The sequence below is a fragment of the Pelomonas sp. V22 genome (assembly GCF_030014915.1).
Classification (GTDB): Bacteria; Pseudomonadota; Gammaproteobacteria; order Burkholderiales; family Burkholderiaceae_C; genus JAUASW01.
Genome location: NZ_JAGIXS010000001.1, coordinates 951827 through 1067169, shown reverse-complemented (window position 1 = coordinate 1067169; position 115343 = coordinate 951827). Strand labels below are relative to the sequence as shown.

The 115343-nt window shown below is 66.9% G+C and carries 97 protein-coding genes, 1 tRNA gene and 1 other RNA gene (2 of these 99 running past the window's edge); 65 read left to right on the top strand and 34 right to left on the bottom strand.

Annotation, left to right across the window (positions count from 1 at the left end):
* The 4 genes from J7U46_RS04825 to J7U46_RS04810 all read right to left on the bottom strand — a co-directional run.
* Window positions 1–378 carry the start of an ABC transporter substrate-binding protein gene (locus J7U46_RS04825; protein ID WP_282823691.1) on the bottom strand. The gene continues 1197 nt to the left of window position 1, outside the view, so only the first 378 of its 1575 coding nucleotides appear in the window; its start codon is at window positions 376–378; its stop codon lies beyond the left edge, outside the window.
* Window positions 375–1946, bottom strand: a complete 1572-nt coding sequence (locus tag J7U46_RS04820; protein ID WP_282823690.1) for an ABC transporter substrate-binding protein — start codon at window positions 1944–1946, stop codon at window positions 375–377. Before J7U46_RS04820 ends, J7U46_RS04825 begins: the two co-directional genes overlap by 4 nt.
* 60 nt (window positions 1947–2006) lie before the next feature.
* A complete protein-coding gene (locus tag J7U46_RS04815; RefSeq protein ID WP_282823689.1) occupies window positions 2007–2306 on the bottom strand; it encodes a hypothetical protein in 300 nt (99 codons plus the stop codon).
* A 70-nt stretch (window positions 2307–2376) separates the two neighbouring features.
* A complete protein-coding gene (locus J7U46_RS04810; protein WP_282823688.1) occupies window positions 2377–3219 on the bottom strand; it encodes a 2OG-Fe(II) oxygenase family protein in 843 nt (280 codons plus the stop codon).
* Window positions 3220–3611: 392 nt separating this feature from the next.
* Here J7U46_RS04810 and J7U46_RS04805 point away from each other — a divergent pair, with 392 nt between their 5' ends.
* The 5 genes from J7U46_RS04805 (at window position 3612) to J7U46_RS04785 (ending at window position 11026) form a co-directional block, all read left to right on the top strand.
* The gene (locus tag J7U46_RS04805; protein WP_282823687.1) at window positions 3612–6467 is read left to right on the top strand and encodes a 2-oxoglutarate dehydrogenase E1 component; all 2856 of its coding nucleotides are present in this window, start codon (window positions 3612–3614) and stop codon (window positions 6465–6467) included.
* 38 nt (window positions 6468–6505) lie between these two features.
* A complete protein-coding gene (gene odhB, locus J7U46_RS04800) occupies window positions 6506–7792 on the top strand; it encodes a 2-oxoglutarate dehydrogenase complex dihydrolipoyllysine-residue succinyltransferase (protein ID WP_282823686.1) in 1287 nt (428 codons plus the stop codon).
* A gap of 11 nt (window positions 7793–7803) precedes the next feature.
* Window positions 7804–9222, top strand: coding sequence for a dihydrolipoyl dehydrogenase (gene lpdA / locus J7U46_RS04795; protein ID WP_282823685.1), 1419 nt, complete (start codon window positions 7804–7806; stop codon window positions 9220–9222).
* 62 nt (window positions 9223–9284) lie between these two features.
* Window positions 9285–10385 (top strand): cell division protein ZapE, encoded by a 1101-nt coding sequence (gene zapE, locus J7U46_RS04790; protein ID WP_282823684.1) that lies wholly within the window; start codon window positions 9285–9287, stop codon window positions 10383–10385.
* 14 nt (window positions 10386–10399) lie between these two features.
* Window positions 10400–11026, top strand: a complete 627-nt coding sequence (locus J7U46_RS04785; protein WP_282823683.1) for a hypothetical protein — start codon at window positions 10400–10402, stop codon at window positions 11024–11026.
* 4 nt (window positions 11027–11030) lie between these two features.
* Here the strand turns inward: J7U46_RS04785 and J7U46_RS04780 are convergent, their stop codons facing one another.
* Window positions 11031–11795 carry a protein phosphatase 2C domain-containing protein gene (locus J7U46_RS04780; protein WP_282823682.1) on the bottom strand — a complete coding sequence of 255 codons (765 nt, stop codon included), beginning with the start codon at window positions 11793–11795 and terminating at the stop codon, window positions 11031–11033.
* Window positions 11796–11860: 65 nt separating this feature from the next.
* Here J7U46_RS04780 and J7U46_RS04775 point away from each other — a divergent pair, with 65 nt between their 5' ends.
* Window positions 11861–12064 carry a YdcH family protein gene (locus tag J7U46_RS04775; protein WP_282823681.1) on the top strand — a complete coding sequence of 68 codons (204 nt, stop codon included), beginning with the start codon at window positions 11861–11863 and terminating at the stop codon, window positions 12062–12064.
* Window positions 12065–12136: 72 nt separating this feature from the next.
* Window positions 12137–14104: an ATP-dependent DNA helicase gene (locus J7U46_RS04770; protein ID WP_282824980.1), complete on the top strand. Its 1968-nt coding sequence runs from the start codon at window positions 12137–12139 to the stop codon at window positions 14102–14104.
* A gap of 51 nt (window positions 14105–14155) precedes the next feature.
* On the opposite strand, the gene J7U46_RS04765 is transcribed toward J7U46_RS04770, so the two are convergent.
* Entirely contained in the window at window positions 14156–15019 is an 864-nt protein-coding gene (locus J7U46_RS04765) for an outer membrane protein assembly factor BamD (protein WP_282823680.1), read from the bottom strand.
* A 56-nt stretch (window positions 15020–15075) separates the two neighbouring features.
* On the opposite strand from J7U46_RS04765, the gene J7U46_RS04760 reads away from it, so the two are divergent.
* The 20 genes from J7U46_RS04760 to J7U46_RS04665 all read left to right on the top strand — a co-directional run bounded on the left by J7U46_RS04760 (window position 15076) and on the right by J7U46_RS04665 (window position 35737).
* Entirely contained in the window at window positions 15076–16068 is a 993-nt protein-coding gene (locus J7U46_RS04760) for an RluA family pseudouridine synthase (protein WP_282823679.1), read from the top strand.
* A 287-nt stretch (window positions 16069–16355) separates the two neighbouring features.
* On the top strand, window positions 16356–17126 hold the full coding sequence (scpB, locus tag J7U46_RS04755; protein WP_282823678.1) for an SMC-Scp complex subunit ScpB: 771 nt from the start codon (window positions 16356–16358) through the stop codon (window positions 17124–17126).
* On the top strand, window positions 17123–19105 hold the full coding sequence (locus tag J7U46_RS04750; protein WP_282823677.1) for a pseudouridine synthase: 1983 nt from the start codon (window positions 17123–17125) through the stop codon (window positions 19103–19105). The genes scpB and J7U46_RS04750 overlap by 4 nt, the downstream gene beginning before the upstream one ends.
* Before the next feature lie 105 nt (window positions 19106–19210).
* A complete protein-coding gene (ndk, locus tag J7U46_RS04745; RefSeq protein ID WP_282823676.1) occupies window positions 19211–19636 on the top strand; it encodes a nucleoside-diphosphate kinase in 426 nt (141 codons plus the stop codon).
* A gap of 45 nt (window positions 19637–19681) precedes the next feature.
* A complete protein-coding gene (gene rlmN / locus J7U46_RS04740) occupies window positions 19682–20818 on the top strand; it encodes a 23S rRNA (adenine(2503)-C(2))-methyltransferase RlmN (RefSeq protein ID WP_282823675.1) in 1137 nt (378 codons plus the stop codon).
* A gap of 21 nt (window positions 20819–20839) precedes the next feature.
* Window positions 20840–21670: a type IV pilus biogenesis/stability protein PilW gene (gene pilW, locus J7U46_RS04735; RefSeq protein WP_282823674.1), complete on the top strand. Its 831-nt coding sequence runs from the start codon at window positions 20840–20842 to the stop codon at window positions 21668–21670.
* Window positions 21671–21680: 10 nt separating this feature from the next.
* Complete coding sequence (locus tag J7U46_RS04730; protein WP_282823673.1) at window positions 21681–22580, top strand: helix-turn-helix domain-containing protein; 900 nt, start codon at window positions 21681–21683, stop codon at window positions 22578–22580.
* An 18-nt stretch (window positions 22581–22598) separates the two neighbouring features.
* On the top strand, window positions 22599–23885 hold the full coding sequence (ispG, locus tag J7U46_RS04725; protein WP_282823672.1) for a flavodoxin-dependent (E)-4-hydroxy-3-methylbut-2-enyl-diphosphate synthase: 1287 nt from the start codon (window positions 22599–22601) through the stop codon (window positions 23883–23885).
* A 12-nt stretch (window positions 23886–23897) separates the two neighbouring features.
* Window positions 23898–25196 carry a histidine--tRNA ligase gene (hisS, locus tag J7U46_RS04720; RefSeq protein WP_282823671.1) on the top strand — a complete coding sequence of 433 codons (1299 nt, stop codon included), beginning with the start codon at window positions 23898–23900 and terminating at the stop codon, window positions 25194–25196.
* A gap of 39 nt (window positions 25197–25235) precedes the next feature.
* Entirely contained in the window at window positions 25236–25904 is a 669-nt protein-coding gene (locus J7U46_RS04715) for a tetratricopeptide repeat protein (protein ID WP_282823670.1), read from the top strand.
* Window positions 25901–27052 (top strand): outer membrane protein assembly factor BamB, encoded by a 1152-nt coding sequence (bamB, locus tag J7U46_RS04710; protein ID WP_282823669.1) that lies wholly within the window; start codon window positions 25901–25903, stop codon window positions 27050–27052. The genes J7U46_RS04715 and bamB overlap by 4 nt, the downstream gene beginning before the upstream one ends.
* Window positions 27053–27106: 54 nt before the next feature.
* Complete coding sequence (gene der, locus J7U46_RS04705; RefSeq protein ID WP_282823668.1) at window positions 27107–28447, top strand: ribosome biogenesis GTPase Der; 1341 nt, start codon at window positions 27107–27109, stop codon at window positions 28445–28447.
* Window positions 28448–28532: 85 nt separating this feature from the next.
* A complete protein-coding gene (hfq, locus tag J7U46_RS04700) occupies window positions 28533–28781 on the top strand; it encodes an RNA chaperone Hfq (protein ID WP_282823667.1) in 249 nt (82 codons plus the stop codon).
* Window positions 28782–28829: 48 nt separating this feature from the next.
* Complete coding sequence (gene hflX / locus J7U46_RS04695) at window positions 28830–30089, top strand: GTPase HflX (protein WP_282823666.1); 1260 nt, start codon at window positions 28830–28832, stop codon at window positions 30087–30089.
* Window positions 30090–30133: 44 nt separating this feature from the next.
* Entirely contained in the window at window positions 30134–31360 is a 1227-nt protein-coding gene (gene hflK, locus J7U46_RS04690; RefSeq protein ID WP_282824978.1) for an FtsH protease activity modulator HflK, read from the top strand.
* A gap of 17 nt (window positions 31361–31377) precedes the next feature.
* Window positions 31378–32286, top strand: coding sequence for a protease modulator HflC (gene hflC, locus J7U46_RS04685; RefSeq protein ID WP_282823665.1), 909 nt, complete (start codon window positions 31378–31380; stop codon window positions 32284–32286).
* Window positions 32287–32310: 24 nt separating this feature from the next.
* Entirely contained in the window at window positions 32311–32499 is a 189-nt protein-coding gene (locus J7U46_RS04680; RefSeq protein WP_282823664.1) for a DUF2065 domain-containing protein, read from the top strand.
* 114 nt (window positions 32500–32613) lie between these two features.
* Window positions 32614–33777 carry an ATP phosphoribosyltransferase regulatory subunit gene (locus J7U46_RS04675; protein ID WP_282823663.1) on the top strand — a complete coding sequence of 388 codons (1164 nt, stop codon included), beginning with the start codon at window positions 32614–32616 and terminating at the stop codon, window positions 33775–33777.
* Between the two features lie 45 nt (window positions 33778–33822).
* A complete protein-coding gene (locus J7U46_RS04670) occupies window positions 33823–35157 on the top strand; it encodes an adenylosuccinate synthase (RefSeq protein WP_282823662.1) in 1335 nt (444 codons plus the stop codon).
* 58 nt (window positions 35158–35215) lie between these two features.
* Complete coding sequence (locus J7U46_RS04665; protein ID WP_282823661.1) at window positions 35216–35737, top strand: phosphoribosyltransferase; 522 nt, start codon at window positions 35216–35218, stop codon at window positions 35735–35737.
* Between the two features lie 183 nt (window positions 35738–35920).
* Here the strand turns inward: J7U46_RS04665 and J7U46_RS04660 are convergent.
* Window positions 35921–36005, bottom strand: a tRNA-Leu gene (locus tag J7U46_RS04660).
* Window positions 36006–36135: 130 nt separating this feature from the next.
* On the opposite strand from J7U46_RS04660, the gene rnr reads away from it, so the two are divergent.
* A complete protein-coding gene (gene rnr / locus J7U46_RS04655) occupies window positions 36136–38409 on the top strand; it encodes a ribonuclease R (RefSeq protein WP_282824976.1) in 2274 nt (757 codons plus the stop codon).
* Window positions 38410–38424: 15 nt separating this feature from the next.
* On the opposite strand, the gene J7U46_RS04650 is transcribed toward rnr, so the two are convergent.
* From J7U46_RS04650 to J7U46_RS04640, 3 genes are read right to left on the bottom strand one after another with little or no spacing between them, the layout of a single operon-like run.
* Window positions 38425–39909 carry an NAD(P)H-hydrate dehydratase gene (locus tag J7U46_RS04650; protein ID WP_282823660.1) on the bottom strand — a complete coding sequence of 495 codons (1485 nt, stop codon included), beginning with the start codon at window positions 39907–39909 and terminating at the stop codon, window positions 38425–38427.
* A gap of 12 nt (window positions 39910–39921) precedes the next feature.
* Window positions 39922–41226, bottom strand: coding sequence for an FAD-dependent oxidoreductase (locus tag J7U46_RS04645; protein WP_282823659.1), 1305 nt, complete (start codon window positions 41224–41226; stop codon window positions 39922–39924).
* Window positions 41226–42584 carry an amidase gene (locus J7U46_RS04640; protein ID WP_282823658.1) on the bottom strand — a complete coding sequence of 453 codons (1359 nt, stop codon included), beginning with the start codon at window positions 42582–42584 and terminating at the stop codon, window positions 41226–41228. Before J7U46_RS04640 ends, J7U46_RS04645 begins: the two co-directional genes overlap by 1 nt.
* A gap of 166 nt (window positions 42585–42750) precedes the next feature.
* Between J7U46_RS04640 and rpsB the strand changes: the two genes are divergently transcribed.
* From rpsB to J7U46_RS04555, 17 genes are all read left to right on the top strand, one after another.
* Window positions 42751–43497: a 30S ribosomal protein S2 gene (rpsB, locus tag J7U46_RS04635; RefSeq protein ID WP_282823657.1), complete on the top strand. Its 747-nt coding sequence runs from the start codon at window positions 42751–42753 to the stop codon at window positions 43495–43497.
* 98 nt (window positions 43498–43595) lie between these two features.
* Window positions 43596–44492: a translation elongation factor Ts gene (tsf, locus tag J7U46_RS04630; protein ID WP_282823656.1), complete on the top strand. Its 897-nt coding sequence runs from the start codon at window positions 43596–43598 to the stop codon at window positions 44490–44492.
* 107 nt (window positions 44493–44599) lie between these two features.
* Window positions 44600–45310 (top strand): UMP kinase, encoded by a 711-nt coding sequence (pyrH, locus tag J7U46_RS04625; protein ID WP_282823655.1) that lies wholly within the window; start codon window positions 44600–44602, stop codon window positions 45308–45310.
* 46 nt (window positions 45311–45356) lie between these two features.
* Window positions 45357–45917, top strand: coding sequence for a ribosome recycling factor (gene frr / locus J7U46_RS04620; protein WP_282823654.1), 561 nt, complete (start codon window positions 45357–45359; stop codon window positions 45915–45917).
* A gap of 5 nt (window positions 45918–45922) precedes the next feature.
* Complete coding sequence (gene uppS, locus J7U46_RS04615; RefSeq protein WP_282823653.1) at window positions 45923–46654, top strand: polyprenyl diphosphate synthase; 732 nt, start codon at window positions 45923–45925, stop codon at window positions 46652–46654.
* Window positions 46655–46657: 3 nt separating this feature from the next.
* Window positions 46658–47494 (top strand): phosphatidate cytidylyltransferase, encoded by an 837-nt coding sequence (locus J7U46_RS04610; RefSeq protein ID WP_282823652.1) that lies wholly within the window; start codon window positions 46658–46660, stop codon window positions 47492–47494.
* Window positions 47491–48693 carry a 1-deoxy-D-xylulose-5-phosphate reductoisomerase gene (ispC, locus tag J7U46_RS04605; RefSeq protein WP_282823651.1) on the top strand — a complete coding sequence of 401 codons (1203 nt, stop codon included), beginning with the start codon at window positions 47491–47493 and terminating at the stop codon, window positions 48691–48693. The genes J7U46_RS04610 and ispC overlap by 4 nt, the downstream gene beginning before the upstream one ends.
* Window positions 48693–50060, top strand: a complete 1368-nt coding sequence (gene rseP, locus J7U46_RS04600) for an RIP metalloprotease RseP (protein WP_282824973.1) — start codon at window positions 48693–48695, stop codon at window positions 50058–50060. The genes ispC and rseP overlap by 1 nt, the downstream gene beginning before the upstream one ends.
* A 63-nt stretch (window positions 50061–50123) precedes the next feature.
* A complete protein-coding gene (gene bamA / locus J7U46_RS04595) occupies window positions 50124–52427 on the top strand; it encodes an outer membrane protein assembly factor BamA (RefSeq protein ID WP_282824971.1) in 2304 nt (767 codons plus the stop codon).
* Window positions 52427–52936, top strand: a complete 510-nt coding sequence (locus tag J7U46_RS04590; protein WP_282823650.1) for an OmpH family outer membrane protein — start codon at window positions 52427–52429, stop codon at window positions 52934–52936. Before bamA ends, J7U46_RS04590 begins: the two co-directional genes overlap by 1 nt.
* Window positions 52937–53974, top strand: a complete 1038-nt coding sequence (gene lpxD / locus J7U46_RS04585; protein WP_282823649.1) for a UDP-3-O-(3-hydroxymyristoyl)glucosamine N-acyltransferase — start codon at window positions 52937–52939, stop codon at window positions 53972–53974.
* A gap of 8 nt (window positions 53975–53982) precedes the next feature.
* Window positions 53983–54426: a 3-hydroxyacyl-ACP dehydratase FabZ gene (fabZ, locus tag J7U46_RS04580; protein ID WP_282824970.1), complete on the top strand. Its 444-nt coding sequence runs from the start codon at window positions 53983–53985 to the stop codon at window positions 54424–54426.
* 4 nt (window positions 54427–54430) lie between these two features.
* A complete protein-coding gene (gene lpxA, locus J7U46_RS04575) occupies window positions 54431–55213 on the top strand; it encodes an acyl-ACP--UDP-N-acetylglucosamine O-acyltransferase (protein ID WP_282823648.1) in 783 nt (260 codons plus the stop codon).
* Between the two features lie 3 nt (window positions 55214–55216).
* Window positions 55217–56368, top strand: a complete 1152-nt coding sequence (lpxB, locus tag J7U46_RS04570) for a lipid-A-disaccharide synthase (RefSeq protein WP_282823647.1) — start codon at window positions 55217–55219, stop codon at window positions 56366–56368.
* The gene (gene rnhB, locus J7U46_RS04565) at window positions 56337–56960 is read left to right on the top strand and encodes a ribonuclease HII (RefSeq protein ID WP_282823646.1); all 624 of its coding nucleotides are present in this window, start codon (window positions 56337–56339) and stop codon (window positions 56958–56960) included. The genes lpxB and rnhB overlap by 32 nt, the downstream gene beginning before the upstream one ends.
* The gene (locus J7U46_RS04560; RefSeq protein ID WP_282823645.1) at window positions 56957–57739 is read left to right on the top strand and encodes an RNA methyltransferase; all 783 of its coding nucleotides are present in this window, start codon (window positions 56957–56959) and stop codon (window positions 57737–57739) included. Before rnhB ends, J7U46_RS04560 begins: the two co-directional genes overlap by 4 nt.
* An 89-nt stretch (window positions 57740–57828) precedes the next feature.
* On the top strand, window positions 57829–58464 hold the full coding sequence (locus tag J7U46_RS04555) for a thiol:disulfide interchange protein DsbA/DsbL (RefSeq protein WP_282823644.1): 636 nt from the start codon (window positions 57829–57831) through the stop codon (window positions 58462–58464).
* A 30-nt stretch (window positions 58465–58494) separates the two neighbouring features.
* Here J7U46_RS04555 and J7U46_RS04550 read toward each other — a convergent pair whose 3' ends face one another.
* Window positions 58495–59316 carry a pyruvate, water dikinase regulatory protein gene (locus tag J7U46_RS04550; RefSeq protein ID WP_282823643.1) on the bottom strand — a complete coding sequence of 274 codons (822 nt, stop codon included), beginning with the start codon at window positions 59314–59316 and terminating at the stop codon, window positions 58495–58497.
* A gap of 206 nt (window positions 59317–59522) precedes the next feature.
* Between J7U46_RS04550 and ppsA the strand changes: the two genes are divergently transcribed.
* The 8 genes from ppsA to J7U46_RS04510 all read left to right on the top strand — a co-directional run bounded on the left by ppsA (window position 59523) and on the right by J7U46_RS04510 (window position 69339).
* Entirely contained in the window at window positions 59523–61934 is a 2412-nt protein-coding gene (gene ppsA / locus J7U46_RS04545; RefSeq protein ID WP_282823642.1) for a phosphoenolpyruvate synthase, read from the top strand.
* A gap of 111 nt (window positions 61935–62045) precedes the next feature.
* Entirely contained in the window at window positions 62046–64136 is a 2091-nt protein-coding gene (locus tag J7U46_RS04540; protein ID WP_282823641.1) for a VC_2705 family sodium/solute symporter, read from the top strand.
* A 135-nt stretch (window positions 64137–64271) separates the two neighbouring features.
* Window positions 64272–64634: a 30S ribosomal protein S6 gene (gene rpsF, locus J7U46_RS04535; RefSeq protein WP_282823640.1), complete on the top strand. Its 363-nt coding sequence runs from the start codon at window positions 64272–64274 to the stop codon at window positions 64632–64634.
* A gap of 42 nt (window positions 64635–64676) precedes the next feature.
* Window positions 64677–64997: a primosomal replication protein N gene (gene priB, locus J7U46_RS04530; protein WP_282823639.1), complete on the top strand. Its 321-nt coding sequence runs from the start codon at window positions 64677–64679 to the stop codon at window positions 64995–64997.
* A 13-nt stretch (window positions 64998–65010) separates the two neighbouring features.
* The gene (gene rpsR / locus J7U46_RS04525) at window positions 65011–65301 is read left to right on the top strand and encodes a 30S ribosomal protein S18 (protein ID WP_282823638.1); all 291 of its coding nucleotides are present in this window, start codon (window positions 65011–65013) and stop codon (window positions 65299–65301) included.
* 13 nt (window positions 65302–65314) lie between these two features.
* Window positions 65315–65767 carry a 50S ribosomal protein L9 gene (rplI, locus tag J7U46_RS04520; protein ID WP_282823637.1) on the top strand — a complete coding sequence of 151 codons (453 nt, stop codon included), beginning with the start codon at window positions 65315–65317 and terminating at the stop codon, window positions 65765–65767.
* 157 nt (window positions 65768–65924) lie between these two features.
* The gene (gene dnaB / locus J7U46_RS04515) at window positions 65925–67349 is read left to right on the top strand and encodes a replicative DNA helicase (protein WP_282823636.1); all 1425 of its coding nucleotides are present in this window, start codon (window positions 65925–65927) and stop codon (window positions 67347–67349) included.
* 25 nt (window positions 67350–67374) lie between these two features.
* Window positions 67375–69339 carry an ATP-dependent helicase gene (locus J7U46_RS04510; RefSeq protein ID WP_282823635.1) on the top strand — a complete coding sequence of 655 codons (1965 nt, stop codon included), beginning with the start codon at window positions 67375–67377 and terminating at the stop codon, window positions 69337–69339.
* A gap of 12 nt (window positions 69340–69351) precedes the next feature.
* On the opposite strand, the gene J7U46_RS04505 is transcribed toward J7U46_RS04510, so the two are convergent.
* Window positions 69352–71190, bottom strand: a complete 1839-nt coding sequence (locus J7U46_RS04505; RefSeq protein ID WP_282823634.1) for a serine hydrolase domain-containing protein — start codon at window positions 71188–71190, stop codon at window positions 69352–69354.
* Window positions 71191–71281: 91 nt separating this feature from the next.
* Between J7U46_RS04505 and J7U46_RS04500 the strand changes: the two genes are divergently transcribed.
* A complete protein-coding gene (locus J7U46_RS04500; RefSeq protein WP_282823633.1) occupies window positions 71282–72427 on the top strand; it encodes a PA0069 family radical SAM protein in 1146 nt (381 codons plus the stop codon).
* A gap of 13 nt (window positions 72428–72440) precedes the next feature.
* On the opposite strand, the gene J7U46_RS04495 is transcribed toward J7U46_RS04500, so the two are convergent.
* The 14 genes from J7U46_RS04495 to argA form a co-directional block, all read right to left on the bottom strand.
* A complete protein-coding gene (locus J7U46_RS04495) occupies window positions 72441–74105 on the bottom strand; it encodes a phosphoethanolamine--lipid A transferase (protein ID WP_282823632.1) in 1665 nt (554 codons plus the stop codon).
* Window positions 74106–74169: 64 nt separating this feature from the next.
* A complete protein-coding gene (locus J7U46_RS04490; protein WP_282823631.1) occupies window positions 74170–75819 on the bottom strand; it encodes a response regulator in 1650 nt (549 codons plus the stop codon).
* Window positions 75820–76059: 240 nt separating this feature from the next.
* A complete protein-coding gene (gene dnaJ / locus J7U46_RS04485; protein ID WP_282823630.1) occupies window positions 76060–77208 on the bottom strand; it encodes a molecular chaperone DnaJ in 1149 nt (382 codons plus the stop codon).
* Between the two features lie 125 nt (window positions 77209–77333).
* Window positions 77334–79292 (bottom strand): molecular chaperone DnaK, encoded by a 1959-nt coding sequence (gene dnaK / locus J7U46_RS04480; protein WP_282823629.1) that lies wholly within the window; start codon window positions 79290–79292, stop codon window positions 77334–77336.
* Between the two features lie 91 nt (window positions 79293–79383).
* Window positions 79384–79908, bottom strand: coding sequence for a nucleotide exchange factor GrpE (gene grpE / locus J7U46_RS04475; protein WP_282823628.1), 525 nt, complete (start codon window positions 79906–79908; stop codon window positions 79384–79386).
* Between the two features lie 125 nt (window positions 79909–80033).
* Window positions 80034–80450, bottom strand: a complete 417-nt coding sequence (locus J7U46_RS04470) for a S4 domain-containing protein (RefSeq protein ID WP_282823627.1) — start codon at window positions 80448–80450, stop codon at window positions 80034–80036.
* Complete coding sequence (gene hemH, locus J7U46_RS04465) at window positions 80447–81535, bottom strand: ferrochelatase (protein WP_282823626.1); 1089 nt, start codon at window positions 81533–81535, stop codon at window positions 80447–80449. Before hemH ends, J7U46_RS04470 begins: the two co-directional genes overlap by 4 nt.
* Window positions 81536–81554: 19 nt before the next feature.
* The gene (locus tag J7U46_RS04460) at window positions 81555–82523 is read right to left on the bottom strand and encodes an adenylate/guanylate cyclase domain-containing protein (protein ID WP_282823625.1); all 969 of its coding nucleotides are present in this window, start codon (window positions 82521–82523) and stop codon (window positions 81555–81557) included.
* Window positions 82524–82638: 115 nt separating this feature from the next.
* Window positions 82639–84891, bottom strand: coding sequence for an RNA polymerase sigma factor RpoD (gene rpoD, locus J7U46_RS04455; protein ID WP_282823624.1), 2253 nt, complete (start codon window positions 84889–84891; stop codon window positions 82639–82641).
* A gap of 333 nt (window positions 84892–85224) precedes the next feature.
* Window positions 85225–87249 carry a DNA primase gene (locus J7U46_RS04450; protein ID WP_282823623.1) on the bottom strand — a complete coding sequence of 675 codons (2025 nt, stop codon included), beginning with the start codon at window positions 87247–87249 and terminating at the stop codon, window positions 85225–85227.
* A 4-nt stretch (window positions 87250–87253) separates the two neighbouring features.
* Entirely contained in the window at window positions 87254–89428 is a 2175-nt protein-coding gene (locus tag J7U46_RS04445; RefSeq protein ID WP_282823622.1) for a GGDEF domain-containing phosphodiesterase, read from the bottom strand.
* 356 nt (window positions 89429–89784) lie between these two features.
* A complete protein-coding gene (locus J7U46_RS04440; RefSeq protein ID WP_282823621.1) occupies window positions 89785–90084 on the bottom strand; it encodes an H-NS histone family protein in 300 nt (99 codons plus the stop codon).
* Between the two features lie 186 nt (window positions 90085–90270).
* On the bottom strand, window positions 90271–90543 hold the full coding sequence (locus J7U46_RS04435) for an oxidative damage protection protein (protein WP_282823620.1): 273 nt from the start codon (window positions 90541–90543) through the stop codon (window positions 90271–90273).
* A 127-nt stretch (window positions 90544–90670) separates the two neighbouring features.
* Complete coding sequence (gene argA / locus J7U46_RS04430; protein ID WP_282823619.1) at window positions 90671–92011, bottom strand: amino-acid N-acetyltransferase; 1341 nt, start codon at window positions 92009–92011, stop codon at window positions 90671–90673.
* A gap of 128 nt (window positions 92012–92139) precedes the next feature.
* Between argA and hrpA the strand changes: the two genes are divergently transcribed.
* The 3 genes from hrpA (at window position 92140) to J7U46_RS04415 (ending at window position 100329) form a co-directional block, all read left to right on the top strand.
* Complete coding sequence (hrpA, locus tag J7U46_RS04425; RefSeq protein ID WP_282824968.1) at window positions 92140–95946, top strand: ATP-dependent RNA helicase HrpA; 3807 nt, start codon at window positions 92140–92142, stop codon at window positions 95944–95946.
* 98 nt (window positions 95947–96044) lie between these two features.
* A complete protein-coding gene (locus tag J7U46_RS04420; RefSeq protein WP_282823618.1) occupies window positions 96045–97895 on the top strand; it encodes an HDOD domain-containing protein in 1851 nt (616 codons plus the stop codon).
* 13 nt (window positions 97896–97908) lie between these two features.
* Entirely contained in the window at window positions 97909–100329 is a 2421-nt protein-coding gene (locus J7U46_RS04415) for a serine/threonine protein kinase (protein ID WP_282823617.1), read from the top strand.
* 15 nt (window positions 100330–100344) lie between these two features.
* Here J7U46_RS04415 and J7U46_RS04410 read toward each other — a convergent pair whose 3' ends face one another.
* The 4 genes from J7U46_RS04410 to J7U46_RS04395 all read right to left on the bottom strand — a co-directional run bounded on the left by J7U46_RS04410 (window position 100345) and on the right by J7U46_RS04395 (window position 102324).
* Entirely contained in the window at window positions 100345–100509 is a 165-nt protein-coding gene (locus J7U46_RS04410; protein WP_282823616.1) for a hypothetical protein, read from the bottom strand.
* A 142-nt stretch (window positions 100510–100651) separates the two neighbouring features.
* Window positions 100652–100748, bottom strand: an RNA gene (gene ffs, locus J7U46_RS04405) — signal recognition particle sRNA small type.
* Window positions 100749–100800: 52 nt separating this feature from the next.
* The gene (locus J7U46_RS04400; RefSeq protein ID WP_282823615.1) at window positions 100801–101178 is read right to left on the bottom strand and encodes a SirB2 family protein; all 378 of its coding nucleotides are present in this window, start codon (window positions 101176–101178) and stop codon (window positions 100801–100803) included.
* Between the two features lie 21 nt (window positions 101179–101199).
* The gene (locus J7U46_RS04395) at window positions 101200–102324 is read right to left on the bottom strand and encodes an AIR synthase-related protein (RefSeq protein ID WP_282823614.1); all 1125 of its coding nucleotides are present in this window, start codon (window positions 102322–102324) and stop codon (window positions 101200–101202) included.
* Between the two features lie 186 nt (window positions 102325–102510).
* Between J7U46_RS04395 and dnaX the strand changes: the two genes are divergently transcribed.
* The 4 genes from dnaX (at window position 102511) to J7U46_RS04375 (ending at window position 105933) form a co-directional block, all read left to right on the top strand.
* Window positions 102511–104499 carry a DNA polymerase III subunit gamma/tau gene (gene dnaX / locus J7U46_RS04390; protein ID WP_282823613.1) on the top strand — a complete coding sequence of 663 codons (1989 nt, stop codon included), beginning with the start codon at window positions 102511–102513 and terminating at the stop codon, window positions 104497–104499.
* 11 nt (window positions 104500–104510) lie between these two features.
* Complete coding sequence (locus J7U46_RS04385; protein WP_282823612.1) at window positions 104511–104837, top strand: YbaB/EbfC family nucleoid-associated protein; 327 nt, start codon at window positions 104511–104513, stop codon at window positions 104835–104837.
* Between the two features lie 83 nt (window positions 104838–104920).
* Window positions 104921–105502, top strand: a complete 582-nt coding sequence (recR, locus tag J7U46_RS04380; protein ID WP_282823611.1) for a recombination mediator RecR — start codon at window positions 104921–104923, stop codon at window positions 105500–105502.
* Between the two features lie 41 nt (window positions 105503–105543).
* The gene (locus J7U46_RS04375) at window positions 105544–105933 is read left to right on the top strand and encodes an MAPEG family protein (RefSeq protein WP_282823610.1); all 390 of its coding nucleotides are present in this window, start codon (window positions 105544–105546) and stop codon (window positions 105931–105933) included.
* Here J7U46_RS04375 and J7U46_RS04370 read toward each other — a convergent pair.
* Both J7U46_RS04370 and gloB read right to left on the bottom strand, forming a co-directional pair.
* A complete protein-coding gene (locus J7U46_RS04370; RefSeq protein ID WP_282823609.1) occupies window positions 105926–107515 on the bottom strand; it encodes a transglycosylase SLT domain-containing protein in 1590 nt (529 codons plus the stop codon). The genes J7U46_RS04375 and J7U46_RS04370 overlap by 8 nt on opposite strands.
* Window positions 107512–108309, bottom strand: coding sequence for a hydroxyacylglutathione hydrolase (gloB, locus tag J7U46_RS04365; RefSeq protein WP_282823608.1), 798 nt, complete (start codon window positions 108307–108309; stop codon window positions 107512–107514). Before gloB ends, J7U46_RS04370 begins: the two co-directional genes overlap by 4 nt.
* 2 nt (window positions 108310–108311) lie before the next feature.
* On the opposite strand from gloB, the gene J7U46_RS04360 reads away from it, so the two are divergent.
* The 4 genes from J7U46_RS04360 to J7U46_RS04345 all read left to right on the top strand — a co-directional run bounded on the left by J7U46_RS04360 (window position 108312) and on the right by J7U46_RS04345 (window position 113891).
* On the top strand, window positions 108312–109100 hold the full coding sequence (locus tag J7U46_RS04360) for a class I SAM-dependent methyltransferase (protein ID WP_282823607.1): 789 nt from the start codon (window positions 108312–108314) through the stop codon (window positions 109098–109100).
* A 20-nt stretch (window positions 109101–109120) separates the two neighbouring features.
* Complete coding sequence (gene rnhA / locus J7U46_RS04355; RefSeq protein ID WP_282823606.1) at window positions 109121–109558, top strand: ribonuclease HI; 438 nt, start codon at window positions 109121–109123, stop codon at window positions 109556–109558.
* A 66-nt stretch (window positions 109559–109624) separates the two neighbouring features.
* On the top strand, window positions 109625–110803 hold the full coding sequence (locus J7U46_RS04350) for an efflux RND transporter periplasmic adaptor subunit (RefSeq protein WP_282823605.1): 1179 nt from the start codon (window positions 109625–109627) through the stop codon (window positions 110801–110803).
* Window positions 110804–110816: 13 nt separating this feature from the next.
* Complete coding sequence (locus J7U46_RS04345; RefSeq protein WP_282823604.1) at window positions 110817–113891, top strand: efflux RND transporter permease subunit; 3075 nt, start codon at window positions 110817–110819, stop codon at window positions 113889–113891.
* A gap of 13 nt (window positions 113892–113904) precedes the next feature.
* Here the strand turns inward: J7U46_RS04345 and J7U46_RS04340 are convergent, their stop codons facing one another.
* Both J7U46_RS04340 and J7U46_RS04335 read right to left on the bottom strand, forming a co-directional pair.
* Window positions 113905–114687 carry an ABC transporter permease gene (locus tag J7U46_RS04340; RefSeq protein ID WP_282823603.1) on the bottom strand — a complete coding sequence of 261 codons (783 nt, stop codon included), beginning with the start codon at window positions 114685–114687 and terminating at the stop codon, window positions 113905–113907.
* On the bottom strand, window positions 114684–115343 hold the 3' portion of the coding sequence (locus tag J7U46_RS04335; RefSeq protein ID WP_282823602.1) for an acyltransferase family protein. Its footprint extends 1443 nt past the window's final position; 660 of the gene's 2103 nt are visible here — the last part of the coding sequence; the start codon falls outside the window, past its right edge; it ends in the stop codon at window positions 114684–114686. The genes J7U46_RS04340 and J7U46_RS04335 overlap by 4 nt, the downstream gene beginning before the upstream one ends.

The window sequence follows — 115343 nt, the reverse complement described above, 5'->3', positions numbered from 1 at the left end:
TTCCTTGATGCCGGTGACGTAGATCTGCATGTTGCCCTGCGGCTGCATCACACGGCCGAAGCTGAAGACCACGTCATCGGCGGTGAATGGCGAGCCGTCGTGGAACTTGACGCCCTTGCGCAGTTCGAAGCGCCACTGCGTGGGCGTCAGCATGGTCCATTTGGTGGCCAGGCAAGGTTCAGGCTCGTACTTGGCGTCCATCCGGGTCAGGCCCTCGTAGGCGTGGGCGAGCAGGCCGGTGGTGGTGCTGTGGTTCTGCGAATGCGGATCCAGCGTCAGCACGTCGTTCTGCGCCGCCCATCGCAGTGGCGCGGCTGAGGTGTTCAGTGCACCGGCCGAAGCCAGCAAGGCAGCGATGAGCAGCAGCGATGTTTTCATGGCTTGACGTTGGCAAAACGGGCTTCGGGTCGGTCGTCGGGCCGGTGCACCGTGTCGACCGTAGTGCGCATGGCCCAAGGGCGGATCTGGTGGTGCAACGGGATGAACAAGTGCTCATCCCGCACGCGCATCAAGGCCTCGCGTATCAGCGCGTTGCGCTTGGCGGTGTCGGCCTCGACTTTCATCGCGTCGATCAACTGGTCGAGCTTGGCATCGCTGACCTTGGCGTAGTTGAAGCTGCCGTCCGGCCCGCTGGTGCGCGTGTGGGTGATGGCCTGCAGCGTGAACTGCGCATCGAAAGTGGGTACGCCCCAGCCCAGCATGTAGAGCGGCGTCTCGTAGCGCTGGAACGCGAGGCTGTGCTGCGACATGGGCAGGGCCGCCAGCTTCGCATGCACGCCGATCTTGGCCCACATGGAGACGATGGCGAGGCAGATCTCCTCGTCGTTGACATAGCGGTTGTTGGGGCAGTTCAGCGGGATCTCGAAGCCCGAACCGTAGCCCGCCTCGGCCAGCAGGGCCTTGGCGCGCGCCAGGTCGGCCTTGGGCGGCGCGTCGAGTTCGGGCGTGTTGCCGTTGACGCCGGGCGGCACCAAGAGGGCTGCCGGGATGGACAGGCCGCGCATGGTGGTGCGCTTGATCGCCTCGCGGTCGATGGCCAGGTTCAGGGCCTCGCGCACGCGCTTGTCCTTGAACGGATTCTTGCCCTTGATGTTGGAGCCGCGCAGCTCGTCACTGCCCAGGTCCATGGCGAGGAAGACGGTGCGGGTCTCCGGCCCTTCGATCAGCTTCAGGCGCGGGTCGGCCTTGAGGCGCGCCACATCCTGGGTAGGCAGGTCGGTGAGCAAATCCACGTCGCCGGAGAGCAGGGCGGCCACGCGCGTGGCGTCCGACTTGATCGGCAGGTACTGCACCTCGGTGACGTTGTTGCGATGCTGATCCCACCAGTCCTTGTTGCGCTGCATGCTCACGCGCTGGTCGGGCTGCCAGGACGTGATCTTGTAGGGGCCGGTGCCCATCACGTTGCGCGAGGCGTAGTTGTCTTCCTTGCTCTTGTAGTCCTGCACGCTGACTGACTTGTTCTTCTCGGCCCAGGTCTTGCTGACGATGCGGAAGTCGATGATGTTCTTCAAGAGCAGCGGATTGGGCGCCTCCAGCAGCATCTCGATTTCATGCGTGCCGAGCTTGCGGACCTCCTTGATGCCGGTGACGTAGATCTGCATCGTGCCCTGCGGCTGGCGGATGCGGTTGAAGCTGAAGACCACGTCGTCGGCGGTGAAGGGCGTGCCGTCATGGAACTTGACGCCCTTGCGTAGCTCGAAGCGCACCTGGGTCGGCGTCACGAAGGTCCACTTGGTGGCCAGGGCCGGCTCGAGCTCGTACTTGGCGCCGTAGCGGGTCAGGCCCTCGTAGGCATGCATCAGGATCGAGGTGGTGACCGTGTGGTTCTGCGAATGCGGATCCATCGACAGGATGTCGTTCTGCGCGGCCCAGCGCAGCGTGGCGGCGTGGGCCCCGAGGGTCAGGCCTAGGGCCAGCAGAGTGGCAAGCTTCCATTTCTTGGGCACGTGCATTCCATCCATCCGTTCGTTGACGATGGATGCTAGCGGCCGACTCCTGCGGGGCGGCTAGGGCTTGCCCGGGGCGCTGGCCTCGAGCTCAGCGTCGCAGCCCACGCCGGCGGCGATCCAGCGGCGCATCAGGCGCTTGAGCGGCCAGGGGGCGGAGAGCAGGGCGCCGCAGGCATAGCGGCCGGCGGCATCGTCCCAGCGCAGGGCGGTACAGGCGCCACGCCGCTTGAGGCTGAGGAGCATGCCGACGGGGCAGGGCTCGGCCAGGCAGCAGACGCCGCAGCCATTGCAGGTCGCACCAAGAGCGGGCTTGGGTGGTGCCTTGGTGTGGATCAGGATGACACGCTGCTCTGTCATGCGGCGAATGTAGCGGCGCCCATGAAAAACGCCGCTTCGATGAAGCGGCGTTTGACGGGGCAGAAGGTGCTTACTTCTTGACGCCCAGCTCGCGCAGGCGCTCTTCCAGGTAGCTGTGGGCCGTGTAGCGGTCCGACAGCACCACGTCGTTGCGCGGGTGCAGGAACAGTGGCAGCGAGACGCGGCTCTTCTTCGCGCCTTCGCCGGTCGGGTTGACCACGCGGTGCTGGGTCGAGGGGTAGTAGCCTTGCGAGGCCTCCTGCAGCATGTCGCCGATGTTGATCGTCAAGGTGCCAAAGTCGCAGGGCACGTCGTGCCAGTTGCCGTCCTTGCCCTGCACCTGCAGGCCCGGCTCATTGGCCGCTGGCAGGATGGTCAGGAGATTGATGTCGCCATGGGCGGCGGCACGGATCGAGCCGGCCGGCTCATTGCCGGTCAGCGGCGGGTAACGCAGCACGCGCAAGAGCGTCTGCTGGCTGCCCTTGATCATGTTGGACAGCGGCTCGCGGTAGTGCTTGGCGATCTCCGGCGGCGTGTAGCGCTCCACCCAGGAGAGCAGCTCCTCGGCCAGCTCGTTTGCCTGTTTGTAATAGGTGTCGGCATCGGCCTTGAGCTGCGCGGGCACGCGGCCCCAAGGGTAGATGTGGAAGTACTCCTTGATGTCCTTCTGCGTCGCGCCTTTGGCGGTCTCGGAGATCTCGGTCGAGAAGTAGCCGTCCTGCTTTTCCTTGGAGAAGGCGAACTGGTGCTTCTCTTCGGTGCCGAAGAACTGCAGCCAGTCGGCGTAAATCTTCTCGACCAGCGCCTGCTGGATCGGATGGTTGACCAGCACGCCGAAGCCGGTTTCGTGCAGCGAACGGGTGAATTGTTCCGCGGCATCGGGGGCGCGGTAGTCGACGACTCGAACTTGCATGGGAACTCCTGATCTGTGTCCCGACGGCAGACCATTCAATGGCGGGGCCTGGCCGTGCAAGGGCGAAGTCTAGGCCAAGGGGGACTGAATCGCAAACGTTTGGCCTTGCCGCCGACCGCCTGACTGGGTCTTGGTTGGGGAGGGGATGGACCGGCCGCTGGAACCCTACCGGTGCCAAATCCTGCCGCTCTGGCACGGCGCAAAACGGCAACCCTGGGCCTGCCCGGATGGCCCGGCAGTGCTAAAGTTCGTGCCCTGAGACTTTTGGTCCTTCCCGTCCCTTTTGTTGGCAACAGCGAAGGTGGGTCGCAATCCGCCAACCGGTCGAGCCGTGTCGCGGAAGGTTTATCAACCAGCCAAATCCCTGGAAGCCGGGGTAAGAGGTGAGCGAAATGATGCAGCAATACAGGTCCAACTCGTACCTGTTCGGGGGCAATGCGCCCTACGTCGAAGAGATGTACGAGGCCTACCTCGACAACCCGGGCTCCGTGCCCGACAACTGGCGCGCCTACTTTGACGCGCTCCAGCATGTCCCCGCGACCGACGGCACCGAAGCCCGCGATGTGGCCCACGCCCCGGTCATCGAATCCTTCGCACAGCGCGCCAAGGCCAATGCCTTCGCCAACAAGGCCAGCAGTGCCGACCTCGCCGTCGCCCGCAAGCAGGTCCACGTCCAGTCGCTGATCGCGGCCTACCGCTTCCTCGGCAATCGCTGGGCGGAGCTGGACCCCCTCAAGCGCGCCGAGCGCCCCAAGATTCCCGAACTCGACCCCGCGTTCTACGACCTGACCGAGTCCGACATGGACATCTCGTTCAGCGCTGTGAACAGCTATTTCGGTGGCGAGACGATGACGCTGCGCCAGATCGTGCAAGCGCTGCGCGAGACCTACTGCGGCTCCATCGGCGCCGAGTTCATGCACGGCTCCGACCCGGCCGAGAAGCGCTGGTGGCAGGAGCGCCTGGAAAAGGCCCGCAGCAAGCCCAGCTTCACGGCCGAGAAGAAGAAGCAGATCCTCGAGCGCCTGACGGCTGCCGAGGGCCTGGAGCGCTATCTGCACACCAAGTACGTCGGCCAGAAGCGTTTCTCGCTGGAAGGCGGCGAGAGCTTCATCGCCGCGATGGACGAACTGATCAAGCGCGGCGGCGAGCGCGGCGTGCAGGAAATCGTCATAGGCATGGCCCACCGCGGCCGCCTGAACGTCCTGGTGAACACGCTGGGCAAGATGCCCAAGGACCTGTTCGCCGAGTTCGAGCACAAGGCCGCCGAAGACCTGCCCGCCGGTGACGTGAAGTACCACCAGGGCTTCAGCTCCGACGTATCCACCGCAGGCGGCCCGGTCCACCTGTCGCTGGCCTTCAACCCCTCCCACCTGGAAATCGTCAATCCGGTCGTCGAAGGCAGCGTGCGCGCCCGCCAGGACCGCCGTGGCGACACCGCCGGCGACCAGGTCCTGCCGGTGCTGGTGCACGGTGACGCGGCCTTCGGTGGTCAGGGCGTCGTGCAGGAAACGCTGGCCATGGCCCAGACCCGGGGCTACCGCACCGGCGGCACGGTCCACATCGTCATCAACAACCAGATCGGCTTCACCACCAGCGACCCGCGCGACCTGCGCTCCACCTGGTACTGCTCCGACGTCGTCAAGATGATCGAGGCCCCGGTGCTGCACGTGAACGGCGACGACCCCGAAGCCGTCGTGTGGGCCACGCAACTGGCCATGGACTACCGCGCCGAGTTCAAGAAGGACGTGGTCCTGGACATCGTCTGCTTCCGCAAGCTGGGCCACAACGAGCAGGACACGCCGGCCCTGACCCAGCCGCTGATGTACAAGAAGATCGGCGCCCACCCCGGCACCCGCAAGGTCTACGCCGACAAGCTGGTCGCGCAGAACGTGCTGAGCGCCGAAGGCCCGGACGAGATGATCAAGGCCTACCGTGCGGCCATGGACGAAGGCCGCCACACGGTCGATCCGGTGCTGACCAACTTCAAGAGCAAGTTCGCCACCGACTGGTCGCCCTTCCTCGGCAAGAAGTGGACCGACAGCTGCGACACCGCCATTCCCGCCACCGAATGGAAGCGCCTCGCTGAGAGGCTGACGACGCTGCCCAAGGACTTTGCCGCCCACAACCTGGTGCAGAAGCTGTATGCCGACCGCGCCGCGATGGGCCGTGGCGAGACCAACGTGGACTGGGGCATGGGCGAATCGATGGCCTTTGCCTCGCTGGTGGCCTCGGGCTACCCGGTGCGTCTGTCCGGTGAGGACAGCGGCCGTGGCACCTTCACCCACCGTCACGCGGTCATGCACGACCAGAACCGCGCGAACTGGGACGACGGCACCTACATCCCGCTGCAAAACGTGGCGGACGGCCAGGCGCCGTTCACCGTCATCGACTCCATCCTGTCGGAAGAGGCTGTGCTGGGCTTCGAGTACGGCTATGCCGCTGCCGAGCCGAACACGCTGACCATCTGGGAAGCCCAGTTCGGCGACTTCGTCAACGGCGCGCAGGTCGTCATCGACCAGTTCATCGCCTCCGGCGAGGTGAAGTGGGGCCGCTCCAACGGCCTGACGATGATGCTGCCGCATGGCTACGAAGGCCAGGGCCCCGAGCACAGCTCGGCCCGCCTGGAGCGCTTCATGCAGCTGGCCGCGGACAACAACATGCAGATCGTGCAGCCGACCAATGCGGCGCAGATCTTCCACGTGCTCCGCCGCCAGATGCTGCGCATGTTCCGCAAGCCGCTGGTCATCATGACCCCGAAGAGCCTGCTGCGTGCCAAGGATGCCACCTCGCCGCTCTCCGACTTCACCAAGGGTGAGTTCAAGACGGTGATCGGCGAGCAGGATGCGAGCATCGACGCCGCCAAGGTCAAGCGCGTGATCGCCTGCTCGGGCAAGGTCTATTACGACCTGGTCAAGAAGCGCGAAGAGAAGAAGGCGAGCGACGTGGCCGTGATCCGCGTCGAACAGCTCTATCCCTTCCCGCACAAGGCCTTCGCCGCCGAGATCAAGAAGTACCCGAACGCGACCGACATCGTGTGGTGCCAGGACGAGCCGCAGAACCAGGGCGCCTGGTTCTTCGTGCAGCACTACATCCACGAGAACATGGCCGACGGCCAGAAGCTCGGCTTTGCCGGCCGCCCGGCCTCGGCCTCGCCGGCCTGCGGTTATGCGCACCTGCACCAGGAACAGCAGAAGGCCCTGCTGGATCAGGCCTTCGCGAAGCTCAAGGGCTTCATCCTGACGAAGTAAGCCGGCCTCGGTACTGAACAGAATCGAAAGAACAAATCATGGCAATCGTAGAAGTCAAAGTCCCCCAGCTGTCCGAGTCCGTTGCCGAAGGCACGCTGCTGACCTGGAAGAAGAAGCCCGGTGAAGCCGTGGCCGTCGATGAAATCCTGGTCGAGATCGAGACCGACAAGGTCGTGCTGGAAGTGCCGGCACCGTCGGCCGGCGTGATGGCCGAGATCGTCAAGGCCGACGGCTCCAGCGTCGTCAGCGAAGAAGTCATCGCCCGCATCGACACCGAAGGCAAGGCCGGCGCCGTGGCCTCGCCCGCTCCGGCTGCCGCCGTGGGTGGCCCGGTGGCCCCGCCGCCGGACGGCCCGGGCCCCGCTGCCCCGCCGCCGGATGGCCCGGGTGCCAAGAGCAATGTGGCCATGCCTGCTGCCGCCAAGCTGCTGGCCGACAACAACCTGTCGACCGGCGATGTTTCCGGCACCGGCAAGGACGGCCGCGTCACCAAGGGTGATGTGCTGGCCGCCGTCGCCGGTGGCGCCAAGGCTGCCGTGGCCGCACCGGTGGCTGTTGCCGCTGCTCCGGCCGTTGCCAAGCCGCTGCCTTCGGTTGCTGCCCCCATCGCGCAGAACCTGGGCGACCGCCCGGAACAGCGCGTGCCGATGACGCGCCTGCGTGCCCGCGTGGCCGAGCGCCTGCTGCAGTCGCAGGCCACCAATGCCATCCTGACCACGTTCAACGAAGTGAACATGGCGCCGGTGATGGAGATGCGCAAGAAGTTCCAGGAGAAATTCGAGAAGGAACACGGCGTCAAGCTGGGCTTCATGAGCTTCTTCGTCAAGGCTGCGGTCGCCGCATTGAAGAAGTACCCGGTGCTGAACGCCTCGGTCGATGGCAATGACATCGTCTACCACGGCTACTTCGACATTGGCATCGCCGTCGGTTCGCCGCGCGGCCTGGTCGTGCCCATCATCCGCAATGCCGACCAGCTGAGCTTCGCCGACATCGAGAAGAAGATCGCCGAGTTCGGCCAGAAGGCCAAGGAAGGCAAGATCTCGCTGGACGACCTGACCGGCGGCACCTTCTCGATCTCCAACGGCGGCACCTTCGGCTCCATGCTGTCCACGCCCATCATCAACCCGCCGCAGTCGGCCATCCTGGGCGTTCACGCCACCAAGGACCGCGCCGTGGTCGAGAACGGCCAAGTGGTCGTGCGCCCGATCAACTACCTGGCGATGTCGTATGACCACCGCATCATCGACGGCCGCGAAGCCGTGCTGGGCCTGGTCACGATGAAGGAAGCGCTGGAAGATCCGGCCCGCTTGCTGTTTGATATCTGAGGACTGAAATCATGAGCAAGCAATTCGACGTCGTCGTCATCGGTGGCGGCCCCGGCGGCTACATCGCTGCCATCCGTGCAGCGCAGCTGGGCTTCAACGTGGCCTGCGTGGACGAGTGGAAGAACGAGAAGGGCGGTCCGGCGCCTGGTGGCACCTGCACCAACGTCGGCTGCATTCCGTCCAAGGCCCTGCTGCAGTCCAGCGAGCACTTCGAGCACGCGATGCACCACTTCGCGGACCACGGCATCTCGACCGGCGAGGTCAAGATGGACGTGGCCAAGATGCTGGCCCGCAAGGACACCGTCGTGAAGCAGAACAACGACGGCATCCTCTACCTGTTCAAGAAGAACAAGGTGACGTTCTTCCACGGCCGCGGCTCTTTCGTCGCAGCCAAGGATGGCGTGTACGAGCTGAAGGCCGGCGATGAAACGGTGCAGACCAAGCACGTGATCGTGGCCACTGGCTCCAACGCCCGCGCGCTGCCGGGCGCGCCGTTCGATGAGGAGCTGATCCTGTCGAACGACGGCGCCTTGCGCGTGGGTGCGGTGCCGAAGAAGCTGGGAGTGATCGGCTCCGGCGTCATCGGCCTGGAGATGGGTTCGGTCTGGCGTCGCTTGGGCGCGGAGGTCACGGTGCTGGAAGCGCTGCCGGCCTTCCTGGCGGCCGTCGATGAGTCGGTGGCGAAGGAAGCGGCCAAGCTGTTCAAGAAGCAGGGGCTGAAGATCGAGCTGGGCGTCAAGATCAGCGAAGTCAAGCCCGGCAAGGGTGGCGTCTCGGTGGCCTACACCGATGCCAAGGGCGCCGAGCAGAAGCTGGATGTCGACAAGCTGATCGTTTCCATCGGTCGCGTGCCGAACACCATCGGCCTGAACGTCGAGGCCGTGGGCCTGCAGCTGGACGAGCGCGGCGCCATCGTCGTGGATGCCGATTGCAAGACCAACCTGCCTAACGTCTGGGCGGTGGGCGACGTGGTGCGTGGCCCGATGCTGGCGCACAAGGCCGAGGAAGAAGGCGTTGCCGTGGCCGAGCGCATTGCCGGCCAGCACGGTCACGTCAACTTCAACACCATCCCCTGGGTGATCTACACGAGCCCCGAGATTGCTTGGGTGGGCCGCACCGAGCAGCAACTCAAGGCGGACGGCGTGGCCTACAAGGCCGGGCAGTTCCCCTTCCTGGCCAATGGCCGGGCCCGCGCCCTGGGCGACACGCAGGGCTTCGTCAAGTTCCTGGCGGATGCCAAGACCGACGAAATTCTCGGTGTCCACATCATCGGCCCCTTCGCTTCGGAGTTGATCTCTGAGGCCGTGGTGGCGATGGAGTTCAAGGCTTCAGCCGAGGACATTGCGCGCATCTGCCATGCTCACCCCTCCCTGAGCGAAGCGACCAAGGAAGCGGCCCTGGCCATCGACAAGCGCACGCTCAACTTCTGATGCGCGTGTGATTTGAAAGACAAGGGGCGGCATGGGTCGCCCCTTTGCATTTGGAATCCTGCATGACCTCGGTCACCGAGCTGTACCAGCAAACCCTGAAAGAGCGCGGCTACACCGCCGACCCGGCGCAGCTGCGCGCCGTGGCTGCGCTACAGCGCTGCCAGGATGAATGGGCCGACTACAAGGCCCGCCGCAGCAACGCCGTGACCAAGCTGCTGGTGCGCCCGCCACTGCCGCGTGGCGTCTATATGTACGGCGGTGTCGGGCGCGGCAAGAGCTTTTTGATGGACTGCTTCTTCCAGGCCGTGCCGCTTACGCGCAAAACGCGTTTGCACTTCCACGAGTTCATGCGTGAGGTGCACCGAGAGCTGCAGGAGCTGAAGGGCATTGCCGACCCGCTGGAGGAGCTGGGCAAGCGCATTGCCAAGCGATTCCGCCTGATCTGCTTCGACGAGTTCCATGTGGCGGATGTGACCGACGCGATGATCCTGCACCGGTTGCTGGATGCGATGTTCAAGCACCGCGTGTCCATCGTCACCACCTCGAACTTCAAGCCGGACGAGCTCTATCCCAACGGCCTGCACCGCGACCGCATCCTGCCCGCCATCGCGCTGCTGAACGAGAAGCTGGAGGTGCTGAGCGTCGACAACGGCACCGACTACCGCCAGCGCTCGCTGGAGCATGTGGAGCTGTACCACACGCCGCTGGACGACAAGGCCGATGCCGCGCTGAACACGGCCTTCGAGTCCCTGGCCGAGGCCCGCGACGAGAGCCCGCTCTTGCACATTGAGCACCGGGAACTGCGCGCGCGCCGCCGGGCCGGTGGCGTCGTGTGGTTCGACTTCCAGACGCTGTGCGGCGGTCCGCGCTCGCAGAACGACTATCTGGAACTGGCGTCGCAGTTCCATACGCTGATCCTGTCAGGCGTGCCGGAGATGCCCGTCCGCCTGGCCAGCGAGGCGCGCCGCTTTACCTGGCTCGTGGACGTGCTCTACGACCGCCGCGTCAAGCTGATCATCTCGGCCGCCGTGCCGCCGGAGCAGCTCTACACCGAGGGACCCTTGGCGCACGAATTCCCGCGCACGGTATCGCGGCTGCAGGAGATGCAGTCGAAGGAATACCTGTCGCTGGAGCGGCGCGAAGTCGATACGTCCTTGACTTGATGAAGACCCGGCCGATGCAACTCCGAAGCCTCGCGATTCCCTTCCTGGTGCTGGCCCTGGCTGCCTCGCAGGCCTCGGCCCGCCCGGCCGAGGACGACGGCAGTGAACGGGCGCGCCTGCGTCGTCAGCAGCATGAGCTGGAGGCCCGCCATGCGGAGCGCCTGGCCGAATGCGCCAAGCGCTTCGAGGTCAACAAGTGCCGCGACAAGGCCATGGCCGAGCACCGTGCCAGCCTCCAGCCACTGCTGGAACGCGAGCGTTCGCTGGATGAGGAACTGCGCGCCAACCGCGCGCTGAGCCAGTCGCTGCGCAGCTCGGTGCGACAGGCGGCCGATGTAGCCTCTGCGCCTGCCTCCCGCGCGGCCACCCGCGCGGCCAGCCATTCGTCAGCGCCAGCACCGCATGTGGTGCGCGATCCTGCGGCTCAGGCGGCGCGCAAGGCTGCACAACTGCAGAAGGACGAGGAGCAGGCTGCCGAGCGCGTGCGCCAGGCTCGCCAACGGCAGGCCACGATGGAGGCCCATGCCAAGGCCGTACAGGAGCGCAACGCGCGTCGATCCAGCAAGCCGGCGGCCGGTCTCCCGGTGCCGAGTGCGGCCTCGATTGCCGCGCTGCCAGCGGCCTCGGCCGCCAGCCGCTGAGCGATCAGCTGATCGGGTCGAGCCTGATCAGGCTCATCGAGAGGTTGTCGCCGCCGCCCTTGGCGCGCTGACGGGCCTTGCTGATCAGCAGTTCGGCCGCTTCGCGCGGCGGCAGGCTGTGCACCACGGTGCCGAGCTCGCGCTCGTTGTAGTAGTGCCAGAGGCCGTCGCTGCAACTGAGCAGGCTGTCGCCGATCTCGAGGCGCTCGATCTGGTCTTCGGTGGGTGTGGGGTCCTGCACCGTGCCCAGGCAGCCGGTCAGCAGGTTGGACTGTGGATGGCTGATCGCCTCGTCTTCGGTGATCTGGCCTTCGTCGACCAGGCGCTGCACATAGGAATGGTCCAGCGTGCGCTTGATCATGTTTGGACCGCGGAACAGGTAGATGCGCGAGTCGCCGGTGTGAATCCAGTAGCAGCGGCGGTCGGCCGCCACCAGGAAGGCGGCGATGGTGCTGTGCGGCTCTTCCTCGGTGGACAGGGCCGTCAGCTTGATCATCAGGTGCGCTTCAGAGACCAGCTGGCGCAGCAGCTCGGCCGGGTTTTCCTCATCGGGCACGAAGCGGTCGAACAGCTGGTGGGCCGTCATCACGACCTGGTCGGCAGCCTTGCGGCCGCCGCTCTTGCCGCCCATGCCGTCGGCCAGCACCGAGAGCACCCAGCCCGGCGCGCGCGGATGGCTGATCACCTCGACCTGGTCCTGTTGGTAGAGACGATCGCCCCGGTGTGTGCCAGTGGCGGCATTGAGCCTGAAACCCGGAGTGCGTGTCATGCGTGGACTGGAACAAATTCCAAGAGGGCGTTGGGCCAAAACTATAATCGGGAACCCGAGCCGCCATGGATGAACAACTTCACTCGCTGTCGCGCCGCCTGATCGAGCTTCGCATCGAGCATGCCGATCTGAACGGCATGATCGACCGCCTGGCCGAACAGCTGCCGCTGGACGAGCTGGCCCTGCAAAGGCTCAAGAAGCGCCGCCTGGCGCTGCGCGACCAGATCGCGCGCCTGGAGTTGGCCTGCGACCCCCAGGAACCCGCCTGACTTGGACCCCCATTGATTCCTGAACTCACCGATCTCGCCGGTGCCGAGCCGCCCAGCGAGCTGGAGCAATGGGTGGCCGCCGCCTTCGATGCCGGCGGCCCGCTCGCCCGTGCCGACGAGGGCTATTCGCCGCGCCCGCAGCAATTGCAGATGACGGCGGCCGTGGCCCGCGCGGTCGCCCGGCGCGAAACCCTGGTGGTGGAGGCGGGCACCGGCGTCGGCAAGACCTTCGCTTACCTGGTGCCGGCCCTGCTGTCCGGCAGCCGGGCCTTGATCAGCACGGCCACCAAGAATCTGCAGGACCAGCTGTTCTTCCGCGACCTGCCGCGCTTGTGCGAGGCCCTGCATGTGCCCGTGCGTACGGCACTCCTGAAAGGGCGCGGCAGCTATCTCTGCACGCATCGCCTCAAGCAGGCACGCCACAGCGCCGAGTTGCCGGATCGCCGCTCGGTGCTGGCCTTGTCGCGCATCGAGCGCTGGGCCCAGCAGACGGGCAGCGGCGACTTTGCCGAGCTCGAGGGCCTGGACGAGCGCTCGCCCGTCATTCCCATCGTCAGCTCCACCCGCGACAACTGCCTGGGCTCCGAATGCCCCGACTACCGCGACTGCTACGTCGTCAAGGCGCGGCGAGAGGCGATGGAGGCGGACATCGTGGTCGTCAACCATCACCTGTTCTTTGCCGACCTGGCGCTGCGCGAGAGCGGCGTGGCCGAGCTGCTGCCTTCGGTGGAGCTGGCGGTGTTTGACGAGGCGCACCAGCTGGCCGAGGTGGGCGTGCAGTTCCTCGGCACGATGCTCGGCACGGCGCAAATGATTGACTTCGCCCGCGACGTGCTGGGCCAGGGCCTGGCGCAGGCGCGCGGCCTGCAGGACTGGCAAGGGCTGCAGGGGCGACTGGAGCTGGCGGCGCGCGAGCTGCGTCTGGCTTGCGCTGGACCGCTTTCTGGCAATGGGCGCGAGGTCCGCGGCCTGCTCAAGCTGGCCTGGAAGGAGCGTGCCGAGCGGCCCGGCTTTGCCGAGGCCTTGGGCGAGGTGGCCGACGCCGCCCGCCTGGCGCGCGAGACCCTGGCCACGGTGATGGACAGCTCGCCCGACTTCCAGCGCCTGCACGAGCGGGCCGAGCAGCTGGAGAAGCTGGCTCAGGGCTTTGCGGACAAGGCCGAGGAGGGGGCGGTGCGCTGGATCGACCTGAGCCCGCAGCAGGCCCGCCTCGTCGAGTCGCCGCTGGACATCCGCCAGGCCATGCAGGAGCAACTGGCCGGCCCGCCCAAGGCTTGGGTCTTCACCTCGGCCACACTGGGCGACGACGAGCACCTGACCTGGTTCACCGAGCCGGCGGGCCTGGACGACGCGACCGTGTTGCGCGTCGGCAGCCCCTTCGACTACGCCGGCAATGCGCGGCTTTACATCCCGCGCCGCTTCCCCAAGCCGAGCGAGCCCGACCATCCGGCCGAGGTGGCGGCCCTGGCCGCCCGCTGTGCGCGGGAGCTGGGCGGGCGGACCTTTGTGCTGACTACCACGCTGCGCAACCTGCAATCCATCGGCGATGCCTTGCGCCAGAGCTTCGAGGAGCAGGGGGACAGCATCCGCGTGCTGCAGCAGGGCACGGCCACCAAGCGCGTGCTGCTGGCGCAGTTCATGGCCGACCCGCGCGCCGTGCTGGTCGGCTCGGCCAGCTTCTGGGAAGGCATCGACGTGCCCGGCGATGCCTTGCAATGCGTGCTGATTGACAAACTGCCGTTCCCACCGCCGAACGACCCGCTGGTCGAGGCGCGCGTTCAGCGGCTGGAGGCATCGGGCCGCAATGCCTTTGCCGACTATTTCATCGCCGAGGCGGCGATTGCGCTGAAGCAGGGCGGTGGCCGGCTGATACGCAGCGAGCGCGACCGGGGCTTGCTGGTCGTCTGCGACCCGCGCATGGCGGGCATGAATTACGGCCGGCGCCTGCGCGAGGCCCTGCCACCGATGACGCGCCTGGCGGAGGAGGGTGAGGCGCTCGATTGGCTGAACGAACTGGCGGCCGCCCACGAGCCGCTATGAAAAAAGCGCGTGCCAGGCACGCGCTTTTGCTGGGTCAGGCCGCTCGCCGGATCACCAGAACTTCCACCAGGCCTTCTTCTTGTCGGTGCTGTTCTCGGCCAGGTACTTGCTCTGCGGGAAGCTCTTGCTCAGCACGCGCTGGGCATCGGCGCTCAGCGACTTGAGGCCCAGCTTGTCGTAGCTCTGGGTCATCAGGTACAGGGCTTCTTCGACGGCCGGGGCGGTCGGGAATTCCGTCACCGCATTCTGGGCACGGCTGGCCGCCGCCACGAAGGCATTGCGGTTGAAGTAGTAGCGCGCCACGTGGACCTCGTAGGTCGCCAGCGTGTTGGTGATGAAGTCGATGCGGACCTTGGCGTCCTCGGCGTACTTGGAATTCGGGTACTGGTCCACCAGTTGGCGGAAGGCCAGCAGGGCATCGCGCGAAGCCTGCTGGTCGCGCTCGGCGACGTCCTGGCTGGCCAGGCGGCCGAACAGGCCCAGGTCTTCGTTGAAATTGACCACGCCCTTCAGGTACAGCGCATAGTCGATGGCCGGACTGGACGGGTTCAGCTTGATGAAGCGGTCCAGCGCGGTCACGGCGGCTGCGCGCTCGCTGCTCTTGTAGTTGGCCCAGGCCAGGTCCAACTGGGCCTGCTGCGCCATCAGCGTGCCGGCGGCGCGGCCTTCGATCTTTTCCAGCGACTTGATCGCCCGGTCATAGGCGCCGCCCTCGAGATCGGACTTGGCCTCTGCGTACAATTTGTCCAGGCTGGCCTGGGAATTCGGATCGTCCTTGGGGTCGGTCGAGCAACCCGCCAGTACCAGCGCGGCAGCGCCTACCAGCCAGAGGGCCAGACGGCCACCACTCGACAGCGACAGCTGCTTGGACGACGCTTGCTTGGGGCTCAGATGCCCCAGCGATTTTTCACTCATGATCCCGAGGGGCTGGCGTCGCCGACCCTGTGCAGAGAAATAGGAACGGCGATTATATGGATCAGCTCAGCCCCGACTGGGAGAGCACAGCGGGCAGCGACGAAGTCGAGGCCGAAGACCAGGTTGAATGCCGCCGCGCCGAGGCGCCGCCGGCCTGGCACGGTCAGCGGCTGGACCGCTGTCTGGTCGAGATGGCTCCGGAGTTCTCGCGCAATCACCTGCAGTCGTTGATTGAGCGCGGTTGCGTTCGCGTCAACGGCCAGGTCATGGCCACCGCCTCGCGCAAGCTGCAGGCCGGCCAGCGGGTGGAGGTCGAGCTGCAGCCCACGGCCGAGAGCCGGGCCTTCCGGGCCGAGCCGATGAATCTGCCCACCGTCTACGAAGACGAGCACCTGCTGGTGCTGAACAAGCCGGCCGGTGTGGTGGTGCATCCAGCCGCCGGCAACTGGTCAGGCACGATCATGAACGGCTTGCTGGCCCATCACGCGGTGGCAGCCACGCTGCCGCGTGCCGGCATCGTCCACCGGCTGGACAAGGACACCTCGGGCCTGATGGTGGTGGGCAAGACGCTGGAGGCGGTCACGGCGCTGACCCGCATGATCGCGGCGCGGGAGGTGCATCGCGAGTACCTGGCCCTGGTCCATGGCCGCATGGCGGCGCCGCTCGAGATCGATGCGCCGCTGCGCCGCGATCCGGTCTCGCGTGTGAAGATGGCCGTGCTCGCCACCGGCAAGCCCTCGCGCACCGATGTGTTACCGCTCGGTACCGAGACCTGGCAGGAGCGCGTCATCACCGCCGTGCATTGCGTGCTGCACAGCGGCCGCACGCACCAGATCCGCGTGCACCTGGCCTCGCGGGGGCATCCGCTGGTGTCCGATGTGTTGTACGGCGGCGCCCTGGCCTTGGGCCTGGCGCGCCAGGCTCTGCATGCGGCGCGCCTCAGCCTGGCGCATCCGATCACGGGCGCGGCTCTGGTCTTCGAGGCGCCGCTGCCCGCCGATCTGCAGGCCGCGTGGCAGGCCCTGGGTTTGCCCGAGCCCAGGCTCTGAGAGGCCGTCGCCTGGAGGAGGCTACAATGGCAGCCGAACGATGCGACCCTTGTCGCGACCAGCCCTTGGGGGCCGGGTCTCGCGCCGCATCGAAACCGCCGAGCATGCTGCCGCTGAACCTGGATGGGTTCACTCCCAAGCGCTCGGCACCCGCCCCGACGTTGCCACCTCCGCGCTGTGAGAATCGCGGCGCAGGCGCAGCCCCACGGGCCCGAGTAGAAGTACCGTCCGCCAGCAAGACTGGCGGGCCCACCGTCGTCAAACCACGGGAACGCTGACGAGAGTCAATGAATACACAGGATGCAAAGCGCGTCCTCGAGACCGCGCTGATTTGCGCCCAGCAGCCCCTGACCCTGCGTGAGCTGCGAACGCTGTTCGCCGATGAACTCGGCGCCGATACCTTGCGCAGCCTGCTCGACGAGTTGGTGCGCGACTGGGAAGGTCGCGGCGTGGAGCTCGTGCCGGTGGCCAGTGGCTGGCGCTTCCAGAGCCGCCCCGAGCTGCGCGATTACCTCGACCGCCTGCACCCGGAGAAGCCGCAGCGCTACTCGCGAGCGGTGCTTGAGACGCTGGCCATCATTGCCTACCGCCAGCCGGTGACGCGCGGCGATATCGAGGACATCCGTGGCGTCGTGGTTTCCAGCCAGATCATCAAACAGCTCGAGGACCGCGGCTGGATCGACGCCATCGGCCACCGCGAGGCCCCGGGTCGCCCGGCGCTGTACGCCACGACCCGCCAATTCTTGGATGACCTCGGGCTGTCCAGTCTTGAGCAATTGCCGGCCCTCGAAGCGGGTGGCCAGCCGCTCGCCGGGCTGGAGCTGCCGCCGGAGGTCCAGGCCTCGCTGCTGGACGAGGCGGCGGCCGAACCGGCTGCGGATGCGCCAGCCGAGGTTTCGGCCGAGCTGACAGCTGAGGCTGCCGCAGAAGCCGGCGCTCCCGAATCCGATCCCATTTCTTCTTCAGAGGCGCTGCCGCCCAGCGACGACGCCCTGCCACCGCCGGCCCCGCCGGCCCCTGAGTCTGACGACGCCACCACGGCGCAAGCTGACGCATGAACAACGACACCAACAACCCTGCCGATCTGCCCGCTGGCGATGCCGCGCCCCAAGAGGCTGCCGCCCCCAAGCGACGCCGCAGCCCGGCCAAGACCGCCGCCCCGGTGACCGAGGCCGCTGCCGAAGCGCCGGCGGCTGAAGCCGAGCAGGCCAAGCCCGCCAAGCCGCGCGCACCGCGCAAGACGGCCGCGGCCAAGGCGGCCGAGGCTGCGGAAGCCGCCGAGGCGCCCGTCGCCGCCGTGACCGAGGAGGCGCCTGCGCCCAAGCGCCGCGCGCCGCGCAAGACGGCTGCCGCCGCTGCGGGCGAGGCTCCTGAGGCGCCGGCTCCGGTCGAAGCGCCCACGCCGCCGGCCGCACCGCCGCCGGATGATGGTGGTGATTCAGCAGGCGCCGATGAAGGTCAGGGCGCCGAGGCCTCCGGCGAGTTCGGCGACGAGCGTGGTGGCCGTGGCCGCAACCGCCGCCGTGGCCGCAAGGGCCGGGGCGAGGGCGGCGAAGGCCAGCCTGCGCCGGCAGCGGGTCAGGGCGACAAGTACGAATCGGTCGAGATGGCCGTGCCGGTCGAGCCCGAGGTGAAGGCGGCTGTCGGTGAGCTGTTCGCCGAAGTCCTGGCCGGCGGCTTTGACGGCGACGAAGAGCCGCCCGAACTGGCCGAAGGCGAAGAAGTGGCCGACACCAAGCGTGTGTTGGCCGCCGACCCCGACGCGCCCAAGCTGCAGAAGGTGCTGGCCCAGGCCGGCGTCGGTTCGCGCCGCGACATCGAGGACATGATTGCCGAGGGCAAGATCGAGGTGAACGGCGAGGTGGCCCACATCGGCCAGCGTATCTCCTTCGGCGACCGCGTCAGCGTCGCCGGCAAGCAGATCCGCGTGCGCATCACGCCGCCGGCGCCGCGCATCCTGGCGTATCACAAGCCGGTCGGCGAGGTCGTCACCTTCAACGACCCGGAAGGCCGTCCCACCGTGTTCCGCCGCCTGCCCAAGCTGCAGAACGGCAAGTGGCAGTCGGTTGGTCGCCTGGACCTGAACACCGAAGGCCTGCTGCTGTTCACCAACAGCGGCGAACTGGCCAATCAGCTGATGCATCCGCGCTTCGGCGTGGAGCGCGAGTACGCCGTGCGCGTGCTGGGCACGCTGACGCCGGATCAGACGGCGCGCCTGCTGGAGGGTGTGGACATCGAGGGCCAGAAGGCCCAGTTCAAGAGCATCGAAGACGGTGGTGGCGAAGGCGTCAACCACTGGTACCGCGTGGTCATCACCGAAGGCCGCAACCGCGAAGTGCGCAAGCTCTTCGACAAAGTGGGCCTGGCTGTCAGCCGCCTGATGCGCATCCGCTATGGCACCGTGGTGCTGCCGCGCGGCCTGAAGCGCGGCGTCTGGGTCGAGCTCGGTGACGACGACGTGCGCATCATCCGCCGCCTGGCCGGCCATGTGCGCCATGAGCGTGGTGAGCGCGGCGAGCGCGGTGAGCAACAGGGCGGCAAGCAGCAGCGCGGGCCCGATGACAAGCGCGGCAACAGCAAGCGCCGCGCCGATGGTCGTCAGGCCGGCGTGGGCCCACGCCCGAGCCGCCCCGAGCCCGCGCAGCGTCCGCAGCAGGAGCCGCGCTACGAGGAGCCGCGGTCGCGTTCGCATGACGACGATGACGACGACTTCGTGCCGCGCAACATCAACCCGCTGGAGCAGACCTTCGATCGTCGCTTCGCTACCGGCAGCAAGCGCATTCCGCAGGGCTTTGGTGCCGGCGGCAGCGCCCCGGATCAGCCGCAAGGCGGCCGCGGTCGTGGCAAGGGCGATGGCCCGCGCGAACCCGATCCCATGCAGACCTCGGTTGGCTACATCGGCGGCGACGCCTTCCTGCGCCGTGGCGGCCGGGGTGGCGGCGGTGGTGGTGGTCGCAGCGGCGGTGGTGGCGGTGGCCGAAGTGGCGGCGGCGGTGGCCGTTCTGGCGGCGGCAATTTCGGCGGTCGCAAGCGCTAAAAGCCCGGGATCCGTTAGTCGATGGGGAGTCTTTGTCAACAGAGACTCACCCTGAGAGGCTACAATCCGACGCTTTGCCCCATCCTCAAATTCCAGGAGAAAACCATGGCGATCGAACGCACCCTTTCCATCATCAAGCCCGATGCCGTGGCCAAGAACGTCATCGGCCAGATCTACGCCCGTTTTGAAGCCGCCGGCCTGAAGGTCGTGGCCGCCAAGATGGTGCATCTGTCGCAAGGCGAAGCCGAAGCTTTCTACGCCGTGCACAAGGCCCGCCCGTTCTTCAAGGACCTGGTCTCCTTCATGGTCTCCGGCCCGGTGATGATCCAGGCCCTGGAAGGCGAAGGCGCCATCCTGAAGAACCGCGACCTGATGGGAGCCACCGACCCGAAGAAGGCCGAGAAGGGCACGATCCGCGCCGACTTCGCTGACAGCATCGACGCCAACGCCGTCCACGGCTCTGACGCCGCTGAAACGGCAGCGCAAGAAATTGCCTTCTTCTTCCCCGGCATGAACGTCTACTCGCGTTGATGGACCCACCCCCGCAGCCGATGCGGGGGTCTGCAAGGAACGACGATGGACTCGGTCAATCTGCTCGGTTTTGATCTCGACGGGCTGGCCGCGTACTGCGAGCAGCTGGGTGAGAAGCGCTTCCGCGCCACCCAGCTCTTCCGCTGGATCCATCAAAAGGGCGCCTCTGACTTTGCTCAGATGAGCGACCTGGCCAAGTCGCTGCGCGACAAGCTGGCCTCCCGGGCGCATATCGCTGCGCTGCCGGTCATTTCAGAACATCTCTCCTCCGACGGCACGGTCAAATGGCTGTTCGACGTCGGTGGTGGCAATGCCGTCGAGGCCGTCTTCATTCCCGAAGACGACCGAGGCACGCTGTGCGTGTCCAGCCAGGCCGGTTGCGCCGTGGGCTGCCGCTTCTGTTCCACCGGCCACCAAGGCTTCAGCCGCAACCTCGAGACGGCCGAGATCACCGCCCAGCTCTGGTTTGCCGAGCACAGCCTGCGCAAGCGCCTCGGCACCGAGGAACGCGTCATCAGCAACGTGGTGATGATGGGCATGGGCGAGCCGCTGCAGAACTACAGCGCCCTGATCCCGGCACTGCGCACCATGCTGGACGACCATGGCTACGGCCTCTCGCGGCGCCGCGTGACGGTCTCGACCTCGGGCGTCGTGCCCATGATCGAGCGCCTGCGCGAAGACTGCCCGGTGGCTTTGGCCGTGAGCCTGCATGCGCCGAACAACCCGCTGCGCGATCAGCTGGTGCCGCTGAACAAAAAATACCCGATTGCCGAGCTGCTGGCGGCTTGCAACAGCTACCTGGACAAGGCGCCGCGCGACTTCATCACCTTCGAGTACTGCATGCTGGACGGCGTGAACGACACGCCCGAGGCTGCGCGCGAGCTGGTAGCGCTGGTCAAGGGCAAGGTGCCCTGCAAGCTCAACCTGATCCCGTTCAATCCCTTCCCGGCCTCGGGCCTCAAGCGCAGCTCGAACGAGCGGGTCAAGGCCTTTGCCGAGGTGCTGATCCAGGCCGGCATCGTCACCACGGTGCGCAAGACCCGCGGCGACGACATCGACGCCGCTTGCGGCCAGCTGGCCGGCGAAGTGCAGGACCGCACCAAGGTCCATGTGCGCATGGTGCGCGCCCCGGTGCAACCCCATTCTGTGAAATCGGGTAAACCGGGTTCGGCCGGCGGCTGATTGCGCCTACCATCCGCGCCTATGAACAAGCACCTCGACAAGCTGATTCGTGCCGCCGGCGCTATCGCGCTGGCTGGTCTGGTGGTGGGCTGCGCGGGTACGCAGCAAGGCGGCGGCGCTGCGGCGCCCAGTGGTGGCACGGGCAATGTGCCGCGCACGGACTTCGACCGCACCGACATTGACCGCCGCGCCAATGTGCGCATGGACCTGGCCTCGGGCTATTTCGCCGGCGGCCAGTACGGCACGGCGCTGAACGAGGTCAAGCAGGTGCTGGCGATCAAGCCCGACATGACCGAGGCCCTGACGCTGCGCGCCCTGATCTACGCCGCCCTCGGCGAGACCAGCCTGGCTGACGACAGCTTCAAGCGCTCGCTGCAACTGGCGCCGCGCGACCCCGACACGCTGCACAACTACGGCTGGTTCCTGTGCCAGCTCAAGCGCTGGAACGAGGCCACGGCCCAGTTCGAGCAGGCGCTGGCCCAGCCGCAGTACCGCGGCCCGGCGCGCACCTGGCTGGTCAAGGGTGTCTGCGAGGCGCGCGCCCAGCAGCCGGCCGAGGCCGAGCGCAGCCTCTTGAAGGCCTTCGAGCTCGACCCTGCCAATCCGGCCACATCCATCAACCTGGGTGAGGTGCTGCTGCGCAGCGGCCAGGCCGAGCGTGCGCGCTTCTACGTCAAGCGCGTCAACGCCAATGCCGAGCAGAGCAATTCGCAGAGCCTGTGGCTGGCGCTGCGCATCGAACGGCGCCTGAGCAATTCCACGGCGGTCAGCGAGCTGGCCCAGGAACTTCGCAAGCGCTTCCCGCAATCTCCCGAGACAACGGCACTGGACAATGGACGTTTCGATGACTGAGGGGGAGCGCATGGATTCCACCGTTGGCGAGGCGCCGGTCGCCGCGCCCACGCCGCGCACGGCGGGAGCATGGCTGCGCCAGGTCCGCCAGGCCCAGGGCATGCACATTGCCATGTTGGCCGCCACGCTGAAGGTGCCGCAGGCCAAGCTGGATGCGTTGGAGAACGACCGCTACCAGGACCTTCCCGATCCCACCTTCATCCGCGCACTGGCGCTGGCCATGTGCCGGGCATTGAAGGTCGATCCGGCCACGGCGCTGGCCCTGCTGCCGCGCGTGCAGGACCCGGAGCTCGAGCGCGTGTCGCGTGGGCTCAACCAGCCGTTCCGCGAACGTGCCACCCGCGACGAGGCGCTGAGCCTCGACCTGCTCAAGCGCCCGGTGCTGTGGGTGCCCTTGCTGTTGCTGGCCGCTGCCGCTGCCGTTTATCTGCTGCCGGCCAACTGGCTGGATCAGTTCACGAAGCCCTCCGCCGCAGCGAGTGAGCAGATCGTCCAGCCTGAAGCACCAGCGTCGGCGCCCAGCCTGGTGGCCGAGCCTGCTTCGGCCATTCCCCAGCCGCAGCAGCAGAACCTTGCCGCGTCCGAGCCCGCGCCGCAACCCAAGCTGGAGGCCGTGGTGGCCGCGCCTGTCGCTCAGGCCTCGGTGCCGCAAGCGAAGGTCGCAGCCGCCGGCCAGGCGCCGCTGGTCATCAAGGCCAGTGCAGACTCCTGGGTCGAGGTGACGGATGCCCAGGGTCAGGTCCTGCTGTCCAAGCTGCTGCGCCGTGACGAGGTGGCCGAGTTGGCCGTCCAGACCCCGGTGAAGCTGCGCATCGGCAATGTGGCCGGTACCAGCGTGAGCCTGCGCGGCAGTGCCGTGAATCTGGCGGCCCAGGCCAGCAACAATGTGGCGCGCCTGGAACTGAACTGAGATTGCTTGGGTTGAGAGATGAGTGAGAACGTCGCGTCGCTGCGCCCCCTGGAAGAAGCCATTGCCGCCGCCCGCGCCGGCCGCCGCCTGACGCGCCAGGCGCAAGTGAAATGGGGCAGCCGCCTGGTGACGGTGGGCGGTGATGCGCCGGTGCGCGTGCAGTCCATGACCAACACCGACACGGTGGACGCCATCGGCACGGCCATCCAGGTCAAGGAGCTGGCGATTGCCGGCTCGGAGATGGTACGCATCACGGTCAACACGCCCGAGGCGGCCGAGGCCGTGCCGCACATCCGCGAACAGCTGGACCGCATGGGCATCGACGTGCCCCTGGTCGGCGATTTCCATTACAACGGCCACCGCCTGCTGACCGAGCATCCGGCGATGGCCCAGGCGCTGTCCAAGTACCGCATCAACCCCGGCAACGTGGGCAAGGGCGACAAGAAAGACCGCCAGTTCGCCATGATGATCGAGGCGGCGATGAAGTACGACAAGGTCGTGCGCATCGGCGTCAACTGGGGCAGCCTGGACCAGGAACTGCTCGCGTCCATGATGGACGAGAACGCCCAGCGGGCCGAGCCCTGGGACGGCCAGCAGGTCATGTACCAGGCGCTGATCCAGTCGGCGCTCACCTCGGCCAGCTATGCCCGCGAGCTGGGCATGAACCCCGACAACATCATCATCAGCTGCAAGGTCAGCGGCGTGCAGGACCTGATCTCGGTCTACCGCGCCCTGAGCGCGCGCTGCGACTACGCCTTGCACCTGGGCCTGACCGAAGCTGGCATGGGCACCAAGGGCACGGTGGCTTCGAGCGCGGCCCTGGCCGTGCTGCTGCAGGAAGGCATTGGCGACACCATCCGCGTGTCCCTCACGCCCCAGCCCGGCGAGGCTCGCACGCAGGAAGTGGTGGTGGCTTCAGAGATCCTGCAATCTCTGGGTCTGCGTGCGTTCAACCCGAGCGTCACCGCCTGCCCCGGCTGCGGTCGCACCACCAGCACCACCTTCCAGGAGCTGGCCAAGCAGATCGACGATTTCCTGCGCGAGCAGATGCCGGTCTGGCGCAAGAAGTACCCGGGCGTCGAGAACATGAAGGTGGCCGTGATGGGCTGCATCGTGAACGGCCCGGGCGAGAGCAAGCATGCCGACATCGGCATCAGCCTGCCCGGCACCGGCGAAGCGCCGGCCGCCCCGGTTTTCATCGACGGCCAGAAGGCGCTGACCCTGCGCGGCGAGAACATCGCCAGCGAGTTCCATGCGCTGGTCGAGAACTACATCGAGAAGCGCTTCGGCACCGTTGCGGCCTGAAGCGGACACCCCATGACAGAAACGAAGAAAGTGCAGCCGCTGCAGGCTGTGAAGGGCATGAACGACATCCTGCCGCCCGACTCGGCGCGCTGGGAGTGGCTGGAGGCCAAGATGCGCAGCGTGCTGCAGCGCTACGGCTACCAGAACGTGCGCACGCCCGTCGTCGAGCCCACGGCCCTGTTCGTGCGCGGCCTCGGCGAGGTCACCGACGTGGTCGAGAAGGAGATGTACGCCTTCGAAGACCGCATGAACGGGGATCAACTGGCCCTGCGCCCTGAGGGTACGGCCGGCGTGGTGCGCGCCATGATCGAGCACAGCTTCCTGCGCGAGGGCGGCAAGCGCCTGTACTACTTCGGCCAGATGTTCCGCCATGAGCGGCCGCAGAAAGGCCGCTACCGCCAGTTCCACCAGATGGGCATCGAGGCGCTGGGCTTTGCCGGTCCCGATGTGGATGCCGAGGTGATCCTGCTCGGCCGCACGCTGTGGCGTGAGCTGGGGCTGGTCGAGGGCCGCGACGTGGTGCTGGAGCTGAACTGCCTGGGCCAGGCCGACGAGCGCCGCGCCCACCGCGAGGCGCTGATCCAGTACCTCGAGCAGCACCAGGACGTGCTGGACGAGGAAGCCAAGCGCCGCATGTACACGAACCCGCTGCGCGTGCTCGACACCAAGAACCCGGCCATGCAGGCCATGGCCGAGGCGGCGCCCAAGCTGCTCGATTTCCTGGGTGCCGAGTCGCTGGCGCATTTCAACGGCGTTCGCACCATCCTCGACGCGGCCGGCCTGGCCTACCGCATCAACCCGCGCCTGGTGCGCGGCCTGGACTACTACAACCTGACCGTGTTCGAGTGGGTGACCGAGCGCCTCGGTGCCCAGGGCACGGTCTGTGCCGGTGGCCGTTACGACGGGCTGATCGAGCAGCTGGGCGGCAAGCCTGCGCCGGGCGTGGGCTTCGGCCTCGGCATGGAGCGTTTGCTTCTCTTGCTGGGCGAGGTCGGTGTCGACATCCCGGCGCAGTTGCCCGATGCCTACGCCATCGTGCCCACGGCAGAGCAGTTGCCCCAGGTCATGGCGGCGCTGGAACAACTGCGCGCGGCTGGCGTGGCCGTGGTCCTGCATCCGGGCCAGTCGAGCATGAAGTCGCAGTTCAAGAAGGCCGATGCCAGCGGCGCGGCCTTTGCGCTGGTCTTCGGACCCGACGAACTGGCGCGTGGCGAAGTGGCCGTCAAGCCGCTGCGCGATGAGGGCACGGCCCAGTACACCCGGCCCCTGGCCACGGCTGCCGAATGGGCGGCCGAATTGCTCCGCGCATAATCGCGGCTCTTCACCTTTTCTCTCAGAACATTCCCTGCCATGGCGTCGCATCTCGATCTTGAAGAACAAGAACAGCTGGACCAGCTGAAAGCTTTCTGGAAGCAGTACGGCAACCTGATTACCTGGGTGCTCACGCTGGTGCTGCTCGCTTTCGCCGGCTGGACCGGCTGGGGCTGGTGGCAGCGTGAGCAGGCCGTCAAGGCCACCGCGCTGTACGACGCGCTCGAAGCCGCCGAAAAGGCGGGCGACGCCGACAAGGCCAACCGTGCCTTTGCCGATCTGAAGGATCGCTATCCGCGCACCACCTATGCCGCCTTGGGCGCGTTGCTGGCTGCCAAGATGCAGTTCGACAAGGGTCAGACCGACAATGCCCAGGCCACGCTGGCCTGGGTGGCCGAGAACGGCGTCGAGTACCGAGAGCTGGCCAAGCTGCGCCTGTCCGGCCTGCAGATTGATGCCAAGCAGTACGACGCGGCAGCCAAGACGCTGGATGGGATCACTGCCCCTGACTATGCAGCCCTGGTGGCCGACCGTCGCGGCGACATTGCCGTGCTGCAAAACAAGCCTGAGGTGGCCAAGGCCGAGTACGCCAAGGCCTATGCCGGGCTGGACAAGCAGCTGGAGTACATCAAGCTGGTGGACGCCAAGATGTCTGCGCTCGGCACTCCTCCTGCCGAGGTCAAGCCCAAAGCAGAGGTGAAGCAATGATGAGCGTTCGCCGTCAAGCTTCGCGCGGCCTGGTGATGGCAGGCCTTGCCGCCGGTCTCATGGCCCTGCTGTCCGGCTGCGCTGTCTACGACTGGGTGATGCCGGCCAAGAAGAATCCGCTGGAGACCTTCACCGCGACGCTGAGCGGTAAGACCGCCTGGAACAGCCGCGTCGACAGCATCAAGTTCCCGCTCAATGTGGCGGTGGCCGGCGAGCGCATCGTCGTTGCCGACAGTGACGGCCTGGTGCAGGCCCTCAATGTGGCCAATGGCCAGTCGCAATGGCGCGGCGAGACCAAGGTCAAGCCTTCGGGCGCCGTGGGCAGCGACGGCCGCTTTGCGGCGCTGGTGTCGGTGGACAACGAGCTGGTCGTGCTCGATGCCGGCAAGAAGGTTTGGACCAAGACGCTGAACACGCCGGTCAAGACCGCGCCCCTGGTGGCCGGCGAGCGAGTTTTCGTGCTGACAGTGGACCGCCAGGTGCTGGCCTATGACGTGCTCGATGGCCGCAAGCTCTGGGAGCTGCGCCGCCCGGGCGAGCCGCTGACGCTGAACCAGGCCGGCGTGATCAATGCCTACAAGGACACGCTGGTGGTGGGACAGGGCCCGCGCCTGGCCGGCGTCGACCCGCTGAACGGCCAACTGCGCTGGGAAGCCAGCGTGGCCAGCCCGCGCGGCACCAACGAAGTTGAGCGCCTCGCTGACCTGGTTGGCCCGCTGGGTCGCAGCGGCGAGATGCTGTGCGCCCGTGCTTTCCAGGTGTCGGTAGGCTGCGTCAATGGCGAGCGCGGCACGGCGATCTGGAGCAGGAACAACTCGGGCCAGGTCGGCGTGTCGGCCGACGGCGATCTGCTAGTCGGTGCCGACGCCTCGGACCGCATCACGGCCTGGAAGGTCGCCAATGGCGACGTGGCCTGGACGGCTGACCAGCTGCAGAACCGCAAGCTGAGTGCGCCGCTGCTGACCGCCAAGGTGGCCGTGTTCGGCGACGGCGAAGGCTATGTGCATTTCCTCTCGCGTGAAACCGGCAAGACGCAGTTGCGCCTGGAGACTGACGGCTCGGCCATCGTCGCTGCACCTCAAGCGGTGGGCGGCCTGATCGTCGTCGTGACCGCCAAGGGCGGTGTGTTCGGCCTCAAGCTGAACTGAGCGGTGCTGCCGGCGCGCTGAATCGAAAACAACAACAAGAAGGAAGTACGCGCCATGAAGCCCGTAATCGCCCTGGTGGGCCGCCCCAATGTGGGCAAGTCCACGCTGTTCAACCGACTGACCAAGAGCCGCGACGCCATCGTCGCAGACTTCGCCGGCCTGACCCGCGACCGCCACTACGGTGACGGCCGCCTGGGCGACCGCGAGTTCATCTGCATCGATACCGGCGGCTTCGAGCCCGACAGCACCACCGGCATCGTCAAGGAAATGGCCAAGCAGACCCGCCAGGCCGTGGCCGAGGCGGACGTGGTGATCTTCGTGGTCGATATCCGGCTCGGCCTGTCGGGCCAGGACCAGGACATCGCGCGCTACCTGCGCACGGCCAACAAGCGCATCCTGCTGGCGGTGAACAAGGCCGAGGGCATGAGCGACTCGCCGCTGCTGGGCGAGTTCCATGAACTGGGCCTGGGTGAGCCGCACCCGATCTCCTCGGCCCATGGCCAGGGCATCCGCAGCCTGCTGGAGGCGGCGCTGGAGCCGTTCGAGAAGGCCGAGGACGAGTTCGGCGCCGGCCCCCAGGAAGACGGCGTGATTCGTCTGGCCGTGGCCGGCCGCCCGAATGTGGGCAAGAGCACCCTGATCAACACCTGGCTCGGTGAAGAGCGCCTGGTGGCCTTTGACATGCCGGGCACGACGCGCGACGCCATCGCGGTCGACTTCGAGCGCCATGGCCAGAAGTTCAAGCTGATCGACACCGCCGGCCTGCGCCGCAAGGGCAAGGTCTTCGAGGCCATCGAGAAGTTCTCGGTGGTGAAGACGCTGCAGGCGATTGCCGATGCCAACGTGGTGCTGCTGCTGGTCGATGCAACGCAGGGCGTGTCCGAGCAGGATGCCCACATCGCCGGCTATGTGCTGGACAGCGGCCGCGCCGTGGTGATCGCCGTGAACAAGTGGGATGCGGTCGACAAGTACCAGCGCGAGCAGCTGCAGCGCTCCATCGAGCAGCGCTTGGCCTTCCTGAAGTTCGCACCCATCCTCAACATCTCGGCGCTGAAGCGCCAGGGCCTCGGTCCCTTGTGGGATGCGCTGGCCTCGGCCTACAGCTCGGCCTTCAAGAAGATGACCACGCCGGTGCTGACCCGCCTGGTGCAGGAAGCCGTGCAGCACCAGACCCCCAAGCGCATCGGCGCCTTCCGCCCCAAGCTGCGCTATGCGCACCAGGGCGGCATGAACCCGCCCATCGTGGTCATCCACGGCAACTCGCTGGAAGGCATCACCGATGTCTACAAGCGCTACCTGGAAGGCCGCATCCGTGACCACTACAAGCTGGTCGGCACGCCGATGAAGATCGAGCTGCGCTCCTCCAAGAACCCCTTCGACGAGAAGAGCGCCTAGGGTTCTTACCGAGACTTTCAGCGCCCATTCAGCACCCTGTGTTAAGGTGGGCGCTCTTCCCACTCCCCACATCACGGAGCATATCGTGAGCAACAAAGGCCAACTCTTGCAAGACCCGTTCCTGAACCTGCTGCGCAAAGAGCATGTGCCCGTTTCGATCTACCTGGTCAACGGCATCAAGTTGCAAGGCCACATCGAATCCTTCGATCAATACGTGGTTCTGCTGCGCAATACCGTGACCCAAATGGTCTACAAGCACGCGATTTCCACCGTCGTGCCTGGCCGTGCGGTCAATTTCCACGCCAACGACGGCCAGGGCGAGACGCCCGCCTGACCGGCCTGACCCGGTCTGCGGGCTGAAGCCAGCCCAACAAGCAACACCTTGAGTTCTTCTACAAACTCTGCCGCGACGCCGCCCCCCGAGGCGGCGCGCGCCATTCTCGTGGGCGTCGATTTCGGTCGCGGCGCTGCTTTCGATCCCACGCTGGATGAGCTGGCCCTGCTGGCCGAATCGGCCGGCGACACGCCGGTGGCCCGCGTCATCGCCCGCCGCAAAGCGCCCGACGCGGCGCTCTTCGTCGGCTCGGGCAAGGCCGACGAGATCAAGCTGCTGGTGCAGGCCCACGAGGCCCACACCGTGCTGTTCGACCAGGCCATTTCACCGGCCCAGCAGCGCAACCTGGAGCGCCTGCTCGGTGTGCCGGTGGCTGACCGCACGGCCTTGATCCTCGAGATCTTTGCTGCCCGCGCGCAGAGCTTTGAAGGCAAGCTGCAGGTCGAGCTGGCGCGGCTGCAATACCTGGCCACGCGCCTGGTGCGGCGCTGGAGCCACCTGGAGCGCCAGAGCGGCGGCATCGGCATGCGCGGCGGCCCCGGCGAGGCCCAGATCGAGCTGGACCGCCGCATGATCGATGACCGCATCAAGGCCACCAAGGAGCGGCTCAAGAAGGTGCAGCGCCAGCGCAGCACCCAGCAGCGTGCCCGCCAGCGCAATGGCGTCTTCCGCGTCTCGCTGGTCGGCTACACCAATGCCGGCAAGAGCACGCTGTTCAATGCCCTCGTGAAGGCCCGCACCTATGCGGCCGACCAGCTGTTTGCCACGCTGGACACCACCACGCGCTCGCTCTACCTGGAGCAGGCCGGCACCAGCGTTTCGCTGTCCGACACCGTGGGCTTCATCCGCGACCTGCCGCACAAGCTCGTGGAGGCCTTCCGCGCCACGCTGCAAGAGGCGGCTGATGCCGACCTGCTTCTGCATGTGATCGACGCCGCCAGCCCGGTGCTGGATGAGCAACGCGAGGAGGTCGAGCGCGTGCTGGCCGAGATCGGCGCGGCCGACATTCCGCAGATCCTGGTCTACAACAAGCAGGACATGCTGGAAGAGAGTCAGCGCCCGCGCAGCCCGCAGGACTGGGTAGAGCGCGACGGCGGCGTGCGCACGCCACGTGTCTTCGTGAGCGCCCTGGACGGCAGCGGCCTCGATGTGCTGCGCGCCCAGATCGTCGAGGCGATGCGCGGGCAGAATGTCGGCTTGAATTTGCAAGACCTGACCCCAGCTGATGGGGCCGAGCATCTAGATGTACAAGACGAGGATGCAGCGGCCGCCACGGCGCCTTTCACCGAACAACAGGCAAGAGCATGAACACCATTGAGCCGAATGCGAACCGCCCGGCCCAGAGCGGATTGATGGCACGCGCAGGCCAGGCCCTGCGCTCGCAGGCCGGCCGCCTGCTGAACAACGGCCGCAACGACGGCCCGCCTGATCTGGACGAACTCTGGCGCGACTTCAACCGCAAGCTCTCCGGCATGTTCGGTGGCGGCGGCAAGCGCGGCTCCGGCAGCGACGGCGGCAATGGCGGCAACAACAATTTCCAGCCCGACATGAAGAGCGCCGGCATCGGTGCCGGCCTGATCGCCGGCGTGGTGGCCCTCGCCTGGCTGGGCAGCGGCCTTTTCATCGTGCAGGAAGGCCAGCAGGCTGTGGTCACGACCTTCGGCAAGTACAGCAAGTCGGTCGGTGCCGGCTGGCAATGGCGCCTGCCTTATCCGATCCAGGCCCATGAGACCGTGGCCGTGACGCAACTGCGTTCGGTCGAGGTGGGCCGCAGCAACCTGGTGCCAGCCACCGGCCTGCGCGACTCGTCCATGCTGACGCAGGACGAGAACATCGTCGACATCCGCTTTACCGTGCAGTACCTCTTGAAGGACGCGCGCGACTTCCTGTTCGAGAACGCCAACCCCGAGGCCGCCGTCATGCAGGCTGCCGAGTCGGCGGTGCGCGAGATCGTCGGCAAGAGCAATATGGACTCGGTGCTGTACGAGCAGCGCGACGCCATTGCCGCCGAGTTGATCAAGTCGGTGCAGGCCCAGCTGGACCGCCTGAAGGCCGGCATCATCGTCAAGAACGTCAACGTGCAGCAGGTGCAGGCGCCCGAGCAGGTGCAGGCCGCTTTCGATGATGCCTTCAAGGCGACGGCCGACCGCGAGCGCGCGAAGAACGAAGGCCAGGCCTATGCCAATGACGTGATTCCGCGTGCCCAGGGCGAGGCGGCCAAGCTGCGTGAGCAGGCCGAGGGCTACAAGGCCCGCGTGGTCGCCGAGGCCGAGGGTGATGCCCAGCGCTTCAAGAGCGTGCTGGCCGAGTACCAGAAGGCGCCGGCCGTGACCCGCGACCGGCTCTACATCGACACGATGAAGCAGGTCTACTCCAACGTCAGCAAGGTGATGGTGGACAGCCGCAACAATTCGAACCTGCTCTACCTGCCGCTGGACAAGCTGCTGCAGCAAGGCAGTGGCACGGTGACAGCCAGCCCGCCCACGCCGGTCGTCAGCACCGAGGCGGCGCCTGCGCTGGGCAATTCCGATGTTCGTTCGCGTGATGGTCTGCGCAGCCGCGACCGCGATGGCCGCTGAGCGAGGAAGCTGAAATCATGAACCGCATCGTCACCCTCGTTGCCTTCGCCCTGGCCGCCTTCATGCTGGCCAGCTCCACCCTGTTTGTTGTCGACCAGCGCCAGTTCGCCGTCGTCTATGCGCTGGGCGAGATCAAGGAAGTCATCAGCGAGCCTGGCCTGAAGGTCAAGGCGCCGCCGCCGTTCCAGAACGTGGTGTTCCTGGACCGCCGCATGCAGACGCTGGACAGCCCCGAGTCGCGCCCCATCTTCACCGCCGAAAAGAAGAGCCTGGTGATCGACTGGCTGGTCAAGTGGCGCATCTCCGAGCCGCGCCAGTTCATCCGAAACAACGGCACCGATATCCGCAACGTCGAGAACCGCCTGAGCCCCATCGTGCAGGCCGCGCTGAACGAGGAAGTGACCAAGCGGACCGTGCGCGCCATGCTGGCCACCGAGCGCGAGAAGGTCATGACCGACGTGCGCCAGCGCCTGCAGGACGAGGCCAAGCAATTCGGTATCGAGATCGTCGACGTGCGTGTCAAGCGTGTGGACTTCTCCGGCAGCATCACCGATTCGGTCTACAGCCGCATGAAGTCGGAGCGCCAACGCGTGGCCAACGAGCAGCGCTCGACCGGTTTGGCCGATGGCGACAAGATCAAGGCGGACGCCGACAAGCAGCGCGAAGTGATCGTCGCCGAGGCCTACCGCGACGCGCAGAAGCTGATGGGTGAGGGCGACGCCAAGGCCTCGGCCATCTACGCCGAGTCTTTTGGCCGCGACCCGAACTTCGCCCAGTTCTATCGCAGCCTGCAGGCCTACCGCGCCAGCTTCAAGAACAAGTCCGATGTGATGGTCGTCGATCCGAGCAGCGACTTCTTCAAGGCCATGCGTGGCAGCGGCGCCAATGGTGCTGCACCGGCCGCACCCGCTGCGCCGCGCAAGTAATCAGCGGCCCGCCCTTTGCCGGCCATGTCGGACCTGCTGCTGGGTGCACTGGCCTTGATGCTGGTGGTGGAAGGGCTGCTGCCCTTCCTGAGTCCCAAGCTGTGGCGCGAGGTCTTCTCTCGGGTGCTGGCCATGAGTGATGGCCAGATCCGCTTCATCGGCCTGTCCAGCATGCTCTCGGGTTTGCTGCTGCTCTACCTGAACTGGCCCTGACGCGGCCGCTGTTTGGTGGGCGCTTTGCACGGATGAAGTCTGCCGGTGGTACGGCGCTGTTCGGCGGCGCCCGGCAGGCCGGTACAATGCGCTTTTAACCCCCCTCGAAAGTCCATGAGCTCTGCTTGGCTGCTGCCCGAGCACATTGCCGACGTCCTGCCGTCCCAGGCGCGCCGCATCGAAGAACTGCGGCGTGAGTTGCTGGACATGGCCCGTGGCTACGGCTGCGAACTGGTCATGCCGCCGCTCTTGGAGCACCTGGACTCCCTGCTGTCCGGCGCCGGGCGCTCGCTCAACCTGAAGACCTTCAAGCTGGTCGATCAGCTGTCTGGTCGTAGCCTGGGCCTGCGCGCCGACACCACGCCGCAGGTCGCGCGCATCGACGCACATCTGCTCAACCGCGCCGGTGTGACGCGCCTTTGCTACTGCGGCCCGGTGGTTCATACCCGCCCGGCCGGCCCGCATGCCTCACGCGAACCGCTGCAACTGGGCATCGAGATCTACGGCCATGCTGGCCTCGAAGCCGATCTGGAAGTTCAGGAGCTGGCGCTGGATGCACTGCGCCGTGCCGGCCTGGTCGGCATCACGCTGGACCTCGGCGACGCCCGCATCCTGCAAGGTGTGCTGGGTGACGTGCAGTTGCCGGCTGATCAACTCGAAGCCATTGGCGCCGCGCTGGCGGCCAAGGATCAGGCCGAGCTGGCGAGCCTGTGTGCCGGCTTGCCGGCCGCGGTGGCGCAGGGCCTGCTGGCCTTGCCGAGCCTCTATGGCGGCATCGAGGTGCTGGAGCAGGCACGCAAGCGTCTGCCGGCCCATCCGTTGATTGAAGCCGCGTTGGCCGATCTGGCCTGGCTGGCCAAGCATCTGGCCCAGACTCATCCCGAGGTGCTGCTGGGCTTTGACCTCGCGGACGCGAGCGGCAACGAGTACTACACCGGCGCCCGTTTTGCGCTCTACGCCGAAGGCTGCAGCGATGCGGTGCTTCGTGGCGGGCGCTATGACGAGGTGGGCGCGGTGTTCGGCCGACGCCGTCCAGCCGTCGGCTTCAGTGCCGACCTGAAGACCCTTGTCAGCCTGGCGCCGGCCAGCCCCTTGCGGGCAGCGGTGCGGGCCCCCTGGGGCGAGGATCCGGGCCTGCGCGCGGCGATCCGCCGGCTGCGCGAGCAAGGCGAGACCGTGGTGTGCGTGCTGCCCGGGCACGAGCACGAAGGCGACGAATTCGACTGCGACCGCGAACTGGTCCAGGTCGGCTCTCAATGGGCGGTGCGGGCTCTCTGAAGCTCTAGCGTCGCCAACAGCAATTCAAGTAGGAACGAGAAAATCATGCAAAGCGAAATCGCGCGCGGTCGCAATGTGGTCGTGGTCGGCACCCAGTGGGGCGACGAAGGCAAGGGCAAGGTCGTCGACTGGCTGACCGATCACGCCGAGGGCGTGGTGCGCTTCCAGGGCGGCCACAACGCCGGCCACACGCTGGTGATCAAGGGCGTCAAGACGGCGCTGCAACTGATCCCCTCGGGCATCATGCGCGACGGCGTGGCCTGCTACATCGGCAACGGCGTGGTGGTCGATCCGACCCATCTGCTGGGCGAGATCGAGCGCCTGGAAAAGGCCGGCGTCGAAGTGCGTTCGCGCCTCTTCATCAGCGAGTCCTGTCCGCTGATCCTGCCCTTCCATGTGGAAGTGGACAAAGCCCGCGAAGCCCTGCGTGAGAGCAGCGGCAGCGGCAAGATCGGCACCACGGGCAAGGGCATTGGCCCGGCCTACGAAGACAAGGTGGCGCGCCGCGCGCTGCGCGTGCAGGACCTCAAGCACCCGGACCGCTTCGCCAAGAAGCTGCGCGAACTGCTGGAGCTGCACAACTTCGCGCTGAATGGCTATCTGAAGGCGAAGACGCTGGAGTTCCAGCCCATCTTCGACCAGGCCATGAAGATGGCGGACCTGCTGAAGCCCATGATGGCCGACGTGGGCTACCTGATCCACAAGGCCCACAAGGCCGGCGCCAACATCCTGTTCGAGGGCGCGCAAGGCACGCTGCTGGACATCGACCACGGCACCTACCCGTATGTCACCTCGAGCAACTGCGTGGCCGGCAATGCCGCCGCCGGTGCCGGCGTCGGCCCGCAGATGCTGCACTACATGCTGGGCATCACCAAGGCCTACACCACGCGCGTCGGCTCGGGCCCGTTCCCGACCGAGCTGGAGTGGGAAAAGGAAGGCACGGTCGGCTACCACCTGTCGACCGTGGGCCAGGAGAAGGGCACCGTGACCGGCCGCGCCCGCCGCTGCGGCTGGCTGGATGCCGCCGCCCTGAAGCGCTCCATCATCATCAACGGCATCACCGGCCTGTGCATGACCAAGCTGGACGTGCTGGACGGCCTCGTCGAGATCAAGATGTGCGTGGGCTACGAGCTGAACGGCAAGACCATCGACATCCTGCCGCTGGACGGCGACGAGATCACGGCCTGCGTGCCGGTCTATGAAACCTTCCCCGGCTGGACCGAGACCACCTTCGGCGTGACCGAATGGGAGAAGCTGCCGCTGAACGCCCGCCGCTACCTGGAGCGTGTCAGCGAGGTGATCGGCGCGCCCATCGCCATGGTCTCGACCGGCCCGGACCGCGAACACACCATTCTGTTGCAACACCCGTACAAGGCCTGAGGCCGAGACCGGTAGCAAGCCCCGACACTAGCAATCACCGAATCAGGAGAAGTTCCCCATGTTGACCGACGACGGCAAGCACTTGTATGTGTCCTGGGACGAGTACCACCTGCTGACCGAGCGCCTGGCGCTGAAGGTCCATGCCTCGGGCTGGCAGTTCGACCAGATCCTTTGCCTGGCCCGCGGTGGCATGCGGCCCGGCGACGTGCTCTCGCGCGTGTTCGACAAGCCGCTGGGCATCATGTCCACCAGCTCGTACCGCGCCGAGGCCGGCACCATCCAGGGCCGCCTGGATATCGCCAAGTACATCACCATGCCCAAGGGCGAGTTGGCCGGCCGCGTGCTGCTGGTGGACGACCTGGCGGACTCCGGCGTGACGCTGAAGGCCGTGGTCGAGCGCCTGCGCGGCATGCCTTCGATCACCGAACTGCGCTCGGCCGTGATCTGGACCAAGTCGGTCTCGACCTACACGCCCGACTACTACGTCGAGATGCTGGAGACCAGCCCCTGGATCCACCAGCCGTTCGAAGAGTACGACGGCATGGGCCCGGAAGCGCTGGCCAAGAAGTTCAGCGTCTGAGGGCAGTCACGATGACGCAGCAACAAGCCGAGCAGAACATCGGCTTGCCGGCTGCTGTTCTTCGTCGCACAAAGCAGAAAGCCAGCACGCGAGTGCTGGCTTTTGTCGTTGATGGCACTGCCGCTTTCAAGCGCGCAGGCCACAAATGCAAAGAGCCAGCACGCTGTGCTGGCTCTTACAATTTGGTGCCCAGAAGAGGACTCGAACCTCCACGGAGTTACCCGCTAGTACCTGAAACTAGTGCGTCTACCAATTCCGCCATCTGGGCTAGTTTGCGAGTCGCTTAGTTTTAGTTTCTAAGCGATTTGCATTTCAGGAAAGACTAGGATTCTATCATCAAAAATTTTAAGAACGCAAGCGCCTCGAGCCTGAGCACTGCCGGGACCGGCGGCGCGCTGCTGAGCGAGGTCGAGGGCAAGCTGCAGGGCCACCGTGATGGCCATGGCTTTCTGATCCCCGACGATGGCCAGCCCGACGTCTACCTCTCCTCGCAGGAGATGCATGCCGTCATGCACGGCGACCGCCTGCGCGTGCGCATCACGCGCTACGACAAGCGTGGCCGGCCCGAGGGCAAGGTGCTCGAGATCCTCGACCGCAAGAAGAAGCCCATCATCGGGCGCCTGCTGCTGGAGTCGGGTGTCTGGCTTGTGGCGCCCGAAGACAAGCGCTTCGGCCAGGACATCCTGATCCCCAAGAACGCCATCGCCAATGCGGCGGCGGGCCAGATCGTCTCGGTCGAACTGACCGAGCCGCCCTCGCTGTATTCGCAGCCCGTCGGTCGTGTGACCGAGGTGCTGGGCGAGATCGACGATCCCGGCATGGAGATCGAGATCGCGGTGCGCAAGTACGAGGTGCCGCATGCCTTCAGCGCCGAGACGCAGGCCCAGGCCGCCAAGCTGCCCGAGCGGGTGCGCACTGCCGACCTCAAGCACCGCGTTGACCTGCGCGACGTGGCCCTGGTGACGATTGACGGCGAAGACGCCCGCGACTTCGACGATGCGGTTTATTGCGAGCCGCACAAGCAGGGGCGGGGCAAGACGGCCTTCACCGGCTGGCGCCTGATCGTCGCGATTGCCGACGTGAGCCACTACGTGAAGCCCGGCGAGCCGCTCGACGAAGACGCGTATGAGCGCGCCACCTCGGTCTATTTCCCGCGTCGTGTCATTCCGATGCTGCCGGAGAAGCTGTCCAACGGCCTGTGCTCGCTGAATCCGCACGAAGACCGGCTCTCCATGGTCTGCGACATGCTGATCAATGCCGAGGGCCAGACCCACGCCTACCAGTTCTACCCGGCGGTGATCAACTCGCACGCGCGACTCACTTACACCGAGGTGGCCGCCGTGCTGGGCAACACCCACGGGCCCGAGGCGGCGCGCCGCAAAGACCTGGTGCCGCACCTGCTGCATCTGCACGAGGTCTATCGTGCGCTGCTCGGCGAGCGGGCGAAGCGCGGTGCCGTGGACTTCGAAACCACCGAGACCCAGATCGTCTGCGACGACAACGGCAAGATCGAGAAAATCGTGCCGCGCGTCCGCAACGAGGCGCACAAGCTGATCGAGGAGGCCATGCTGGCCGCCAATGTCTGCGCGGCCGACTTCATTGCCGGCTGCAAGCATGCCTCGCTGTTCCGTGTCCACGAGGGCCCCACGCCCGAGAAGCGCACGGCCTTGCAGGCCTACCTGCGCGCGCTGGGCATCGGCCTTGGCATCAGCGACGACCCGAAGCCGGGCGAGTACCAGGCCATCGCTGCGGCCACCAAGGACCGGCCGGACGCCACACAGATCCATTCAATGCTTCTGCGCTCGATGCAGCAGGCCATTTACACCGGCGCCAATTCCGGCCACTTCGGGCTGGCCTATCCGGCGTATACACACTTCACCAGCCCGATCCGCCGCTATCCGGACCTGCTGGTGCACCGTGTGATCAAGGCCCTGCTGGCCAACAAGCGTTACCAGCTGGATGCCGGCAAGATGAACGTGCCCGAGCCGGCCAAGCGCCCGGGCCGGCCCAAGCCGATCAACCCGGCCACGGCCTCGACCGAGGCCGAGCGCTGGGAGGTTGTGGGCGCGCATTGCAGCGCGAACGAGCGCCGTGCCGACGAGGCCTCACGCGATGTCGAGGCCTGGCTCAAGTGCCGCTACATGCGCGAACACCTGGGCGAGGAGTTCAGCGGCACCGTCAGCGCGGTCACGAGCTTCGGCCTGTTTGTGCAGCTCGACCAGCTCTATGTCGAGGGCCTGATCCACATCACCGAACTGGGTGGCGAGTACTACCGCTTCGACGAGGTGCGCCAGGAGCTGCGTGGCGAGCGCACCGGCATCCGCTTCGCCACCGGCGCGCGGGTGCAGGTGCAGGTCAGCCGGGTTGACCTGGACGGCCGCAAGATCGATTTCCGCCTGGTTCGCGATGGGGAAGACCTGCCGCGATCCAGTGCGAAGCCGCCGCGCGACAAGAGCCAGCATAAGCCCAAGGAGACGCCAGCCACGGCAGTCGAGGCCCTGGAGGAGGTGCGCCGCGCCGACCGGGCGGCCAAGACGGCGCGCAAGACCAAGCCGGTCAAGCCGGCACGGGCGCCCAAGGTCGTGGCCGAGGCGCCGCCGGCGCATCCGGTCAAGGCCGCGCGCAGCAAGGCGAAGGCCAGCGCCGAGGCGCGCACCCGCAAGCGCCGTTGATGCGGCATCCGCGCCTCAGCGGCGCGGATGCAGGCTGTGCATGCGTTCGATCAGGTCGCTGGCCCGCAAGGGGCCGGCCGCTTGCGAATCTGCGGCGGCGCCATGCCAGTACACGGCACGGCAGGCCAAGGCATGCAGGTCGGCGCCCGAGGGTGCCTGCGCCCACAGGCCCCCCAGCCAGCCGGCGAGCACATCGCCGCTGCCTGGCGTCGCCAGCGCCGCATTGCCGCTCGAGTTGATCGAGGGCAGGGCGCCCGGGCTTGCCACCAGGCTGCCCGAGCCTTTCAGCACCACGCCGCAGCGGTAGCGCTTGAGCAGCGCTTCAATGGCCGCCATCCGGTTCGCCTGGATCTCGGCACTGCTGCAGCCGAGCAGGCGCGCGGCTTCCAGCGGGTGTGGCGTCAGCCAGGTCGATTGGCGGCGGGCGCTGCGCTCACTCAGCGCGTTCTGCAACGGGCTGTCGGCAGCGATGACGTTCAGTGCGTCGGCATCCAGCACGAGGCGTTCGGCCTGACTCAGCAGACTGGGCAGCAGCGGGGCGATGGCCGTGCTGGCACCGCAGCCCGCAACGACAACCTGGTTTCGCCAGGAGGCTACATCGGTGAGCTGGGCCTGTGTCCTTTGCATCAGCTCAGGTCGCTGCGGATCAGCGCCGCCGTCGGCTTCGCCCAGCAGGCAGAGGTAGACGCGCCCGGCGCCACTGGCGAGCGACGCGCGTGCCGCCAGACGGGCGGCGCCCTGCATACCTGGAGCGCCGCCAATCACCAGCACATCGCCGCGGCTGCCCTTGTGGGCGGCATGCCCGCCGGCCGGCGCAGCGGCCATCACATCGGCGCCCGTCAGCCGGCTGCAGCCATCGGCCGGCGCCGCAATGCCGAGATCGTCGAACCAGATCCGGCCTGCCGCCTCGCGGCCTTGGCCGGTGAAGAGGCCGGGCTTCAGCGTGAGCAGGCTCAAGGTGTCATGAGCTCGAACCCAGGCGGTGCTGGGCGTGTGGCCGGTCTCGCTGGACAGGCCGCTCGGCAGGTCGACCGCGAGCACCGGCGAAGTCTGGGCATTGATGCGTTCGATGGCGGTGGCGATCTCGCCCTCGGGAGCGCGGCTCAGGCCGAGGCCCAGCAGGGCGTCGATCAGCAGCTCGCTGCCGCCTTCATCACGCCATCCTGCTTCGATGGGCACGCCGGCCTCCCGGGCCTGGATCAGAGCGCGGGCAGCATCGGGCGGTGTGGCCTTGCCGGCGCTTATCAAGCTGACCCGGGGCTGGCGGCCCGCTGCGTGCAGCAGCTGCGCCGCCACCAGTCCATCGCCTCCGTTGTTGCCTGGGCCGCACACGACGTGGATCTGCCGCGCATGCGGCTGCAACGCGAGCGCGAGCTTGGCCAGGGCCAGGCCGGCGCGTTCCATCAGCGGCGGTTGATGCTCACCGGCCTCCAGCGCCCGGCATTGCGCGTCGCTATGCAGCAGCAGTGAAAGGGGCGCCGGCAGGACCTGGGTCAGCATGGCACCAGCTTGTCAGCCCAGCCTGGAAATGTCCATGCCGGCCCCATCGATGGCGGGTGCGCGGCCAGCGAGCTGGTCGGCCAGCAGGCGGGCCGCTCCATTGGCGAGGGCCCAGCCGTCATCGGCATACGCGGTGTTCAGCCAGATGCCGGCCAGGCCGCTCGCGCCGAGCAGGGGCAGGCCATCGGCCACGCGGCTGCGAGCGCCGCGCCAGCGCTGGATGCCGCTGTGCTGCGCCGCGCCGGGGAACCAGTCGTGCAGCACCTTGTGCAGCGTGCCGACGGCGCGCGCGCTCAGCTGCGTGGCATGGCCGCCGATCTCGGTGACGCCGGTCACACGCACGCGCTGGCCGATGCGGCTCAGTGCCACGTGGTACTGCGCGTCGACCAGGCCCGAGCGCGGGCCGAGGTCCGGGTGGGCTTCGATCTGCCGCAGCGGCGCAGTGATCGAGTAGCCCTGCCAGGTCTGCAGCGGCAGCTTGAGGCCCAGCGGCTTCAACAGTGCGGCCGTGTCGCCAGCGGCGCAGATCAGGATGGCGTCGAAGCGTTCCAGCTGCGGCTCCATGGTCTCGGGCCGGGTGTCGCCACCGGTCTCCGATTCGGCGCTGAGCGTCTGCGCTTCTTCGGGCGGTGTGTAGGCATGCAGCAGCTGCGGCTGAGCGCCGGCTTCGATGTGTTGCACCGTGGTGTGGAAGCGGAAGCGCGCACCGAGTCGGCGGGCCTCGCTGCGCATCAGATGGGCGAACTGGCGGCAATTGCCGATCTCATCCTGCGGCAGGTGGATGCCGCCTTGCAGCGGCGTGTCGGGGCTGAGGCCCGGTTCCAGGGCCAGGCATTCGGCCGCGTCGAGCTGCTTGTGCGGCAGGCCCAGTTCGCTGAGCAGCGCGAGGCCGGGCTGCACGGCGGCCAGCTCGCGGCCGCTGCGCAGCAGCATCAGGAGGCCCTCGCTGCGTTCGTAGTCGAGCTGCAGCGCATGGCGCAGTTCGGCCTGGCGTGCCTGGCTGTAGCTGAGCAAGGGTTGCAGGCGCCGGGCGGCCTCGGGGTTGAAGCGGGCGGCACGCCACAGCGCGGGGGAGAGCAGTTTGGCCGTGCTCAGCTGAAGGGAGCTGTGCTTGCGTCGTGGCTGCAGCAGGGCGCGACGACCCAATGCGCTCCACGCCGTCAGATAGGCGGGGGCCAGCAGGCCGCCATGGGCGAAGCTCGATTCGGCGGCCACGCTGCCACGGCGCTCGAAGACGGTCACCTCATGGCCATCGGCCGCGAGCTCGAACGCGCTGCAGACGCCGGCAATGCCGGCGCCGATCACGGCGACCCGCATCACTGCACTCCTGCGGCCAGGGCCGCCTCGGCTTGCAGCGCGATCGAGAGCAGACGGTCGTCCTGACCGGCTGTGCACCACAGCATCAGGCCGACAGGCAACTCGCCCGGCTGTTGGCAGGGCAGGCTGATCGCGCAGCCGTCCAGCATGTTCACGACGGCTGGATTGCGCAGCAGCAGGGCATTGGCCGTCATGTAGGCATCGAGGCTGGCTTCGAGCGGTGCGAGTTCGGGGGCAACCACGGGAACGGTGGGGCTCAGCACAGCGTCGAAGCCGGCCAGATCCGCCTGCATGCCTGCGATCCATTCGCGGCGCGCGGCCTGCAGGTCGATGTAGTCGGCCGCGCTGGTGGCTGCGCCGCGTTGGATGCGTGTGGACACGCGAGGGTCGTACATGGAAGTCTGTTCTTGCATTCTTTTTCGGTGCCAGGCCCAGGCCTCGGCGGCCACCAGGCCACCCTGGGCCTGCAGTGCGGCGAGGCCCTGGAGACGGGGCAGGGGGATTTCCTCGATTTGAGCACCTTGCCGGCGCAGCCACTGCAGGCTGCGCTCGAAAGCGTGCGTCACCGTGGCATCCATGCCATCGAGCAACAGCGGCGCGGTGACCACCGCCAGGCGCCAGCCGCGCAAGGGGCGCGGATCGATGGCGACGCGGCGGGCGGCTAGGATTTCGTGGATCAGCACCGCATCGCGCACGCTGCGGGTGATGGCGCAGGCGGTATCGAGCGAGGTGGAGAGCGGGATGCAGCCCTCGCGTGGCGTGAGGGCCGCGGTGTTCTTGAAGCCGACCAGGCCTTGCAGTGCGGCCGGGATGCGGATCGAGCCACCGGTGTCGGAGCCGAGGGCTGCCCAGGCTGCGCCGGTGGCCACCGTCACGGCGGCCCCGGAACTGGAGCCGCCGGGGATGCGCTGCTTGCCGTCCAGCGCCAGCGTGACCGGGTTCAATGGTGTGCCGTGGTGCGCATTGATGCCGAGGCCGGAGAAGGCGAACTCGGTCATGTTGGTGTGGCCTATCAGCGCAGCGCCTGCGGCACGCAGGCGTGCTACAGCCGGGCTGTCTGCGGCAGCGGGCGCGGCGTCCGTCAGCGAGGCCGAGGCCGCTGTGGTGTGCCGGCCGGCCACGTCGAACAAGTCCTTGATGCTGACTGCCAGCCCGGCCAGCGGTGGCGGCGGCAGGCCGGCTGCCTGCTGTTCATCGAGGTGGCGGGCGGTCAGGCGGGCGGTGTCGAAGAAGTCGCGCACCAGCGCGTGCCGGCAGGCCGGGCTGCGGGCCGCCGCGATGCTGCCCTCCAGCGCTGCAGAGGCGCTGAGGGCGCCAGCTTGGCGCTGCCGCAGGGCGGTCATCAGGTCGTCGGGCATTGGTCTGCTATACTCTTTGGGTTTTGCCGCATGCCCTGCGCGTTTTGCCTGGGCTGCGTGAGCAAGACAAATCGCAAACCGGCCACTGAAAGGTGTCGGCGTCGCCCCAAATGTATCGGGGCCGCCGATTCGGGCCGGATTTTAGATCCAACCTTCGGAGTTACCCATGTCCGTCACGATGCGCGAAATGCTGGAAGCTGGTGTCCACTTTGGTCACCAAACCCGCTTCTGGAACCCCAAGATGGCCCCGTTCATTTACGGCCATCGCAACAAGATTCACATCATCAACCTCGAAAAGACTCTGCCGAAGTTCGAGGAAGCGATGAAGTTTGTGCGCAATCTGGCGTCCAAGCGCGGCAACATCCTGATGATCGGCACCAAGCGTCAAGCCCGTGAAGTCATCGCCCTGGAAGCCCAGCGTTGCGGCATGCCCTACGTTGATTCGCGTTGGCTCGGCGGCATGATGACCAACTTCAAGACGGTCAAGGGTTCGCTGAAGAACCTGAAGGACATGCAAGCCCAGGTCGAAGCCGGCACGCAGCCCGCCATCAAGAAGGAAGCCCTGATGTTCCAGCGTGGCATTGCCAAGCTGGAAAAGAACATCGGCGGCATCCAGGACATGGCCGCCCTGCCGGACGCCATCTTCGTGATCGACGTCGGTTACCACAAGATTGCCGTGGCCGAAGCCAAGAAGCTGGGCATCCCGGTGATCGGCGTGGTTGACACCAACCACTCGCCCATCGGAATCGACTACATCATCCCGGGCAACGACGACTCGGCCAAGGCCGTGGCTCTGTACGCCCGCGCTGTCGCTGACGCCGTGCTCGAAGGCCGTGCCAACGCCGGCAACGACGTGGTGCAAGCCGCCGCTCCGGCTGGCGATGAATTCGTGGAAGTGAACGAAGGCAACTAAGCCCTCGCCACACCCAGACGAAGGGGCTGCTTACAGCCCCTTTTTTCCAAGTTGATTTTTTGTTCGGGCGCTTATCGCCCGGGTGATGGAGACTGAAGATGGCTGCAATTACCGCAAGCATGGTGGGTGAGCTGCGCGCTCGCACCGACGCTCCGATGATGGAGTGCAAGAAGGCCCTGACCGAAGCCGACGGCGATCTGGGTCGTGCCGAAGAAATCCTGCGCGTCAAGCTGGGCAACAAGGCCGGCAAGGCCGCCTCGCGCGTGACCGCTGAAGGCGTGGTCGCCACGGCCGTCGTCGACGGCGTCGGCGCCATGGTCGAAGTGAACTGCGAAACCGACTTCGTGTCGAAGAATGATGCCTTCCTGGCCTTCGTGAGCGCCGTTGCCGGCCTGATCGCCACCAGCGCCCCGGCCGATGTGGCCGCCCTGTCGGCCTTGCCGCTGTCGCAAGAAGGCTTCGGCCCGACGGTGGAAGACGTGCGCAAGGGCCTGATCGGCAAGATCGGCGAGAACATGACGATCCGCCGCTTCCAGCGCTACGCCGCCGGCAACAAGCTGGCCACCTACCTGCACGGCACCCGCATCGGCGTGGTCGTCGAGTTCGACGGTGACGACGTGGCTGCCAAGGACGTTGCCATGCACGTCGCCGCCATGAAGCCGGCCGCCCTGTCGTCGGCCGAGGTGTCGGCCGAGCTGGTCGAGAAGGAACGCAAGATCGCCACCGAGAAGGCTGCCGAATCCGGCAAGCCGGCCGACATCGTCGCCAAGATGGTCGAAGGCTCGGTGCAGAAGTTCCTGAAGGAAGTCTCGCTGCTGGACCAGGTCTTCGTGAAGGCCGCTGACGGCAAGCAGACCGTCGCCGCGATGCTGAAGGAGAAGGCCACCAACGTGAAGGGCTTCACCCTGTACGTGGTGGGCGAGGGCATCGAGAAGAAGGTGGACGACTTCGCCGCCGAGGTGGCCGCCCAGGTGGCTGCCGCCAAGGGGCAGTAAGCCTCCTGATACAAAGGGCGCCTCTGGCGCCCTTTACACTTGTGCCTGCGCTGCTGCCATGGGGCTACAGCGTGGTGCCTCACCCCAACGCAGACTCCGAGGTCACAATGCCCGCGTACAAACGCATCCTGCTCAAACTCTCCGGCGAAGCCCTGATGGGCGACGACGCCTACGGCATCAATCGCGCCACCATCGTGCGCATGGTCCAGGAGGTCCGTGAGATCACGCAGATGGGGGTCGAGGTGGCCGTCGTCATCGGTGGCGGCAACATCTTCCGCGGCGTCGCCGGCGGTTCGGTCGGCATGGACCGTGCCACCGCCGACTACATGGGCATGCTGGCTACCGTCATGAATTCGCTGGCCCTGGCCGACACCATGCGCCAGGAAGGTATCACCGCCCGTGTGATGTCCGCCATCGGCATCGAGCAGGTCGTCGAGCCCTATGTGCGCCCCAAGGCGCTTCAGTACCTGGAAGAGGGCAAGGTCGTTGTCTTCGCCGCCGGTACCGGCAACCCTTTCTTCACTACGGACACCGCCGCCGCCCTGCGTGGTGCCGAGGTGGGTGCCGAGATCGTGCTGAAGGCCACCAAGGTCGATGGCGTCTACAGCGCCGACCCCAAGAAAGACCCCGAAGCCACGCGCTACACGCGCATCAGCTTCGATGAAGCCATCAGCAAGAACCTGCAGGTGCTGGACGCCACCGCCTTTGCGCTGTGCCGCGACCAGAAACTGCCGATCAAGGTGTTCTCGATCTTCAAGCAGGGCGCGCTTAAGCGCGTCGTGATGGGCGAGGACGAGGGCACCCTGGTCCACGTCTGATCACAGACGCGAAATAAAGCAGCAAGACCCACGTTCGAGAATCATCATGAGCATTGCCGACATCAAGAAGAACGCCGAGGCCAAGATGGCCAAGTCCGTCGAAGCCCTCAAGAATGAACTGCACAAGATCCGCACCGGCCGCGCCCACCCGGGTCTGCTCGACCAGGTCAGCGTGGACTACTACGGCTCGATGGTGCCTATCTCTCAGGTGGCCAACGTGACCCTGCTCGATGCCCGCACCATCAGCGTCCAGCCCTGGGAAAAGGGCATGGCCGCCAAGATCGAGAAGGCGATCCGCGAGTCGGACCTCGGCCTGAACCCGGCCTCGCAAGGCGAGCTGATCCGCGTGCCGATGCCGCCGCTGACCGAAGAGCGCCGCCGCGACCTGACCAAGGTGGTGCGCAATGCCGGTGAAGACGCCAAGGTGGCCGTGCGCAACCTGCGCCGCGATGCCAATGAGCAAGCCAAGAAGCTGCTCAAGGACAAGGAAATCGGCGAGGACGACGAGCGCCGCAGCCTCGATGAAGTGCAGAAGCTGACCGACCGCGTCATCTCCGAGATCGACAAGCTGATCTCCGGCAAGGAAGCCGAGATCCTGGCCGTCTGAGTCCCGTGAGCGAGAACTTGAGCAAGGCGGTGCCCCGCCATGTCGCCATCGTCATGGATGGCAATGGCCGCTGGGCCAAGAAGCGCTTTCTGCCGCGCTTCTTCGGCCACAAGCAAGGGGTCGATGCCCTGGTCAATGTGATCCAGGCCTGCATCGACCGAGACATCGAGTACCTCACCGTCTTTGCCTTCTCCAGCGAGAACTGGAAGCGCTCGACCGACGAGGTCTCGGGCCTGATGGGCCTGGTGCTGGCGGCGGTGTCGCGCTACCTGGCGCGCATAGGTGCGATGGGTGTGCGCATCCGCATCGTCGGCGACCGCGACGCGGTGTCCGAGAAGCTGCGCAACGCCTGGAACGAGGCCGAGAGCCGCACCAACGACAACAAGAAGCTGACGCTGTCGGTGGCCTTCAACTACGGTGGCCGCTGGGACATCGTGCAGGCCTGCAAGGCCGCGATGCAGGCCGGCGTGCCGCCCGAGCAGCTGACCGAGGCCAAGCTGTCGGAGTTCACCGCGATGAGCTACGCGCCCGATCCGGATCTTTTCATCCGTACCGGCGGCGAGGTGCGCATCAGCAACTTCCTGCTCTGGCAGGTGGCCTATACCGAGTTCGTGTTCTCCGACTGCCTCTGGCCCGAATTCGGTGCAGCCCAATTGGATGCCGCGATCGAAGCCTTCCGCGAGCGGGACCGCCGCTTTGGCGGCGTCAAGGAAGCGCCGGCCCTGACGGGCGCCTGAACGATGCTGCGCACCCGCATCATCACGGCCATCGTCCTGCTGGCTATTCTCCTGCCGGCCCTGTTCGCCGCCTCGCCTTGGCCCTTTGCCATCCTGACCCTGGTGATGATCGGCGCTGGTGGCTGGGAATGGGCCAGGCTCAACGGCCTGTCTCAGGCACCCGCCCTCAGCTTTGGCGCTGCCATTGCCGCCGCCTGCGGAACCACCTTGCTGGCCCTGGGCCTCAGCGCGCCGCCGGCCTGGTGCTGGTGGCTGGCCGGTGGCCTGTGGGTGCTCGGCGGTGCCTATGCCTTGCGCAGTGGCGTGAAGGGCTGGCCGCTGATTCCTCAGCTGCTGCGCATGGTGCTCGGCGCCGTGGCCTTGTGGGCCGCCTGGCTGGCCATCGCGCAGGCCAAGGCCGTCGGTATCAACTTCCTGCTATCGATCTTCTGCCTGGTCTGGATGGCCGACATCGCCGCCTACTTCGGTGGCCGCACCATGGGCCGGCGCAAGCTGGCGCCGGCGATCAGCCCGGGCAAGAGCTGGGAAGGTGTCTGGACTGGCATGGCCGGCGTGCTCCTGCTGTCGGTGTTCTGGACGGCCGTGATCGAGCAGCAGTTCAAGGTCGATTCGCCCAGCCTGTTCCAGATCCTGCAGCGCCAAGTCTGGCCGGTGTCCACGCTGGCCCTGCTTTTCCTCTCCAGCATGAGTGTCGTTGGCGATCTGTTTGAATCGCTGATCAAGCGTGCCGTCGGCGCCAAGGACAGCAGCCAGCTGCTGCCCGGCCATGGCGGTGTGCTGGACCGTGTCGATGCCTTGTTGCCTGTCTTCCCGCTGGCCCTCGCGCTCAGCAGCCTATGAATCTGAATTCAAGTCGCCGCCAGCGCGTCTGCGTGCTGGGCTCCACCGGCTCCATTGGTACCAACACGCTGGATGTGCTGGGCCGTCATCCCGAGCGCTACGAGGTGTTCGCACTCAGCGCGATGAGCCGGGTCGAGGAATTGGCGGCTCAATGTCAGCAATGGCAGCCGCGCTTCGCGGTGATGCCTGACGCAGCGCTGGCTCGCCGCCTGCGCGAGCAGCTGCGCGAGCGGGGCAGTCACACCCAGGTGCTCGATGGTGCCCAGGCCCTGGCCGAGATTTCTGCCCACCCCGATGTGGACGTGGTGATGGCCGCCATCGTCGGCGCGGCGGGTCTGGCGCCTGCCCTGGCCGCCGCGCGTGCCGGCAAGCGGCTGATGCTCGCCAACAAGGAAGCCATCGTGCTCGGCGGCGCGCTGTTCATGCACGCAGTCGAGGAGGGCGGCGCCACGCTGCTGCCGGTGGACAGCGAGCATTCGGCGATCTTTCAATGCCTGCCCGAGGATCGCAAGACCTGGCACCAGCGCGTGGACCACATCGTGCTGACGGCCTCTGGCGGCCCGTTCCGCCAGCGTGATCCGGCCACCCTGCGCGACGTGACGCCTGACCAGGCCTGTGCTCATCCGAACTGGGTGATGGGCCGCAAGATCTCGGTCGACTCGGCCACGATGATGAACAAGGCGCTCGAGGTGATCGAGGCGCGCTGGCTGTTCGACCTGCAGCCCGATCAGGTCAAGGTGCTGATCCATCCGCAGAGCATCATCCACTCGATGGTGGTGTGCCGCGACATGTCGGTGCTGGCCCAGCTCGGTACGCCGGACATGCGCGTGCCGATTGCCTACGCGCTGTCTTTCCCCGAACGCATCGAATCCGGCGCCAATCGCCTGGACCTGCTCGCCTGTGCCTCGCTGAGCTTCGAGGAGGCCGACGAGCGTCGCTTCCCCGGGCTGCATCTTTCCTGGCAGGCGCTGCGCGGTGCCGAAGGCTCGACGGCGGTGCTCAACGCCGCGAATGAAGAAGCCGTGGCCGCCTTCCTGGCGGGAAGCTTGCGCTTCGACCAGATCCACATGGTCAACAAACTGTCGCTTGAACAGCTTCAGCCCGAGGCTGGCGAGTGCGCCAGCGTCGAGGGCCTGCTGGCTCTCGATACCCGAGCCCGCCGCCACGCGCAGACCTTGATGAAGGCCATTTCAGCGTGATGCAGCTGCTGGGTTTCCTGTTGACCGTGGGCATCCTGGTGCCGGTGCACGAGTACGGCCATTACATCGTTGCTCGCGCCTGTGGCGTCAAGGTACTGCGCTTCTCGGTGGGTTTCGGCCGCGTGCTGTGGCGGCGCCAGCCCCATCCCGATGGCACCGAGTTCACGCTCAGCCTGCTGCCGCTCGGCGGCTATGTGCGGATGCTGGACGAGAGCGAAGGTCCTGTCTCCGAGGCCCAGCGCTCGCAGGCCTTCAACAACAAGCCGCTGCGCCAGCGTGCCGCCATCGTGGCAGCGGGTCCGCTGATCAACCTGCTGCTGGCCGTGCTGCTGTTTGCGGCCGTGAGCGTGCTGGGCGTCGAGGAGCCCAAGTCGGTGCTGGGCTCGCCGAGCGCGGGCAGCCTGGCCGAGCGTGCGGGCCTGCGCGCCGGCGACTGGGTGCAGGCGGTGTCGACCGACGGCCAGAACTGGACCGAGCTGCAATCGCTGTCCGAGCTGCGCTGGCATCTGATGCGTGCGGTGTCGCAGGGCGAGCCGCTGGCAATGAGCGTCAGCGATCGAGCCGGCCATGGCCGCCGCACGGTGAGGCTGGAAGCGGGCCAGGTGCCCAAGGGCGAGCTCGATGCGCAATTGCTGCAGCGCATTGGCCTGGGTGGCGCGTTCCGCGAGCCCTTGATTGGCAAGGTCAAGGCCGGCGGTGCCGCTTCCGTGGCCGGCCTGCTGGAAGGCGACCGCGTGCTGGACATTGATGGTCGCGCCGTCACCGACGCCCAGCAGTTGTTCGACAGCATCCGTGCCGGTGTCCGGGATGGCCAGGGACTGGCCATGCAATGGCGGGTCGAGCGCTCCGGCCAGGTGCTTTCGATGCACATCACGCCGCAGCCGGTGGCCGATGGTGGTGGCAAGCCCTTCGGTCGCATCGAGGCCTATGTGGGTGGCCCGGCCGAATTGGTCACCGTCAGCAAGCCGGTGTGGGCGGCGCTGGTCGGGGGCGTCGAGCGCACCTGGGATGTTTCGACGATGACGCTGAGGGTGCTCGGCCGGATGCTGATCGGCGAAGCCTCGCTGAAGAACCTCAGCGGCCCGCTGACGATTGCCGACTACGCGGGCCAGGCCCTGTCCATGGGCCTTGCTTATTTCCTGACCGTACTTGCTCTCGTCAGTGTGAGCCTCGGGGTGCTGAACCTGCTGCCGCTGCCAATGCTCGATGGGGGACACCTGATGTATTATCTTTTTGAGGGTCTGAGCGGTCGCCCCGTCTCGGAGTGGTGGCACAGGCAGCTGCAGCGCGTAGGCGCGTTCGTCCTGCTGCTGATGATGGCGCTTGCCCTGTCCAACGATATGGCCCACAAGCTGGGTCTGTACTGAATCTCCGTTCGCATGTCCCTGATGAAAAGCCACCGCGCGCGTATGCGTCCGTCAGTCCTGACCATGGCGCTCGCCGCCGCTCTGCACACCGGTGCAGCCTGGGCAGTCGATCCCTTCGTCCTCAAGGACATCCGCGTCGAGGGCGCTCAGCGCACTGACCCCGGCACCGTCTTCGCCTCGCTGCCTTTCCGCATCGGCGACACCTACAACGATGAAAAGGGTGCGGCCGCGCTGCGCGCCCTGTTCGCCACCGGCCTGTTCAAGGACGTGCGCATCAACATCGACGGCACGACGGCCGTCGTGGTGATTGAGGAGCGTCCCATCATCGCCAACGTCAGCTTCGTTGGCCTGAAGGAGTTCGACACCGAGGCCTTGTCCAAGTCTCTGAAGGACGTGGGCATTGGCGAAGGCAAGGCCTTCGACAAGGCCCTCGCCGACCGCGCCGAGCAGGAGCTGAAGCGCCAGTACCTGACCCGCAGCCTCTACGGCGCCCAGGTCACGACCACGATCACGCCGCTGGAGCGCAACCGCGTCAACGTGGCCTTCACGGTGACCGAAGGCGAGCCCGCCAAGATCGGTGAGATCCGCGTTCTCGGGAGCAAGGTGTTCTCGGAGAGCGAGTTGCTCGGCCTGCTGGAGCAGACCACCACCGGCTGGCTGACCTGGTACACCAAGACCGACCGCTATTCGCGCGCCAAGCTCGATGCCGATCTGGAAAAGATCCGTTCCCACTACCTGAACCGTGGCTATCTGGACTTTGCCGTTGTCTCCACGCAGGTGACGATTTCTCCGGACAAGCAGAGCATCAACGTGGCGATCACGGTGCGCGAGGGCGAGCCCTTCATCGTTACCGACGTCAAGCTCGAGGGCGAGTTCCTGGGCCGTGAAGAGGAGTTCAAGCGCCTGGTGGCCCTGCGCCCTGGCGAGCCTTATCGGGTGGACGCGGTGAACGCGACCACGCGCAACTTCACCGATCTTTACGGCACCTACGGCTATGCCTTCGCGCGGGCCGAGAGCCGCCAGGACATCGACCGCGCCACCGGCCGCGTGACGGTGACCTTCGTGGCTGATCCGCAGCGCCGCGTCTACGTGCGCAAGATGCTGGTCTCCGGCAACTCGCGCACCCGTGACGAAGTCATCCGCCGCGAGTTCCGCCAGTTCGAATCGGCCTGGTACGACGGCGGCCGCATCAAGGCCTCGCGAGACCGCGTCGAGCGCCTCGGCTACTTCAAGGACGTCAACTTCGAAACCAACGAAGTGCCTGGTGCGCAAGACCAGGTCGACGTGGTGATGACGGTGACCGAGCGGCCGACCGGCAACATCATGGTCGGTGCGGGCTACTCCAGCCAGCAGGGCATGTCGCTCAGTGGTTCTATCCGCCAGGACAATGTCTTCGGTTCGGGCAACTACCTCGGCGTTGAAGTCAACACAGCCCGCACCGGCCGCGCCCTGACCTTCAGCACGGTGGATCCGTACTACACGGTGGACGGCATCTCGCGCGCCTTCGACGTGTTCTACCGCACGACCAAGCCGCTCAACACGCTGGGCGAGTTCTATCAGCTGGTCACGCACGGCGGCAACATCCGCTTCGGCGTGCCTTTCTCCGAGCAGGACACGGTGTTCTTCGGCGCAGGCTACGAAGAAACCAAGATCACCACCTCGGCGGGCTTGCCCAACAGCTACTTCCTGTTCCGTCACCAGTTCGGCCAGAAGAGCAATGCTTTCCCGCTCACTGTGGGTTGGCAGCGTGACAACCGTGACAGCGTGCTCTCGCCAATGGCGGGCAAGTACCAGCGCGCCAACTTTGAGTTGAGCCCGGTTGGCGATTCGCGCTTCGTGCGCGCCAACCTGCAGTACCAGCAGTTCTTCCAGGTCTATGGCCCGAAGTTCACGCTGATGGTCAATGCCGAGCTGGGCTACGGCAGTGGCCTGGGCAGCCACGAGTATCCGATCTTCAAGAACTTCTACGCCGGTGGCCTGGGTTCGGTGCGGGTGTTCGAGGCCGGCTCGCTGGGCCCGGTCGACGTGACCGGCTCCTACTCGGGTGGCAATCGCCGACTCAACGTCAACGCCGAGATGTACCTGCCCGTTCCGGGCAGTGGCAATGACAAGACCTTCCGCCTGTTCGGTTTCATGGATGCCGGCGGCGTCTGGGCCGAGTACACCAAGCTCCGCTGGGACCGTAACAGCAAGGGGCGTGATGGCAATCTGTTTGACGGTCCGGATATGCTCCGTGCCTCGGCGGGTATCGGTTTGAGCTGGATGTCGCCGATGGGCCCGCTGCGCCTCAGCTACGGCGTGCCGGTGCGCAAGTACGGCAAAGATAGAATCGAGAAATTCCAATTCCAGATCGGGACTGCATTCTGATGAAGAGCAAGCTGCTAACTGCGATGGCCATTGCTGCCATCACCTCGCTGCCGGTGCTGTCGGCCCAGGCCCAAGAGCTGAAGATCGGCTACATCAATAGCGAGCGCATCACCCGTGAGAGCGCCCCCGCCAAGGCGGCCGGGGCTCGACTCGAGGCGGAATTCAGCAAGCGCCAGACGGAGCTCCGCGGCCTTGAAACGCGCCTGCGTCAGGCTGAGGAAAAGTTGGACAAGGAAGCGCCCAGCCTGCCCGAAACCGAGCGCGTGCGCCGTCAGCGCGAGCTCTCGGAGCAAGGTCTGCAGTTGCAGCGCAAGGTGCGTGAGCTCCAGGAAGACCTGCAGCGCCGCCAGAACGAGGAAATGGGTGCACTGCTCGAGCGTGCCAACCGCGTGATCAAGCAGATCTTCGACTCCGAGAAGTACGACCTGATCGTGCAAGACGCCATCCACGCGAGCCCCCGCGTCGACATCACCAAGAAGGTGATCGACGCCATCAACGCGCAGAAGTGATTGGCTGCCGTCGCCACCACCACACTGGCTGATGTGATCGCCGCCCTGGGCGGCGATCTTCTTGGCGACGCCACCACCGAGATCGATGCACTGCAGCCCCTGGCCGAGGCGAGGGAGCGTTCGCTGGCCTTCCTGGCCAACTCGCGCTACCAGTCGCAGCTGACCGAGAGCCGTGCCGCCTGCGTGATCGTGGCGCCGGCTCTGGCTGATGCGGCCGCCGCCCGTGGTGCGGCCATCGTCACTCCCGACCCCTACCTGTACTTCGCTCGACTGACCCAGTGGTGGGCGGCGCGCATGCGGCCCTTGCCTGCGCCGCGGATTCATCCGAGTGCTGTGGTCGATCCGACGGCCAGCATTGGCGCCGACGTGGACATCGGCCCGCTGGCTGTGATCGAGGCTGGCGTGGAGATAGGCGATGGAGCCCGCATCGGCCCGCATTGCGTGGTCGAACGCGATGCCCGAATAGGCGCTGGCACGCGGCTGGCGGCTCGCGTCACGGTCGGCTTCGACTGCGTGATCGGCGAGCGCTGCATCGTGCACGGCGGCGCGGTGATCGGCGCAGACGGTTTTGGCTTCGCGCCGAGCCAGGGCCAGTGGATCAAGATCGAACAGCTCGGTGCGGTGCGGATCGCCAACGACGTGGAGATTGGCGCCAACACCTGCATCGACCGTGGCGCCCTCGGCGACACGGTGATCGAGGAGGGCGTCAAGCTGGACAACCTGATCCAGATCGCCCACAACGTGCAGATCGGTGCGCACACAGCCATGGCCGGCTGCGTGGGCGTGGCGGGCAGTGCCGTGATCGGCAAGCATTGCACGGTCGGCGGTGCGGCCATCATCCTTGGCCACCTGAGCCTCGCCGACGGCGTGCATGTGTCGGCCGGTACGGCGATCACAAGATCGATACGCCAGCCCGGTGTCTACAGCGGCATGTTCCCCTTCGACGACAATGCCAGCTGGGAGAAGAACGCGGCCACGCTGCGCCAACTCCACGCCCTGCGCGAGCGAGTTCGCGCGCTGGAGAAGAATTCAAAATGAACGAGACGATGTTGGACATCCACCAGATCCTGAAGAAGCTGCCCCACCGTTACCCGATCCTGCTGGTGGATCGCGTGCTGACGATTGAAAAGGGCAAGTCCATCCGTGCGCTGAAGAACGTCAGCATCAACGAGCCGCATTTCCTCGGCCACTTCCCGCATCGCCCGGTGATGCCTGGTGTGCTGATGATCGAAGCGCTGGCCCAGGCCGCCACCTTGCTGGCTCTGATCAGCACCGACCAGGAACTGGACGACAAGTCGGTGGTCTATTTCGCTGGCATCGACAACGCCCGCTTCAAGCGCCCGGTCGAGCCGGGCGATCAGCTCTTCCTCGACGTCACGCTGGACCGCGCCAAGGCCGGCATCTTCAAGTTCTCGGGCCAGGTACTGGTGGGCGAGGAAGTGGCGGTCGAGGCGCAGCTGATCTGCACGATGCGCCGTATCGAGGCCTGAAGCCGTGTCTCTGATCCATCCGACCGCCATCGTCGATCCGGCGGCCGAGCTGGACGGCTCGGTCGAGGTCGGCGCCTATTCGCTGATCGGCCCCCACGTGAAGATCGGTGCCGGCACGGTCGTCGGCCCGCATGTGGTGATCGAAGGCCATACGACCATTGGCCGTGACAACCGCTTCTTCCAGTTCAGCTCGATCGGCGCTGCCAACCAGGACAAGAAGTACGCCGGCGAACCGACGACCCTGGTCATTGGTGACCGCAACACGGTGCGTGAGTTCTGCACCCTCAACGTTGGTACGGTGCAGGACCGCGGCGAGACCCGGGTCGGCGACGACAACTGGATCATGGCCTACGTGCACCTGGCCCATGACGTGGTGCTGGGCAACCAGTGTGTGCTGGCCAATGGCGCGACGCTGGCCGGCCATGTCGTCGTTGGTGACTGGGTCACCATAGGCGGCCTCACCGGCGTGCTGCAGCGCATGCGCATCGGCGACCACGCGATGGTGGGCTTCCAGGCCCATGTGTCGCAGGACGTGCCGCCCTACATGATGGTCGACGGCCATCCGCTGTCTGCGCGCGGCTTGAATCTGGTGGGCTTGCGCCGCCGTGATTTCACGAGCGAGCAACTGGCCGTGGTCAAGCAGATCCACAAGCTGCTCTACCGCAGCAGCCTCACGCTCGAGCAATCCATCGCCGAGATCGGCCAGTTGCGCGGGCAGGGCGGCGACGCTCAGGTGCAGCTGATGCTGGACTTCCTGAGCTCCGCCCAGCGCGGCATCGTCCGCTAAGCCATGAGTCAAGACACTGCGCCTCGGCTTGGCATGGTGGCCGGCGAGGCCTCCGGTGACTTGCTGGCCGGCCTGCTGCTGCAGGGCCTGAAGGCCCGTTGGCCTGGGCTGACTGCCGCTGGTATCGGCGGCCCCAAGATGGCCGCGCAGGGCTTCGAGGCCTGGTGGCCGCATCACAAGCTCTCGATCTTCGGCTATGTCGATGCGCTGCTGAACCTCCGCGAGCTGCTGTCCATCCGCAAGCAACTGGGCACGCGGCTGCTGGCCGAGAAGCCCGCGGCCTTCATCGGCATTGACGCGCCGGACTTCAATTTCGGCCTCGAGCAGCGGTTGCGCGAGGGCGGCATCAAGACCGTGCACTTCGTCTGCCCCTCGATCTGGGCCTGGCGCGCCGAGCGGGTCGAAAAGATCAAGCGCTCGGCCGACCATGTGCTGTGCCTGTTCCCGTTCGAGCCCGAGCTGCTGCACAAGCACGGCATCGGTGCGACCTACGTCGGCCATCCGCTGGCCGATGCGATACCGATGCAGCCGCCGCAAGCGGCCTCGCGAGAACTGCTGAAACTGCCGGCTGATGCCACCGTGGTCGCCTTGCTGCCCGGCAGCCGCCGCAGCGAGGTGCGCTACATCGCCGAACCTCTGTTGAAGGCCGCGCAGCGGATGCAGGCGGCCAAGCCGGGCCTGCAGTTCGTGATGCCGGTGGCGCCGGGCCTGCGCGGCCTGATCGATCCGATGCTGCAGCGGCATGCGAAGTGCCTGAACCTCGCCGTGCTGGACGGCCGCTCGCACGAGGCCCTGGCGGCCTGCGACATCACCCTCGTGGCCAGCGGCACGGCCACGCTGGAGGCGGCGCTGTTCAAGCGGCCCATGGTGATCGCCTACAAGATGCACGCCTTCAACTGGTGGCGCATCAAGGGCCGCAACTACCAGCCCTGGTACGGCCTGCCGAATGTGCTGGCGCGCGAGTTCCTGGTGCCCGAGCTGATCCAGGACCAATGCACGCCAGAGCACCTGGCCCGCGAAGGCCTCGCCTGGCTGGACGATCCGGCGCGCTGCGAGCGCGTGCGCCAGTGCTTCACCGAACAACACGAACTCCTGCGCCGCAACACGGCCCAGGTGGCCGCCGATGCGATCGCGCAAGTCCTTGCCCGAGCCTGAGCAACTGGGCCTGTCCTGGGTCGTGCCCGGCCTGGTGGCCGGCGTCGACGAGGCCGGACGCGGCCCGCTGGCCGGGCCCGTGGTGGCGGCGGCCGTGATCCTCGATCCCGAGCAACCCATCCAGGGCCTTGGCGACTCCAAGGTGCTGAACGAGAAGAAGCGGGAGCGCCTGTTCGACGAGATCCGCGCCAAGTCCCTGTGCTGCTGCATCGCCGAGGCCACGGTCGAGGAGATCGACCGCATCAACATCCTGCAGGCCACGATGCTGGCGATGCGCCGAGCGGTCGAGGGCCTGAGGCTGAAGCCGGTGCAGGTGCTGGTCGATGGCAACCGCCTGCCGGTGCTGAAGATCCCGGCAGAGGCTATCGTCAAGGGCGACGCCAAGGTGCCGGCCATCTCGGCAGCCTCCATCCTGGCCAAGGTGCACCGCGACCGGCTCTGCCTGGCCATGCACGAGGCCCATCCCGAATACGGCTTTGCCACCCACAAGGGCTATCCGACGGCCGAGCACCTGGCGGCGCTGCGCCAGCATGGCGTGAGCGGCTGGCACCGCCGCAGCTTTGCCCCGGTCCGCGAGTTGATCACCCCATGAGCGACAGCAAGATCCAACACATCAGCTCACGCGACAACCCGGTGTTGCAGCGCCTGCGCAAGCTCGCCGCCGACGCCGGGGCCTACCGCAAGATCGGCAGCGTCTGGCTGGAAGGCGATCACCTGGCCCGCGCGGCCTTGCAGCGCGCCCACCCGGTGCTGCTGGCGGTGATCACCGAAGCGGCCTGGAGCGACGCGGCGCTGCGCGCCATTGCCGAGGCCGCGCCGCGCGTGCTGATCGTGCCGGTGGCGCTGTTCAAGACCCTCAGCGGCCTGGAGTCGCCGGCGCAGATCGGCTTCGAGGTGCCGCATGCGGCGAGGCAAGACCTGACCCCGCGTCTCGATTCCGTGGTGCTGGACCGGCTGCAGGATGCCGGCAACGTGGGCACCATCCTGCGCAGTGCGGCGGCCCTCGGCTTTAGCCAGATCCTGGCTATCAAGGGCACGGCCGCGCTGTGGAGCCCCAAGGTGCTGCGTGCCGGCATGGGTGCGCATTTCGGTCTGCGCCTGATCGAAGGCCTGGCGCCCGAAGACCTGCAGGCGCTGCAGGTGCCGCTGATCGCTACCAGCTCTTACGCTGAGGCGCAGCTGCATCAGGTCCAGCTGCCCAGGCCCTGCGCCTGGGTGATGGGCCATGAAGGGCAGGGCGTGCAGGAGAGCCTGATGCAGCGCTGTGCGCTGACGGTGGGGATTCCTCAGCCGGGTGGCGAGGAGTCGCTGAACGTCGGCGCGGCAGCCGCGATCTGCCTGTACGAGTCGGCGCGGCAGCGCCTGGCCTGACGGCGGTGGGCTTAAGCCTGGCCTCATTGAGGCCGGCCCAAAACCATGCAGAATCCGCGCACCGCAATGACCGCCCGAGGGAGCCTTCAATGATCAGCAAGCGCCTTTTTCTCCAGCAAGCGGGTGGCATGGCCGCTGCGGCCCTGAGCCTGCCCTCATGGGCACAAGGTGCGCCCGTGGAGGGCAAGCACTACAAGCGCTTGCAGGTCGCCCAGCCGATCTCGAACGAGAAGGGCGAGGTGCTGGAGTTCTTCTGGTATGGCTGCCCGGCCTGCTTCCGCTTCGATCCGACGCTGAACCAGTGGCTGACGCGCAAGCCGGCCCAGGTGAGCTTCCGCCGCAGCCCGGCCATCATTCATGGCGCGAGCAAGGCCCATCAGCGCCTGTTCTTCACCCTGCAGGCCTTGGGACTCAGCGAGTCGCTGCATGTGCAGGTGTTCGCTGCCGTTCAGGCTGATCAGGAGGGCATGGGTGAGCTCAAGGGCATGCAGGCCGGGCTCAGCAAGCTGGGCGTAGATGCAGCGAAGTTCGCGCAGTTCTACCAGAGCTTCTCGGTGCAGACGCGCTGCTCGCAGGCCGACACCTTGATCCGCAGCTATCTGGGCGATGCCTACACCGTGCCCTCGCTGGCGGTGAACGGCCGCTACATCACCTCGCCCAGCATGGCCGGCGGCGATGCCCAGGCCGTGGCCGTGGTGGACTACCTGCTGACGCTGCCGCGCTGAGTACGGCGGGCCTGGCTGGGCCCGGCCGGATCAGTAGATCAGCCGGTCCGGCCGGATGTCGCGCAGGATGGTGGTGGCGATCTCTTCGATGGATTTGTGCGTGGACGAGAGCCAGGAGATGCCGGCGCGCTTCATCATGGTCTCGGCCTCGTTGACCTCGTAGCGGCAATTCATCAGGTCGGCGTACTTGCTGCCCGGGCGGCGCTCGTTGCGGATCTGGCTGAGCCGGTCCGGGTCAATCGTCAGGCCGAAGCACTTGCGCTGGTGCGGCGCCAGCGAGGCGGGGATCTTGCCGCGCTCGAAGTCCTCGGGGATCAGCGGATAGTTCGCTGCCTTGATGCCATGCTGCATGGCCAGGTAGAGCGAGGTGGGCGTCTTGCCGCAGCGGCTCACGCCCACGAGGATCACATCGGCCGAGGCCAGGTTCTTGGCCGATTGACCATCGTCATGGGCCAGCGAGAAATTGATGGCCTCGATGCGGTCGTGGTACTCCTGGCTTTTGGCCACGTCGGAGAAGCGGCCCACGCGGTGGTTGCTCTTGACCTGGAATTCTTCTTCCAGCGGCTCGATGAAGGTGCCGAACATGTCGAGCACCTTGCCCTTGCAATGCTCGCGGACGATGGCCAACACCTCGCGGTTCACCAGGGTGGCGAAGACGATGGCGCGCTGGCCTTCGGTTTCGCCGGTCTCGTTGATCTCGCGGCAGACCTCGTAGGCCTTCTCGGCCGTGTCCACGAAGGGACGGCGTACATGGCGGGGCTTGCCCGGGAACTGGGCCAGGATGGAGTTGCCGAAGGTTTCGGCGGTGATCCCGGTGCCATCCGAGACGAAATACACGGTGCGGTTGGGCATGCTGTAACCCTCATGGAACTCTTTTCATCATAGTGGCGCTTCCCCGTAGAATCGCCCGACACGCCACCAGCGACGCCTCCGATGTCCCCCCTCCACACCCCACAAGAATCCAGAAATGCTGGGTGGGTGGCATCGTCCGAAGCCGCGTCCTGCGCCGACCTGCGGTCGGCGGGAGCCCCAGATTCACAACATCACGGAGCCCTCCCATGTCTTCTCGCTTTGACGCGACCGCCCTGGTCGTACCGTTTGAGAATCTGAGAATGAACGACGTCGAGGTCGTTGGCGGTAAGAACGCCAGCCTCGGCGAAATGATCTCGCAGCTCGCCGCCACCGGCGTGCGCGTGCCCGGCGGTTTCGCGACCACGGCCCACGCCTTCCGCGAGTTCCTCAAGTACGAGGGCCTGGACAAGCGCATCGAGGCGCGCCTGGCCACGCTCAACACCGACGACGTGCGCGCGCTGGCCGAGGCCGGCGCCGAGATCCGCAGCTGGCTGGAGGCGCAGCCCTTTCCGGCGGCCCTCGAAGCCGAGATCCGCAGCTCGTTTGCCAAGCTGACCGCCGACAACCCGGGCGTCAGCTTCGCCGTGCGCTCCTCCGCCACAGCCGAAGACCTGCCGGACGCCTCCTTCGCCGGCCAGCAGGAAACCTTCCTGAACGTGCATGGCATCGAAGAGGTGCTGCACAAGATGAAGGAGGTCTTCGCCTCCCTCTACAACGACCGCGCGATCAGCTACCGCGTGCACAAGGGCTTTGCCCATGCGGACGTGGCCCTCTCGGCCGGCGTGCAGCGCATGGTGCGCTCCGACCTCGGCTCGGCCGGTGTGATGTTCACCATCGACACCGAGAGCGGCTTCAAGGACGTGGTCTTTATCACCTCCAGCTACGGCCTCGGCGAGACCGTGGTGCAGGGCGCCGTCAACCCGGACGAGTTCTATGTGCACAAGCCGGCGCTTAAGAACGGCAAGTTGCCCATCATCCGCCGCAACCTGGGCTCCAAGCTGATACGCATGGAGTTCGCCACGCCGGAAGAGAAGGCTGCGTCGGGCAAGCTGGTGAAGACCGTGGACACCGTGCCCGAGGCCCGCAATCGCTACTCGCTGAATGACGAGGAAGTGATCGAGCTGGCCAAGTACGCGCTGATCATCGAGCAGCACTATGGCCGCGCCATGGACATCGAATGGGGCCGCGACGGCGAGGACGGCAAGCTCTACATCCTGCAGGCCCGCCCCGAGACGGTGAAGAGCCAGGCCGAAGGCCAGGTCGAGCACACCTACAAGCTCAAGGGTCACAGCGCCGTGCTGGTTGAAGGTCGAGCCATCGGCCAGAAGATCGGTACCGGGCCCGTGCGACTCGTCGAGAGCGTGGCCGAGATGGAGCGCGTGCAGCCGGGCGATGTGCTGGTGACCGACATGACCGACCCGAACTGGGAGCCGGTGATGAAGCGTGCCAGCGCCATCGTGACGAACCGAGGTGGCCGCACCTGCCACGCCGCCATCATTGCGCGCGAGCTGGGCATCCCGGCCGTGGTGGGCTGCGGAGATGCGACCGAGAAGCTGAAGGACGGCCAACTGGTCACCGTGGCCTGCTCGGAAGGCGACACCGGCTACATCTATGACGGCCTCCTGGAGACCGAGGTCAGCGAGGTGCATCGCGGCGAACTGCCGTACTGCCCGATCAAGATCATGATGAACGTCGGCAATCCGCAGCTGGCCTTCAACTTCGCGCAGATGCCGTCCAGCGGCGTGGGCCTGGCCCGCCTTGAGTTCATCATCAACAACAACATCGGCGTCCACCCCAAGGCCATCCTGGACTATCCGAACATCGATGCCGACCTGAAGAAGGCGGTCGAGTCGGTGGCCCGGGGCCATGCCTCGCCGCGCGCCTTCTACGTGGACAAGCTGGTCGAGGGCATCGCCACGATTGCCGCCGCCTTCTTCCCGCGCCCAGTGATCGTGCGTCTCTCGGACTTCAAGAGCAACGAGTACCGCAAGCTGATCGGCGGCTCGCGCTACGAGCCCGATGAAGAGAACCCGATGCTGGGTTTCCGTGGCGCCTCGCGCTACATCAGCGGTGAGTTCAGCGATGCCTTCGCGATGGAATGCGAAGCCCTGAAGCGCGTGCGCCACGACATGGGCTTGATCAATGTCGAGATCATGGTGCCCTTCGTGCGCACGGTGCGCCAGGCCGAACGCGTGGTCGGCATGCTGGCCGAGCGCGGCCTCAAGCGCGCGGCCTCGGGCGGCACGGACGGCCTGCGCATCATCATGATGTGCGAGGTCCCGAGCAATGCCATCCTGGCGGACCAGTTCCTGGAGCATTTCGACGGCATGTCCATCGGCTCGAACGACCTGACCCAGCTGACGCTGGGCCTGGACCGCGATTCGGGCTTGGAGCAACTGGCCGGCGACTTCGACGAGCGCGATCCTGCCGTCAAGGCCATGATCTCGCGCGCCATCAACGCCTGCCGGGCCACCGGCAAGTACATCGGCATCTGCGGTCAGGGCCCCAGCGACCATCCCGACTTCGCCGACTGGCTGGCCCAGGAAGGCATCGTCTCGATCTCGCTGAACCCGGACACGGTGATCGAGACCTGGCAGCGCCTGGCCGAGCGCAAGTAAGCGGCCCAGCAGGGAAGGGCGCAGCAGGGAAGGGCGCAGCACGCCATGCGGCGTCACGCGGGTTCGTCTGAATCGACAGCCCGCGCCGTGCGGCGGCATGATCGCCCGCCTATGTCCGCTCCCGCCCCGACCTCCGCAGCGCAAGGCTTCTCGCGCCGGCTGAACCGCATCTATGCCTGGTTCACCGTGGGCTTCGTGGGTTTCGTGCTGTTGCTGGCGGTGCTGGAGCACATGGGCCTGCCCAAGAGCTGGATAGGCTTTCTGTTCCTCTTGAGCACGGTGCTGCTCTATGCCGGCATCGGCGTGTTGTGCCGCACGACGGATGCCGACGAGTACTACGTGGCCGGCCGTCGTGTGCCGGCGCTTTACAACGGCATGGCCGCCGGCGCCGACTGGATGAGCGCCGCCACCTTTCTCGGCATGGCAGGCACGCTCTACCTGTCGGGCTATGGCGGCTTGGCCTTCGTGCTCGGCTGGACCGGCGGGTTCTGCCTGGTGGCGTTGCTGTTGGCGCCCTATCTGCGCAAGTTTGGCCGCTACACGGTGCCCGATTTTCTGGGCGAGCGCTATGGCGGCAACGCGGTGCGCCTGGTCGGCGTGACGGCGGCCATCCTCTGCTCCTTCATCTACGTGGTCGCGCAGATCTACGGCATCGGCCTGATCACCACGCGGCTCTCGGGCCTGACCTTCGAGATCGGCGTGTTCGTGGGCCTCGGAGGTGTGCTGGTCTGCTCGTTTCTTGGTGGCATGCGGGCTGTCACCTGGACCCAGGTGGCGCAGTACATCATCCTGATCATTGCCTACCTGGTGCCGGTGGTCTGGCTGTCGATCAAGCAGACCGGCGCACCGATACCTCAGCTGGCTTATGGCTACCAGCTGCAGAGCGTCAGCACCCGCGAGCGCGAGCTGATGAACGACCCGCGCGAGCTGGCCGTGATGCAAGCCTTTGCCAAGAATGCCAGCGACTACAACGAGAAACTGCAGGACGTGCCGGCGGCATTGGCGCGCGAGCGTCTGGCTGCAACCCGCCAGGTGGCGGCGCTGAAGGCCGAGGACGCGCCGCTGGCCCAGATCCAGGCCGCCGAGAAGCGCCGGGCCGCCTTGCCCCGCACTCCACCCGAGGCCGAGGATCAATGGCGCCGCGCCCAGGCCCAGGCCGAGCAGCGGGCCAAGCCGCTCGGCGGCATGCCGCCGCATGCCCAGCAGTTCGCGGGCGACCCGAATGGCAGCCCGGATGAACAGCGAGAGTTCAGCGAATCGCGGCGCAATTTCCTCGCCCTGGTGTTCTGCCTGGTGGTCGGCACGGCCGGCCTGCCGCACATCCTGGTACGCTACTTCACGACGCCCAGCGTGGCCGAGGCGCGGCGTTCGGTCGGCTGGTCGCTGTTCTTCATCTGCCTGCTTTACTTCACAGCGCCGGCCTTGGCCGTGATGGTCAAGTACGAGGTCTTCAACACCCTGGTGGGCACACCCTTCGACCAGTTGCCGGCCTGGATCTCGCAGTGGGCGAGGGTGGATTCCAGCCTGCTCTCGGTCAGCGACATCAACAAGGACGGCCTCTTGCAGCTCGGCGAGATGCGCATTGGCGGCGACATCATCATGCTGGCCACGCCCGAGATGGCGGGCCTGCCCTATGTGGTCTCGGGCATGGTGGCAGCGGGCGGCCTGGCGGCGGCGCTGTCCACGGCGGACGGCCTGCTCCTGACCATCTCGGGTGCGCTGTCGCACGACGTCTACTACCGCACCATCAATCCGCGCGCCTCGACCTCACGTCGCGTCACCATGTCCAAGGCCCTGCTGCTGCTGACTGCCCTGGCCGCAGCGGCGGTGGCGGCGCAGAAGCCGGCCGACATCCTCTTCCTGGTGACGGCGGCCTTCTCGTTCGCGGGCGCGGCCTTCTTTCCGGTGTTGGTGCTCGGTATCTTCTGGAAGCGGGCCAATGCCCCCGGCGCGATCGCCGGCATGCTGACCGGCCTGGCCATCACGGCCTACTACATGGTCACCGCCCACCCTTGGCTGCGCTCGGCCTTCAAGCTGGCCGGGCCGCCCGAGCTCTGGTGGGGCATACAGCCGCTGTCGGCTGGCCTGTTCGGCGTGCCGGCCGCCTTTGCCGCCTGCGTGTTGGTGAGCCTGCTGACCCGGGCGCCCTCGGCGCAGCAGCAGGGCCTGGTCGACCATCTGCAGGCGCCGCCCGCCCACTGAATCCGGCACGGCTTGGCCATCGCCGCTCGATCAGGGTATACTCGCGGGCTTCCCTTGCCGTACCCACGACTGCTGACGCTGTTGGGACGGCTTCCACTGGCTCAATCAAGGGTCTGGAATCCACAAGGAGTGTTTATGCGTCATTACGAGATCGTTCTGCTGATCCATCCGGATCAAAGCGAACAAGTTCCGGCCATGCTGGAGCGCTACAAGGGCCTGATCACCGCTGGCGGTGGTGCAGTGCATCGCGTCGAAGATTGGGGCCGCCGTCAACTGGCTTACCTGATCCAGAAGCTGGCCAAGGCCCATTACCTGTGCCTGAACATCGAATGCAGCAAGGAAGTCCTGGCTGAACTCGAAACGGGCTTCCGCTTCAACGACGCCGTGCTGCGTCACCTGACCGTGGCCAAGGACAAGGCCGAGACCACGCCGTCGGTGATGATGAAGGCTGTCGAGCGCGAAGAGGCCCGCAAGGCCCCGCAAGACGCCAACGCCTAAGCTGATTGGGTCGGCACTGGACCAGTTCCGCATGAGCGCCCCATGAACCAGCTGGTTCTGCAAGCGCAAATACAGGAGTTGGGCCTCGTCAGATACACACCGGCCGGCTTGACCGCCCAGGACTTCACGCTCAAAGCGGAGTCCGAGGTGATCGAAGCAGGCAGGCCCCGCAAAGTCTCCATGGAGATCAAGGCGGTGGCCATCGGAGAGATCTGCCGGAGCATCCAGGCGCTTGGTGTCGGTGGGAATGCCCTCTTCAAGGGGTTTCTCAGCAACCAGCGCAACGGCCGTGGAACCATCTTCCACGTCACCGCTCTGGACCGCCAATCAGCCAGCCCTTCGTTCGATACCGGATTGAATTAACAAGGACATCACTATGCCTCCCGCACGTGGTAAAGGTCGCTTCTCCAAAGACAAGAAGCCCAAGCGCAACCAACAATCGTTGCTGTTCCGTCGCAAGCGTTTCTGCCGCTTCACCGTCACCGGTGTCGAGCAGATCGACTACAAGGACATCGACACCCTGCGCGATTTCATCGCCGAAAACGGCAAGATCACGCCCGCTCGCCTGACCGGCACGCGCGCCTTCTTCCAGCGTCAACTGACGGTCTGCATCAAGCGCGCCCGTTTCCTGGCCATGCTGCCGTACAGCGACCAGCACAAGGTCTGAGGAGTTACCGAACATGCAAATCATCCTGCTTGAAAAGGTCGCGAACCTCGGCAACCTGGGCGACGTCGTCAAGGTCAAGGACGGCTACGCACGCAACTTCCTGATCCCGACCCGCCAGGCACGCCGTGCCACGGCCGCCGCGATCAAGGAATTCGAAGCCAAGCGCGCCGAACTGGAAAAGATCGCCGCTGAAAAGCTGGCAGCCGCCACCGCCCTGGGCGAAAGCCTGAACGGCAAGACCGTGCGCATCGCCCAGAAGGCTGGCGTGGACGGCCGTCTGTTCGGCTCGGTCACCAATGCTGACATCGCTGACGCGCTGGGCAAGCTGGGCTTCACGATCGCCAAGGCGCAGGTCCGCCTGCCCAATGGCCCGCTGAAGACCGTTGGCGAGTTCACCGTGGCCGTGGCTCCGCACACCGACGTGGTGGTGGAAGTCTCGGTGCAAGTGGTTGCCGACGCTGAATAAGTAGTGCCGCTCGCCCGCGCTTGCGCGGGCGGCAAGAAAAGCCGATGACTTGGTCATCGGCTTTTTTATTTGCGGGCTGCGATATACAGACCAGCCCCAAGCATTTCCACAGGCTTGTCCACAGGCCTGACGGCAGGCCAACCGTATAGTCCCTTCCATGTCTGCGATCTTCTCTACCGCCTCGTCTTCCAGTGGTTCTGACGACGAAGTCGCCCGCCTGCGCGTGCCGCCGCATTCGGTCGAGGCCGAACAAAGCGTGCTCGGGGGGCTGCTGATCGACAACAGCGCCTGGGACCGCGCCGGCGACCTGCTGACCGACACCGATTTCTACCGCTTCGAGCACAAGCAGATCTTTGCCGCCGTCGGCAAGCTGATCAACACCGGCAAGCCAGCCGACGTGGTGACCGTGTTCGAAGAGCTGACCTCGCTCGGCAAGGCCCAGGACTGCGGCGGCCTGCCCTACCTGAACGCGCTGGCGCAGAGTGTGCCAAGTGCCGCCAACTTGCGGCGTTATGCGGAAATCGTGCGCGAGCGCGCTGTGCTGCGCAAGCTGGTCACGGCCAGCGATGAGATCGCCAGCGCCGCCATGAACCCGCAGGGCCGGGCGGTGAAGGACATCGTCGACGAGGCCGAAGGCAAGATCTTCCGCATCAACGAGGAAGGCAACAAGAGCAGCCAGGGTTTCCAGAGCATGGACAACCTGATCGTGGCGCTGATCGACCGCGTCAACGAACTGGCCGAGAACGGCGCCGAGGACGTGACCGGCGTGCGCACCGGCTTCTACGACCTCGACAACATGACCGCCGGCTTCCAGCCCGGCGACCTGATCATCCTGGCGGCACGCCCCTCCATGGGCAAGACCGCCTTCGTGGTCAATATCGGCGAGAACGTGGCCATCAACGAAGGCCTGCCCGTCGTCATCTACTCCATGGAAATGGGCGCGGCCCAGCTGGCCCTGCGTATGGTCGGCTCGGTCGGTCGCATCGACCAGAGCCGCCTTCGCCTGGGCCGCCTGAACGACGACGAATGGGGCCGCCTCTCGGAGGCCGTCGACAAGCTCGGCAAGGCCCACATCTACATCGACGAAAGCCCGGGCCTCAGCCCCTCTGAGGTGCGCGCCCGCGCGCGCCGCCAGGCCCGCATCAGCGGCCAGCTGGGCCTGATCATCATCGACTACCTGCAGCTGATGAGCGGCAATGGCGGCGGAAATGAAGAGAACCGCGCCACCGTCATCGGCGAGATCTCGCGCGGCCTGAAAGCCCTGGCCAAGGAGCTCAAGTGCCCGGTGATCGCGCTGTCGCAGCTGAACCGCTCGGTGGAGCAGCGGCCCGACAAGCGGCCGATGATGTCCGACCTGCGCGAATCGGGCGCCATCGAGCAGGACGCCGACATCATCATGTTCATCTACCGCGACGAGTACTACACCAAGGAAGAGTGCAAGGAGCCGGGCGTGGCCGAGATCATCATCGCCAAGCAGCGTAATGGTCCGGTCGGCACGGTGAAGCTCGCCTTCCAGCGCATGCACACCAAGTTCGAGAACCTGGCGCCTGGCTACGTGAGCCCGGCCGGTGCCGAATACTGATGGACCGCGCCCGCTAGAGGCTGCGATGTCCGACCCGATCTTCGTCCCTGCGGCGATCCGGCCGAGCAGCGAGCAATTGCTCATCCAGACCACCCGCGCCCGACACCTGCTGATCGAGGCCAATGCCGGCGCGGCCAAGACCACCACGCTGGCCTTGCGCATTGCCCAGGCGCTTCAGCGCGGCGCCAGTCCCGAGATGGTGCTGGCATTGACCTACACGGCGCCGGCCGTCCAGGCCCTGCAGACGCAGCTGCGCCTGATCGGCGTTGCGCCCGCGCAGGTCGCGGCGCTGCGCATCCACACCTTCGAGTCCTTCAGCGCCGAGGTCTTGAAGGCCATCGAAGGCCCGGGCGTCCAGCAACTGATGAGCCTGGAGCAAGTCCGGCCCTATGTGCTGCGCGCCATCGAGCGTGCCCAGAGCTGGCCCGATGAGCGCTATCCGGACGAGCTGGCCATGACCGCGCCGTCGGAAGCGCTGGTCGAGGGCCTGCTGCAATCCTTCGCCGTGCTCAAGGGCGGGCTGCGCATCGAGCAGCAGGCCTGGGAGGGCGCAGCCAGCCCGGAGCAGGCCGAGGAACTGGCTTGCGACTACTTCACGCTGCGCGTGCGCGGTGCCTACGAGGCCATACGCCGGGGCGGGCATCCGGACCATCCGGCCTTTCGCCACGAGGGCGATGCCTGCTACGACCTGGCCCGCGCCCTGGTCGGTGAGGAGGGCCTGGCGGCCGGCGATGCTTCGCCGCTGGACCTCGGCCTGGCCCTGGTCGTCGTCGATGAAATGCACGACACCAACCGAGCGATGTTCACCTTGCTGAAGGGGCTGCTGCAGCACAACCGCCGCGCTGCGTTCGTCGGCGTCGGCGACCGCGACCAGGTCATCCATTCACAGGCTGCGGCCGAGGCTGGCTTCATGGGCGAGCATTTCGAGCGCGAGATCGGCCTGCCGCTGCGCCTGCCGCTGACGGCCAGCCATCGCTTCGGCGCGACGCTCGCCCAGGCGGCGGGAGCACTGGCCCGCAAGCCCTATGCGGCGGCGGGCGCGCGTGCCACCGAGGTCCGTTTGCTGCCAGCGGAATCCCATGCGTTGCAGGCACAGTTCATTGCGCGGCTCGCGCAGGAGCATCTGGCCCAGTCGGAGCACCAGGAGCTGCGCCTGCTGCTGCGCCGGCCCTCTCAGTCCGTGCTGATCGAGCGAGAGCTTCTGAAGCTGGGCATTGGCTACGCGACGCAAGACCTGCGGCCCTTCCTGCAGCGCCGCGAGGTGCTGCTGGTGCGCGGTCTGCAGGCCTTCGGCATCGACGACTACTCGGGCTTTGTCGACAAGGCTCAACGCGCCCAGGTGCTGGAGGCGCTGATGCTATTCAGCGGCGCCTGGATCGACAGCACCGAGCTGCGCCATGTCGACGCCGTCACCGCGCAGCGCCGCGCGATTGACGAAGCGGCGGCGCCGCCTGACGGCATGCGCGACTTCATTGCCAACCAGGTGCTGCGCACGGCTTCAAGCTTTGCCTTGCCCCGCTTGCAGGCGGCCATGGAGCTTCTTCGCAGCGGCGGGCTGCGCGCCTTCTCGCAGGGCTTCATGCAGGCGCTCGATCCAGCCGGGTTGGCGCGCGCGGTGCTGGTCCGGCGCGAGGACATCCTGCAGGTGCGCGACAACATCGCCCAATTGGTGCAGCTGGTGCTGGCCGAGGACACCAGCGTGGCTGACGCCTTCCAGCTGCTGCATGCGCTGGCCCAGGTCCAGCAGCGCCAGCGCGGGCAGCCGCGCGTCACGCTCTCCAGCATCGAGGCTGCCAAGGGCCTGGAGTTCGACCATGTGCTGATCCCGCACCTCAGCCGGGGCGAGTTCGTTGGCGAGGCAGGCGCGGCGGAGAACCGCAACCTGCTCTATGTGGCGATGACGCGGGCCCGCCATCGCCTGACGCTTGGCTTCAATCCGCAGTCGCCGTCGCGCTTCCTGATTGATGCGGGATTGCTAACCGAAAATTGACGCACCCTGTGTTCAGGGCATGCAGCTGCCGCCATCGGGCTCGGTGAAGCGGGCCCGGCTCAACCGGCCGGCCTCGACACCGAAGCTCAACTCAGCCCCGCCGCGTTCACAGGCCAGTTTGAAGCGCGCCGTGGTCTTGCCATCGCCGCCGATCTGCTCGCCGACCGTGCAGGTGCCATGCACCTGCTGGTTGGCCTGCAGCGTGATGGCCAGGTCGGCACGGCGCAGCGCGGGCGCCAGGCGCAGGTCGTTGCCGCCATTCGTGTGGGCGCGGGCCAGCGCCCGGGCCAGCTCGACGAGCTCGGCCGAGGCCGGCCGCGTGGCCTGCATCTCCAGGTGCTGGATCAGCGGCGGATCGGTCGGCGCCAGCGTCATCGTGGCGTCCAGCCAGCCCTGCTCGCAGGCAATGCGCAGCTTGCCGCGCAGTGCGTTCTCGGCCTTGAAGGAGCCGAACTTGCAGCTGCCCAGGCCCTCGCGCATCGCGGCAATCTCGCTGCGGCGCTTGTCCAGTGGGCGGTCGAGGAAGAGATTGAAGGCCGCCAGGGCCTCGGCCCGTGCGTCGCTCCACTTGTCGATCAGGGCCACCGTGTCTTGAGCAACGCGGAGCATGGCCGGCGAGGGCTGGGCTTCGCGCGCCTGCAGCGCGCCGGTATCGAGCAGCATCTGCAGCGCCTGGCGCGCGAGGCCGCCGGCCGGCGCATAGGTCAGGTTGGCCATCACGAACACGCCGACGCCGCGCTCGGGCAGCCACACCATGTGCGAGCCAAAACCCGGCAGGCCGCCCGAATGGCCCACCTCCGTGCCCCAGCGGCAGTCGTCGGTGACACCGAGGCCGAAGCCGTAGTTGCGGGCTCGCGCGCTCAGCGGACCGCCCGCCAGCGGGCGCATCGCCGAGATCGCTGGTGCGCCGAGACCGGACTGCATCTCGCGCAAAGTACGGCGCAGCACCGGCGAGTTTTCGGCATCGTCGCGCGGCGGGAAGGCCGAGAGCATCATCGCTACATAGCGCGAGAGGTCGCGGGCGCTGGTCAGCAAGCCACCCATGGCGCCGCCGACGCCGTCATCCAGCATAGGCTCGGCCGCGAGCTTGTCGCCTTCCTTGCGGTAACCGAGGGCGAGCTGCTCACGCGGCACCTCGGCCGGGCCCCAGGCGCTCGCCTTCATGCCCAGCGGCCGCAGGATCTCCTCACGGATGTATTGCTGGTAGGGCCGTCCCGAGGCCTGGCTGATGACCTGGCCGAGGATCATGAAGCCAAGGTTGGAGTACTCGAAGCTGCTGCCCGGCGCCGTCGAGAACGGCACGCCCTTGGCCAGCCAGGCGGAGAAGTCGCGCGGCGAAATGTCGAGGAAGCGGTCGCCATAGGGGTTGTCTTCGGGCAGGCCGCCGAGGTGTGCGAGCAACTGGCGGACGGTGATGGGCCCTGAGTCGCGCGTCGGGGCCTGCCAGCGTGCCAGCTCGGGCACATGCAGCGAGACCGGGTCATCGAGCCGCAGCTTGCCGGCGTCGCGCAGCTTCAGGATGGCGAGGCCGGTAAAGCTCTTGGTCATCGAGGCGATGCGGAATACCGTGTCGGCATCGACCGCATGGCCTTCCTGGTCGCGCAGGCCCAGGCCTTTCAAGAGCACCGGCTCGCCATCAATGACGATGCCGAAGGCCAGGCCCGGGATGCCAGCGTCCTGCATGCGGTCGCGCATCATCTGCTCGATGGCCGGCAAGGCCTTCATGAGGCGAGGCAGGCGCTCCGGGTCGCTGAAGCGGGCCGGCGGCAGTTGCGGGCCGGCCACGCTGTTGCCGCAGAGCTGCAGGGCCAGCAGTGCCGGCAGCGCCCAGGCGAGGACTCGATTTCTCATGCTTGTGTTCCCTTGAGAGCAGGCCGCGATTGTTGCCTCAGCCCGTTGCTCCTGGTCTGGCGGATTTCCTGAGGCTGTATAAAAATACAGCATGCCTTTCAAGCCCAGTACCAATGCCAAACCGGCCCTGGCCCAGCCGCTCTACGTCCAGGCCGATGCGCTCAAAGGCCGGGGCAGTGCTTGGGCCATCAAGCATCGCTTCAGCAAGGACCTGCGCGAGCAATATGACGACGGCTGGGGCTCGCTGGAGCAGGAGGCGAGCGAGGAACACCTGCCGCCAGCCACCCAGATCATCGAGGAGCAGGCCAAGTCCATCCTCTCGACCAATCAGTCGCCCGACATCGGCTTCGACATTTCCATCAACCCCTACCGGGGCTGCGAGCACGGCTGTATTTATTGCTTCGCACGGCCCACCCACAGCTACCTGAACATGTCGCCCGGCCTCGATTTCGAGACCCGCATCATCGCCAAGATGAATGCGCCGGAGCGCTTGCGCGAGGCCTTGAGCAAGCCCGGCTACAAGCCCCGCATGCTCTGCATGGGCACGGCCACCGACGTCTACCAGCCGGTGGAGCGCGAACTGCAGATCACGCGGCGCATCGTCGAGCTGCTGGCCGAATGCGAGCATGCGTTCTCGGTCGTGACCAAGTCCTCCGGCATCGAGCGCGACCTCGACCTGATCGCACCGATGGCGGCTCGCAACCAGATGGCCGTCTATGTGTCGGTCACCACGCTCGACCCGCATCTGGCCCGCACCTTGGAGCCGCGCGCCGCCGCGCCGCACCGGCGGCTGCGCACGATCAAGACCCTGGCCGAGGCCGGCGTGCCGGTGGGCGTGAGCGTGTCGCCCCTCATTCCCTTCCTGAACGAGCCGGAGCTGGAGCGCATCCTCGAGGCGGCCGCCGAGGCCGGCGCCAGCATGGCCTTCAGCATTCCGTTGCGCCTGCCCTGGGAGGTCGACCCCTTGTTCCAGGACTGGCTGCAGCAGCACCAGCCCGACAAGGCGGCGCGCGTGATGGCCCGGCTGCGCGAGATGCGCGGCGGCCGCGACAACGACCCGAACTTCGGCACCCGCATGACCGGCGAAGGTATCTGGGCGCAACTGCTGCGCCAGCGGCTCAACAAGGCCGCCGCCCGCTTTGGCCTGATGCGCGAGCGAGCGCCGCTGGACCTGAGCCGCTTCAGGCCGCCGGGTGCGGCGGTCGCAGCAGACGCGGCACAGGGCGAGCTGTTCTGACTCTCGTTCGGAATCAGCGGCAGCCGGCCAGAATGTCCCAGTCGCTGCGGTAGACCTGGCTCTGCACGCCGCTGTAGCCGAGCACCGTGTGGAACAGCTGGTCGTGCGAGAAGGGCTGGTCCAGGCGGCTCTTCAGGCAGCCGCTCTTGAGCTTCAGTGCCTGGCTGCTGGCCTCGGGCAGCCACAGGATCATCGGGATGTGCGTCTGCTCCTTGGGGGCCATGCTGTAGGGCAGGCCATGCAGGTAGAGATTGTTCTCGCCCAGCGATTCGCCGTGGTCTGAGGCATAGAGCAGGGCCGTGTCGAAGCGGTCCGATTTGGTCTTCAGCCAATCGATGCCGCGCGCCAGCAGCCAGTCGGCATAGGCAATCGAGTTGTCATAGGCATTGACCACGGCCTGGCGCTCGCATTGCTGCAAGGCATTGGACTTGCACTCGGGCTGGAAGGGCTTGCGGTCCGCCGGCGATCGCTTGTAGTAGGCCGGGCCATGGCTGCCCATCTGGTGCATGACCAGCACCACGCCGCGTGCCACGCGTTCAGGGTCCAGCGCGGCGAGGCGCTCGTCCAGGCCCTGCACGAGCGCGCCGTCCAGGCATTCCTCGCCATCGCAAAGGCCGGCCGGCAGCGGCGCCGCGCCCTTCACGGGCTGGGCGGCCATGGCATTGGGCACGCGCTCGCAGATGCCCTTGCAGCCCGATTGGTTGTCCAGCCACAGCACCGCGAGGCCGGCGCGCTGCAGCACGTCCATCAGCGTCTCCTGCGGCCGCTTCTGCTCCAGGAAGGCCTCGCGGCCGAGCGGCGAGAACATGCAGGGCAGGGAGGCGGCCGTGCTGGTGCCGCAGGAAGAGACCTTGCGGAAGCTCAGCACGTCGGCCTTGGCCAGTTCCGGGTTGGTCGGCTGGCCATAGCCATTGAGCGAGAAGTTGGCCGAGCGGGCGGTCTCGCCGACCACCAGCAGCAACAGGCGCGGCTTGGCGCCGGCCTCGCGCGGCGCGAGCTTGGCGTCAGCGCCAATCACCTCGGGCGGGCCCTTGGGCTCGGCGCGCTTGGCGGCCAGCACCGAGCCGAGCGAGTAATAGAGGTTGACCGGGCTGATCATGTAGCGCAGCGACTTGTTGTTGCGCATGGTCGAGGCCAGGTCGGCAAAGCAGCTCAGGGCCAGGCCCACGGCCAGCACGAGGCCAGCGGCAAAGGCCAGCAGGTTGCGGCCGAGGCGCCCCGGCCAGGGGTGGGCATGCAGCTTGCGCTTCCACAGCCAGGCGATGGGCAGCAAGGCCAGCATCGAGAGGCTCAAGAGCAGGCCGATGCTCAGCAGGTCGCGAGACTCGCGCACGTCGGTCTGCAGGATGTTGACCACCATGGTGGGGTCGATCACCGTGCCATAGCTGCCCATGAAGTGCGCCAGGGCGGCGGCGCTCAGCAGCATCACGGCCAGGGCCGGCTTGATCAGGCGCGGCCAGGCGAACAGGCTCAGCAGGGCACCGAGCACGGCCGTGACCATGCCGGCGAACACGAGGATGAAGACGCGGCCGCCGCCATTGGCCAGCTCGGGCAGGGCCAGCATGCGCTGCCACAGCGGCCAGTTGCTGAAGAGGCCGAGCCAGAGCGCGCCCAGCCAGGCGAGGGTCAGCGGTGAATCGAGGGTGGGCTTGCCGAACAGGCGGAAGAGGGCGCGCATGCGAGTGGGGGCATCGTGTCGATGGCGCGCATTGTGGCGCAGCCCGATGAAGCCCAGCTTGCGCTCAGGCCGCCACCGTCTTGGGCGCGGCCTTGGTGCGCAGCGCGAGCCCGCCCACGGCACGCTGATTGCGCGCCAGGGCCGTGCCGAGCGGCCTCACCCAGCGGGCCTGCAGCTCCTCGATGCGCTGGGCCAGCTCGGCCGCATCGGCCACCTTCTCGGCATGGCGCTGCAGCACCAGGCTGGCCATGTCGATCAGTTTGGCGTTGCGGGTCTGCTCACCCTGCTCGATCAAGAGGGCCACGCCCATGCGGGCCTCATGGCGCATCGAGTAGCGCATGGCGGTCTCGGCCACGCCGAAGATGCGGGCATGGCAGTCGCGCAGCTCGGTGGCGGCGGCCTCATTGGCTTCGGTCATGGCGACCATCAGCTCGGTGCTCGACTTGGAGACGCAGTAGCGCAGGCCGAGCCGGGTGATGGTGGCATCCATTTCCTCGAGCTGGATGTCCTGGGCATGCAGGCGCACCAGCACGGCCACCAGCAGCGTGGCGGACTCCAGGTCGAAGTCCGGACGTTCCGATTGAGTGCTCAGATCCCGTGTCAGGGCAAGGGCCTCGGCCAGTTGGCGGCCATACAGCGCCCTGAGAATCCGCAGCACCTGCTCGAAGCGCTGCATGCGCATGCCGCTATCGGCGCGCTCACTCATCTGGGTCAGGCAGTCCTGCACATAGGCCAGGCCCTTGCCGTCCTTGTTGTCGAAGCGCATCAGGCCCAGCAAGACCAGGTTCAGCGCATCGAAGAGCTTGGACTTGAGGCCATTGGCCATGGTCCGTTCGAACAAACGGATCGCCTCGTCGCGCTCGTTCGCATAGAAGGCCAGCGTGGCGCAGCGCTGGGTGCGCAGGATGCAGCCGGGCGTCAGGCGGGCGGCGGTGCGGTAGGTCTCGAGCGCGGCCGTGACCTCGCCCTGCTCCATCTGCACGCGGCCCATCATGTCGTAGGAGTCGGCGTGGTCGGGCATGTCGCCGATCAGCACTTCCAGCGTGCGGCGCGCGCCGATCAGGTTGCCCGAGGCCAGCTCGGCGCGGGCCACGCCGAGGCGGGCCCAGGGCACGGTCTTGGCTTCGATGATGGCGTCGTACATCTGGCGCGCCTCGGCATGGCGCTCCAGGCGCAGCAGCAGCTCGGCGCCGATGCGCGCGGCATAGAGCCAGAACGGCGCACGCGCCTCGAAGCGCTTCATGCAATGGGCGGCAGCGGTGGCGAAGTCCTCGTTCTCGATGGCCTCGAAGATGTCCTTCAGCACGCGCTTGCGATAGCGCGCGCTGGCCAGGCGCTCGGCCAGCGAGGCCGTGGTGTAGGGCTTGATCAGGTAGGCGTCGAGTGCGGCCTCGGCCGCCTCGGCCACCACGGCATAGGTGGCCTCACCGGTCACCATCACGAAGACGGTGGAGTAGGGCAGCAATTGCTCGCGGCGCAGTTCGTCCAGCAACTGCTGGCCCGATTGCTCGCTGCCCTCGAAGTGGTAGTCGCACAGGACGATGTCGTAGGCCTTGTTCTCCAGGATCACGCGGGCATCACGCAGCCGCGTGGTCTGGCGCACATTGCCGACGCCGAGGTCGCGCAGCTGCGCGGCCATCAGGCTGCGCGAGTTGGCATTGGCGTCAATGATCAGCGCGCTGGCCTGCTGGATGCTGTCGTCAAGGATTCGCATCGCAGCATGGGCGGCAGCCCGTCGTGGGCGCACGGCCAGGCCGGGCGCAAGGGCAAAGAACAGGTTTCACCAACGATTCGGATCTTGTGTTTGTGCTGCAACTGTAGGCGCAGAGCGCACGGATTGCAGTCGGGGCCTGCCCCGGTGTGCTGCCTGACCCGCGTGACAAATGCACGGCGGCAGAAAAAAACGCCGCAGCTCCCAGCGGAGCGGCGGCGTTCCGGGCCCGGGTTGGCGGGCTTACTTGAACAGGTCCTTGACCCGGTCGGTCCAGCTCTTGGCATTCGGCGAGTGGCGCTCGCCGCCTTCCTTGAAGCTCTTGTCCAGGTCCTTCAGCAGCTTGCGCTGGTACTCGGTCAGCTTGACCGGCGTCTCGATGCTGATGTGGCAGTAGAGGTCACCGGGATAGCTGGAGCGCACGCCCTTGATGCCCTTGCCACGCAGGCGGAAGGTCTTGCCATGCTGCGTGCCTTCCGGCAGCTCGATCTCTGCCTTGCCGGTGAGGTTCGGGACCTCGATCGTGCCGCCGAGCGCGGCCGTGGTCATGGACACCGGCATCGTGCAGTGCAGGTCGTCGCCGTCGCGCTCGAAGATCTCGTGCTGCTTGATGCGGATCTCGATGTAGAGATCGCCCGACGGGCCGCCGTTGACGCCCGGTTCGCCGTTGCCGGCAGAGCGTATGCGCATGCCCTCGTTGATGCCGGCCGGGATCTTGACCTCGAGCGTCTTGGTCTTCTTGATCTTGCCCTGGCCATTGCAGCTGGTGCAGGGGTCGGGAATGATCTTGCCGCTGCCATGGCAGTGCGGGCAGGTCTGCTGCACCGAGAAGAAGCCCTGGCGCATGTGCACCGTGCCCGAGCCATTGCAGGAGCCGCAGCTCTTGGCGCTGGTGCCGGGCTTGGCGCCGCTGCCCTTGCAGGTTTCGCAGCCTTCCCAGCTGGGGATGCGGATCTGGGTTTCCTTGCCCTTGGCCGCTTCTTCCAGCGTGATCTCCATCGCGTAGGAGAGGTCGCTGCCGCGGTAGACCTGCTGGCCGCCGCCGCGCCGGCCGGCACCACCGGCGCCGCCGCCGAAGATGTCGCCGAAGATGTCGCCGAAGGCCTCGGCAAAGCCGCCAAAGCCTTCCGCGCCCGGGCCGCCACGGCCGCCCATGTTGGGGTCGACGCCGGCATGGCCGTACTGGTCGTAGGCCGCGCGCTTCTGGCCGTCGGAGAGCATCTCGTAGGCCTCCTTGGCCTCCTTGAATTTCTCCTCGGCCGCCTTGGCACCGTCCCCCTGGTTGCGGTCGGGGTGGTGCTTCATGGCCAGCTTGCGGTAGGCCTTCTTGATGTCGTCCTCGGAAGCGTTCTTGGCGACGCCGAGGATTTCGTAATAGTCACGCTTTGCCATGGGAGCTTTCGCGAGCGTTGGCTTTTAAACAGTTGCGCCGCGTCAGACCCCGTGAAGGGCCTGCGCGGCGTCAGAGACGGCCGAGGGCGTCGGGTGGGACGCCATCGGCACGCCGCTCTTTGGTCTTACTTGCTGTCCTTGACTTCCTTGAACTCGGCGTCGACGACGTTGTCGTCAGCGGCAGGCTTGCCGGCCGGGGCCGCCTGCGGCTGCTCGGCTTGCTGGGCACCAGCCGCCGCACCGGCCGCAGCTTGCGCCGCCTGCGATTCGGCGTAGACCTTCTCGCCGAGCTTCTGGCTGGCCTTCATCAGGGCTTCGGTCTTGGCTTCGATTGCGTCCTTGTCGTCGCCCTTGATGGCTTCTTCCAGGTCCTTGATGGCGGCCTCGATGGCTTCCTTCTCGGCGGCCTCGATCTTGTCGCCATGCTCACCCAGCGACTTACGCACGCTGTGGACCATGCCGTCGGCCTGGTTCTTGGCCTGCACGATCTCGACCTTCTTCTTGTCCTCCGCGGCGTTGGCTTCGGCGTCCTTGACCATCTTCTCGATCTCGGCTTCCGACAGACCCGAGTTCGCCTTGATGGTGATCTTGTTTTCCTTGCCCGTGCCCTTGTCCTTGGCGCCGACGTGCAGGATGCCGTTGGCGTCGATGTCGAAGCTCACTTCGATCTGCGGCGTGCCGCGCGGTGCCGGCGGGATGCCTTCGAGGTTGAATTCGCCCAGGCTCTTGTTGCCCTGAGCCAGCTCGCGCTCGCCCTGGTACACCTTGATGGTCACGGCCGGCTGGTTGTCGTCAGCGGTCGAGAAGGTCTGGCTGAACTTGGTCGGGATGGTCGTGTTCTTGGCGATCATCTTGGTCATCACGCCGCCCAGGGTCTCAATGCCCAGCGACAGCGGCGTCACGTCCAGCAGCAGCACGTCCTTGCGCTCGCCGCCCAGCACCTGGCCTTGGATCGCGGCGCCCACGGCCACGGCTTCGTCAGGGTTGACGTCCTTGCGCGGCTCCTTGCCGAAGAACTCCTTGACCTTGTCCTGCACCTTGGGCATGCGGGTCATGCCGCCGACCAGGATCACGTCGTCGATCTGGCCGACCGAAACGCCAGCGTCCTTGATGGCAGTGCGGCAGGGAGCAATGGTGCGCTCGATCAGCTCTTCCACCAGCGACTCCAGCTTGGCGCGGGTCAGCTTGATGTTCAGATGCTTGGGGCCCGAAGCGTCAGCCGTCACGTAGGGCAGGTTGACGTCGGTCTGCGAGGAGTTCGACAGCTCGATCTTGGCCTTCTCGGCGGCTTCCTTCAGGCGCTGCAGGGCCAGCACGTCCTTCGTGAGGTCGACGCCTTGTTCCTTCTTGAACTCGGTGACGATGAAATCGATGATGCGCTGGTCGAAGTCTTCGCCGCCCAGGAAGGTGTCGCCATTGGTCGACAGCACCTCGAACTGCATTTCGCCATCGACGTCGGCGATCTCGATGATGGACACGTCGAACGTGCCGCCACCCAGGTCATACACGGCGATCTTGCGGTCGCCCTTGCCGTGCTTGTCCAGGCCAAAGGCCAGGGCTGCTGCGGTGGGTTCGTTGATGATGCGCTTGACGTCCAGGCCAGCGATGCGGCCAGCGTCCTTGGTGGCCTGGCGCTGCGCGTCGTTGAAGTAGGCAGGCACCGTGATGACGGCTTCGGTCACTTCTTCGCCGAGGTAGTCTTCGGCGGTCTTCTTCATCTTGCGCAGCACTTCGGCGCTGATCTGCGGCGGGGCCAGCTTCTTGCCGCGCACTTCGACCCAGGCGTCGCCGTTGTCGGCGGCGGCGATGGCATAGGGCATCAGCTCGATGTCCTTCTGCACTTCCTTCTCGGTGAACTTGCGGCCGATCAGGCGCTTCACCGCGTACAGCGTGTTCTTGGGGTTGGTGACGGCCTGGCGCTTGGCCGAGGCGCCGACGAGGATTTCGCCATCTTCCTGGTAGGCAATGATGGACGGCGTGGTGCGAGCGCCTTCAGCGTTCTCGATCACACGCGTCGTGTTGCCTTCCATGACCGCCACGCACGAGTTGGTCGTGCCCAGGTCAATGCCGATGATCTTTCCCATGTTTTTCTCCTGAAGGGGATGCTTGGATGCAGTGAATCTGTGGACAGCTCGCCGCGATTCAAGGGCGGCGTCCTGTGAATAAGTTTGTGGATTACTTGGGGGCAGCCACGGTGATCAGGGCCGGGCGCAGCACGCGGTCGTTGATCAGATAGCCCTTTTGCAGCACGGCCACGACGGTGTTGGCCTCCTGCTCGGCAGGCACCATGGAGATGGCCTGGTGCTGGTGCGGGTCGAACTTGGCGCCGGCAGCCGGGTTGATCTCGACCACCTTGTTGCGCTCGAGGGCGGCGGCCAGCTGGCGCTTGGTGGCGTGCACGCCTTCCAGCACGGTCTCGACCTTGGCGTCGGGCGTCGCGATGGCCGCTTCCATGCTGTCCATCACCGGCAGCATGGCTTCAGCGAAGGATTCGACGGCGTACTTGCGGGCCTTGCTCATGTCTTCATCGGCACGGCGGCGGATGTTCTCGACCTCAGCCTTGGCGCGCAGATAGGCGTCCGACATCTCGGCCAGGCGTGCCTGGGCTTCTGCCAGTTGGGTCTCGACACTGTTGTCTTGGGCGGCTTCAGTGGCGGCCGGCTCGAGGTGTTCTTGCGGGGGGGTGTTCTCGGTGCTCATGGTCTCTGGGGCCAACAACGGGGATGCCAAAAGAGGCAAGCGCTCCATATGGAGCGCTTGTCCAAAACTTCAAGAGGCGGATTTTCGCATTCGGCCAGGGAGAAACCCGTGCCCAACGCAGAAAATCAGTCGATCTGGGCGCTCCAGCGCTCCCAATCGCCCAGGCGGCGGCGGTCCTGCTTGGTCGGCCGGCCTTGCTCGATGCTGGCGGCTGGCTCGGGTGCCAGGCGGCGATTCTCGGCCGCCTGTTCGCGCTTGGCGATGCTCTCGGGCGTCTCTTCGTACAGCGTCTGGGCCTGCGGTGCCGGGCCGCGCACATGGCTCAGGCCACGCACGATCACCTCGCGCTCGACCGCGCCTTGGCGCAGCTTGACCCGGTCACCGAGCTTCATGTCCCGCGAGGGCTTGACCGACTGGCCGTTGATCTCGACCCGGCCTTTGCCGATCTCCTCGACCGCCAGCGCGCGAGTCTTGTAAAAGCGCGCTGCCCACAGCCATTTGTCCAGCCGCAGGCCGTCCTGCGTGGCTTGCTTGTCCTTCATGGGCCGGATTCTGCGCCTGCGGCCAGCGCGCGTTCTCGCTGCGCTGGATCCGGTGCCGCTGGCACGGTCGGCCAGCCCTGCAGATGCTGCTCGGCGAGGTCGGTGAGGGCGCGCATGCCGGCCGGGCTGTCGTTCAGGCAGGGGATGTAGGCAAAAGCCTGCCCGCCGGCCGCCAGGAAGGCAGCGCGCGCCTCCTGGTCGATCTCTTCCAGCGTCTCCAGGCAGTCGGCGCTGAAGCCGGGGCAGATCAGGTCGACGCTCTTCAGGCCCTTGGCGGCCAGGTCGACCAGCGTCGGCTCGGTGTACGGCTCCAGCCACTTGGCCTTGCCAAAGCGGCTCTGGAAGGTGACGCGGTACTGCTCGGGCGTGAGCTGCAAGGCCTCGGCCAGCAGGCGGCCTGTCTTCAGGCATTCGCAGTGGTAAGGGTCGCCGAGGGCCAGCGTACGAGCCGGCATGCCGTGGAAGCTCATCACCAGCATTTCGTGGCGTCCCTCGCGCTGCCAATGAGCGCGCACGCTGTCAGCGAGGGCAGCGATGTAGCCCGGGTCATCGTGGTAGCGGTTGACGAAGCGCAGCTCGGGCACATGGCGCGTCTTCACGGCCCAATGCGCCACCGCATCGATCACGCTGGCCGTGGTGGCGCCCGAATACTGCGGATAGGCTGGCAGCACGAGGATGCGGGTCGCGCCCTCGCGCTTCAGCGCGTCGAGTTCGGCTGCGATGGCGGGCTGACCATAGCGCATCGCATAGCGCACCTGCACCTGATGGCCGCGCTCGCCGAGGTAGCCGCGCAGCAGCTTGGCCTGTTTCTCGGTCCAGACTTTGAGCGGCGAGCCTTCGGTCAGCCAGATGCTGGCGTACTTGGCGGCCGACTTGGCCGGACGCACGCGCAGGATGATGCCGTGCAGTATCAGCAGCCACAGGAGCTTGGGAATCTCGACCACGCGGGGGTCGGCGAGGAACTCGGCGAGATAGCGGCGCGTGGCGGCGGCGGTGGGCGCCTCGGGCGTGCCGAGGTTGCACAGCAGCACGGCGGTGCGCGCGGCGTCGCCATGCCGGTAGGCGGGTTCTGCGTTGAAAGCCATGTGTGAAGAATGCGAAGGGTCAGCCGCGGCTGCGCGGGCCGGTCAGCGACAGCGGCTCGGTGTCGGAGAAATGCAGGACCTCGAAGCGCACCGTCGGCGAATCATTGTCCATCGGCGGGCCGCCGAGGCCGATCACGCCGCTGCCGTGCAGGGTGCAGTTGCCGCGCTTCAGCGAGAGGATCTCGCCCACGGGGCCGAAACGCACGAAGGTGCCGTTGTAGCTGAGGTCGGTCAGCGAAAACACACCGCCATGCCAGTCGATGCGAGCGTGCGAGCGAGACACGCGGCCATCGGTGATGCAGTAGGTGGCCTGCACGCTGCGGCCCAGCACGATGGGCATGGACGAGGTGTCGAACACGCGGTCCAGGTCCTGCCAGACGAGGCGGATGCCGTCGGGTTCGGCATGCGGCACGACCTCGCCGAACTGCGTGGCCGCGGCATCGCCCTGCTGGCTCGGCTGGTCCAGCACATAGACATGGACCGGCTCGACCCGGCCGCGCACCGCAATGCGGTCCAGGCTGCGGAAGCGGTTCTTGCGGGCTGCGGTGAGGCCGTTCAGGACTTCGGCGGTAATCAGGGTCTCGTTGTCACCCGCATGGTCGATCAGCCGGGCGGCCACGTTGACGGCGTCGCCGAAGCAGTCGCCCCCCATCTCCACGACTTCGCCACGGGCCAGCGCCACCTGCAGCTTGAGCCCGCGCAGGCCTGGCGAGGCGCCGCGCTGTTTGCCGCGCGCCACGACGCGCTCCAGCATCTCGTGCATGCGGATGGCGGACTTGACGCCATCGGCCGGTCCTTCGAACACAGCCATCAGGCCATCGCCCAGGGTCTTGATCAACTGCCCGGCGCATTCGTCGACCGCCTGGGCGATCACGCCCACCGTGTGGGTGACGACCGAGGTGGCCTCGGCATTGCCCAGGGTCTCGAACAACGCCGTGCTGCCTCGGAGGTCAGCGAACAGGACGGTGCGTTCCCGGATCTGGGTCATGGGCTGGGTTGAGTCGGGCAGGGCGTGAAATTATTCGCAGTGTAGCGGCGTGCGGGCATGCAAAAGGGCCGGATAAATCCGGCCCTGGTGCGGCTGTCGCCCTGCGGCAATCTGATTACAGATTGTCGAGATAGGTACGCAACTTATCGCTGCGGCTCGGGTGCTTGAGCTTGCGAATCGCCTTGGCTTCGATCTGGCGGATGCGCTCGCGGGTCACGTCGAACTGCTTGCCGACTTCCTCCAGCGTGTGGTCCGTGCTCATCTCGATGCCGAAGCGCATGCGCAGCACCTTGGCTTCGCGCGGGGTCAGCGAGTCGAGGATGTCCTTCACCACGTCGCGCAGGCCGGCCTGCATCGCGGCCTCGATGGGCGCCGTGTTGTTGGTGTCCTCGATGAAGTCGCCCAGATGGCTGTCGTCATCGTCACCGATCGGCGTTTCCATCGAGATCGGCTCCTTGGCGATCTTCATGATCTTGCGGATCTTGTCTTCCGGGATCTCCATCTTCTCGGCCAGCGTCGGGGCATCGGGCTCGAAGCCGAATTCCTGCAAATGCTGGCGCGAGATGCGGTTCATCTTGTTGATCGTTTCGATCATGTGAACCGGGATGCGGATGGTGCGGGCCTGGTCGGCGATCGAGCGCGTGATGGCCTGGCGGATCCACCAGGTCGCATAGGTCGAGAACTTGTAGCCGCGACGGTATTCGAACTTGTCCACCGCCTTCATCAGGCCGATATTTCCTTCCTGGATCAGGTCCAGGAACTGCAGGCCGCGGTTGGTGTACTTCTTCGCAATCGAGATCACCAGGCGCAGATTGGCCTCGATCATTTCCTTCTTGGCGTCGCGCGAGGCCTTCTCGCCCTCGTTCATCTTCTTGTTGATCTCTTTCAGGTCTTCCAGCGGCACGACGGCCTTGGCCTGGATGTCGATCAGCTTCTGCTGCAGCTCCTGCACCGGCGGCAGGTTGCGCGCCAGCACGGTGGAGTAGCCCTTGTTCGCAGCGACTTCCTTCTCGGCCCACTTCAGGTTCAGCGCATTGGGCGGGAAGGTCTTGATGAAGTGCTCTTGCGGCATGCCGCACTTGTCGACCACGATCTTGCGCAGCTCGCGCTCGTAGCGGCGCACGTCGTCGACCTGCGAACGCAGGATGTCGCACAGCTTCTCGATGGTCTTGACCGTGAAGCGGATCGTCATCAGCTCGGCGCTGATGGCGTGCTGGGCCTTGTCGTAGGAGGCCGAGCGGTAGCCGTCCTTCTCGAAGGCCTTGCGCATCTTGTCGAAGTTGGCCGACAGGTTGTCGAGCTTGATCAGCGCGGCGTTCTTCAGCTCCTCGAGCTTCTTGGTCAGCGCCTTGGAGCCGCCATTGCCGTCGTCGTCGTCTTCTTCGTCGAATTCGTCGAAGTCTTCCTCGGCCACATAGTCGTCGGCCTCGTCGGCGGCCACGAAGCCGTCGACCACTTCCGAGATCTGCATCTCGCCGGCGCGGATCTTGGTGGCGAACTCGAGGATGTGGGCGATCGTGGTGGGCGATGCCGAGATGGCCAGCATCATGGCTTGCAGGCCGCCTTCGATGCGCTTGGCGATCTCGATTTCGCCTTCCCGGGTCAGCAGTTCCACCGTGCCCATTTCGCGCATGTACATGCGCACCGGGTCAGTCGTGCGGCCGAATTCGGAGTCCACCGTCGAGAGCGCTGCCTCGGCGGCTTCTTCGGCTTCTTCTTCGGTCGAGGTGGTCGTCGCGTTGCCCTGGATCAGCAGCGTGGCGGCGTCCGGTGCCTGCTCGTACACCGCGATGCCCATGTCGTTCAACATGGAGATGATGGCCTCGAGGATTTCCTCGTTGACCAGCTTCTCTGGCAGGTGGTCGTTGATTTCCTGGTGCGTCAGGAAGCCCCGCGTCTTGCCCATCTTGATGAGCGTCTTCAGCTCATGGCGGCGCTTGGCGGCTTCTTCTTCGGTCAGCGCGGTTTCCTCGAGGCCGAACTCGCGCATCAGCGCGCGCTCCTTGGCGCGCGAAACCTTCATGCGCAGTGGCTTGGCCTTGGGCTTGTCTTCGGCGACTTCCTCGACCTCAGCGACTTCCTCAACCTCGCCCTCCAGTTCGGCGTCGATGTCGGAGAAGTCCTCCTCATCGGCCTCGGCCTTGGCGGCCTTCTTGCTGGTGGTCTCTTCCTTGGGCTTGCGGCCGCGCTTGGGCTTGTCATCGCCGGCGGCTGCCGCCTTGGCGGCCTTCTTGGCCGGCGCCTCTGCCTTCACTGCCTTGGGGGCGGCATCCTTGGCAGCCTTGCTGACCTTGGCGGCAGGCTTCTTGGCGACAATTTCAGCTTCAGCGGCAACGCTGGCCTTGGATGCGGGTTTCTTGGCAGTCATGCAGATCCTTGGGGTCGGTGCAGGTCGAAATATTTTTTGGGCGGGCAATGCAGCGGCCACCTGGGTCCAGAACCTTCGCACGGCAACGAAGGCGGCCCCCAGGCGGCTTTTCAGGCATGCCGAGCCACGGAGATGGTGTCGACATGCGGCGCGTTCAAGTTGGCGTGAACGTTTGCAATTGCAGCCCTGGCGGAAAAGGTGGCCTTGATACCTCGATGGGTGCCCAGTTTCGCTGGGTGGCCGGGTCCGGCATTCAAGCTGCCGTCACTCTTGACGACGCGCGCGAAAACCCTGAATTATCGTCTATTTGACGAGCAGGTTCAAAAAATCGGCTCAAGCCGCCGGTTTGAGCTGCTTCAGGAGTCGGATCTGCTCGTTCAGCTCGCGGTAGCGGCCGAGGTCGGCGGCGGCGCCAGCGCTGGTGATCAGGCGCTGTTCTTCCTCCAGCCTCGAGATCAGCAGGGTTCTCAGCACGGCGCGGAAATCATCCAGCGCTGCTTCCTCGGCATGGTCCCAGCCGCCCAGGGCCTGGACCTGCTCGATCAGGCCTTCGTCGGTCAGCGCGGCCTCGACCACGGTCCAGGGCCCGGGCCCATGGTTGACCAGGAAGCGTTCCAGCCAGGCCACCAACGGGCCATGAGGCTCGGGCAGGTCGTGCAGCAAGCCTTGGTCGTCGGCGCTGAGCTGCTCCCACCAGAGGCTGTTGAGCAGCAGCATGCGCAGGGCCACGTCGGCCGGGCCGGGCGGTGCGCGGCGTGGCAGGCGCGGCATGTCGTCGTCGGGATCACGCTTCCAGTCCTTGCGCCAGGGCTTGCGCTGCGCGGCGGGGTGCTGGGGCTTGCGGCGCGGCACCTGCTGGCTGGGTGCGGGGTGGTGGAAGTGTTCATCGCCGGCATCGAAATACTCGGGTGGCGGGCCTTCGGCCAGCACATGTTCCTGCACGCTGGCCGGGGCGGGCCTGGGGGCCGCCGCGACCTGCCAGAACGACATCAGCTCCTGGTCCGGCAGCTGTGCGCGTTTGGCCAGCTCTCCCAGCAACTGGCGCTTGAGCAGGCCGTCCGGCAGCGCCAGCCACAACGGCTTGGCGCGTGACAGCATGCGGGCCCGGCCCTCGGCGCTGCCGAGATCGCAGCCTTCGGCGCTGGTCTCGACCAGTTGGCGTGACAGTGGCACGGCCGCCTCTATGCAGCGCTCGAAAGCCTCGGCTCCGAGCTCGCGCACATAGGAGTCGGGATCGTGCTCGGTTGGCAGGAACAGGAAGCGCACGGTGCGCATCTCGTTGATGTGGGGCAGCGAAGCTTCCAAGGCTCGCACCGCCGCGCGGCGGCCGGCGGCATCGCCGTCGAAGCTGAACACCACCGAGTCGGTGAAGCGGAACAGCTTTTGCACATGATCGGGCGTGCAGGCTGTGCCGAGCGTGGCCACCGCATTGCCGAAGCCATGCTGGGCCAGGGCGACCACATCCATATAGCCCTCGACCACCAGGGCATAGCCGCGCTGGCGGAAGGCGGCGCGGCCTTCAAACAGGCCGTAGAGCTCGCGGCCCTTGTGGAAGACCGGCGTTTCCGGTGAATTCAAGTACTTGGGTTCGCCCTTGTCCAGCACGCGACCGCCGAAGCCAATGGTCTCGCCCTGCACATTGCGGATCGGGAACATCACGCGGTCGCGGAAGCGGTCATACCGCTTGGATGCAGCCCCTCGCCCACCGGGTACGGCGGTCGGTCCCCCGATGAGATGCGGGCCGGCTTGGGGCGGCCCGGCGCTCGGCCCGCCGGCCACTTCGTCCTCAGCCTGCTTTTCAATCACCAGGCCCGACTCGACCAGCAGCGGGTCGTCGTAGGACGGAAATGCGCTGGCCAGGGCGCGCCATCCCTCGGGCGCATAGCCTAGGCCGAAGCGCGCGGCAATCTGGCCGCTGAGGCCGCGGCCTTTCAGGTAGTCGATGGCGCGGGGGCTCGATTTCAGCTGCGTGCGGTAGTGACCGGCCGCCCGCTCCAGCGTCTCGCTCAGCGTGGCCTGGTGCTTCTTGTGCTCGGCGGCGCGCTCGCGTTCCTGGGGCGAGCGCTCGTCGCTTGGCACCTGCATGCCGGCGCCTTGCGCGAGCTCCTGCACGGCTTCGACGAAACCGAGGCCGCTGTACTCCATCAGGAAGCTGATCGCATTGCCGTTCACCCCGCAGCCGAAGCAGTGATAGAACTGCTTGGACGGGCTGACCGAGAAGCTCGGCGACTTCTCGCCATGGAAGGGGCAGAGCCCCATCAGGTTGGCGCCACCCTTCTTCAATTCGACGTGACGGCCCACCACATCGACGATGTCGGTGCGGGCCAAGAGGTCCTGGATAAAGCCGGGTGGGATCACCCTTTCAGTCTACCGTGACGGGCTGGCGCACCGGGCCCGGCCAGCCACCGCGCACGAAGCCCTGGACCCAGGCGGCGACCTCCTCGGCCGGCATCGGTGAGGCGATGCCGCTGCCCTGGCCCTGGTTGCAGCCGAGCTTCAACAGGGCCTGCGCGTGGGCCGGTGATTCGACGCCTTCGGCGATCACGCCGCAGCCAAAACTCTGGGCCAGCTTGATCACGCCTTCGACGATGGCGCGGTCCTGCTCGTCGGCCAGCATGCTCTGCACGAAGGAGCGGTCGATCTTCAGCACGTCGACGGGCAGTCGCTTCAGGTAGGTGAGGTTGGCATAGCCGGTGCCGAAATCGTCGAGCGCCGAGCGCACGCCGAGGCGCCGGCAGCGCTGCAAGAGGGCGTGGGTGGCGTCGACGTCGGCCAGGGCCGCCGACTCCAGCACCTCCAGCGTCAGGTGATGGGCCACCAGCGGGTCGTGCCGCCCGAGCAACTCCTGCAGGCGCTGGCCGAAATCGGCGCTCTGCAGATGGCGGGCCGCCACGTTGACGCTGACGTCCAGCCGCAGCCCGAGGGCCAGCCAGGCGGCCGACTGCTTGAGCGCCTGCTCGATCACCCAATCGCCCACCCGCACACCGAGGCCCGTGCCCTCGAGCAGGGGCAGGAAATGCGCCGGTGCCAGCAGGCCGCGCTGCGGATGCTGCCAGCGCAGCAGGGCCTCCATGCCCAGCACGCGGGCCTGGCGCATGTCGACCTTGGGCTGGTAGTAGAGCAGCAGCTCCTGCGAGTCGAGCGCCTCCTGCATGCGCGCCAGTGCCAGGGCCTGGGCCTCCTTGCGGGCGCGCTTCTCGGTGTCGAAGAAGCGGGCGGCATCACGGCCATTGCGCTTGACCTGGTGGAGCGCCTGGGTGGCGTGGCGGACCAGGGTTTCACCATCGCTCGGGTCCAGCGGGTAGAGGGTGGCGCCAATGCTGGCCGTGAGGCTCAGTGGCGTCGAGCTGCCCGGCAGCACATGCGGCGCACGCAGCACATTGAGCAGGCGCTCCAGCGCACGCTCCGCTTCTTCCTGGCTGCTGCAGCGCAGGATCAGCGCGAACTCGTCGCCGTCCAGCCGGGCCAGCCGGTCGCGCCATTGCGGCGCACCGCGCAAGGCGCCGCGCAGGCGCAGGGCTACCTGGTGGATCAGCTGATCGCCGCCGGCCTGCCCATGGCGCTCGTTGAGCTGGCGAAAACCGTCCAGGTCCAGGCAGCAGACGCACAGCATGAAGCCCTCGCGCTGGCTCAGGGGCAGGGCATCCTCCAGCAGGCGCAGCAGCTCGCCGTGGTTGGGCAGACCGGTGAGCGGGTCGTGGCGGGCTTGCTGGGCCAGCTCGTCGGGGCGCTGCAGCGAATGGCTGTCGGCCAGCGTCAGCACGTGGTAGCGCGTGGGGCCTTGAGCCTCGTCGACGCTGGCGAGCGTGACCTGGAAGGCGCACAGCTCGCCATCGCCGCGCCGCACACGCACCAGGCCCTGCCAGAGGCCGTCCAGGCGCAGGGCCTCGCGCAGCGCCGCCAGGTCGTGGCCGGCGTCGGCGAGCACGCTGCTGGTCACGGGCAGGGCCGGCAGCTTGAGCAGATGCTCGCGTTTGGTCTTGAGCAGGCGGCAGTAACTTGGGTTGACATCGACCACGTTCAGCTGCGGATCAACGACCGCGAGGCCTTCATGCAGATGCTGGAACAGATGGGTGGCGAGGCGTTGGCGCTCCTCCGAGCTGCGCTCCCAGGCGATGTTCTGCAGCCAGGCGCGCAGCCGCTGGGCCCGGCCCTGGCGGTCGCGCTGCAGCACCTGCAGGTGCAGGCGGAAGTCCTGCCATTCGGCCGAGGCGGCGCGCAGCCGCAGGACCAGGCTCAGGCGGTCCTTGCCCGGCTGCTGTTGCAGGTCCTGAAGCGCCACCAGGGCGGCCGAGCGGTCCAGCGGATGGCAGCGCTCCAGCCAGTCCAGCCAGTCGCCCTGTGTGCCCGCCCAGTCTTGCCACAGCGCCGAGGCCTGTTGTGTGCCGCTTGGCAAATCCCATTCGCAACTGGCGCTGCCCGCCTGGTCGGCAAGCTCATGCCAGCATTGCTGGTCTCGTCGCAATTGCCGCAGGCGGACCGCGAGCCAGAGTATGGGCAGGGCCAGCGCGGCCAAGGCCAGGACGTTGCTCAGCAAATATCCGCCGGCCGCCGAATTCATCAGTATCAGCAGTGCGCCCGCCAAATAAGCCAGGCCCAGCGGTACCATTACCCGCCCATCAGGCCAGCGGCTGCGCCGGCGTGGTGGACGGGCGTCGGCATCGGGTGACGGTGGCAGCAAATCGTCCACGGGATTTGGCGGGCGGCGAACAGGCAGGGCGGCGGCAGGCCGCGATGCTAGCAGCGGGTAATGCCCCGCTGCGCCCAATATCGACCGCTGGCCTGCAAATGGGTGGCCGAGCAAACCCGGGGTGGCGGTGGTCAGGCCTCGCAAGAAAAACAAAAGCCGCCCAGAGGCGGCTTTGGTGGTGCGGTCGGGCTGAAACTACAGGCTCAGACGTGGAAGTCGTCGAGCTTGGCGCCGCCGGCGATGGCGGCCTTCAGCCACTTGGGCTGCAGGCCACGGCCGCTCCAGGTTTCACCGGTGGCCTGATTGCGGTATTTGGCGGCGACCTTGGTGGTGGTCTTGGCTGCCTTGGCCGGCCGGCTGTTCAAGTCGGCGAGCGTCAGCCCATATTCGGACATCAGCGATTTCACCTTGTTGATCGCGTCGGCGCGCTCGCGTTCCTTGGTTTCGGAAATCTGTTGATCGAGTGCGGCGCGTTGGGCCAGCAGGTCTTTGAGCAATGCCATAGATGCAAATCCTCGCGAGTAATCAGGGCCAGGGGTGTGGTTCGGCCTGATTATAGGCACGAGAACTGCCAAAGATACTGCGGTGAATATGCAACGAATTCGCAACAAATGCCGGTTTATACAAAACCCCGGGGCGCCCGGCGGAATTGCAAGACACCCATTCAGGCGTTTTCTGGCCGCTGTGCGTCAGGCAGCGGGCGGCACATACCCCGCCGGCTGCTCGGCGCCGCCGCCGAAAAAGAATTGCTCCATCTGTCGCGCCAGATATTGGCGGGCGCGCTGGTCGGCCAGGTTCAGGCGGTTTTCATTGACCAGCATGGTCTGGTGTTTCATCCAGGCAGCCCAGGCCTCCTTGCAGACGCCGTCATAGATGCGCTTGCCCAGTTCGCCGGGATAAGGCGCGAAGTCCAGGCCCTCGCCTTCCTTCTTCAGATAAACACATTGAACGGTGCGAGCCATGGCAGAACCTCTAAATCGATGAATCATTAAACGGACGGCGCGCACTGTAGCGCGCCGGCAATAGCCCGGCCGTCAGCCGAGCTTCTTGGCGAAAGACAGAACTTAACCGAGTCTTTTAGCGAAAAGCTCATGCGAGCTTTTTGACCAGCACCTGCGAGCGCCGGTCCCAGTTGTATTTGCGCTTGCGTTCCTCGGGCAGCCAGTCGGGGTCGACCTGCTGGAAACCGCGCTTGATGAACCAGTGCATGGTGCGCGTGGTCAGCACGAAGATGCTCGAAAGGCCCATGGCCTTGGCCCGCTGCTCCACGCGCTTCAGGATGCGGTCGCCGTCGCCCTGGCCTTGCACGGCTGGCGAGACGGTCAGCGCTGCCATCTCGGCCGTCTTGGCTTCCACGTAGGGGTAGAGTGCCGCGCAGCCGAAGATCACGCCGTCGTGCTCGATCACCGTGTAGAGCTCGATGTCGCGCTCGATCTCGGTGCGGTCACGCTTGACCAGGGTGCCGTCGCGCTCGAAGGGCTCGATCAGCGTGAGGATGCCGCCGATGTCGTCGGAGCTGGCCTCGCGCAGGCTCTCCAGCTTCTCGTCGACCACCATGGTGCCGATGCCATCGTGGGTGTAGACCTCCTGCAGGAGCGCGCCATCCACCGCCAGCGGCAGGATGTGCGAGCGCTCGACGCCGGCCTCGCAGGCTTTGACGCAATGCTGCAGATAGAAGGCCACGTCGGTGGGCGACGTGGGGCGCGGCAGCTTGGCCAGCATGCGCTTGGCGTCGGCCACGGCCAGCTCGGTGTCGATGGCGCTGTCCGGGTCGTCCGGGTTCTCGCGCACGCCGGGTACTTCGCAGACGAAGAGCAGCTTGTCGGCCTGCAGCGCAATGGCCGTGCTGGTGGCCACGTCTTCCATCGTCAGGTTGAAGGCCTCGCCGGTGGGCGAGAAGCCAAACGGTGAGAGCAGCACCACGGCGCCGATGTCCAGCGCGCGCTGGATGGCCGAGGCGTCGACCTTGCGGACCACGCCGCTGTGCTGGAAGTCCACACCATCGACGATGCCCACGGGCCGCGCGGTCAGGAAATTGCCCGAGACCACACGCACGGCGGCATTGGCCATCGGCGTATTGGGCAGGCCTTGCGAGAACGCGGCCTCGATCTCGAAGCGCAGCTGACCGGCGGCCTCCTGGGCGCAATCCAGGGCGATGGCGTCGGTGATGCGGATGCCGTGGCTGTAGCGTGGCGTCTGACCCTTGGCAGCCAGTTGCTCATTGACCTGGGGCCGGAAGCCGTGCACCAGCACCAGGTTGATGCCCATGGCATGCAGGATGGACAGGTCCTGCACGAAGTTGTTCAGCTTGCCGGCCTCGACCAGCTCGCCGGTCATCCCGACGACGAAAGTCTCACCCCGGTAGGCGTGGATATAGGGCGCGACCGAGCGAAACCAGGGGACGAAGGTGTGGGGGAAGACCAGGCTCATGTCCGAATTGTGCCGCAGCGTCTGCGATAGGCAGGCAGACACGGCGGGGCGCGGATAATCCGCGCCTCGTGAAAGAAAAGACCCCCGCTCCTCCCGCAGCGAAAGCGGCCGCCCCGCGCCGCCCGCCGATCCCGGCCAATCCGCTGCCACCGATCACCTTCCCCGACTCGCTGCCGGTTTCCAGCCGGCGCGAGGAGATCGCCCGTGCCATCAGCGAGCACCAGGTCGTCATCGTCTGTGGCGAGACCGGCTCGGGCAAGACCACGCAGCTGCCCAAGATCGCCCTGGCGCTGGGCCGTGGCCGGGCCAACACCGGCAAGCTGATCGGCCATACGCAGCCACGACGCATCGCCGCCTCCAGCGTGGCCAAGCGCATCGCCGAAGAGCTGAAGACGCCGCTTGGCGAGATCGTCGGCTACAAGGTGAGATTCCAGGATCGCCTGCAGCCGGGCGCCAGCGTCAAGCTGATGACCGACGGCATCCTGCTCGCCGAGACGCAGACCGACCCGCTGCTGAAGGCCTACGACACGATCATCATCGACGAGGCCCATGAACGCTCGTTGAACATCGACTTCCTGCTCGGCTATCTGCGCGAGGTGCTGCCGCGACGGCCGGACCTGAAGGTGATCGTCACCTCGGCCACCATCGACGCGGATCGCTTCGCCAAGCATTTCGAATCTAGCAAGGGCCCTGCGCCGGTGTTGATGGTCTCGGGCCGCACCTTCCCTGTCGAGCAGCGCTACCGCCCGTTCGAGGAATCGCGCGAGTACGACCTCAACAACGCGATCACCGATGCGGTGGATGAGCTGTGGCGCGAGGGCTCGGGCGACGTGCTCGTCTTCCTGCCCGGCGAGCGCGAGATCCGCGAGGCGGCCGAGGCGCTGCGCAAGCACCATCCGCCCGGAGTCGAAGTCTTGCCGCTGTTTGCGCGGCTCTCGCAGCAGGAGCAGGACCGCGTGTTCGAGCCGCACGGCCAGCGCCGCATCGTGCTGGCCACCAATGTGGCTGAAACCTCCTTGACGGTGCCCGGCATCCGTTACGTGATCGACCCGGGCCTCGCCCGCGTCAAGCGCTACAGCTACCGCAACAAGGTCGAGCAGCTGCAGATCGAGCCAGTCAGCCAGGCGGCCGCCAACCAGCGCGCCGGCCGCTGCGGCCGCGTCAGCAACGGCATCTGCATCCGGCTCTACGAAGAGAAGGAATTCAACGAGCGGCCCCGCTTCACCGACCCCGAGATCCTGCGCTCGTCGCTGGCCGGCGTGATCCTGCGGATGAAGGCCCTGCACCTCGGCACGGTGGAGGAGTTTCCCTTCATCGAGGCGCCACCGCGCAAGGCCATCGCCGACGGCTACCAGTTGCTCGCCGAGCTGGGCGCTGTGGACGACATGAACGAGCTGACTGCCATCGGCAAGGAGCTCGCCAAGCTGCCGCTGGACCCGCGCGTGGGCCGCATGATCCTCGAGGCCCGCACACGCGACGCGCTCTCCGAGGTGCTGGTCATCGCCAGCGCCTTGAGCGGCCAGGACGTGCGCGACCGGCCGATGGAGCAGCAGCAGGCCGCCGACGAGAAGCACAAGAAGTTCGACGACGAGAAGTCGGAGTTCATGGGCTATCTGAAGCTGTGGAAGTGGCTCGGGGAATCCAGAGGCGGCGAGGGCGAGCACAAGCTCAGCAATCGCCGCCATGAGCAGCTCTTGAGAGACAACTTTGTCAGCCCGCGCCGCGTGCGCGAATGGCGCGACATCTACTCGCAGCTGCACACCGTCGTGGCCGAGCATGGCTGGCGCCTGAACGGTGCGGCCGCCACCTACGAGCAGGTGCATTTGTCGATGCTGGCCGGCCTGCTCGGCAACATCGGCCTGAAGGCCGATGACGATGACTGGTACCTCGGCGCGCGCGGCATCAAGTTCTGGCGCCATCCGGGCGCGCACCTGTCCAAGAAGCCGGGCCGCTGGATCGTTGCTGCCGAGCTGGTCGACACCACGCGGCTGTTCGGCCGTGGCATCGCCGCCATCGAGCCGCAATGGCTGCCGGGCATCGCCGGCCACCTGATCAAGACCCAGCTGCTGGAGCCGCATTGGGAGAAGAAGGCGGCCGAGGTGATCGCGCTGGAGCGGGCCACGCTCTATGGCATCGTCATCTACAGCAACCGCCGCGTGAACTTTGGCAATGTGGATGCGGCGGCGGCGCGCGAGATCTTCATCCGCGAAGCGCTCGTGAATGGCGAGTGGGAAACCCGCCTGCCCTTCCTGGCCCACAACCAGCGCCAGGTGAAGAAGGTCGAGGAGCTGGAACACAAATCGCGCCGGCAGGACGTGCTGGTCGACGACGAGCTGATCTACGCCTTCTACGACCAGCAGCTGCCAGCCGATGTGTGCTCGGGCGCTACGCTGGAGAAGTGGTACCGCCACGCCAGCAAGGCCAACGACAAGCTGCTGATGCTCAGCCGCGAGGAGCTGATGCGGCACGAGGCCGCTGGCATCACTGGCAATGCCTTCCCCAAAACGCTGCGACTGGGCGGCGTGGACTGCACGGTCAGCTACCTGCACGAGCCCGGCGATGCGCGCGACGGCGTGACCGTCAATGTGCCGATTTACGCACTGAACCAGGTCAGCGAGGAGCGCTGCGAATGGCTGGTGCCCGGCATGCTGGAGGCCAAGGTGATGGCGCTCTTGAAGAGCCTCCATCAGAAGCCGCGCGCCCGCCTGGTGCCCTTGCCGGACTTTGTGGCCGAGTTCGTCGAGCTGAATCCCTTCGGCCAGGGCGGTCTCGTTGAGGTGCTCTTGAAGGCGGTGAAGGAGCGCACCCAGCTGGCGATCCAGAAGAACGACTTCAAGCTGGAGCAGCTGCAGCCGCACCTGTTCATGAACTTCCGCATCGTCGACGAGCATGGCCGCCAGCTGGGCCAGGGCCGCAACCTGGCGGCGCTGAAGGCCGAGCTGGGCTCGCAGGCGCGCTCGGCCTTCCAGGCGCTTGCGGCACTGAAGCTGCCGGCGGCGGCGCCCGCACCTGCGGCCGCGCCGGTGGCCAAGGGCGGTATCCGGGCCGAGGTCGCGGCAGCGCCCAAAGCGCAGGTCAAGGATGCGGCAAGCCAATACACGGCCTGGACCTTCGGTGAGCTGCCCGAGCTGATGGAGGTCAAGCGCGGCCCGCAGACCCTGATCGGCTTTCCGGCCTTGATCGACAAGGGCGCCCATGTGGAGATCGAGGTCTTCGACGAGCCCGAGGTGGCGGCGAGCAAGCACCGCCTGGGCTTGCGTCGCCTGGTTGCGCTGCAGCTCAAGGAGCCGCTGAAGTACCTCGAGAAAAACATCCCCGACCTGCAGAAGATGGCCGTCGCCTACATGGCCCTCGGCACGCCCGAGGACCTGCGCGACCAGATCATCGGCATCGCACTGGACCGGGCCTTCCTCGCCGAGCCGCTGCCGGCCGACGAGTTCGCCTTCAAGCGCTGCATCGATGAGGGCCGTGCCCGCCTGAACCTGATCGCGCAGGAAGTGGCGCGCCTCACGCTGCAAATCCTGCTTGACTACCAGGCAGCGGTGCGCAAGCTCAAGGATGCCCGCGCGCCCAAGGAGGCGGCTGACGACATCACGGCCCAGCTGCAGCGCCTGATCCCCAAAAACTTCGTCGCGGCCACGCCCTGGAGCCAGGCTCAGCACGTGCCGCGCTACCTGAAGGCCGTCACCGTGCGGCTGGACAAGCTGCGCGCCGACCCGGCCCGCGACAGCAAGCTGCTGGCCGAGCTGCGGCTGCTGGAGCAGCGCTACCAGCGCCGCGTGGCCGAGCTCAAGGGTCAGGCCGACGCTCGCCTGGCCGACTTCCGCTGGCAGCTGGAGGAGCTGCGGGTCAGCCTGTTCGCGCAGGAGCTGCGCACGCCGCAGCCGGTCAGTGTCAAGAGGCTAGAGAAGGTGTGGGCTCAGATCAGTGTCTGAATTCCTCACGCTATTGAGGCCAGTTCTCTCGATTGCCCTCTGCCAGCGGCAGTTCAAATAGAGCAAACTCGAACAAACTGTTTCCATCTCATCTTCTCGTGTCCGACAACCCCAGCGTCCCCGGCGGCAACGCCACAGCCTCGACCCCTCTGAGGCGCTTTGGCCGCTTCGAACTGCGCGCCCTGCTGAACAAGAGCGTGCGCAGCATGCTGTGGCTGGTCTTCGACACCCGCAGCAACCAGGAGATGATGCTCAGCATGCCGCGCCAGGCGCCCAACAGCCCGGCGGCGCTGGAGCACTGGCTCAAGATGGCGCAAGCCGGCGCGCGCGTCCAGCATCCCAACCTCGCCCATGTGGTCGAGGTCGGCCAGGTCGAGCAATGGCCCTACCTGGCCTATGACCGGGCGCTCGGCGAGACCCTGGAAGAGCGGCTGACGCGCCAATCGAATCCGCTGCCGCTGGACCTGGCGCATTGGCTGGTCCAGGGCCTGGACGGGCTGGCCTTTGCCCATGAGGCCGGCCATGCCCACCGTGACCTGCAGGCCGCCAGTCTGGTCATCGACACGGCCGGCCATGTGCGCCTGCTGGGCCTCGAGGCCGCGCAGGAGGTGTTCCCGGCCACGGCTGACTTCAATGCCGTGACGCGCCGCGCAGTGCGCGAGTCAGCCGAGGAAGACGTGGTCTGCATGGGCCTCCTGCTGCACCGCGGCCTCAGCGGCCGCCTGGTGCTGGACGTGGCCGACCTGCACGAGGTGGTGCAGCGCATGCAGCCGCAGGGCCAGGAGATGGTGCGCCTGCCTTTCGAGACACCGCATCCCATTCCCGCGCCGCTGCGCGCCATTGCCAACCGCGCCACCGCCAACCAGGAGCGCCAGCGCTATCACAGCGCCCGCGTCTTCCTGCGCGCGCTGGAGGGCTGGCGTGCTGCCGCTTCGCAAGAGCAGGGCGGGCCGGTGGCCGCGATGATCGACCGCATCCAGCGCCTGGGTCATCTGCCCAGCACCAGCAGCAAGCTCTTGCATGTGGCCCAGTCCAGCTCGATGCAAGCCACGCACACCAGCGCAGTCTCGAACCTGATCCTCGAGGACATGGCGCTCTCGCTGGAGATGCTGCGCCGGGTCAACAATGCCCTGCGCATGCAGGGCAATGCCGGCGATGGTGCCGTACTCAATATGCAGCGAGCCATCGCCATGGTCGGCCTCAATGGCGTCGAGCAGGCCGCGCGTGCTGTGAAGCAGTGGCCCGGCATCCTGAACGAGCAGAACGCCGCACGCATGCGCACGCTGATGCAGCGCGTGCGCAGGGCCGGCGAGATCGCGCAGGCCCTGCGGCCCGCTGGCTACGACGGCGAGGTGGTGTACCTGATCACGCTGATGCAGAACCTCGGCCGTCTGCTGCTGCAATACCACTTCCCCGACGATGCACTGCAGATTAAGCAGCTGATGCAGCCGCCCGAACCCACCGAGGCCAATCCAAACCCGGCAGGCATGAGCGAAGAGGCGGCCTCCTACGCGGTGCTGGGCACCGATCTTGAAACGCTGGGTGCTGGCGTGGCGCGCTACTGGTCGCTGGGTGACGAGCTCTTGCACATGATCCGCCGCCAGCCGCCGGATGTGCCGGTGCGCTCCGGTGACAGCGATGCTGACCTGCTGCGCCTGACCTGCAGCCTGGCCAACGAACTGGTCGATGCGCTGGCCGGGCCCGAGGAACGGCGCAAGGCCGGCGTCGAGCTGGCCACGCGGCGCTACGCCCGGGTGCTGGGCCTCGGCCTGCGCGAGGTGATGCTGGCCTTGCAGCCGCCGGCCCCAAATGGCAGCGGCGAGCCGGTGCAGCGCGTGGCCACCGGTACGGCCGAGGCGCCTGACGCGCCGCGCCCCTCGGCCCTGCGCAGCCGCGTGGCGAGCGGCAGCGCCGGTGATGCAGGGCCTTCCGGCAGCGGCAATCGCTGAAGGGGCGGCATCCATGGCCGGTCCCGACTCCCACAACACCACGCTGCCGCCGCAGATCGGCCGCTTCCGCTTGCTGCGCCGCCTGGGCGAGGGCGCGCAGGCCACGGTCTGGCTGGCGCATGACCCGCGCCTGGATCGCGAGGTGGCGCTCAAGCTTTTGCGGCCAGGTGCGGACCGGCACAGCGTTGATGAATGGCTGCACGAGGCCCGCGCCGTCAGCCGCCTGACCCACGCCAACATCGTGCCGGTGTTCGAGGCCGACGTGCAGGACGGCCAGGCCTATCTGGTCTTCGAATACGTGGCCGGTGTCACCTTGGCCGAGCAGTTGCATGGCAAGCCGCGCCTGAAGGCGCGCGAGGCGGTCGAGCTGATGCTGGGCGTGCTCGATGGCCTGCTGGCCGCCCATGCGGCCGGCGTGGTGCACCGCGACCTCAAGCCCAGCAACATCCTGATCGATGCCAAGGGCCGGCCGCGCGTGATGGACTTCGGCATCGCCGCCCGCATGAGCGATGCGGGCAAGCCGCAGCGCATCGTCGGCACGCCGGGCTACATCTCGCCGGAGGCGGCGCGCGGCGAAGCGCCGACGCCGGTGATGGATGTGTTCGCGGCGGCCGTGATGCTGGCCGAGATGCTGTCCGGCCAGCGCCTGAACTACGACCCCGATCCCTGGCGCGCCGTGCGCCGCGTCACCGAGCAGGAGCTGCAGTTGCCGGCAGGCCTCGGTGCCGACGTGGACGACGCGCTGCGCGCCATCGTGCAGCGCGGCCTGGCGCGCGATGCGCGGGCCCGCTGGCCCTCGGCCAAGGCCATGCTGGATGCGCTGGCCGAATGGCTGCATCCCACGGCGCAGGCCGGTGAGGCGAGCGAGGGCGGTGACCGCGCGGCGCTCGAGTTCCTGCTGCGCCGCATGCGCCACAAGAGCGACTTTCCGGCGATGTCGGATTCGATCTCGCGCATCCAGCGCCTGACAGCCTCCGAGAACGAGAGCCTGGCCAACCTGTCCAACGAGATCCTCAAGGACGTGGCGCTCACGCACAAGCTCTTGCGCATGGTCAACACCGCGCACTTCAGCCATGCGGGCGGCGGCAGCATCTCCACCGTCTCGCGCGCGGCGGCGTTGATCGGCTTTGCCGGCATCCGCAACCTGGCGCTGTCGCTGATCGTGCTGGAGCGCATGGAGAACAAGGCCCATGCCCAGCAACTGCGCGAGGAATTCCTGCGCTCGTTGATGGCAGCCTCGCTGGCGCGCGAGCTGAGCCCCAACTCGCGCGAAAGCGAAGAGGCCTTCCTGTGCGCGATGTTCCAGAACCTGGGCCGCGCGCTGACCGAGTTCTACTTCCCTGAGGAAGCCCAGCAGGTGCGCCGCATGCTGCGCAGTGAGCGGCAGAGCGAGGGGCCGCAGAAGCTGGCCGCACCGGTCAGCGAGGCATTGGCCTCCACCCAGGTGCTGGGCCTGAGCTATGAGCAATTGGGCCTAGGCGTGGCCCGCCAATGGGGCCTGCCCGACATCCTGCAGCGTGCGATGCGCCGGCCCGATGGCGAGCCGCCGGTCAGGCAGTTGGACAGCCCGGTCGAACGCCAGCGCTGGCTGGCTCGCGCCGCCAACGACGTGGCCGATGTGATTTTGCAAAGCGACCCGAGCGAGGCCCATGCCAAGGTGCGGGCGATGGCGCAGCGCTACTCGCGGGCCCTCGGCATCACGGCCGAGGTCTTCGACCAGGCGGCCGACCAGGCGCGCCAGAAGCTGTCGCAGCTCGCCGTGGCCATGGACATCCTGCCGGCCAAGAATTCACCGGCCCAGCGCCTGCTGGCCCCCTTGACGCCGGCGCCCAGCGATTCGCTGTCGCCGCATCAGCTGCAGGCCACGTTCGAGGTGACGCAGGTGATCCAGCAGCCGAACACGCGCGAACAGATCGCGCAAGTGCTCGCCGCCGGCATCCAGGACATCACCGACGCGATGGTCGAGAGCGTCAAGCTCAACGAGATCCTGCGCATGGTGCTGGAGACCATGTACCGGGGTCTCGGCTTCGACCGCGTGGTCTTCTGCCTGCGCGATGCGCGTACCGAGACACTGACCGGCCGCTTCGGCCTCGGCGTCGGTGTGGAAGCGGTCGTGCCCTTGTTCAAGGTGCCGCTGCGTGTGCCGGCCGGCGGTCTGCCTGACCTTTTCAGCGCCGTGGCGTTGAAGGGGGCCGATACGCTGATCGCAGACGCATCGCAAGGCAACATCGCGGAGCGCCTGCCGCTCTGGCATCAGCAGCACCTGCGCGCCGGCAGCTTCCTGCTGCTGCCTATGGCGCTGAAGGGCTCGCCCTTCGGCCTCATCTATGCCGACAAGCCCGAGCCCGGCAGCATCGACCTGGGCGAGAAGGAGCTCTCGCTGCTGCGCACGCTGCGCAACCAGGCCGTGATGGCCTTCCGTCAGGCGAGCTGAGGCCGATGGCGGGCTTCAGCGACGGTCGTGGTGCCTGTCGTAGCCGCCGCCGTCATGGCCGCGTTCGGCGCTGTAACCGCGATGGCGATGGTGGTGTCCCAGCGGCACCACGATGCAGCCGCTCAGCAGCGAACTGAGCAGCAGGGCGGTGATGGCTAGCAGAGTGCGGCGCGACTTCATTTGAAAGCTCCGTTGTGGATGAACGTGAGCTGGCAACGGCCGCCGAGGCGCGAGCGAGGACGCGACGCATCGACTCTTACCGGTCGATACATTCGCCGGTGCTGAAAGTGAGGGGGATGGGTGAGAGGAACTCGAGGGGAGGGGTGACGAGCCTGACCCCGGCACTGGTTGCAACGGCTAGGGCTGCTTGGTTCCCCACCTGACCCGGTTGGCCGCGCTTCCATGCGAGGAGGCCCGTCGAGGCGCATTGTATGCGAGGCGAGAGCGGCTCCAGGCGAAGCGGACGACGATTCAGAAGCCGAGCAGCCCCTGGCGCGTGTAGGCGGCGGCCATGGCGTAGACCATCGCGAGCACGGCAGCGGCGTAGCCCAGCGAGCGCTGCGGATGAGCGCCGAAAGCAATGTGCGCGCAGCCGAAATAGACCAGCAGGGCGATCAGCTTGCCGAGCAGCCAGCCATCGCGCGGAATGCTGTAGTACAGCGAGCCCCAGAGGCTGAGGCCGGTGATGATCATCAGCGTGTTGGCGCCGAACACGAGGATGAGGATGGGCCCTTCCTTGGCCCACTCCACGCCCAGCTGATAGGCCAGGCCGCGACCGATGAACAGCAGCAAGCTGGCCCACGCCATGACGACGTGGAGCTGGACCATCTGCGGGTAGAACCAGTCCATCGCGAGCCCGGCTTGTGCGACTCAGCGCAGTTGCAGGTCGTCGTCGCTGAAGCGGATGTTCAGCGGCTCGATCAGCAGCTGCTTGGGGCCTGCTTCCAGCGCACCGGCCACCCAGGCGTCGATGCCGCAGGCCTTGGAGATCTCGACCGTGCGCTGCGCGTCCTCGGCCTTCACGAAGATCGCAAAGCCGGCGCCCATATTGAGCGTGGAATAGGCCTCGCGGTCGTCCTGCTTGGCCTGCTCCTGCATGAACTTCAGCACCGGCGTGACCGGCGGCACCGTGTGGATGCGGTAGGTGAACTGGGCCGGGTGGCGCAAGAGCTTGCGCCAGCCGTGACCGGTGATGTTGGCGCAGTAGTGCGGCGTGATGCCGGCCTTGAACAGCGCCTCGGTGACCGGCGAATACAGCACGGTGGGCGCCAGCAGGGCCTCGCCGTAGCTGAGGCCGGGTTCGATCTCGGTCAGGTAGCCGTTTGGCAGGCGCTCGACCAGCTTGCGCGCCAGCGACAGACCGTTGGCATGGATGCCGCTCGAGGCCAGCAGCACGATGGCATCGCCGGCGCCGAGCTTGTCGCCGACCGACAGGCGCTCCTTGGGGTTGATCAGGCCGGTGCAGGAGGCAGCCAGGTCGATGCGGCCGTCCTCGACGATGCCGGCCAGCGCCGGCGTTTCGCCGCCGCCCCAGGCCACCTGGCAGGTGTCGCAGGCCTTCTTCCAGCCGGCCACCAGTTCATTGGCGCGCAGCTTGTCGCCAAACCAGTCGGAACCGCCGGCGGCCCAGTAAGCCTGCACGACCAGTGGCGTGGCGCCGACGGTGATCAGGTCGTTGATCGCCATGGCGATGGTGTCCTGTGCGATGCCGGCGAAGAAGCTCTTGCCCGTGAGCTTTGCCATCTCGTCAGCCACCAGGGTCTTGGTGCCCAGGCATTCGACGATGGAAGCCAGGTAGAACGGGCCCACATCCACCACATAGGCGGACTCGCCACGCGAGGCCGGCACCTCCGAGAAGCCATGGCCGCCCAGGTGGGCGCCGGTGGCGGCGGCCGCGCGCTGGGCCGCGATCTTCATCGGATCAATCAGGTCGTAGTTGACCCCAGCTTGTTCGTAGCTGAGGGTGTCGGGGGAGGAGGGGGCGTGCGTGCTCATGGCGCGGGATTATCGTCCAGCCGGGTATTGGTATCCGGTATTGCACCCGGCGCAGGGCCGCCCCTAGGCGGGTGCCAACAGGCTTGAGGCCGGGTCGATCCCGGCTTCAAGCAAGTCCCCTCGGGGGACCGACCAGCCCCCGGGCGCAGCCCGGGGGCCTGGGCGAGGGGCACATAGAATGCCTTCATGAGTTACCAGGTTCTGGCGCGGAAATATCGCCCCCGCAGTTTCGAAGAGCTGCGGGGCCAAGAGCATGTGGTGCAGGCCCTGGCCAATGCGCTCACGCAGCAGCGGCTGCACCATGCCTATTTGTTCACCGGCACCCGGGGCGTGGGCAAGACCACGGTGTCGCGCATCCTGGCCAAGAGCTTGAATTGCACCGGCGCCGATGGGCAGGGCACGATCACGGCACACCCCTGCGGCGTGTGCGAGGCCTGCCGGGATATCGATGCCGGCCGTTTCGTCGATTACGTGGAGCTTGATGCCGCCTCCAACCGCGGCGTCGAGGAAATCTCGCAGCTGCTGGACCAGGCGGTCTACAAGCCGGTGGTGGGGCGCTTCAAGGTCTACATGATCGACGAAGTCCACATGCTCTCGAACACCGCCTTCAACGCCATGCTGAAGACGCTGGAGGAGCCGCCCGAGTACCTGAAGTTCGTGCTGGCCACGACCGATCCGCAGAAGGTGCCGGTCACCGTGCTTTCGCGCTGCCTGCAGTTCAATCTGCGCCCGATGGCGCCGCAGACCGTGCTCTCGCACCTGACCAGCGTGCTGCAGGCCGAGAACGTGGCGGCCGAGCCCGGCGCGCTGCGCCTGCTGGCCCGCGCTGCACGGGGCTCGATGCGCGACGCGCTGTCGCTGACCGACCAGGCCATCGCTTTCGGCGCGGGCAGCCTGGCCGAGGCCGGCGTGCGCCAGATGCTGGGCACGGTGGACCGCGGCCATGTGGTCGCCATCCTCGATGCCCTGGTGGCCGCGAGCGGCCCCGACGTCGTGGCCCAGGCCGATGCCCTGCGCGACCTCGGCCTCTCGGCCGCGGGCACGCTGGAAGACCTGGCCAGCCTCTTGCAGCAGATCGCCGTGGCGCAGGCCGCGCCGGCCGCGCTGGACGAGGCCGACCCGGACAGTGCCGAAGCGCGCCGCCTCGCCGCCGCACTGCCGGCCGACGAGGTGCAGCTGATGTACAGCATGGCCCTGCACGGCCGTGCCGAGCTGGGCCTCTCGCCCGATGAATACGCCGGCCTCCTGATGGTGCTGCTGCGCATGCTGGCCTTCCGGCCCGGTGGCCTGCAGCTGCCGCGTGGCGAGACTGCCGGCGCAGCCCGGCCCGCGAGTGCGCCGCTGCTGCGCGGTGCAGCGGCCGTGGCGGCGGTGCCGGTGGCGCCTGCGCCGCCGGTCACCGTGCTGAGCGTTGAGGAGCCCAAGCCGCAGCCGCAGTTCCAGCCAGTTGCGGCCGCCGAGCCCGTCATCGCTCAAGCGCCGACCCTGGCCTCGACCGCGGCGCCCGTGGCTGCGCCGGCATCCACCCCGACCCCGACACCAGCGCCGATGATCGCCAAGCCGGCCGCTGTGGAGTCCGATGGCCCCAGCGCCCGCCTGCGCCCGCGCCCGGTGGTCCATGCCGAGCCCGAGCCTGAAATCGAGGCCGCTGGCGACGAGCCGCCGCCCTGGCTGGACGACGCGCCCATGGCTGACGATGAGGGGCGCCCTTTTGCCGAGGCGACTTCAGCGCCTGCGCCCAGCGCCAAGACCTATGCCTCGACCGCCGGCAACGAGCCTGAACTGCAGCCCACACCCGAGGGCGAGCGCTGGCATCTGCTGGTCAAGGACCTCGGGCTGACCGCGCTTGCCCGCGAGCTGGCCATGCAGGCCCAGTGCCTCGGCGAGCAGGGCGGCGTCTGGCGCTTGCGCGTCGAGCGCGAGTCGCTGCGCCAACCAGCCCTGCAGGACAAATTGCAGGCCGCGCTCAGCGCTGCCCTCGGCTCGCCGCAGCAAGTGGCACTGGAAGCTGGCGTGGCCACCGATTCGCCCGCGCTGCGCGAGCTCGCGGCCTCGCAGGCCCGCCAGCGGGCGGCCGAACAAATCATTCTTCAAGACCCGCAGGTGCTGCAGCTGATGAAGCAGTTCCGCACGGCACGCATCGTGCCCGGGTCGATCAAACCGCTGAATTCCTAGGAGATACGACCATGATGAAGAACCAACTCGCCGGCCTGATGAAGCAGGCCCAGGCGATGCAGGACAACCTGAAGAAAGCCCAGGACGAACTCGCCACCATCGAGGTCGAGGGCCAGTCGGGTTCGGGCCTGGTGAAGATCCAGATGACCTGCAAGCACGAGGTCAAGCGCGTCAGCATCGACCCGAGCCTGCTGGCCGACGACAAGGACATGCTCGAGGACCTGGTCGCCGCCGCCTTCAACGACGGCCTGCGCCGCGCCGAAGAGGTCAGCAGCGCCAAGATGGGCAAGCTGACCGCCGGCATGCCCTTGCCTGGTGGAATGAAATTCCCTTTCTGAAGGATGAAGCCCCCACGCGAATTTCATTCGCTGCCCCCCGAGGGGGCGTCGGCCTTCCTTGGGGCGGCCCTGCGGAAGGCCGTGTGACCGCTCTTGAAGCACTGATCGAGGCGCTGCGGCGCCTGCCCAGCGTGGGCCAGAAATCGGCCCAGCGCATGGCCTACCACCTCTTGCAGCATGACCGCGAGGGGGCGCAGGTGCTGGCCAAGGCCTTGGCCGGGGCGGCTGCCGACATCGGCCATTGCGAGCGCTGCCACACCTTCAGTGAGGCGGCGCTGTGCCCCATCTGCGCCGATGAGCAACGCGATGCGCGCCTGCTCTGCGTGGTGGAGACGCCGGCTGACCAGGCGGCGCTGGAGCGAACCGGCTCATTTCGGGGTTATTACTTCGTGCTGCTCGGTCGCGTGAGCCCGCTGGACGGCATTGGCGCGCGCCAGATCGGCGCCGAGCAGTTGCTCGCGCGGGCCCAGGATGGCCGGGTCGAGGAGGTGATCCTCGCCACGAGCTTCACCGCCGAGGGCGAAGCCACGGCCCATGTGCTCGGGGAGGCCTTGCGTTCGCGCCAGGTGCGGGCCACACGGCTCGCGCGCGGCGTGCCGGTGGGCAGCGAGCTGGAGTATGTGGACCTGGGCACCATCGCCCATGCGCTGGTCGATCGTCGCTAAGAATCGCAAGAAATTGCTGGAAGCCGACAAGGAGTTACCCCGTGACCTTGGCCAACTACTGCCTCATTGCCGCCTGCCTGCTGCCTGTTCTCAGTGCGGCCCTGGCCAAGTCCAAGGGCTATGGCAAGCGCCGCCGCGATGGCGGCTTTGATAACCACAACCCGCGCAGCTGGCTGGCCAATCTGGAAGGCTGGCAGGCGCGCGCCAATGCGGCGCAGGCCAATGGCTTCGAAGCGCTGCCGCTGTTCATTGCCGGTGTGCTGGCGGCTCAGCAGATGGGCACCGCCCAGGGGCGTGTCGATGGTCTGGCCATCAGCTTCGTGATGGTCCGCATCGCCTACATCTATTTCTACCTCAGCGACCAGCCGAGCCTGCGTTCGCTGGTCTGGGCTGTGGGCCTCGCGATCAGCGTGGCCCTGTTCTTCATCTGATCTGCGGCTGGCCGGCAGGTTTTGCTGAAGCCACACGCGCTGGCGCCGGCTTGACCGGTGAGCGAGCCGCCGGTTTCTGCGCCGGCTTGGCGTTGCTCGCCACCCGCTGAGGCGCCGCCGCCTGGGCCGGGTTCAGGAAGAGCACCACCACCTGGCCCGGCTTGAACGAGGCCTTGTTCGAGACCTTGTTCCACTGCGCCACCTGGGCCGTGCTCACCTTGTAGCGAGCCGCCACCGTGGTCACGCTCTCGCCCTTGCCGGTCTTGTGCGTCACGCGCTTGAGCGGCGGCACATCGGGCGCGAGGTTGATGCTGGCGTTGTCGGCCAGGTGCTCGGAGACGTCCTGGTCGCGCTTGGCGGTGCGTGGCACCAGCAGGGTGGAGCCGCCCTTGACCAGCATCTTGGGCGGGATCTTGTTGATGTCGCGCAGCAGCGCTTCCGTCATGCCGACCTGCTTGGCCGCATCGGCCGGCTTCATCGTCTTCGGGACGACCCAGGCGGTCCAGCTGGCCATCTGGCCGCGGTGCGAGGCGAGGTTGGTGACGAAGCGGCCAGCGTTGTCGTAGGGCAGCAGCAGCTGGGCCGTGGCATTGGCCAGGATCACCGGCTTGTTCATCTGCGGATTGAACAGCTTGAAGTCGTCGATCTCCATGCCGGCCAGGCGCGCGGCCAGGTCCACGTCGATGTCGCGGTCGATGTTGACGCTGAGGAAGTACGGATGGTTGGCCACCGGCGGCAGGCTCAGCGAGAAGCGCGTCGGATCGAGCACGATGTTCTTCACCGCCTGCAGCTTGGGGATGTAGTAGCGCGTCTCGTCCGGCATCTTGATGCTGTCGTAGTCAGTCGGCAGGCCGGCCTTCTCATTGCGCGCAATCGCCTTGGCCACATTGCCCTGGCCCCAGTTGTAGGCCGCCAGCGCCAGATGCCAGTCGCCAAACTGCTTGTACAGGCGGCCGAGGTAGTCCAGCGCGGCGCGGGTCGAGGCCAGCACGTCGCGGCGGTCGTCGCGGAAGATGTTCTGCTTCAGCGCGAAGTCGCGGCCGGTGGCCGGCATGAACTGCCACATGCCCACGGCCTTGGCGCGCGACTTGGCGTCCGTCACGAAGGCGCTCTCGACGAAGGGCAGCAGGGCCAGTTCGGACGGCATGCCGCGCTTCTCCAGCTCCTCCAGGATGTGGAACATGTAGCGGCTGCCGCGCTCGGTCATGCGGTCCACGTAGTCGGGCCGCGCGCTGTACCAGGCTTCGGCGCGGCGCACGCCTTCGTTGTCCAACTCGGGCATGGCAAAGCCCTTGCGCACCCGCTCCCACAGGTCGGCATGGGCGATGGGGGCATTGAGGTCGATCTTGCGATCGGGATTCAGGCTGTCCTGCAGCAGCGTGGTGTCGGGCTTGGCAGCGGGCTCGATGGCCACTGGGGCGACCACGGCCGGCGCCGGCGGCGGGGCCACGGGCGTGGGCTCAGCCAGCACCGGTGCCGGTACCTCGGCCGGCGGCGTGGGCAGGCTGGCGCAGGCGCTCAGGAAAGTTGCAGAGAGGGCGAGCAGCAGCGGGCGCAGCTTCAAGTCGGGCAGGTGCTTCATCTGAATTCGTTCTTCCATTGCCGCAAGGTGGCGAACACCGCGACGCGATCAGCGTCGGCGGCAAGGGGTGTGGAGGAGGTGGAGGCGTGCAGCCGGGCGCTGGCTTGCAGGGCCGGCTCGCTGCTGCGCAGAAATGGATTGATCTGCCGCTCGGTGGCGATGCTGGAGGGCAGCGTGGGCAGCTGCTGCTCGCGCAAGACCTGGCACCGGGCGACGTAGGCCGCCAGCTCGGCATTGCCAGCGTCCACGGCCTCTGCAAAGCGCAGGTTGGACAGCGTGTATTCATGGGCGCAGCAGACGCGCGTCTCGCCCGGCAGGGCGGCCAGCTTGTCCAGCGAGGCCAGCATCTGTGCCGGCGTGCCCTCGAACAAACGGCCGCAGCCGCCGGAGAACAGCGTGTCGCCACAGAAAAGAATCGGTGCCGAGCCGTCGGAGGGCTGGCGCAAAAAGAAGGCGATGTGGCCTGCTGTGTGGCCCGGCACCTCGATCACCTCGAAGCGCTGGCCCAGCAGTTCGACGGTGTCGCCCTCGGCCACGTGCCGGTCCAGCCCGCTGATGCCTTCGGTGCCGGTGCCGCTGATGGCCCCCTGCACGTGCGGCCGCAGCGCCGCCAGGCCGCCGACGTGATCGGCATGGTGATGGGTCACTAGAATGCCCGCGAGGCGCAGGCCTTGGTCGGCGAGTGCCGACAGCACGGGTGCTGCGTCGCCCGGATCGACCACGAGGGCTTCGACCCCATCGTGGAGCATCCAGATGTAGTTGTCCGAGAAAGCGGGCAGGGCGACGAGTTTCATGAATGACGCGTGATGCCTCGATTGTAGAGTTGGCCGACTGGCTGCAGACCCCGCCGGGGCGCTATCTGCTCGCCTGGGAACAGCTGCGCCTGGACGCGGCCGTGGCGGACCGTTTCGGCTTCCATGCGCTGCAGCTCGGCCTGCCCGAGCTGGACGCGCTGCGCGCCAACCGCATGCCGCAGCGCTGGCTGGCGCAGGACGGCCAGGAGCAGCGGCCGGCGGCCCGCGTGGTGCTGCGCTGCGATTTCGATGCCCTGCCTTTCGAATCGAACAGCCTGGACCTGATCGTGCTGCCGCATGCGCTGGAGCTGGCGCGCGATCCGCACCGCACGCTGCGCGAGGTGGAGCGGGTGCTGCGGCCCGAAGGCCGGGTCGTCATCAACGGCTTCAATCCCGCCAGCCTCTGGGGCTTGCGGCAGAATCTTGGCCGGCTGTTCGGCGCCAGGCACCGGCTCTTCATGCCGCGCACCGGCGACTTCATTGGCTATTGGCGGCTGCGCGACTGGTTGCGGCTCTTGAGCTTCGAGGTCGAGGCGGCGCAGTTCGGCGGCTATGCGCCACCGCTGCGCAGCGACAAATGGCTGCAGCGCTGGTCCTGGATCGAGCGCATCGGTCAGCGCTGGTGGCCGGTGCTGGGTGCGGTTTATTTCGTTGTGGCGGTCAAGCGGGTCCATGGCATGCGCCTCATCGGCCTGGCCAAGCGCAGCAAGCGGGCGGCCCAGGCGGCGCCGGCCGTCGTGACCCAGGTCGGGCATCACACACACCAACAACAAACACAGAAGCATCGATGAGCGAATCCAAATCTGTTCCCATGCCCAAGCCCGTCGTGGTGATCTATACCGACGGTGCGTGCAAGGGCAACCCTGGCCGTGGCGGCTGGGGGGCCTGGCTGTCGTCGGCCGGGCATGAGAAGGAATTGTGGGGCGGCGAGGCCAGCACCACCAACAACCGCATGGAGCTGACGGCCCCCATCGAGGCGCTGGCCTCGCTCAAGCGGGCCTGCAAGATCACGATCTATACCGACAGCGAGTACGTGCGCAAGGGCATGACCGAGTGGATCTCGGGCTGGCAGCGCCGGGGCTGGAAGACGGCCGATGGCAAGCCGGTCAAGAACGTGGAGCTGTGGCAGCGCCTGGAGGCGCTGTGCAAGCTGCACGAGGTCGAATGGCGCTGGGTCAAGGGCCATGCCGGCGACCCGGGCAATGAGCGCGCCGATGCGCTGGCCAACAGGGGTGTAAACGCGGCCTGATTGCGCAGCGCCCATCACTGAAGTCATGGCTTGCGGCAGTCGCTACAGTGCGCGCTGGAGACAAGCATGACCCCAATCAATGAAGTCAAAGAGGGCGGCCGCATCAGCGCCACGCCCTTGATCGCCATTGCCGCCCTGGCGGCTCTCAGCGCCGGTGCCTGGTGGTGGCAGCACCGCACGCCTTCGGCGACCGCCGAAGTGGCGGGCTCGGCCAAGGCAGCGTCGGCCCCAGCGGCCGGCGGCCCGGTCACGGTGGAGCTGGGCCGGGTTCAGTCCATGGCGCTGGAAGACGACACCCAGGCCGTGGGCACACTGCGCGCCCAGCAGTCGGTGCTGCTCAAGCCCGAGGTCAGCGGCCGCGTGGTGAAGATCGGTTTTGCCGATGGCCAGCGCGTGCGCAAGGGCCAGGTGCTGATTCAGCTGGACGACAGCCTGCAGGCCGCGCAATTGCAGCAGGCCGAGGCGCAGGCCGCCATCGCCCGCACCCAGCTGCAGCGCAACCGCGAGCTGCTGGCGCAGAGCTTCGTGTCCGCCAGCGTGGTCGACCAGGCCCAGGCCGCCTTGCAGGTGGCCGATGCCCAGGTGGCGCTGAGCCGCGCCCAGTTGGAACGCATGCGCCTGCTGGCGCCGTTCGACGGCGTGGCCGGCATCCGCACCGTGAACCTCGGCGACTACGTGAAGGATGGCGCCGAGCTCGTGAGCCTGGAAGACGCCTCCGTGATGTGGGTGGACTTCCGCCTGCCCGAGCGCGATGTGCCGCGCCTGCGCCGGGGCCAGCCGGTCGAGGTGTCGCTTGATGCCTTGCCCGGCCAGCAGCTGAAGGCGCAAGTCGAGGCCAGCGACGCGCTGCTGGATGTCAACGGCCGCTCGCTGCTGGTGCGCGCCCGCCTGAACGGCAACACGAGCAGCCTGCGCTCCGGCCTGTTCGCCCGCGTGCGCCTCGTCTTCGCGGCGCGCCAGCAGGCCCTGATGGTGCCCGAGGAGGCCCTGGTGCCGCAGGGCGGCAAGCAGTTCGTGATCAAGGCGGTCGAGAGCCCGAATGGCCTGGTCGCTCAGAAGATCGAGGCCAAGCTCGGCCTGCGCCAGCCCGGCCGCGTGGAGTTGCTCGGTGGCGTCAAGCAGGGCGACCAGGTGGTGACGGCCGGCCATGCGCGGCTGAACCGGGGCGATGGCCAGCCGCTCAAGGCGGTGGAGGTCGCCAGCGGCGGCCCGGCCGGTCCGGCGCCGTCCACCGCCCTGCGCTGAAGGAGCGGCCGCCATGCGCCTCTCAGAAATCTCGATCCGCCGTCCGGTCTTCGCGACCGTGATGTCCCTGGTGCTGCTGCTCGTGGGCCTGGTGTCGTTCAACAAGCTCTCGCTGCGCGAGTACCCGCGCATCGACGAGCCGGTGGTCACGGTCAGCACCCGCCTCGTGGGCGCCTCCAGCGAGGTGATCGAAGGCCAGGTCACCAAGCCGCTGGAAGACTCGATCTCGGGCATCGACGGCGTGGACGTGGTGACCTCGTTCTCGCGCTCCGAGTCCAGCCAGATCAGCGTGCGCTTCAAGCTCGAGAAGAACCCCGACGATGCGGCCGCCGACGTGCGCGACCGCGTGGCCCGCGTGCGCGGCCGCCTGCCCACGGCGGTGGACGAGCCGGTGGTGTCCAAGGTCGAGGCCGATGCCTCGCCGACGATCTGGATCGCCTTCAGCAGCGAGACGCTGGACCCGCTGCAGATCACCGACCTGGTGAACCGTGTCGTGCGGCCTCGCCTGCAGACCATTCCCGGCGTGGCGGACGTGCAGTTCGGTGGGGACCGCCGCTACGCGATGCGCATCTGGCTCGATGCCGACCGCCTGGCCGCGCTGCGCCTCACCGTGCAGGACGTGGAAGACGCGCTGCGCAAGCAGAACCTCGAGGTGCCGGCCGGCCGCATCGAGAGCCAGCAGCGCGAGTTCAATGTCACCTCGCGCACCGACCTCAACACGCCGGCCCAGTTCGGCGAGGTGGTGCTCAAGTCCACGAGTGGCTTCAGCGTCAAGCTCAAGGACGTGGCCCGCATCGAGGAGGCCGCCGTCAGCGAGCGCTCGCGCGTGCGCTTCAACGGCGTGCCGGCGGTGGCCCTCGGCGTGATACGCCAGGCCACGGCCAATCCGCTCGATGTGGCGGGCGGTGTCAATGCGCTGCTGCCTGCCTTGAGGCAAGACCTGCCCCCGGGCCTCACGGTGCGCCTGGCCAACGACAACTCCATCTTCATCGCCCGTTCGATCTCGGCCGTCTACGCCACCATCGCCGAGGCTGTGGTGCTGGTGGCCCTGGTGGTCTTCGTGTTCCTGCGCACGCTGCGCGCCTCGGTGATTCCGCTGGTGACCATCCCGATCAGCCTGATCGGCAGCTTCGCGCTGATGGCGGCCGCCGGCTTCACGATCAACACCTTGACTCTGCTGGCCCTGGTTCTGGCCATCGGCCTCGTGGTGGACGACGCCATCGTGGTGCTGGAGAACATCTACCGCCACATCGAGGAGGGCATGCAGCCCTTCCAGGCAGCGTTGAAGGGTGCCAAGGAAATCGCCTTCGCCGTGCTGGCCATGACGCTGACGCTGGCCGCCGTGTTCGCGCCGCTGGCCTTCACGCCGGGCCGCACCGGGCGGCTGTTCGTCGAGTTCGCGCTGACGCTGGCGGGCGCGGTCGTGGTCTCGGGCTTCGTCGCGCTGACGCTCACGCCGATGATGTGCAGCAAGCTGTTGCGCCACAACCCCAAGCCCAATCGCTTCGACCGTGGCGTGGAGGCGGTGCTGGTCTGGATCGGCGACCGCTATGCCGGCCTGCTGCGCGCGGCGCTGGCCCAGCGCTGGATCGTGGTGCTGGTGATGCTGGCCTGTGGTGGCGGCAGCTGGTGGCTGTTCACGCAGGCCAAGTCGGAGCTGGCGCCGCTGGAGGATCGGGGCGTGATCATCATGCCGGTAAACGCGCCGGACGGTGCGACGCTGGAGTTCACCGCCCGCTACCTCGACGCCATCGACAAGATCACGGCCGGCTACCCCGAGTTCGACCGCCGTTTCTTCTTCCTCGGCGGCGGCAATGTCTCGCAGGCCACGGCCATCATGCGCACCGTGGACTGGGCCGAACGCAAGCGCTCGACGCCCGAGCTGGCGCGCGCGCTCTTGCCGCAGATGGGCGCACTGCCGGGTGTGCAGGCCTTCCCGATCACGCCTTCGAGCCTGGGCCAGGGCTTCCGTGAGCGGCCGATCAACTATGTGCTGGTGACCGGCGACAGCTACGAGAACCTGGCCAAGGTGACGCAGCAGTTCATGGCCGAGCTGGCCAAGAACCCCGGCTTCGTGCTGCCCGACACCGACCTGCGCCTGAACAAGCCCGAGATCTTCATGGACGTCGATCGCGAGCGCGCGGCCGATCTGGGCGTGGCCGTGGAAACCGTGGCGCGCACGGTCGAGACCATGCTGGGCAGCCGCGTGGTGACGCGCTACAAGCGCGACGCCGAGCAGTACGACGTGATGGTGCAGACCGAGGCCGCCGGCCGCGTCACGCCCCGGCAGATCGAGCGCCTCTTCGTGCGTGGCCGCAACGACACCATGGTGCCGCTGTCCAGCCTCGTGAAGGTGCGTGAGGCCGTGAGCCCGCGCGAGCTGAACCACTTCAACCAGCGCCGCTCGGTCTCGGTCACGGCCAACCTGGCGCCGGGTTATTCCACCGGCGAAGCGCTGGCCTTCCTCGATGCCACGGCGCGCAAGATCCTGCCGGTCGGCTACTCGACCGAGTTGAACGGCGTGAGCCGCGAATTCCGCGCGGCCAGTGGCGCGCTGGGCCTCGTCTTCGTGCTGGCACTGCTGTTCATCTTCCTGGTGCTGTCGGCGCAGTTCGAGAGCTTCATCGACCCCTTCGTGATCATGCTGTCGGTGCCGCTGTCGATGGTCGGCGCGCTGGCGGCCTTGCAATGGGCGGGCGGCACGCTGAACGTCTATTCGCAGATCGGCCTGATCACGCTCGTGGGCCTGATCACCAAGCACGGCATCCTGATCGTCGAGTTCAGCAACCAGCTGCGCCAGCAGGGCCGCACGGTCACTGAAGCCGTGGTCGAGGCGGCCACGCTGCGGCTGCGCCCCATCCTGATGACCACCGGCGCCATGGTGCTCGGCGCCGTGCCGCTGGCCCTGGCCACCGGCGCTGGCGCGGAGAGCCGCCAGCAGATCGGCTGGGTCATCGTCGGTGGCATGAGCGTGGGCACGCTGCTCACCATCTTCGTCGTGCCGACGATGTACACCCTGTTCGCTCGCAAGCGCGTGCCGGGCGAGATCACGACACCGGCGCTCGCGAGTAGCGCTGCCGGCGACTGACAGCCCGGCTTCTTCAGCCCTTGCGCTTCAGCCGGTAGATCGCCACGCCGCTGCACAGCACCGTGAACCCGAGCAGCACGGCGGCGGCGATCTCGGGCGGGATGAAGCGGAACTTGTCCACCCCGCCGGCTGCGAAGACGAGCTGGTCCAGGTGGAACTGCGGCCAGACCGGCACCTGGAAGTGCATGGACTTGGGCAGCGGGAAGAACACGCCCGACAGGTAGAGCCCCGGCAGGTAGATCAGGTTGGCATAGGCCGGCGCGGCCGTGCCGCTGACCAGGGAGCCGAGCATCACGCCGAGCGCGCAGAAGGGCAGCGTGCCGGCGACGAGCACGGCGCTCATGGCCGTCAGCTGCGAGCCGCTCAGATGCGCCTGGCCGGTCGCAGCCGCAACGATCAGGATAGGCAGGTAGGCCAGCACGCCGCACACCACGCCGGCCACCAGCTTGCCGGCCAGCCAGGCGCCGGGCGGTGCAGGCTGAGCGCGCTTGAGGGTCAGCAGGCCTTGCTCGCGCTCCTGCGCCAGCAGCGGGCAGGTGGCGAAGAGCGCTGCCATCGTCACCGCCATCAGCGAGAAGCCGGCAAACATGTAGCGGCCGGCGTCGGGGTCCTTGGCCACCATCTCGCCGGCCACGGCAAAGGCGAAGAGCAAGTAGAAGGCCACCGGCAAGAGCAACACAGGCAGGGCGAAAGCGGGCGAGCGCAGCAGCCGCACGAGCTCCAGGCGGATCTCGAAGGCATAGGCGCTTGGCCGGCGATGAACGGGCATCGGCATGGCCTGGGTCATTGTGTTCATGCGGCCTCCTGGGTCAGCACGGTGAAGGCATCGTTGAGCCCGGCCTGCCTCACTTCGAGGCGGGCGAGCTGGGCGTCGGCGGCGAGCAGCCGGCGCACCACCGTTTCAGCATCGGTCGCCACGATGGCGAGCTTGTCCTCGTCTGCCGTAGCCTCGACCACGCCTGGCCAGGTCCGAACTTCGGCGGCGCCCAGCGTGGTCTGGCAGGAGATGTGGCGGCGCGAGACCAGCGAGCGCATTTCCTCCACGCTGCCCGAGGCGATGACGCGGCCCTTGCCCAGCACCGCAACGCGAGTTGCCAGCGATTCTGCTTCTTCGAGGTAGTGGGTGGTGAGCAGGATGGAGCAGCCTTCGCGCAGCAGGGCGCGGATGTTGTTCCACAAGGCTTCGCGCGCCTGGACGTCGAGGCCAACCGTGGGCTCGTCCAGGAACAGCACCTTGGGCCGGCCGCAGATCGCGATGGCGAACTGGACCTGCCGCTTCTGCCCGCCTGAAAGCTTGCCGTAGGGGCGCTTGGCCAAGGCCGTGATGCCGACGCGCTGCAGGGCCTCATCGACGCTCATGGCGTCGTCGTAGTAGCTGGCCGAGAGCCCGACCAGCTCGCGCACCTTCAGGTCCTTGGGCAGCTCCACGTCCTGCATCATCACGCCGAGGCC

Excerpts from the sequence above, each read along its gene's own strand:
- J7U46_RS04815 (WP_282823689.1), bottom strand. The coding sequence starts at position 2,306 with ATGACAGAGCAGCGTGTCATCCTGATCCACACCAAGGCACCACCCAAG.
- J7U46_RS04810 (WP_282823688.1), bottom strand. The coding sequence starts at position 3,219 with ATGCAAGTTCGAGTCGTCGACTACCGCGCCCCCGATGCCGCGGAACAA.
- J7U46_RS04805 (WP_282823687.1), top strand. The coding sequence starts at position 3,612 with ATGATGCAGCAATACAGGTCCAACTCGTACCTGTTCGGGGGCAATGCG.
- odhB (WP_282823686.1), top strand. The coding sequence starts at position 6,506 with ATGGCAATCGTAGAAGTCAAAGTCCCCCAGCTGTCCGAGTCCGTTGCC.
- lpdA (WP_282823685.1), top strand. The coding sequence starts at position 7,804 with ATGAGCAAGCAATTCGACGTCGTCGTCATCGGTGGCGGCCCCGGCGGC.
- zapE (WP_282823684.1), top strand. The coding sequence starts at position 9,285 with ATGACCTCGGTCACCGAGCTGTACCAGCAAACCCTGAAAGAGCGCGGC.
- J7U46_RS04785 (WP_282823683.1), top strand. The coding sequence starts at position 10,400 with ATGCAACTCCGAAGCCTCGCGATTCCCTTCCTGGTGCTGGCCCTGGCT.
- J7U46_RS04780 (WP_282823682.1), bottom strand. The coding sequence starts at position 11,795 with ATGACACGCACTCCGGGTTTCAGGCTCAATGCCGCCACTGGCACACAC.
- J7U46_RS04775 (WP_282823681.1), top strand. The coding sequence starts at position 11,861 with ATGGATGAACAACTTCACTCGCTGTCGCGCCGCCTGATCGAGCTTCGC.
- J7U46_RS04765 (WP_282823680.1), bottom strand. The coding sequence starts at position 15,019 with ATGAGTGAAAAATCGCTGGGGCATCTGAGCCCCAAGCAAGCGTCGTCC.
- J7U46_RS04760 (WP_282823679.1), top strand. The coding sequence starts at position 15,076 with ATGGATCAGCTCAGCCCCGACTGGGAGAGCACAGCGGGCAGCGACGAA.
- scpB (WP_282823678.1), top strand. The coding sequence starts at position 16,356 with ATGAATACACAGGATGCAAAGCGCGTCCTCGAGACCGCGCTGATTTGC.
- J7U46_RS04750 (WP_282823677.1), top strand. The coding sequence starts at position 17,123 with ATGAACAACGACACCAACAACCCTGCCGATCTGCCCGCTGGCGATGCC.
- ndk (WP_282823676.1), top strand. The coding sequence starts at position 19,211 with ATGGCGATCGAACGCACCCTTTCCATCATCAAGCCCGATGCCGTGGCC.
- rlmN (WP_282823675.1), top strand. The coding sequence starts at position 19,682 with ATGGACTCGGTCAATCTGCTCGGTTTTGATCTCGACGGGCTGGCCGCG.
- pilW (WP_282823674.1), top strand. The coding sequence starts at position 20,840 with ATGAACAAGCACCTCGACAAGCTGATTCGTGCCGCCGGCGCTATCGCG.
- J7U46_RS04730 (WP_282823673.1), top strand. The coding sequence starts at position 21,681 with ATGGATTCCACCGTTGGCGAGGCGCCGGTCGCCGCGCCCACGCCGCGC.
- ispG (WP_282823672.1), top strand. The coding sequence starts at position 22,599 with ATGAGTGAGAACGTCGCGTCGCTGCGCCCCCTGGAAGAAGCCATTGCC.
- hisS (WP_282823671.1), top strand. The coding sequence starts at position 23,898 with ATGACAGAAACGAAGAAAGTGCAGCCGCTGCAGGCTGTGAAGGGCATG.
- J7U46_RS04715 (WP_282823670.1), top strand. The coding sequence starts at position 25,236 with ATGGCGTCGCATCTCGATCTTGAAGAACAAGAACAGCTGGACCAGCTG.
- bamB (WP_282823669.1), top strand. The coding sequence starts at position 25,901 with ATGATGAGCGTTCGCCGTCAAGCTTCGCGCGGCCTGGTGATGGCAGGC.
- der (WP_282823668.1), top strand. The coding sequence starts at position 27,107 with ATGAAGCCCGTAATCGCCCTGGTGGGCCGCCCCAATGTGGGCAAGTCC.
- hflK (WP_282824978.1), top strand. The coding sequence starts at position 30,134 with ATGGCACGCGCAGGCCAGGCCCTGCGCTCGCAGGCCGGCCGCCTGCTG.
- hflC (WP_282823665.1), top strand. The coding sequence starts at position 31,378 with ATGAACCGCATCGTCACCCTCGTTGCCTTCGCCCTGGCCGCCTTCATG.
- J7U46_RS04680 (WP_282823664.1), top strand. The coding sequence starts at position 32,311 with ATGTCGGACCTGCTGCTGGGTGCACTGGCCTTGATGCTGGTGGTGGAA.
- J7U46_RS04675 (WP_282823663.1), top strand. The coding sequence starts at position 32,614 with ATGAGCTCTGCTTGGCTGCTGCCCGAGCACATTGCCGACGTCCTGCCG.
- J7U46_RS04670 (WP_282823662.1), top strand. The coding sequence starts at position 33,823 with ATGCAAAGCGAAATCGCGCGCGGTCGCAATGTGGTCGTGGTCGGCACC.
- J7U46_RS04665 (WP_282823661.1), top strand. The coding sequence starts at position 35,216 with ATGTTGACCGACGACGGCAAGCACTTGTATGTGTCCTGGGACGAGTAC.
- J7U46_RS04650 (WP_282823660.1), bottom strand. The coding sequence starts at position 39,909 with ATGCTGACCCAGGTCCTGCCGGCGCCCCTTTCACTGCTGCTGCATAGC.
- J7U46_RS04645 (WP_282823659.1), bottom strand. The coding sequence starts at position 41,226 with ATGCGGGTCGCCGTGATCGGCGCCGGCATTGCCGGCGTCTGCAGCGCG.
- J7U46_RS04640 (WP_282823658.1), bottom strand. The coding sequence starts at position 42,584 with ATGCCCGACGACCTGATGACCGCCCTGCGGCAGCGCCAAGCTGGCGCC.
- rpsB (WP_282823657.1), top strand. The coding sequence starts at position 42,751 with ATGTCCGTCACGATGCGCGAAATGCTGGAAGCTGGTGTCCACTTTGGT.
- tsf (WP_282823656.1), top strand. The coding sequence starts at position 43,596 with ATGGCTGCAATTACCGCAAGCATGGTGGGTGAGCTGCGCGCTCGCACC.
- pyrH (WP_282823655.1), top strand. The coding sequence starts at position 44,600 with ATGCCCGCGTACAAACGCATCCTGCTCAAACTCTCCGGCGAAGCCCTG.
- frr (WP_282823654.1), top strand. The coding sequence starts at position 45,357 with ATGAGCATTGCCGACATCAAGAAGAACGCCGAGGCCAAGATGGCCAAG.
- J7U46_RS04610 (WP_282823652.1), top strand. The coding sequence starts at position 46,658 with ATGCTGCGCACCCGCATCATCACGGCCATCGTCCTGCTGGCTATTCTC.
- ispC (WP_282823651.1), top strand. The coding sequence starts at position 47,491 with ATGAATCTGAATTCAAGTCGCCGCCAGCGCGTCTGCGTGCTGGGCTCC.
- rseP (WP_282824973.1), top strand. The coding sequence starts at position 48,693 with ATGCAGCTGCTGGGTTTCCTGTTGACCGTGGGCATCCTGGTGCCGGTG.
- bamA (WP_282824971.1), top strand. The coding sequence starts at position 50,124 with ATGGCGCTCGCCGCCGCTCTGCACACCGGTGCAGCCTGGGCAGTCGAT.
- J7U46_RS04590 (WP_282823650.1), top strand. The coding sequence starts at position 52,427 with ATGAAGAGCAAGCTGCTAACTGCGATGGCCATTGCTGCCATCACCTCG.
- fabZ (WP_282824970.1), top strand. The coding sequence starts at position 53,983 with ATGTTGGACATCCACCAGATCCTGAAGAAGCTGCCCCACCGTTACCCG.
- lpxB (WP_282823647.1), top strand. The coding sequence starts at position 55,217 with ATGAGTCAAGACACTGCGCCTCGGCTTGGCATGGTGGCCGGCGAGGCC.
- rnhB (WP_282823646.1), top strand. The coding sequence starts at position 56,337 with ATGCGATCGCGCAAGTCCTTGCCCGAGCCTGAGCAACTGGGCCTGTCC.
- J7U46_RS04560 (WP_282823645.1), top strand. The coding sequence starts at position 56,957 with ATGAGCGACAGCAAGATCCAACACATCAGCTCACGCGACAACCCGGTG.
- J7U46_RS04555 (WP_282823644.1), top strand. The coding sequence starts at position 57,829 with ATGATCAGCAAGCGCCTTTTTCTCCAGCAAGCGGGTGGCATGGCCGCT.
- J7U46_RS04550 (WP_282823643.1), bottom strand. The coding sequence starts at position 59,316 with ATGCCCAACCGCACCGTGTATTTCGTCTCGGATGGCACCGGGATCACC.
- ppsA (WP_282823642.1), top strand. The coding sequence starts at position 59,523 with ATGTCTTCTCGCTTTGACGCGACCGCCCTGGTCGTACCGTTTGAGAAT.
- J7U46_RS04540 (WP_282823641.1), top strand. The coding sequence starts at position 62,046 with ATGTCCGCTCCCGCCCCGACCTCCGCAGCGCAAGGCTTCTCGCGCCGG.
- rpsF (WP_282823640.1), top strand. The coding sequence starts at position 64,272 with ATGCGTCATTACGAGATCGTTCTGCTGATCCATCCGGATCAAAGCGAA.
- priB (WP_282823639.1), top strand. The coding sequence starts at position 64,677 with ATGAACCAGCTGGTTCTGCAAGCGCAAATACAGGAGTTGGGCCTCGTC.
- rpsR (WP_282823638.1), top strand. The coding sequence starts at position 65,011 with ATGCCTCCCGCACGTGGTAAAGGTCGCTTCTCCAAAGACAAGAAGCCC.
- rplI (WP_282823637.1), top strand. The coding sequence starts at position 65,315 with ATGCAAATCATCCTGCTTGAAAAGGTCGCGAACCTCGGCAACCTGGGC.
- dnaB (WP_282823636.1), top strand. The coding sequence starts at position 65,925 with ATGTCTGCGATCTTCTCTACCGCCTCGTCTTCCAGTGGTTCTGACGAC.
- J7U46_RS04510 (WP_282823635.1), top strand. The coding sequence starts at position 67,375 with ATGTCCGACCCGATCTTCGTCCCTGCGGCGATCCGGCCGAGCAGCGAG.
- J7U46_RS04505 (WP_282823634.1), bottom strand. The coding sequence starts at position 71,190 with ATGAGAAATCGAGTCCTCGCCTGGGCGCTGCCGGCACTGCTGGCCCTG.
- J7U46_RS04500 (WP_282823633.1), top strand. The coding sequence starts at position 71,282 with ATGCCTTTCAAGCCCAGTACCAATGCCAAACCGGCCCTGGCCCAGCCG.
- J7U46_RS04495 (WP_282823632.1), bottom strand. The coding sequence starts at position 74,105 with ATGCGCGCCCTCTTCCGCCTGTTCGGCAAGCCCACCCTCGATTCACCG.
- J7U46_RS04490 (WP_282823631.1), bottom strand. The coding sequence starts at position 75,819 with ATGCGAATCCTTGACGACAGCATCCAGCAGGCCAGCGCGCTGATCATT.
- dnaJ (WP_282823630.1), bottom strand. The coding sequence starts at position 77,208 with ATGGCAAAGCGTGACTATTACGAAATCCTCGGCGTCGCCAAGAACGCT.
- dnaK (WP_282823629.1), bottom strand. The coding sequence starts at position 79,292 with ATGGGAAAGATCATCGGCATTGACCTGGGCACGACCAACTCGTGCGTG.
- grpE (WP_282823628.1), bottom strand. The coding sequence starts at position 79,908 with ATGAGCACCGAGAACACCCCCCCGCAAGAACACCTCGAGCCGGCCGCC.
- J7U46_RS04470 (WP_282823627.1), bottom strand. The coding sequence starts at position 80,450 with ATGAAGGACAAGCAAGCCACGCAGGACGGCCTGCGGCTGGACAAATGG.
- hemH (WP_282823626.1), bottom strand. The coding sequence starts at position 81,535 with ATGGCTTTCAACGCAGAACCCGCCTACCGGCATGGCGACGCCGCGCGC.
- J7U46_RS04460 (WP_282823625.1), bottom strand. The coding sequence starts at position 82,523 with ATGACCCAGATCCGGGAACGCACCGTCCTGTTCGCTGACCTCCGAGGC.
- rpoD (WP_282823624.1), bottom strand. The coding sequence starts at position 84,891 with ATGACTGCCAAGAAACCCGCATCCAAGGCCAGCGTTGCCGCTGAAGCT.
- J7U46_RS04440 (WP_282823621.1), bottom strand. The coding sequence starts at position 90,084 with ATGGCATTGCTCAAAGACCTGCTGGCCCAACGCGCCGCACTCGATCAA.
- J7U46_RS04435 (WP_282823620.1), bottom strand. The coding sequence starts at position 90,543 with ATGGCTCGCACCGTTCAATGTGTTTATCTGAAGAAGGAAGGCGAGGGC.
- argA (WP_282823619.1), bottom strand. The coding sequence starts at position 92,011 with ATGAGCCTGGTCTTCCCCCACACCTTCGTCCCCTGGTTTCGCTCGGTC.
- J7U46_RS04415 (WP_282823617.1), top strand. The coding sequence starts at position 97,909 with ATGGCCGGTCCCGACTCCCACAACACCACGCTGCCGCCGCAGATCGGC.
- J7U46_RS04410 (WP_282823616.1), bottom strand. The coding sequence starts at position 100,509 with ATGAAGTCGCGCCGCACTCTGCTAGCCATCACCGCCCTGCTGCTCAGT.
- J7U46_RS04400 (WP_282823615.1), bottom strand. The coding sequence starts at position 101,178 with ATGGACTGGTTCTACCCGCAGATGGTCCAGCTCCACGTCGTCATGGCG.
- J7U46_RS04395 (WP_282823614.1), bottom strand. The coding sequence starts at position 102,324 with ATGAGCACGCACGCCCCCTCCTCCCCCGACACCCTCAGCTACGAACAA.
- dnaX (WP_282823613.1), top strand. The coding sequence starts at position 102,511 with ATGAGTTACCAGGTTCTGGCGCGGAAATATCGCCCCCGCAGTTTCGAA.
- J7U46_RS04385 (WP_282823612.1), top strand. The coding sequence starts at position 104,511 with ATGATGAAGAACCAACTCGCCGGCCTGATGAAGCAGGCCCAGGCGATG.
- J7U46_RS04370 (WP_282823609.1), bottom strand. The coding sequence starts at position 107,515 with ATGAAGCACCTGCCCGACTTGAAGCTGCGCCCGCTGCTGCTCGCCCTC.
- gloB (WP_282823608.1), bottom strand. The coding sequence starts at position 108,309 with ATGAAACTCGTCGCCCTGCCCGCTTTCTCGGACAACTACATCTGGATG.
- J7U46_RS04360 (WP_282823607.1), top strand. The coding sequence starts at position 108,312 with ATGACGCGTGATGCCTCGATTGTAGAGTTGGCCGACTGGCTGCAGACC.
- rnhA (WP_282823606.1), top strand. The coding sequence starts at position 109,121 with ATGCCCAAGCCCGTCGTGGTGATCTATACCGACGGTGCGTGCAAGGGC.
- J7U46_RS04350 (WP_282823605.1), top strand. The coding sequence starts at position 109,625 with ATGACCCCAATCAATGAAGTCAAAGAGGGCGGCCGCATCAGCGCCACG.
- J7U46_RS04345 (WP_282823604.1), top strand. The coding sequence starts at position 110,817 with ATGCGCCTCTCAGAAATCTCGATCCGCCGTCCGGTCTTCGCGACCGTG.
- J7U46_RS04340 (WP_282823603.1), bottom strand. The coding sequence starts at position 114,687 with ATGAACACAATGACCCAGGCCATGCCGATGCCCGTTCATCGCCGGCCA.